This is a genomic window from Pseudoxanthomonas sp. (assembly GCF_002863005.1).
GTDB lineage: Bacteria > Pseudomonadota > Gammaproteobacteria > Xanthomonadales > Xanthomonadaceae > Pseudoxanthomonas_A.
In genome coordinates, this window is the sequence record NZ_PKDG01000008.1 from 111,970 (window position 1) to 226,391 (window position 114,422).

Sequence of the window (114,422 nt, forward strand, 5' to 3'; positions counted from 1 at the left end):
CTACCCGTGGCTGCACCGCATCCTGGTGGTCGACACCCCCGCCGCCGTGCAAAAGGTGCGCCTGATGCAGCGCGATGGCATCGATGCCGCCCTGGCCGACAGGATGATGGCGGCCCAGGCCACCCGCGCCGACCGCCTGGCCCTCGCCGACGACATCGTCGTCAACGATGGCGACCTGCACCACCTGCAACATGCCGCCGACGCCCTGCATCGGCGCTACCTCGCCCTGGCCAACGCCACCCCGTAGTCTCCCGCCGCACAGCTTTGTAGGAGCGGGCCATGCCCGCGATGCGCTATGTCATGGGCCACAGTCCGCGGATGGCCGCGATGCCTTGTGCGCCATGCCGCCGGGCTTCGGTGATGTCGGCGGTTCCCATGCCGCCGATGGCGTAGATCGGCAACGACACGCCTTCGCGCCGGTGGACGAACCCCTGCCACCCGATCGCCTGGCCGCCGGGATGGCTGGGAGTCGGATGCACGCTGCCCACGACGGCGAAATCGCACCCCAGCGCCTGCGCCTTCTGCAGTTCGTCCGGCGTGTGGCACGACGACGCCACTGGCAGACCGTCCGGCAAGGGCCGCGCCGCGAGGGCGTCGAGTTGCGAGGCACGCAGGTGCACGCCGGCCTGCAGTTCCTGCGCCAGCTCGATGTCGCCATTGAGCAGCACCGCTGCTCCGGCATCACGGCAACGCGCGACAGCATCTCGCGCCAGCGTCTTCCACGCCTCGCCCGACAGGCTGCGCGCGCGCACCTGCACGCGACGGATACCGTTCGACAGGGCTTGCTCCAGCGCGGCCAGCCAGCGTGACGGATCGGCGGGTTCCGGCGTCACGAGGTAACGGTCGGGCTGCAGCAGGGCCGCGACCACCGGGCGGTCGGCGGGCGGCATGTCGTAGCGCGCCAGCTTGTCGGGCGCGACCCATGCCAGGGCCTGCCCCTCGTGCCCGCGCGGGGTGCCGGTCCAGCCGGTCAGGTGCCGCACGTCCAGGCACAGGCGCTTGTCGGGGTACTGCTGCGGCACACTGATGATGGGCTCGCCCACGCGTGCCTCGATGCCGAGTTCCTCGCGCAATTCGCGCACCAGCGCCTCCTCCGGGCTCTCGCCGGGCTCCTGCTTGCCGCCGGGGAATTCCCAGCGTCCCGCCAGGTCGCGCCCCTCGGTCCGGCGGGCGAGCAGGATGCGGCCGCGCGCGTCGGTGATGACGGCGGCCATGACATGGATGGAACGCAACGGGGTGGGCATGGAGGAAGCTTGCCGGGAACCGGCAGGTAGACGCAAATAGGCGCGCCGATGCCCGGACCCGCAAAAAGAAAAGCCGCGCAGTGCGCGGCTTTTCCGCCAGGCGAAAGGCGATGCCTCAGTCCAGTTGGCCGTGGCAGTGCTTGTACTTCTTGCCGCTGCCGCAGGGGCACGGGTCGTTGCGGCCCACCTTGGGGGTGTCGCGCTGCGCCGGCATCGGGCCCGACTGCATGTAACCGCCCTGCTCCGCCTGGCGCTGTGCTTGCGCGGCTTCCTCGCCGGCGCTGTACCCGCCCGCATCCTGGTGCTGGAACTGCATCTGCCGGGCCTGCGCTTCGGCCATCGCGCGTTCCTGCGCTTCCAGCGCCGCGACCTCTTCCTCGCTGCGGATGCGCACGCGCGACAGCAGGGTGACGACTTCGCTCTTCACCCGCTCCAGCATGCTGGAGAACAGTTCGAAGGCTTCCTTCTTGTATTCCTGCTTCGGCTGCTTCTGCGCGTAGCCGCGCAGGTGGATGCCCTGGCGCAGGTAATCCATCCGCGCGAGGTGTTCCTTCCAGTTCTTGTCGAGCACGGTCAGCATGATGTGCTTCTCCAGCGCACGCATGGTCTCGTCGCCGATCGCCGCTTCCTTGTCGGCGAAATGCTGGTCCATGGCGTCCTGCACGCGGCGCTCGATCATCTCCGCATCGAGTTCCTCGGCCTCTTCGCGCCAGCGGGACACGGGCAGGTCGATGCCCATTTCCTCGCCGAGCTCGCGTTCCAGGCCCTGCAGGTCCCACTGCTCGTCCACCGAGTTCTGCGGCACGAAGCGCCCCACCGTCTCGGCGACCACGTCGCCGCGGATGCCGTCGATGTTGTCCTTCACCGACTCCGCATCGAGCAGTTCGTCGCGCTGGGCGTAGATCACCTTGCGCTGGTCGTTGTTGACGTCGTCGAAGTCGAGCAGGTTCTTGCGGATGTCGAAGTTGTGCGCTTCCACCTTGCGCTGCGCCTTCTCGATCTGCCGGCTGACCAGCTTGTCCTCGATGACGTCGTCTTCCTTCATGCCGATCAGCTTCATCGCCTTCTGGACCCAGTCCGAGGCGAAGATGCGCATCAGGTTGTCTTCCAGCGACAGGTAGAAGCGGGACGAACCCGGATCGCCCTGGCGGCCCGAACGGCCGCGCAGCTGGTTGTCGATGCGGCGCGATTCGTGGCGTTCGGTGCCGACGATGTGCAGGCCGCCCGCCGCCTTCACCGCGTCGTGGCGCTTCTGCCACTCGGCCTTCACCGCCGCGCGGGCGGCTTCATCGGCGTCTTCGCCGAGTGCGTCGTATTCGGCTTCCAGCGAACCACCCAGCACGATGTCGGTACCGCGGCCGGCCATGTTGGTGGCGATGGTGATCGCGCCCGGACGACCCGCCTGCGCGACGATGTGCGCTTCGCGTTCGTGCTGCTTGGCGTTGAGCACTTCGTGCGGCACGCCGGCCTTGTTGAGGAAGTCGGACAGCATTTCCGACGTCTCGATCGACGTCGTGCCGACGAGCACCGGCTGACCGCGCTGGTAGCAGTCCTGGATGTCGGCCAGCACCGCCTTGAACTTGCCCTGGCGGTTGAGGAAGACCTGGTCGGGCGAATCCTTGCGCACGGTCGGGCGGTTGGTCGGGATGACGATGACTTCCAGCCCGTAGATGCTCTGGAACTCGAAGGCTTCCGTATCCGCCGTACCGGTCATGCCGGACAGCTTGTTGTACATGCGGAACAGGTTCTGGAACGTCACGCTGGCCAGCGTCTGGTTCTCGCGCTGCACCGGCACGCCTTCCTTCGCCTCGACCGCCTGGTGCAGGCCATCGGACCAGCGGCGACCCGCCAGCGTGCGGCCGGTGAACTCGTCGACGATGACCACTTCGCCATCGCGCACGATGTAGTCCACATCGCGCTGGTAGATGGCATGCGCGCGCAGGGCGGCATTGAGGTGGTGCACGACTGACAGGTTGTTGGCGCCGTACAGCGGCTCTTCCTCGCTGATGATGCCGGCCTGCAGCAGCAGTTCCTCAGCATGCTCCATGCCCGCTTCGGACAGGTGCACCTGCTTGCCCTTCTCGTCGACCCAGTAGTCGCCTTCGGCTTCCTCGTTCTCCTGCTTGATCAGCTGGGGCACGATGCGGTTGACGCGGATGTACAGCTCCGGCGATTCGTCGGCCGGGCCGGAGATGATCAGCGGGGTGCGGGCCTCGTCGATCAGGATGGAGTCGACTTCGTCGACGATGGCGTAGTGCAGGCCGCGCTGGAAGCGGTCGGCGCGCGACATCGCCATGTTGTCGCGCAGGTAGTCGAAGCCGAACTCGTTGTTGGTGCCGTAGGTGATGTCCGCGGCGTAGGCGCCCTGCTTGTCGCCGTGCGGCATGCCCGGGTAGACGACGCCCACACTCAGGCCCAGCCAGTTGTACAGGCGTCCCATCCATGCGGAGTCGCGGCGGGCCAGGTAGTCGTTCACGGTGACGACGTGCACGCCCTTGCCTTCCAGCGCATTGAGGTAGGTGGGCAGCGTGGCGACCAGCGTCTTGCCTTCACCCGTGCGCATTTCCGCGATCTTGCCCAGGTGCAGCACCATGCCACCGATCAGCTGCACGTCGTAGTGGCGCATGCCCAGGACGCGGCGGCTGGCCTCGCGGCAGACGGCGAAGGCTTCCGGCAGGATCTTGTCGAGCGATTCCCCGCCCGCGATGCGCTGCTGGAACTCCGGGGTCTTCGCCTTCAGCTGCTCGTCGGTGAGCTTCTGCAGCTCTGCTTCCAGCGCGTTGATCTTGTCGACGGTGCGGTGCAGCTGCTTGAGCAGGCGCTCGTTGCGGCTGCCGAAGACACGGGTGAGCAGGTTGTTGATCATGTAGGGAACCGGAAAGGAAAAGGACGCCGGGGCGGCGCAGCGTGTGCGGCCCCAAAACGAAACAGGGCGCAAGGCGCCCTGTCTGGCAACACCGTATTGTAGCTTGGGGCGCCGCCCGGGGAATCAAGGCGGGCCGTCAGACCGCCCCGCCCCCGATTGGTTCCGCGCGGATCAGCCGCGCTTGACCTGCCCGACCGGCGTCGGGCCTTCGCCCAGGAACTTGCGCGGATTGACCACGCGCCCGTTCTCCCACACCTCGAAATGCACGTGCGCGCCGGTGGAGCGGCCCGTCGAGCCGGCCTTGGCCACTTCCTGGCCCACGCGCACCAGGTCGCCCGCACGCACGCTGAGGCGCGAGTTGTGCGCATAGCGGGTCACGTAGCCATTGCCATGGTCCACGTCGATCACGTTACCGTAGCCACCCTTCACGCCCGCGAAGCTGACCACGCCATCGGCCACCGACAGCACCGGATCGCCCACACGCGCTTTGAAGTCGATGCCCTTGTGGTTCTGGCCGCCGCCGCCGAACGGATCGGCGCGACCGCCGAAACCGGAGGTGATGTAGCTGTTGGCGATCGGCATGCGGCCCGGAGTCGCATTCTTGTCGAGCTCCCGGTTGAACAGCAGCGCTTCCAGCACAGACAACTGGCGACCGGAGGCGGCGAACTGCTGCTCTAGCTTGTCCACGCCGTCCTTCAGGTCGGCAGGCTTCATGTCGAACGACACGTCGTTGCCGCCGACGCCGACCGGCTCGTTGAAGTCGAACTCGCCGTCCTGCAGCTGGCCCACGCGGGTGAGCCGCTCGCCCAGCGCGTTGAGCCGATTGGCCTGCGCCTGCAGTTCGCCCAGGCGCGCGGCCATGGCGTTGATTTCCTGCTGCGCGCCGCGACGGACCTGGTCCAGTTCGGTATCGCGCTGCTCGGCCTTGGCCTGCAGCAGCGACACCTGGGCCATGCCGGCAGCGCTGCGTCCGGCGGCGCCGACCAGCAGGCCGGCGGCGACCAGCACCGCGGCACTGGCCAGCGGACGTGCGTGGAACGCGAGGCGGATGCGATAGGCGCCATGGGCGGACGCATGGGCCCACCAGGTACGCGAATTGTTTACGATGGTCTTAAAGCTCATAGATACCGATGTCTGATTCGAAGTCCAAGCCGCGCCGCGCCGGCATCGCGCAACCTGCCCTGCAGGCTGCCCTGACGGATGCCGCCACCGACCCGGTGCGTCGTGCCATGTGGCTCGACGCCTTGGAACAGCAGCTTCGCCCCTGCCTTCCGCCTGCCCTCGCGCCGCATTGCCGGTTGGCGAACGTGGCGGGCAAGCGGCTCGTTTTTATCGTCGACTCCCCCGTGTGGAACGCCCGGCTTCGCCTGGCGGCACCCGAATTGATCAACGTGGCCCAATCCATCGGACTGGCGGTCACCGAAGTCACCGCCAAGACAAGCCCCGCGTCGGTCATCAAGCCTGCGCAGAACCCGGTCGTACCCGTATCGGAGGCGTCCCGCAAAGGGCTGCAAGCGGCCCTCGACCTCCTGTCCGAACCGGACTCCGCCGGTACGCCTGCCGATCGCGGCAGTCATCGTGGTCGGCGGAAAAATTGACTCGGCCATCACGAGGGACGGGGCATGGTACCGGCCACCGCTGGTCGGAGCGTTAGCCAGAAGTTAAGGTTGCGTTATTTCCGGGCCCATTTCCTGATCGAGGTCACAGTTTCGCGAAGGCGTAACGAATCGCGCGCGCACGCGTGACGGGGGTGGGAAACCGGGCGACAACGGATTCACCGTCCCGACGGGACGGAGGTCTCAGACGGCCAGGGCGGGGGCCGCGTACGTGACCGGCGACGGCGCGGTACGGTCTTCGAACGTCACTTCTTCCCACGCCGAGGTCTGGGCAAGCAGGGCGCGGACCAGCTTGTTGTTGAGTGCATGGCCCGACTTGAAGCCCTCGTAGGCGCCCAGGATGGGGCGGCCGGCGAGGTAGAGGTCGCCGATGGCGTCCAGGATCTTGTGGCGGACGAATTCGTCCGTGTAGCGCAGGCCATCTTCGTTCAGCACGCGGAACTCGTCGAGCACGATGGCGTTGTCCATCGAACCGCCGAGGCCGAGGTTGCGCTCACGCATGTATTCCAGGTCGCGCATGAACCCGAACGTGCGTGCACGTGCGACTTCCTTGACATACGCGCCGGTGGAGAAGTCCACCTCTGCGCGCGATTGCGACGCCGGGATCATCGGGTGGTCGAACTTGACCGTGAAGCCCAGCTTGAAGCCGTCGTAAGGCTCGAAGCGCGCCACCTTGTCGCCGTCGGTGACCTCCACCGTATGCAGGATGCGGATGAAGCGCTTCGGCGCGTCCTGCTCGGCGATGCCGGCGGACTGGATCAGGAACACGAACGGACCCGCCGAGCCGTCCATGATCGGCAACTCGGCCGAGGACAGTTCAACGTATGCGTTGTCGACGCCGAGGCCGGCCATCGCCGACATCAGGTGTTCGACGGTCTGCACCTTCGCACCTTCGCAGGTGAGGCCCGTGCACAGCGTGGTCTCGGTGACCAGATCGGCGCTCGCGGGAATCTCCACCACCGGCGACAGGTCGACGCGCCGGAACACGATGCCGGTATCCGCCGGGGCCGGGCGCAGGGTCATGTAGACCTTTTCGCCACTGTGCAGCCCCACGCCCGTCGCGCGGATCACGTTCTTGAGGGTGCGTTGCTGGGCCATCGGAGGGGATCGCAGGTGGGGGGAACCTGAGGGGGCAGCGAGAATATCACGTAGGCCACTGAATCTTAACGGAAGAACCGGTCTGTCCCACGCCTGCAACAACGGCCTGGTAGCGCCGTCGGGAAAGGGCTGCCGGACCGGTGAAGGTCCGGCAGCAAAAGGACAGGGCGATGCTGCGATACGGCCCCTCCCCTTGCGGGGAGGGTGTTGCGTGATCAGTCCGCCTGGCGGCGCAGGAACGCCGGGATGTCCAGGTAGTCGGACGGCAGCTCCGCTGCGACGGGTGCCGACGCGGGGGCCGACGGCGCGGGCGAGGCCGAACCACGGCGCAGGCCCAGGCCGCTGGTGGCGGCGCTGATCGGATCCATCGAGAAGCCGTCGTCGATCGGCATGCCGGTTGTGGCGTCGCGGACCAGCTTGATCGGCGCGCGCATCGGCTCGCGCAGGTCGCCGCCACGGCCGACCGGCTGGCGGGCGGCGTTGCGGTTCAAGCCCGTGGCGACCACGGTCACGCGCACTTCGTCCTGCATGTCCGGATCGAGCACGGTGCCGACCACGACCGTCGCGTCTTCCGAAGCGAAGCCCTCGATGGTGCGGCCGACTTCGTCGAACTCGGCCATCGTGAAGTCCGGGCCGGCGGTGATGTTGACCAGGATGCCATTGGCACCGTTGAGGTTGACGTCGTCCAGCAGCGGGTTCTGGATCGCGGCCTCGGCGGCGGCCTGCGCGCGGTCGTCGCCGCGGGCGCTGCCGGTGCCCATCATGGCCAGGCCCATCTCGCTCATCACGGTGCGCACGTCGGCGAAGTCGACGTTGATCAGGCCCGGGCGGACGATCAGGTCGGCGATGCCCTGCACCGCACCGAGCAGCACGTCATTGGCGGCGCGGAAGGCCTGGATCATCGTCGCGTTGCGGCCCAGCACGGTGATCAGCTTTTCGTTCGGGATGGTGATCAGCGAATCGCAGTGGTGGCTCAGTTCCTCGATGCCCTTCAGCGCGACCTGCATGCGGCGGCGGCCTTCGAACGGGAACGGCTTGGTGACCACGGCGACGGTCAGGATGCCCATCTCCTTGGCCAGCTGTGCCACGACCGGCGCGGCGCCGGTACCGGTGCCGCCGCCCATGCCGGCGGTGATGAACACCATGTCGGCGCCGTCCAGCGCGTCGATGATGCGCTCGCGGTCTTCCAGTGCGGCCTGGCGGCCGACTTCCGGATTCGCACCCGCACCCAGGCCCTTGGTGACGTTGCTGCCGAGTTGCAGCTGCAGCTTGGCGCCGCAGTTCTTGATCGCCTGCGAATCGGTGTTGGCGGTGATGAACTCAACGCCGTCCACGCTGCCGTTGACCATGTGCGCCACGGCGTTGCCGCCGCCGCCGCCCACGCCCACGACCTTGATCACCGCATTCGGGGCCATCTTTTCAACCAGTTCGAAATGTGCCATGTCCTTGTCCTCGTTTATTTAGTTATGTGGTGCTGGGTGGAACGAACGTCGTGACGCCTTCAACTTCGCGGAGGATGTCGCCTCACTCAGAACTCGCCGCGATACCAGTTCTGCAGTTTCTTGAACCAGCTGCCCGCCTTGCCCGTGGGCAACGACGGACGCCGGGGATGTTCGATCTGGCTGCCCATCAGCAGCAGGCCCACGCCGGTGGCATGCACCGGGTTGCCGACCACTTCGCCCAGCCCGGTGACGTGCTGCGGGATGCCGACGCGCACGGGCATCTGCAGCATTTCTTCCGCCAGCTCGACGACGCCTTCCATCTTCGCGGCGCCACCTGTCAGCACCATGCCGGCGCGCACGCGCTCTTCGAAACCGGAGCGGCGCAGTTCGGCCTGCACCATCTCGAAGATCTCCTCGTAGCGCTGCTGCACGGCCTGCGCCAGCGCGTGGCGCGGCAGGCGGCGCGGCGGGCGGTCGCCCACGCTCGGCACCTGGATGCTTTCTTCGGCCGTGGCGAGCTGGGCCAGCGCGCAGGCGTAGCGCACCTTGATCTGTTCGGCTTCCGGCGTCGGCGTGCGCAGCATGTGCGCGATGTCGTTGGTGACCTGGTCGCCGGCGATAGGCAGCGAGGCCGTGTGGCAGATCGCACCCTGCACGAACACCGCCAGGTCGGTGGTGCCCGCCCCCATGTCGACCAGCACCACGCCAAGTTCGCGCTCGTCGCTGGTCAGCACGGCGACGCTGGAGGCCAGCGAGGAGAAGATCAGGTCATCGATCTGCAGGCCGCAGCGCTGCACGCACTTGCTGATGTTGGCGGCCGCCGACTGCGCGCAGAACACCAGATGCGCGTCCACCTCCAAGCGCACGCCCGTCATGCCGACCGGATTGCGGATGCCTTCCTGCGAGTTGTCCAGCTTGTACTCGCGCGGAATGGCGTGCAGGATCTTCTGGTCGGCCGGGATCGCGACCGCCTTGGCCGCCTCCAGCACGCGGTCCAGGTCGCCCCAGGTCACTTCGCCGTCGCGGATCGGCACGATGCCGGGCGAGTTCCGGCACTGCACGTGGTTGCCGGAGATCGACGCGTAGACCGAGCGGATCTCGCAGCCGGCCATCAGCTCGGCTTCCTCGATCGCGCGCTGGATCGACTGCACCGTGGATTCGATGTCCACGACGACGCCGCGCTTCAGGCCGCGCGATTCGTGCGAGCCGATGCCGATCACCTCGATCGGATTGCCCGGCGCGTACTCGCCGACCAGCGCCGTCACCTTGGAGGTGCCGATGTCCAGCCCGACGATCAGCGATTTGTCACCCTTGCGATTCATGTAATGCCCTGCGGAAGACGACCCGCGACCGCGATCGGCGCAGGCAATGGAGTCGGTGTCGCGGCCGGTGGCGGCGCCTTCGGCGCCTCGCCCCAGCTGAGCGCGAACCCGTTGGTGTAGCGGAGGTCGGCGCGCACCAGCGGCTGCGCCTGGGTGGCGAGCAGCTGCGGCAGCATCCGTGCGAAACGGCCCAGGCGCGGACGCGCGTCGGCGCGGCCGACCACCACCTGCGTGCCGTTGCCCAGCAGCAGCGACCAGCTGCCGCGCGCATCCATCACCAGCGTGGTGACGTCCAGGCCCATCGGCGCGAACAGCTGGCGCGATTCGTTGTACAGCGCGGTCACTTCCTGCACCTGCGACTCGGGGCCGCCGAGCTGCGGCAGGTCCAGGCCGGTAAGCTCCTTCGGCATCGGGAAGAGGCGGCCGTGTTCGGACAGCAGCTTGTCGTCGCCCCAGCGCGCGAACGGCTTGTGTTCGGTGATGCGCACTTCCAGTACGTCGGGCCAGCGCTTGCGGACATCCGCGCGTTCGACCCACGGCAACTGTTCGACAGCGCGCTTGGCGTCTTCCAGCCGCACGGCGAAGAAGCCGCGCCGCGCGTGCGGCAACACCGCAGCCTGCAGCTGCGCCGCATCGACGCGCGCCAGTTCGCCCTGCACGCGCAGCTTGCTCAGCGGCCACCGGTCGGCGCCGATCCAGCCGTTGACGACGGCGACGACCGGCAGCGCGACCAGCGCCAGCGCGAGCAGCCACGTCAGGATGCGCAGGGCGGCGTTCATCGGCCCGCCACCTCCGGCACCGTCTGCTCGAGGATGCGCCAGCACAGCTCTTCGAAACCGATGCCGACCTGCGCGGCTTCCTTCGGTACCAGCGAATGACTGGTCATGCCGGGCGCGGTGTTCACTTCCATCAGCAGGAAGCGGCCGTCGGCGTGGCGCATGACGTCGACGCGGCCCCAGCCGGTGCAACCCGCGGCGCGGAAGCCGTCCAGCGCCAGCGCACGGATGCGCGCTTCGTCGCCGGCGTCGTCCAGGCCCGGGCACAGGTACTGCGTGTCCTCTGCGATGTACTTGGCGTGGTAGTCGTACCAGCCCTTCGCCGGCACGATGCGCACCGACGGCAGTGCCAGATCACCGAGGATGGCGACGGTGAATTCGCCACCGGTCAGCATCTGCTCGGCCAGCAGTTCGCCAGGATACGAAGAGGCGAAGGCCACGGCGGGCGCCAGGTCGTCTTCGCCCGTGATCTGGAACACGCCGACACTCGACCCCTCGGCCGACGGCTTCACGAACACCGGGAAGCCCAGCGTGCGCACTGCGGCGACCAGATCGCCACCGGCCGGAATACGCACGAACGTCGCAGTGGGCAGACCCGCGGCCTGCCACACCTGCTTGGTGCGGATCTTGTCCATCGTCAGCGCCGAACCCAGCACGCCGGGGCCGGTGTACGGCACGCCGAGCGATTGCAGCAGGCCCTGCAGCACGCCGTTCTCTCCATCGCCGCCGTGCATGATGTTGAAGACGCGGTCCACCTTGCCTGCGCGGATCGCTTCGATCAGCGCCGGCACGCCGTCGACGGCGAATGCCTGCACGCTGCGCGCGAGCAGCGCGTCGAGCACGTTCCGCCCGGAGTTGAGCGACACCTCGCGCTCGCTGGACGCGCCGCCCAGCAGCACGGCTACACGGCCGAAGCGCGAAGCATCGGTGATGCGCAGCGGCGGAACGGTCAGGTCGTTCATGCGGTGTCCTTGCCGGTGAATCCGTGCGCGGCGATGTGCTGCGACATGTGGCCGATGTCGCCGGCACCCATCAGCAGCAGCAGATCACCGTCCTGCAGGACGTCGGGCAGCACGTCGACCAGGTCGCTGACCTGGCTGACCACCACCGGCTCGTTGCGGCCGCGGGCACGGATCGCACGCGCCAGCGACTTCGAATCGGCGCCGGCGATTGGCTGTTCGCCGGCCGGATAGACCTCGCTCAGCACCAGGGCGTCGGCTTCCGACAGCACGGCCGCGAACGCATCGAACTGGTCGCGCGTGCGGCTGTAACGGTGCGGCTGGAACGCGACGACCAGGCGCTTGTGCGGCCAGCCACCACGCGCGGCGGCGAATACGGCGGCGAGTTCCTTCGGGTGATGGCCGTAGTCGTCGACCAGTTGCACGCGCGCGCCCTGCGACGTGGTGATTTCGCCGAGGTCGTTGAAGCGGCGGCCGATGCCGGCGAACTTCTCCAGCGCGGCCGCGATGTTCTCCGGCGAAACGCCCAGCTGCCAGCCGATCGCGGCGGCCGCCAGCGCGTTCTGCACGTTGTGGCGGCCGGGCAGCGCCAGGCTGACGCGGATGCTGGCGTCCTCCGGCAGGCGCAGGGTGAAGTGCATGCGACCGCCTTCCTGCTCGACGTCCTCGGCGCGCACGTCGGCGTTCTCGGCGAAGCCATAGCTCATCACGTGGCGCGGCGTGTCCGCCGCGATGGCGGCCACTTCCGGATCGTCGATGCACAGCACGGCCAGGCCATAGAACGGCAGGCGCTGCAGGAACTCGGCGAACGCCGCCTTCACGCGCTCGAAGTCGTTGCCGTAGTTCTCCAGGTGATCGGCGTCGATGTTGGTGACGACGGAGATCAGCGGATTCAGGCGCAGGAAGCTGCCGTCGCTTTCGTCGGCCTCGGCCACCAGCCACTGGCCGTCGCCGAGCTTGGCGTTGGCGCCGGCGGCGAGCAGCTGGCCACCGATGACGAACGTCGGGTCCAGGCCGCCTTCGCTCAGCACGGCCGCGGCGAGGCTGGTGGTGGTGGTCTTGCCGTGCGTGCCCGCGACGGCGATGCCGCGGCGGAAGCGCATCAGTTCCGCGAGCATGGCGGCACGCGGCACGATCGGGATACGCTGGCTGCGCGCCTCCATCAGCTCCGGGTTGTCGTGCTTGATGGCGCTGGACACCACCACGCAGTCGGTGCCCAGCACGTTGGACGCGTTGTGGCCGCGCATGACGCGCGCGCCCAGCGACGCCAGCCGACGGGTCGCGGCGTTGTCGGCGTTGTCCGAACCCGAGACTTCGTAGCCCAGCGTGCACAGCACTTCGGCGATGCCGCTCATGCCGGAGCCGCCGATGCCGACGAAGTGCACCCGGCGGAACTCCTTGGCCAGGTTGCCGGTGTGTTGCAGGCGGCGCTCGCGTGCAGCAGCCATCATCATGCCTGCGTCCTCATTTCAATGGCTTCCTCGAGAATGATGTCGGCGATGCGGTCGGCCGCATCGGTCCTGGCCAGTGCGCGCGCGGCTTGCGCCATCGCCATGCGCTTGCCGGGCTCGGCGATGAGCGGGCGCAGCGCCGCCGTCAGGGTTTCGGCCAAGGTGTCGTCCTGCTTCAGCAGCACGGCCGCACCACGCTCGACCAGGTATTCGGCATTGCGGGTCTGGTGGTCGTCGACAGCCTGCGCGAACGGAACCAGCACGCTGCCCACGCCGACCGCGCACAGCTCGGCGAGCGTGGAAGCGCCGGAGCGGCAGACCACCAGATCGGCCCACGCATACGCCGCCGCCATGTCGGTGATGAAGGCTTCGACGCTGGCCGCCACGCTTGCATCCGCATAGGCCTTTGCAGCTTCATCGCGCAGCTTTTCGCCGCACTGGTGGCGCACTTCGAGGCTGCCCGGCGGCAACGCCGCGATCGCCTTCGGTACCGCCAGGTTCAAGGCACGCGCGCCCTGGCTTCCACCCAGCACCAGCACGCGCAGCGGACCGCCGCGGCCGGCCAGGCGTTCGGATGGCGTGGGCAATGCCGCGATTTCGTCGCGCACTGGATTGCCGACGACTTCCTCGCGCGCCGGGAAGGCGCCGGGAAAGCCCGTCATCACGCGGCGAGCGACCTTCACCAGCATGCGGTTGGTGAATCCGGCCGCGCGGTTCTGTTCGTGCACCATCAGGGGCACGCCCATCAGGCGCGCGGCGACGCCCCCGGGACCTGCCGCGAAGCCGCCGAAACTCACCACGGCGCGCGGCACCCGGCGACGCAATACGAAACCGGCGGCGCGGATCGCGCGCAGGATGCGGACCGGCGCGCCGAGCAGCGCGAGCTTGCCCTTGCCCCGCAACCCGCTGATGGCCAGCGTATCCAGCGGAATATCGTGCTGCGGCACCAGGCGCGTTTCCATCGCGCCATCGGCGCCCAGCCAGACCACCGGCACGCCGCGCGCGCGCAGCACCTTCGCCACGGCCAGCGCGGGGAAGATGTGGCCGCCGGTTCCGCCGGCCATGATCATCACGGGGGCATGCATCGGCGCGTTCATGCCAGCCTCTCGAACGTCGGCTCGACGCGCGCGTGCAGGCGGCTGGTGCCGCGCAGGGTCTGCGACAGCGAGACGCCGGCAGCGGTCGCCAGTGCGGGGCTGGCGGGACGCGGCTCGGCCGGCGCCCGCGGCGCCTCGCCGGCGCCCTGCGCGGCCTCGCCACGCAAGGCGACCTGGCGCTGCGTGCGTTCCAGTTCGTACGACACGCGCAGCAGCAGGCCCATCGCCACGCAGGTCATCAGGATGCTGGACCCGCCCGACGAGATCAGCGGCAGGGTCAGGCCCTTGGTCGGCAACAGGCCCAGGTTCACGCCCATCGAGACGAAGCTCTGCATGCCGATCCACAGCGCCACGCCGAAGGCGACGTACCCGGCGAAGTGGCGACGCATTTCGACGCAGCGCAGGCCGATCACGAAGGCGCGGCCGACCAGCAGCGCATAGAGCGCGATCACCAGGCACACGCCGACGAAGCCGAGCTCCTCGCCGATCACCGAGAAGATGAAGTCTGTATGCACTTCCGGCAGGTAGTTGAGCTTCAGCACCGAACCGCCCAGGCCGATGCCGCTCCATTCGCCGCGCCCGATCGCCATCAGGGCATTGGTCAGCTGGTACCCGCTGCCGAACGGATCGTCCCAGGGATTGGTGAACGAGGTGATGCGGCGCAGGCGGTACGGCGCCGCCACCGCCAGCATCGCCAGCATCATGACCAGGCCGATGCCGGGCAGCACGATGCGAAGGATGTTCACGCCGCCGAGCACCAGCATGCCGGCGGTGATCGCCAGCAGCAGCGTGGATGAGCCGAAGTCGGGCTGCAGCAGCAACAGGGCGACCAGGGTCAGCGCCACGCCGAACGGCTTGAGCATGGCTTTCCAGGTCGCGCTGACGTCGTCGCGGAAACGTACCAGGTAGCTGGCCAGCCAGACGATGAAGAACACCTTCACCACCTCGACCACCTGGAAGTTCGACACCCCCAGGTTGATCCAGCGGTGCGCGCCCTTCACGCTCACGCCCAGGCCCGGCACGAACACCAGCAGCAACAGCACCACGCAGCCCAGCAGCAACACCTGGTTGCGCGCCTCGATGCTTTTCAGTTCGGTGCGCGTCACCCACCACGCCAGGCCCGCGCCCGCCACCAGGAACATGCCGTGGCGGATCAGGTAGTAGAACGGATTGCCGTGCTGGTAGATCGACGCGGACGCGACCATCACCACGCCCAGCGACGCCAGCGCCAGCATGGCGCCGAGCAGCCAGGGGTCGAAACGGCCCCCGATGGCTTCCAGTCGCGTGGCCTGGCGCGGCGCGTCGTTCATCAGCGCACCTTCAACGTGGCCAGGCCGACGAGAACCAGCACGACGGAGATGATCCAGAAGCGCACGATCACGCGCGGCTCCGGCCAGCCTTTCAGTTCGAAATGGTGGTGGATCGGCGCCATGCGGAACACGCGCTTGCCGGTCAGCTTGAACGACGCCACCTGGATCATCACCGACAGCGTCTCGATGACGAAGATGCCACCCATGATCACCAGCACCAGCTCCTGCCGCACGATCACCGCGATGGTGCCCAGCACGGCCCCCAGCGCCAGCGCGCCGATGTCGCCCATGAAGACCATGGCGGGATAGGTGTTGAACCACAGGAAGCCGAGCCCGGCCCCGGCGATGGCGGCGCAGATGATGGTCAGCTCGCCCGCCCCCGGCACCGGCGGAATCTGCAGGTAACTGGAGAACACCGCATTGCCGGACGCATAGGCGAACACGCCCAGCGCGCACGCCACCAGCACCGTCGGCATGATCGCCAGGCCATCGAGGCCGTCGGTCAGGTTGACCGCATTGGAGAAACCGACGATCCAGAAATAGGCGATGGCCACGAAGCCGATGCCCGCCAGCGGCAGCGCGATCGACTTGAAGAACGGCACGTAGAAGGTCGTCGCCGCCGGCACGTCGGCGTACAGGTACAGGTACAGGCCCGCGGCCAGGCCGAAGATCGACTGCAGCAGGTACTTCCAGCGCGACTTCAGGCCGTTGGGGTCGCGCTTGACGATCTTGATCCAGTCGTCGTACCAGCCGATGGCGCCGAAGGTCAGCATCACCAGCAGTACCACCCACACGTACTTGTTGCGCAGGTCGCCCCACAGCAGCACCGACAGCAGCACGGTCATCAGGATCAGCGCACCGCCCATCGTCGGCGTGCCGGCCTTGGAGAAGTGCGACTGCGGACCGTCCGTGCGGATCGGCTGCCCGCCCTTCAGCTGGCCCAGCTTGCGGATCACCGCCGGGCCCAGCCACAGTGACAGCGCCAACGACGTCAGTGCAGCCAGGATGCCGCGGAACGTCAGGTAGCCGAACAGGCCGAAAAAGTTTTCCAGGCTCTGCAGCCAGCGAGCCAGTTCAAGCAGCATGCGGTGTGTCCTCCCCGGTGGACAACAAGGCGGCGACGATCCGGTCCATCGCGCTGCCGCGCGACCCTTTCACCAGGCAGCGCACGCCCGTTCGCAGATCGGCGCGCAAGGCGGCCGCGAGCGAGGCGTGGTCCTGGAAGGCCTGCGCGCCCTCGCCGAATGCGGCGGCCGCGGCCGCGCTGAGGGGTCCCAGCGCATAGAGACGACGGAGGCCGGCAGCCTTGGCACGACGACCGGCGTCGGCGTGCAGCGCTTCGGCGTCGTCGCCCAGTTCGCGCATGTCGCCCAGCACCAGCCAGCCCTCACCGCCGGCCTGCGCGCTCGCCGCCGCCAGGGTGTCGATGGCGGCCACCAGCGAACCGGGATTGGCGTTGTAGCTGTCGTCGATCACCACTGCGCCGTTCGGCAAGGTGCGCGCGACCTGCCGGCCCGCCACGGGCTGCGCAGCGGACAGGCCCTCGGCGATGATCGCCAGCGATACGCCGCAGGCCATCGCGATGCCGGCGGCGGCCAGTGCGTTGAGCACATTGTGGCGACCGGGCAGGTGCAGTTGCACCGCGACGTCGCCGTGCGGCGCCACCAGCACGAAGTCGGAACCATCATCGGTCGCGCGGATGTCGCGCGCGGTCAGGTCGGCGGTCGCTTCCAGGCCGAAGCGCAGGATGCGGCGGTCCGGCACCCGGCTGGCGAAGTACTCGGCGAACGCATCGTCGGCATTGATCACTGCCGTGCCGTCGGCCGGCAGCGCCTCGTAGATGGCGCCCTTGGTCTCGGCCACGCCCATCAGCGAGCCGAGCCGTTCCAGGTGTGCGGCGGCGATGTTGTTCACCAGCGCCACTTCGGGCGTGACGATGTCGGTCAGATAGGCGATGTCGCCCGGCTTGCCCGCGCCCATCTCGTACACCGAGAAGTCGGCATCGTCCGGCGCGTCGATCACGGCCATCGGCAGGCCGATCTCGTTGTTGCGGTTGCCCGGATTGAAGTAGGTGACGCCGGCGCGCTGCAGGATCGACACCACCAGCGTCTTCACCGACGTCTTGCCGTTGCTGCCGGTGATCGCCACCGTCTTCTCCACGCGGTCGCGCTGCAGGCCGGCCGCGATCCGCGCCAGCGCCAGCAACGTATCCGGCACGACCACCTGCGGCACCTCGACCTTCACTTCATGGTCCACGAGTACCGCGGCGGCGCCCCGCATGGCCGCGTCGTAGGCGAAATCGTGGCCGTCGAAGCGCTCACCGCGCAGCGCCACATACAGGCTGCCCGGCACCAGCGTGCGGGTATCGTGGGTCAGCGAACCGATCACCAGATCGTCGCCCAGCAATTCGCCGCCCGCCCAGTGCGCCAGCAGGGACAAGGGAAGCCGCTTCATCGACGGTCCTCCAGCGCCTGGCGCGCCACGGCGGTGTCGTCGAACGGATGCTTCACGCCATGGATTTCCTGGTAGGGCTCGTGGCCCTTTCCGGCCACCAGCACGATGTCGTCGGGTCCGGCCAGCGCGACCGCGCGTGCGATCGCCTGCGCGCGGTCGCGCTGCACGAGCACCGCGCCCGGGGTCGCGAAGCCGGCCATGATGTCGGCGACGATGCGGTCGCCGTCTTCGGTACGCGGGTTGTCGTCGGTGACCAGCACCACGTCGGCCAGGCGCTCGGCGATGGCGGCCATCTGCGGGCGCTTGCCGGTGTCGCGGTCGCCCCCGCAGCCGAACACGCAGAACAACCTCCCCTGCACGTGGTCGCGCAGGCTGGCCAGCGCCTGTTCCAGCGCGTCGGGCGTGTGCGCGTAGTCGATGACGACCAGCGGGCGACGCTGGCCTGCCGCGTCGCTGTCGCCGCCGAGCCGGTTCATGCGACCGTGGATCGGCGCCAGCCGCGACAGCGTGCGTGCGATGTCGGCGGGGGTATCGCCCAGTGCGTGCAGCGCGCCGACCACGGCCAGCAGGTTGTCCACGTTGAAGCGCCCCAGCAGCCGCGACTGCACCGCCTGCACGTCGTCGCCGACCATCAGGTCGAATGCGATGCCGTTGCCATCCAGCCGCAGCGCGTCTGCCCGCACGCTCGCGTCCGCCTGGCCGCGCGAGCTGACGCCGATGCGCTGCACGCCATGCGGCAGGCGCGCGAACAGGTCGCGGCCGTAGGCGTCGTCGAGGTTGATGACGCCGGCTTTCAGGCCTTCGCGCGAGAACAGCCGTGCCTTGGCCGCCCCGTAGCGCTCCATGTCGCCGTGGTAGTCCAAGTGGTCGCGCGTCAGGTTGGTGAATACGCCGACATCGAAATGCACCGCGTCCACGCGCCCCTGGTCGAGCGCGTGCGAGCTGACCTCCATCGCCACCGCCTTCGCGCCGGCATCGCGGAACTGCGCGAGCAGCGCATGCATCTGCAACACCAGCGGCGTGGTGAAACCGGTGGGCACCACTTCGCCGTACATGCCGGCGCCGAGGGTGCCGACGGTCGCGCAACGCACGCCCCGCAGGTGCCAGGCCTGCGCCAGCAGCTGTACGGTAGACGTCTTTCCGTTGGTGCCGGTGACGCCGACCATCTTCATGTCGTGCGACGGCGCGGCGTGGAAACGGTCGGCCATGGTGCCCATGCGCATGCGCAACCCGGGAACGGCGATCGCGTCGCGCGGCGCTTCCAGGCCATCGGGTACGGGCGGTTCGAACAGGATCGCGCTCGCGCCGTTGTCCTGCGCCTGCGCGGCGAAGTTCAGGCCATGCGCGCCGAAGCCGGCAATGGCGACGAACGCGTCGCCGGGCTGCACGCTGCGGCTGTCCAGGGTCAGGCCACGCACCACGATGTCGCGCGGCACATCCACGTCGGGCAGCAGTTCGGCGAGCGCCATCATCCGCCTCATCGCGTGGCCCCCGTGGCCGGCGCCGCTGCATGCGGGGTATCGAAAGCGGAGGGATCCATCGTGTCGACGGCATCGTCGGGGACCGGCGCCGGTGCCGGTGCGGGCACGCCGCCGTCCTGCTTGCCCGCGTTCTTCGCCTGCGCGGCGAGCCACGCCTCGATGTCGTCCGGCGGCACGTCCATCAGGCGCAGCGTCCCGTCCATCACGTCATGGAAGACCGGCGCGGCCACCAGGCCACCGTAGTAGCCGCCTTCCTGGGAGTCGTTGATCACCACGACGGCGGCGAAGCGCGGATTGCTGGCCGGCACCAGACCGGCGAAGAACGACGCGTAGCGCCCCTTCGCGTACCCGCCACCGGACGCGATGCGCGCGGTGCCGGTCTTTCCGGCCACGCGATAACCGAGCACGCCCGCGCGCTTGGCGCCGCCCTGCGTCACCACGGTTTCCATCATGCCGACGACCTCGTGCGCGATCGCCGGGTCCAGCACCTGCGGCGCCTCGCTGCGCTGGCCCTTCACGAACGTAGGCGTCACCAGCCTGCCGCCGTTGCCCAATGCCGAGTAGGCACGCGCGATCTGCAGGGGCGTCACCGCCAGGCCATAGCCGTAGGACATGGTCGCCTTCTGCAAGCCATTCCAGCGGTCCGGCGGCGCCAGCATGCCGGCGGACTCGCCCGGGAAACCGCTGCCCGGCTTCTGGCCATAGCCGAAGCTGTGGATGCTCTCGTAGAAGTAGGCGTTGGGCAGCTTCTCCGCGATCTTGATCGAGCCGATGTTCGAGCTCTTGGTGATCACGCCGGTGACGGTCAGCACACCGTTGTTCCGCGGCACGTCGCGGATGGTGTACCGGCTGTTCAACGCCATGTAACCGGGGTTGGTGTTGACGAGCGTCGACGGCGTGACCACCCCGGCCTTCAGCGCGGTCGATACGGTCAGCGGCTTCATCGTCGAGCCGGGCTCGATCATGTCCGTCAGCGCGCGGTTACGGCGCGCATCCGGCTTCACCCGCTCGATCGCGTTCGGGTTGTAGGTCGGCAGGTTGACCATCGCGAGCACTTCGCCGGTGGCGACGTCCATGATCACGATCGAGCCGCTGCTGGCCTGGTGCTCGAGCAGCGCATTGCGCAGTTCGCGGTGGGCCAGGTACTGGATGCGGCGGTCGATGCTGAGCGTCAGGTCCTTGCCCGGCTGCGCGGAGCGGATCAGGTCCACGTTCTCGACGATGCGGCCGCGGTTGTCGCGGATCACCTTCTGCGCACCCGGCGTACCGCTGAGCCACTCGTCGAAGGCCAGCTCCAGGCCTTCCTGCCCGCGGTCGTCGATGTTGGTGAAGCCCAGCACGTGGGCCATCGCCGGACCCTGCGGATAGAAACGGCGGAACTCGCGCTGCGAGAACACGCCGGGAATCTTGTGCGCCAGGATCTTCTGCGCCTCGTCCGGATTGATCCGGCGCTTGAGGTACAGGAACTCCTTGTCGGCCTTCTGCGACAGGCGGTTGGTCAGGTGGTCGAGCGGCACGCCCAGCGCCTGCGCGAGTTCCGGCAGGCGGTCGGGCGCCTTCAGCAGTTCCTGCGGGTTGCCCCATACCGATTCCACCGGCGAGGACACCGCCACCGGCTCGCCGTTGCGGTCGGTGATCATGCCGCGCGAGGTCGGGATCGGAATCTCGCGCAGGAAACGCGCATCGCCCTGGCGCTGGTAGAAATCGTGGTTGATCAGCTGCACGTACGCCGCGCGCCCGACCAGGCTGATCGAACACAGGCCCATGGCGCCGAGCACCAGTGCCAGGCGGCCGCGCAGGTTGAAGCGCGCGCGGTTGCGGTTCTTGGCCGGCGCGGCGTTCATGGACGCACCACCACGATATCCGCCGCTTCCGGCGACTTCATGCCCAGGCGCACGCGGGCGATCTGGTCGATCCGGGTCGCTTCGGCGACCGTGGCCTGCTCAAGCTGCAGGCGACCGAATTCGACGTTCAGTTCGTCGCGTGCGCGCTCCAGCCGCGTCACTTCATCGAACAGCACGCGGTGGCGATGGCGTGCATACACCACGCCGATCGCCGAGGCGATATTCGCCAGCACCAGCACGGCGATCAGGAAGCGGCTCATGCGGCCACCTCCAGCTTCTCGGCCACGCGCAGCACGGCGCTGCGGGCACGCGGGTTCGAGGACACTTCGTCGGGCTCGCCCTTCTGCCCGCCGCCGATGGCGCGCAGGGTCGGCGTGAAGTCCAGCGCCACCGGCAGGCGGCGGTTGGCCGGCGGCGCCTTGGCGTGCCGGTTTATGAACTGCTTGACGATGCGGTCTTCCAGCGAATGGAAGCTGATGACAGCCAGCCGGCCGCCGACTTTCAGGCGCATGAGGGCCGCATCGAGACCCGCTTCCAAATCCGCCAGCTCGCGGTTGATGTGGATGCGGATCGCCTGGAAGCTGCGGGTGGCGGGATGGATCTTCTCCCCGCGCGGCATCACGGAGGCGATGACGCCTGCCAGGTCGGCGGTGCGCATGAAGGGCTGCGTGGCGCGACGGGCGACGATGGCGCGCGCGATGCGGCGACTCTGCTTCTCTTCGCCGTAGGTCCACAGCACGTCGGCGATGTCGCGCTCGTCGGCGCGCGCGATCCACTCGGCCGCGCTTTCGCCCGATTCGGGATCCATGCGCATGTCGAGCGGACCGTCCTTGCCGAAGCTGAAGCCGCGCTCGGCCACGTCGAGTTGCGGCGAGGACACGCCCAGGTCCAGCAGCACGCCGGCCAGGCCGGCCGCGGTTTCATTCCATGCTGCCAGGGACGCGAAGCTGCCGCGGAAGATCGACACGCGCGCATCGCCCGCGAACATCCGTTCGGCATGGGCGATCGCTTCGGGATCCTTGTCCATCACCAGCAGCCGGCCTCCCGGGCCGAGGTGTTGCAGCACGCCGCGCGCGTGGCCTCCACGCCCGAAGGTGCCGTCCAGATATGTTCCGTCCTCCTTCACCTGCAGCCCTTCCATGACCTGCGTGTACAACACCGGCAAGTGCAGCGCGGGGAGGTGATCGGCCGGCGCGGACTGCCGCTTGCCGTCACCCTTGCTCACAAGCGCAGCTCGAGCATGTGTGCGCTCAGATCGTCGTCGGTGAGGGACTGACGGATCTGCGCGTGGTGCGCCTGTTCGCTCCAGAGTTCGAACTTCTCGCCCATGCCGAGCAGCACGGCCTTTTTCTCGATTCCCACCGCGCTGCGATGGCTGGCCGGGATGCTGATGCGGCCGTTGCCGTCCAGCTCGACCGGCGACGCGGCGCCGATCAGCTTCAACTGCAGGCTGCGGTGCGCCTTCTGGGTGCTGGGCAGCTTGCTGACCTCATCACGGACGCGCTGCCATACCTTCTCGGGGTACAGGTAGAGGCTGCCGCCCTCGAAGGGGTTGTAGGTGATCACCAGACGATTGCCGCACTCGCGCGCGACGAGGTCACGGTACGCGGTGGGCACCGCGAGCCGTCCCTTGTCGTCCACTGTGATGGCGGTCTCACCCTGAAACACTGCCCCTGCCTTCCCGACACGCGAATGAGCGATCAATTGAACCACGAAAAACCACTGAAAACCCGGTTTTCCCTCTGTTGCCCACCTTAGCAGCGCACACAGGGTTGTCAACAGGAAACGACCGCCTAAATCACTTGGCGGATCAATGGCTTGCAGCAAACTTCAGAGACTTGTTCAAGCCTTATCCACAAGTTGCTGTTTCGTCTCAAATTTTGAGATTGAGGGACGATTCAGTGAGGTGACCGTCGTTTCACATCCCGTCTCGTCCGCGCCGGCGCTCCCGGGTGGAACTGCGCAAACCGGAGGCCCAGAATCGGCCCATGTGCCTCGTCGCCCTCGCCTGGAAGGTCCACCCGCGCTGGCGGCTGCTGCTGGCAGGCAACCGCGACGAGTTCCACGCCCGACCCACGGCCGCGCTGGCGCACTGGGAGGCATCGCCCCACGTGATGGCAGGCCGGGACCTGCAGTCGGGCGGCACCTGGGCCGGGGCGGACGCCGGCGGGCGGGTGGCGGTGGTCACCAACGTGCGCGATCCGGCCATCCGGATTCCGGGGGCTCCGTCTAGGGGTCAGCTGGCGGCCGGTTTCCTGCAGTCGCCCGACGGTGCGACGCACCGCGCCACCGGCGTGCTGGTGGCCGCCGAAGCCTTTGCCCCGTTCAACCTGCTGCTCGCGGACGCCGCCGATTGCGACTACGTGAGCAACTACCCCACGCCGCGCCGGATCACGCTCGCACCGGGTCTGCACGGCTTGTCCAATGGCGACCTCGACGAGGCTTGGCCAAAGACGATGGCGCTCAAGGAGCGACTCGCCGCATGGGTGTCGGCGGAGAGGGATGAAGTCGATACGCTTTGGAGCGCGCTGGCGGACGAAACCCCCGCGCCCGACGACCGCCTTCCCGAGACCGGCGTAGGCATCGACGTCGAACGCAGGCTGTCGCCGGCCTTCATCCGTGGCGAACGCTATGGCACCCGCGCCAGTACCCTGATCGCCATCGATCATGCGGGGCATGGGTGGATCAGCGAGCGGAGGTTCGGGCCGGAGGGGGTATTCGAGGGGGAGACGACGTTGCGGATCGGGGCCGACGCCTAACCCGGCACCGTCGCAGATGACGGTTTGCGGTCGCGACTCACGTCGCTCCTACAGAGCGCCACCGGAGCTTCGCTTCACCAGCCCCCTGAGTCAGGGGGCGATCCGCACCGCAGGTGCGGATGGGGGTATGGCAGCAAGGCTCGGGGCCCAACGTTTGCGAACGCAAACTTTGGGGGCTTTCCTGCGCTTGCGCAGGAAAACCAGCGGCGGAGCCGGCCGATAAGCCGGGTTCTGTCGTGGACAGTCATTCCTCTAGGCGCAACGTCACCGTTACGCTCAAGCAACCTACCCGGAGACACTGCGGGCCGCAGCATAGCCTCCCTATTTGGTCTTGCTCCCGGTGGGGTTTGCCGTGCCGGTCCGTTGCCGGACTCGCGGTGCGCTCTTACCGCACCATTTCACCCTTGCCTGATCTCCGAAGAGCCATCGGCGGTATCTTTCTGTTGCACTTTCCGTCGGCTCGCGCCGCCCAGGCGTTACCTGGCACCGTGCCCTGTGGAGCCCGGACTTTCCTCGGCATTGTTTCCAATGACGCGACTGTCTGGCCGACTCCGCCGCGCGTATTGTCGCACAACGGCCATGTCGCTAACCCGACAGCCAGGCGGATGCGGCACCGCCGAGACCCAGCAACAGCACCATCAACCATGGCGGCAACTTCGCCCACATCAGCATCACCACGCCCACGGCAATCCACGCCACGTCGCGCCAGTCACGCACGGCCGTGGTCCATAGCGGGTCATAGAGTGCTGCCAGCAACAGTCCCAGCACCACCGCATTGACTCCGGCCACCGCGGCCTGCACGCCTCGCTGACGGCGTACGCGCGACCAGAAGGGCAACACACCCACGATCAGCAGGAAGGAAGGCAGGAAAATCGCAAGCAGGCACACCATCGCGCCCAGCCAGCCACCCGGCCCGGCGGACATGGCAGTCCCCAGGAAAGCGGAGAACGCGAACAAAGGCCCAGGCAGCGCCTGGGCGAAGCCGTAACCGGCAAGGAATTCATCCGTGCCGATCCAGCCAGGCGCCACTACTTCCGCCTGCAGCAAGGGCAGCACCACGTGGCCGCCACCGAAAACCAGCGCACCCGTGCGGTAGAACGGATCGAATACCTGCACGGCTGGCGCCATGGAATACCGCGCCACCCACGGCAGCAGCAACAGCAGGATCAAGAAGGCCACCAGCATCGCCACGCCGGTACGCGCGGACAGCAGCACCGTCATGCCACCGGCTTCGGCCGCATCGGGCGCACGTCGCAACACCAGACCCGTCATGGCACCCGCCGCGATCAACAGCCACTGCACCCATGCGTGTGGCCAACACACCACGACCAGCGTCGTTGCCACCGCCATCAGCACGCGCGGTGCATCGATGCAGAACAAACGCCCCATCGCCCATACGGCCTGCGCCACCACGGCAACCGCGACCCACTTCAAACCGTGCAGCGATTCGGCGGGCAAGGCGCTGCCCCAATGCACGAGTCCAAGCGCGAACAGCACCATCAACACCGCGGACGGCAAGGTGAACCCGCACCACGCCGCGACGGCGCCGCGGATGCCTGCCTGCGACAAGCCAATGGCCATGCCCACCTGGCTGCTGGCCGGACCGGGCAGGAACTGGCAGAGCGCGACCAGCTCCGCGTACGCACTGTCCGTCAGCCACTGGCGTCGCGCTACGAACTCATCGCGAAAATAGCCGAGATGGGCGATGGGGCCGCCGAATGAAACCAGCCCAAGCCGAAGGAATACGCGGAATACCCGCCAGGCCCTGGCGTGCTGTCGCGGCTCCCCCGCAGTCATCCCTCGCATGAGCATCATCCCTCACCCATTTCCCGCGCCTTCCTCGACACCGGCATGATTCACGCGAGCGCCGCTGCCCCATCGAGGACATCCATGGGAAGCGGCCCGGACGCCAGGATGAAGTCGTTGTAGGCGCGCGTGTCGAACCGCGTGCCCAGGCGCTGCCGGGCCTTCTCGCGCGTCGCCAGAATCTGCTGCTTGCCGACCATGAAGCTGCAGGCCTGCCCCGGGTAGACGCAATAGCGGTCGATCTCGCGCTCGGCGGCATCGCGATGTTCGCCGGCGTTGGCCACCATCCAGTCGATGGCCTGCTGGCGGGTCCAGCGCGCGTGGTGGATGCCGGTGTCGACGACGACACGGCAGGCACGGAACAACTGGCCCTGCAGGTAGCCGATTCGCCCGAACGGATCGCCTTCGAATGCACCGATCTCATCCGCCAGTTGTTCGGCATACAGGGCCCAGCCCTCGGTCCACGCCGAAAAGCGCACCGTGCGCCGGAACAGCGACAGTCCACCCGCCTCGCGCAGCACACTGTCCTGGAAATGGTGACCGGGTATGCCTTCGTGATGCAGCAGCGTCGGGATGCGCCACAGCGCGTTCTCCGCGACCGAGCGCAGGTTGAGGAAGATGGTCGAGGGCTGGGCGGGATCGCTGCTGGCGCTGTAGAACGCGCCTGGCGCGCCGTCCTGGATCGCGGGCGAGATGCGCTGCACTTCGACCGGTCGATCCGGAATCACGCGGAACCCCCGTGGCAGCAGGCCCCTGATCCGATCCAGGTGTGCGCTGGCGTAGTCGATGATCGCCCGGCGTCCCGCGTCCGTGTCCGGCTTGAGGAAGCGCGCATCGCGATCGAGGGCGGCCATGCGCTCACCCACCGATCCACCGGTCAGACCCTCGGCGCGCAGCAGCTGATCGATCTCGGCCGACAGTTCCTCCACCCACGTCAGGCCGAGTCGATGCAGCTCGCCTGGCGCGTAGCGGGCGGTGGTGTTGGAACGCAGCGCCGAGGCGTAGTAAGCCTCGCCGTCCGGCTTGGCCCACACGCCTGCACGATCATCGGCGCGGGGCATCAAGGCTGCGAGCGCCTCGCTCTGGCGTTGCAGGGCAGGCACGATACGCCCGACCAGGATCGCCGAGGCGCGACGGTCCAGATCGGCGATCCCGGCGTCGCGCGCACGCGCGAGTGCCGACGTCGTCAATGGATTGCCGCTGGGCGCGGCATCGCGCAAGGTCGCGAGCTGCTTCAGGGTCTTGGCCAGAATGAAATGCGGGGGGATGACACCCAGGCCCGCGTCGTGGCGGATCTGTTCGGTTTCCTGGTCCAGGGCCACGGCGAACTGGCCCAGCCTGTCCAGATAGCGGTCGGCATCCGCCGCGTCCTTCATGGGCGAGCGTCCACCGATGCCGTCCGGCAGCCAGAAGTAGGCACCGTTCATCTGGCTGACGACATAAGGGCTGGGCCGCAGGTTGATGTCGGAAAAACCGTAGCGCCCGTACTGGTCCGCCATGGCCTCGTAGACGAAGCGGGCCGTGTCGTAGTCCAGCGCGGCGGCGGCCGAAAGTGCGGCACGGTCGATCCTGCCCAGTTCGTCCAGGCGCCGCGCCGTCGCCTGCCGATGACGCGCGCGAGCGGCCAGCGAATAGTCGGCCAGGCGGTCCGGTCCACCCTCCTCTGCCTTGAGGGCCTGGGCATGGCGTTGCAGCAGGTCCGCCAGGCGGACGTCCTCGGTGGGCGCATTCCCCGTTGTGTCGACGACAGGCTTCGAACCGGCCATGCGCGCGGCCAGGGGCCACGTCAGGCCGAGCGCCACGGCGCCGACCAGCAATTCACGACGACGCATCAGGTGCACCTCCAAAGCAAGGCGTCCCGAGCCTCGAGTGCCGGGAGGCCGGAACGCAGAACGAGACCATGCAATCTCTCCGAACAGGACGCATACCCACGGCCTACCGCGTGGCCCCGCTCGACATCAGCCAGCGGTCGATCTTGGCTTCCAGCACGTCCAGCGGCAGGGCACCGGTGTCCAGCACCTGGTCGTGGAAACGCCGGATGTCGAAATCCGCACCCAGGCGTTCGGTCGCACGCCGCCGGAGTTCCTGCAACTTCAGTTCACCCACCTTGTAGGCGCAGGCCTGGCCCGGATTGGTGATGTAGCGATCGATCTCCACCGCCACGTCGCGCGGGGCCATGGAGGTGTTGGCCAGCATGTAGTCGATCGCGCGTTGACGGTCCCAGTGCATGGCATGGAGACCGGTGTCGACCACCAGGCGCACGGCGCGCAGCATTTCCATGTCCAGATGGCCGAACCATTGGTAGGGGTCGGTGAACATGCCCAGTTCCTGCCCCAGGGATTCGGCATACAGGCCCCAGCCCTCGGTGTAGGCGGTGGCGGGCACCTGCCCGAAACGCAGCAGGTCCGGCAGGCTCTCGTCCTCTTGGACCAGCGAGATCTGGTAGTGGTGGCCGGGCACGCCCTCGTGTAGTTCCAGCGTCTCCAGAGTCGGGATGGGACGCGTGTTCAACATGGCCATGTTGAAGAACAGGACGCCGGGCTCCGACGCGTCCGGCGGACCGGCGCGGTAGTAGCCCGTGCCCCGCTGGTCGCCCAGCGCCGGCAGCGGACGCAGCTCGAATGCGGCACGCGGACGACGCGAGAACAGGTCTGGCATCCGCTCCCAGACCTTTGTTTCGATGCGCTCGAAGTGGTCGATGAGGTCCTTCGGCTCCGAATAGTAGAACTGCGGCCCGGTGCGGACGTGTTCGAAGAAGGCCGGGAGGTCGCCGTCGAAGCCGGTCGCCTGGCGCGCCTGTTCCATGGCGGTGCGGATCCTGGCCACTTCCGCCACACCCAACTGGTGGATCTGCTGCGCGCTCATCTTCGTGGTGGTGTGCTGGACCAGCAGGGACGCATAGACCCGCTCGCCGTCCTTCATCGCCCACAGGCCGACGCCCTCGGTGGCGCCCGGCAGATAGCGTTCGCGCAGGAACGTGCGCCAGCGCGCGTAGGCCGGTGCGGCGCGACCTTCGATGGCCTGGCGATACGCGGCCTCCAGGCGGGTGCGGTCCGCGGTCCCGATGGCGTCAGGGAACCGCGTCACCGGGGAGTAGAAGGGATTCTCCTCGACCGGCAGCTTCAGGAAGGCTTCGACCTGCGCCAGGATGTTGTTCACCACCACCTTGGGCTGGTGGTAGCCCCGGGCCATTCCCTGCTCCAGGCGATCGACCGTGCTGTCCATGTACCCGACGAAGCCTTCCAGCTGGGCCAGCCCCCGTTCGTAGTCTTCGACCGTCTTGAAGCGGACGCCCGACAGATAGTCGGGGAACTCGACGTGCAGGCCGAAGGAGGCGTTCAGCGGCACCAGGTTGCGGATCGCATGGATGCCGCTGTCGATGTCGCCGAGCGCCTGCTCGGCCTGGTAGCGGAACGCGTCGTAGGCGATCTGGTCCTTCTCGGCCAGTGAGGCGCGGTCTATGCCGGCCAGGACCGACAGTTCGGCACGCTTGTTCGTCGCCAGCCGCAGGGCGAAGGCCTCGCTCTGGGGGTCGACGAAAACGGCCCCGGTCGGGGGCAGGCCGCGCTCGGCGAGACGCAGGGGATGCAGCGCGTCATCGGCCTTCTGGCTCTCCGCCACCAGCTGGCGGAACCGCTCACGGGCGTCCGGCGGGGTCGACGCGATCGCCGCGGGCGATGCCGCCACCATGACCAGCGTCGCGACGGCGGCCTTGAGCCGTTCACGCATTCTCATCTTCATTCCTTTTTCTTCGAGACCAGGCCGCCATACAACTCCTTCCTCGGCGCGCCGGTGATCTCGGCAGCGAGCTTGGCGGCTGCCGACGGCGGCAGGTGGGCGTTGAGCAGCGCGTAGACGCGACGACCCTCTGCGAGTTGCGCCGTCTCGTCGTCCGGCGCGCCCTGCACCATGACGACAAACTCGCCCTTGCGCTGGTTGTCGTCGGCGTCGACGCGTGCCTGCAGCTCGGCCAGGGTGCCGTCGAGGACGGTTTCGAACAGCTTGGTCAGTTCGCGCGCCAGTACCGCGGGACGGTAGTCGCCGAACGCGGCGCGCATGTCTGCCAGCGACTCCGCGATGCGGTGCGAGGACTCGTAGAACACCAGCGTGCGGGCTTCCCCTGCCAGGCGCTGCAGCTGCTCGCGTCGCGCGGACGCCTTGGCCGGCAGGAAGCCTTCGAACGTGAAGCGGTCGCTCGGCAATCCGGCCACGCTCAAGGCGGCGATGGCCGCGCAGGCGCCCGGCAGCGGACTGACCTTGATGCCGGCCGCGCGCGCGGCGCGCACCAGACGGAACCCGGGGTCGCTGACCAGCGGCGTGCCGGCGTCGCTCACCAGCGCGAGGGAGTCGCCGGCCAGCAGGCGTTCGACCACGCGCAGGGCCAGTGCGTCCTCATTGTGTTCATGCAGGGCCACCAGCGGCGTGGACACGCCGAAGTGCGACATCAGCTGGCCGCTGCGGCGTGTGTCCTCGGCGCAGATCGCCGCCACGTTTCGCAGCGTCTCCAGTGCCCGGGGCGTCAGGTCGCCGAGGTTGCCGATCGGGGTGGCGACGATGAACAGGGTTCCGGCAGGCATTCCAGTGGGGCTCGGTGGCTGGGGGTAGAATCGTAGCCCGGTTCCCCTGCCTGAACATCGACGATGCCCTTGGACCTGCCTGTCGCACGCACGCTTTCCGCACGCCTCCGTCCCGCCCGGGCCCTGGCGGCATTGCTGCTGGTCGCCCTGCTCGCCAGTTGCGCGACCACGCCGGGCACGAGCCCCGTCACATCGTCCGCACGCTTCGCCCCCGCGTTCGCCAATGCCGCCACGCTGGCCCGCCAGGACAGTGCCCTCACCGGTCAGGCGCGCAGCGACAACGCACGCGAAATCGACCGCCTGCTCGCCACGCTCGACGACGCCACCCTCACCCGCGACGCCGCGGCCCTGCCGGTGGGCGACCCGCTGTACAACTTCGCCGGCCGCGCGCTGCAGCGCCGCGGACTGCCGCTGCCGCGCCCGTTCGATCGTGGCGCCCAGTGGCGCTTCGACGCCGGCAACCGTCCGCCCGCCGAGGCGGACGGATACCGCCCGCCGGTGAAGCTGGCCGTGCTGTTGCCGCTGTCCGGCAACCTCGCCACGGCTGCTGCGCCCGTCCGCGATGGCCTGCTGGCCGGCTATTACGGTGAGCGTCGCCGTCGCCCCGACATCCAGTTCTACGACACCACCGGCACCGCCGCGGGCGCGACCGCGGCGTATGCGCGCGCGACCGCCGAGGGCGCTGACTTCGTGGTCGGCCCGCTGGGTCGGGACGAAGTAAGCGCGCTGTTCCAGCAGCCCCAGCTCGCCACCCCGCTGCTGGTGCTCAACCGCGGCACCGTGAGCGTGCCGGACGGCAATGCCGGCTTCTCGCTGGCGCCCGAAGACGACGGGATCGCGGCCGCCGAATACCTGTTCGCACGCGAGCGCCGCGCGGCGCTGGTCATCGAGGGCAGCGACGACAATGGCCGTCGCGCATCGCAGGCCTTCGCCACGCGCTTCGCCGAGCGCGGCGGCAAGGTCACCCGCGTGGTGCGCGTGCAGGACGTACCGGGCGATCTGTCGGCCGCGCTGGCCACCGCGTCGCAGGAAGGCGCCGATGCCGTGTTCCTGGCCGTGCGCGGCAGCACGGCCCGCGCGCTGACGCCGCAACTGGCCCTGGCCGGCCTGGGCGGCAAGACGCGCGTGGGGACGTCGCAGCTCACCTCGGGGACGGGCAAGCCGGAAGAAGACATGGCGCTCGATGGCATCGCCTTCCCGACCGAAGCCTGGACCTCGCGCGGCGTGCCGGCCCTGCCTGCCGCCAGCGTCACCGGAGAGCGCGTCCCGACCGCACGCGGTCCTGCCGCGCGCCTGTTCGCGTTCGGCTACGACGCCTGGCTGCTGACGGCCTACCTGGAAAAGCTGGCGACCGGCGCGAATGCCGAGATCCGCGGCGCCACCGGACGCCTGCAACTGGACGGGTTCGGCAACGTGGTGCGTACGCCGTCATGGTCGACCTTCACCGGCGGACGCGCCGCACCGATCGCGGATGGCGGTTGATCGCCGCGCGCGCGGGCAGGCCGTCGAGGCCGCGGCCCGCGCGCTGCTGCGGCGTGCCGGCCTGACCGATATTGCCGCCAATGCGGCGTACCGCGGCGGCGAACTGGACCTGGTGATGCACGACGCCACCCGACCGGGCATGCCGTCGGTGGTGTTCGTGGAAGTGCGCTATCGCCAATCGCAGGCGTTTGGTGGCGGCAGCGCCTCGGTCGATATCGGCAAGCGCCGCCGCCTGGTGCACGCCGCGCACCGCTTCCTGCAGGACCACCCCGCGCTCGCCGACGCACCCTGCCGCTTCGACGTGATCGATGCGCAGGGCGATCCGGCGTCACCGCACCTCGAATGGATCCGCGATGCGTTCCGCGCGGACGAGATCTGACCGCCCGGCACCATGGACCCTCGCCTCCCTCCCGCAGTGCACGATGCTCTTGCCGCCCGGCTTGGCGATGGCTGGTTGACCGGCGAGGCCTGTCGCCCCTTCGGCGGCGATGACTCGCGACGTTGGGCCATGCCGGCGGCCGTGGCGTTGCCGCGTACGCAGGAAGATGTCGTCGCGATCGTGCGCGCCTGCCGCGAACATCGCGTGCCGATCGTCGCGCGCGGCGCGGGCACGGGCACGACTGGCGCAGCCGTACCGACACAAGGTGGCGTGGTGGTGTCGTTCGCACGCATGAACCGCGTGGTCGAAGTGCGCGCAGCCGACCGTTGCGTGGTGGTGCAGCCGGGCGTCCTCAACGGCGACCTTCAGCACGCGCTCGCGCCGCACGGCCTGTTCTGGCCGCCGGACCCCTCCAGTGCCGAGACCTGCAGCGTCGGCGGCAACCTCGCCACGAATGCCGGCGGACCGCGCGCAGTGAAGTACGGCACTGCGCGCGACAACGTGCTGGGGCTGGTCGCGGTCACTGGCACGGGCGAACTGATCCGCTGCGGCGGCGCTTACACCAAGGACGCCACCGGCTACGACCTGACCCACCTGATCGTCGGCAGCGAAGGCACGCTCGCGCTGATCGTCGAAGCGACGCTCAAGCTCGCGCCGCGACCGCACGCGCAAGCCGGCCTGCGCGTGCTCTATCGCGACGCGGCCACAGCCGCTGCTGCCGTGTCCCGCATCATGGCGCGGCCGACGACGCCCACGATGCTGGAGTTCATGGATGGCAGCGCCATCGCATTGATCCGCCGCAACGGCAGCGATGTACCGGAAGCCGGCGCCATGTTGCTGGTCGAAGCCGACGGCGACGACGACACGCTGCCCTATGCGCTGCAGGCACTGGCTGACGCGGCGGAGGGCGACGGCATGATCGCGCTGGACGTGGCACAGGACGGTACTGCACGCGACCGGCTGTGGGCCGCACGCCGTGCGCTTTCGCCGGCACTGCGCACGATCAAGCCCGGCAAGATCAACGAAGACGTGGTGGTACCGGTATCGCGCATCCCCGATCTGGTGGCCGCCATGGAGACGCTGGCGTCGGACGTGGACCTGCCCATCGTCGTGTTCGGCCATGCCGGCAACGGCAACCTGCACGTCAACATCATGTACGACGACGGCGATGCCGCCGAGACGGCGCGTGCGCACGCCGCATTGCCGAAGGTCTTCGCTCAGGTGCTGGCGCTGGGCGGCACGCTGTCGGGCGAACACGGCATCGGCCTGAGCAAGCGCGATTTCATGGCGGAGGCGTTCAACGCGGCGACGCTCAATGCGATGCGGGCGATCAAGCTCGCGCTGGATACCGACGGGATCCTCAATCCGGGCAAGGTGCTGCCGCCACCCTCATCCCTTTGTAGGAGCGACGTAAGTCGCGACCGCACGTCGTCAGCGTTCGTCGACCATCAAGGAACGGGCAACGGATAGCCAGCGTGCTGCCGGCGGTTTGCGGGGCACGCAGGGGTCGCGGTCGCGACTTACGTCGCTCCTACAAGGGCATCAGGACTCGGAAAAGTGATCGTAGCCGCGACGCGGCGGCGTCCATGGCTCGCCATCGGCGCGCACGGGATGCACGCCCTCGCCCGCCCCCATGCGGCCGATCCGGGTGATCCGCAGATCGAGCCGGGATGCCAGCGCCGCGATGCCGGCACGCGCGTCGGCAGGCGCCGTGAAACAGAGTTCGTAGTCGTCGCCACCACTCGCCTGCATCGGCAAGCGCGTGACCGCGTCGAACGTCGCGCACAAGGCATCGGACGCCGGCAGCGCATCGATCTCGACCCGCGCGCCCAGTCCGCTACGCACAGCGACATGACCGAGATCGGCCAGCAATCCGTCAGAAACATCCACGCATGCGCTTGCAAGTCCGACGAGCGCGCGACCTGCTTCCATGCGCGGCGTTGGCCGGTCCAGGCGCACCCGCAGTGCATCGACAGGCGTGCGTTCCAGCAGCGCCAGCGCGCCGGCCGCATCGCCCAGCGTGCCGGTCACCCAGATGTCGTCGCCGACACGTGCGCCATCTCGCCGCAGCGCGCGTCCGGGTTCGACGAACCCCATCGCGGTGACCGACACCGACAGCGGACCGCGCGTCGTATCGCCGCCCACCAGCACGATGCCGTGGTGGGCCGCCAGCGCGGCGAAGCCATCGAGGAAGCCGTCGATCCACGCCGGGTCGGACTGCGGCAACGACAGCGACAGCGTGCACCACGCGGGGTCGGCACCCATCGAAGCGAGATCGGAGAGGTTCACCGCCAGCGCCTTCCAGCCGATATCGGCCGCCCGCGTGCCACGGGGAAAATGGATGCCGTCGTTCAACGTGTCGGCGGTGACCACCAGTTGTCGGCCGGGTGGCGGCGCGAGCAGGGCCGCGTCGTCACCGATGCCCAGCACGACATCGGCGCGCGTGCCTGCGCGGGCACGGATGCGGGCGATCAGATCGAATTCGCCGGCGCCCATGACGGCGTCAGTCGCGCGACCGCGCGAAATCGACCGCGGACTGGATGGCCGCGCGCGCCTGCGGGCTGTTCTTCCAGCAGGTGGATCCCGTCAGGCCTGCGGCACTGACGACGATCTCCGAGGGTTCGGTGGCGGCCAGTTGCCGCAGCGAAGCGATTCCCATCTGCTCGAGCCGTTGCACCACGGTGGGCCCGACGCCCTTCAGCGCGAGCAAAGCGTCACGTTCTTCTGCAGGGAACCGGGCGTTGCCGCCGTGCACGTCAGCGGCGCGCCTGCGCCTCGGCGGACCGCCATTCGATGGCGGCGTGGTCGAGGACGCCGTTGATGTAGGTGTGCCCGTGCTCGGAACCGAAGCGCTTGGCGGTTTCGATGGCTTCGTTCAGTACCACGCGATACGGCACGTCGAGGCGGTGGATCAGTTCGTAGGCAGCGATGCGCAGTACGGCGCGCTCGATGGGGTCCACTTCTTCGACGGCACGATCGAGGAAGGGCAGCAGCGCTTCGTCCAGCGACGCACGGTGCCGCACGACGCCGCGCACCAGGTCCTCGAAGTACTCGAGGTCGGCGATCTCGTGCGCCTGCTCGTGCGCGAACTGCGCGATGACCTGGCCGACTTCGCCGCCCGACATCTGCCATGCGTAGACGGCCTGCAGGGCGCGGCGGCGTGCGCGTGCGCGCGTGACCGGATCGACGCCGTCCTTGCGCTGGGGATGATGTTGTCGGCTCACGTGGGCTCCTGCGATGTCCTGGGTTACGGCAACTGTTCCAGCAACTGCGCCATCTCGATGGCGGCCAGTGCGGCTTCTTCGCCCTTGTTGCCATGGCTGCCACCGGCACGCGCTTCGGCATCCTCGATGCGCTCGACCGCCAGCACGCCGTTGAGCACCGGCACGCCGGTGTCCAGCTGTACGCGCATCAGGCCTTCGGCACAACGATCGGCGACGTGTTCGTAGTGGCGCGTGTCGCCACGGATCACGCAGCCCAGCGCAATGAGGGCGGCATGGTCGCCCGAGGCGGCCAGCCGCGCGGCGGCAAGCGGGATCTCCCACGCACCGGGCACCCGTACCACGTCGATCATGTCCTCGCCCACGCCGTTGCCGGCCAGGCTCTGGCGCGCGCCGGCCACCAGCACATCGGTGATGCGCGGGTTCCAGCGGCTGGCGATGATCGCGAAGCGGGCGCCGTCGGGCGCGCGCAGATCGCCTTCGTAATGGGACATGGCGGGTTCCTTGGGGGTGGGGAAGTCTACCAGCCGGGGCGGGCGGCCGGTCTGCCGAGGCCGGTCAGGGCTGGACGTACTCGACCACGTCGAGCCCGAACCCGGCCAGGCCGACCTGGCGGCGCGGGGTGCCCAGCACGCGCAGCCGGCCCAGGCCGAGGTCGGCCAGGATCTGCGCACCGGCGCCGTTGCGACGCCACTGCCCCACATCCTTGGCGTTTGCACGCACCTCGGGTTGTTTGCGCAGGCGGGCCAGCAGCGCCTCGGCGTTGCGGGGCTCGGAGAGCACCACCATCACGCCCTGCCCTTCCGCCGCGATCGCGCGCAGCGCATCGGTCGCGTGCACGCCGAAATCGTCGCGGCGCCAGTGCAGCAGATCGCTCAACGGGTTCTCCACCTGCACGCGTACCAGCGTGGGCGAGTCCTTGCTTGGCGTACCACGGACCAGGGCGAAATGCAGGTCATGGGCGATGCGGTCGCGATAGGTCACCAGCCGGAACGGACCGAACTCGGTCTCGATGTCGCGCGCGTCGATGCGCTCCACGGTGTGCTCGGTGGCCAGGCGATAGGCGATCAGGTCGGCGATCGATCCCATCTTCAGGCCGTGCTCGCGCGCGAACACTTCCAACTGCGGACGTCGCGCCATGGTGCCGTCCGGGTTCAGCACTTCGACCAGCACACCGGCCGGCTCCAGGCCCGCGAGCAGCGGCAGGTCGCTGGCGGCTTCGGTATGGCCGGCGCGGGTGAGCACACCGCCGGGCTGGGCGATCAGCGGGAAGATGTGGCCGGGTTGGCTGAGGTCGGTGGGTTTCGCATCGGGACGCACCGCGGTACGCACCGTGTGTGCGCGGTCGTAGGCGGAGATGCCGGTGGTGACGCCCTCGGCGGCCTCGATGCTGACGGTGAAGTTGGTATGGAACTGCGCCGTGTTCGTCTGCACCATCGGCGCCAGGCCCAGTTGCGTGCAGCGTTCGCGGGTCAGCGACAGGCAGACCAGGCCGCGCGCGTGGGTGACCATGAAGTTGATGTCGGACGGCTTGACCAGCTCGGCCGCCATGATCAGGTCGCCTTCGTTCTCGCGGTCCTCGTCGTCGACGATGACGACCATGCGGCCGTTGCGGATTTCTTCCAGCAATTCGGGAATCGGGGCGAAGTTCATGCGCCGCTCCTCTCGCCCAGCAGGCGCTCGACGTAGCGCGCGACCAGGTCGATTTCCAGGTTCATCGCATCGCCGACGGCGGCCTGCGAGAACGCGGTGTGCGCCACCGTGTGCGGGATCAGCGCGACCTCGAATCCTTCGCCGTCCACTTCGTTGACCGTCAGGCTCACGCCATCGACGCAGATCGAGCCCTTCTTCGCGATGTACTTCAACAGCGGCGCCGGGGCGGCGAATCGCCAGCGCTGCGCGCGCGCATCCTCGTGCACGGACAGCACGCGGCCGACGCCGTCGACATGGCCGCTGACCAGGTGGCCGCCGAGGCGGTCGGTGGGGCGCATCGCCCGCTCCAGGTTCACCAGCGCGCCTGCGGCCAGGCCGCCGAGCGTCGTCAGCGAGAGGGTTTCGGTGGAGGCGTCGGCCTGGAAGCTGGCGGCGTCGAACGCGATCACGGTCAGGCATACACCGTTGACCGCGATGCTCTCGCCCGGCCGCACCGCGTCGAACGGCAGCGTCCCCACGGCCACGGTCAGTCGGACGTCGCCGCCCACGGGTTCAAGCGCTGCGATGCGGCCGACGCCTTCGATGATGCCGGTGAACATCAGCAGGCCTCCTGCAGGAGGACGGGGAAAGCGGTGGGAAGCGTGGAAGGCATGCAACGTCTCTCGCGAAAGCAAAGCGGAGACGCCTCCGGGCGCGAAGGCAGGCGCACGACGCCGCGCTTCCGCGCGGTTCGGCGATGCCGTCTTCTTTCATCCGGACTATGACCGTCGGCTCCGGCATCTGACCGGATCTGCTGACCCTTCGGCGGCTTTGGCGAGTCCGCACGGGAACGTGCGGACTCTTGCGGGGTAATCGCATGCCGCCCAAGGCGCTCGCGGGCTCGTCGCTGGGCGACCTACCGCCGGTGGGGAATCGCACCCCGCCCTGAAGACGTCGTTGGTGGTATGCCGGCGGACCGGCCCGCGCATTCTACACGCCGCACCCGGCACCCGCCGGCGAACGGAGTGTTCCGCGGGATGTCAGGCCGGCTTGCGGCGCAGGTGCAGGATCAGCGGCCAGCGCATGGTGCGCACCCGCTGCGGATCGCCCCAGACCTCGGCCAGGGCGGGCGTGTGCGCGTAGACCGGATCCTCGCCCGTGGCCGCGCGATAACTGCCGGTGGCGGACAGGCTGCCGAAATACCCCAGCAGCGTGGGCAGGTTCCATTCCGCGGTCAGCCACAGGCGGGGCGTCGGGACGAACTCGAACGGCCACACGTAGTCGCCGTAGCCCAGGTCCACGTCGGCGCGTTCCGGCGGCCAGTACGGGTCGATGTCGTCGCGGACCTTCTCGGCGACCTCGGCCAGGTCGTCTTCGAAAATGATGTCCTGGTAGGTCCAGGCCGCCAGCACGCCGCCGGGACGCAGCACGCGCTCGCAGGCGGCGAAGAAGCGGTAGCGGTCGAACCAGTGCAGCGCCTGCGCCACGGCGACCAGGTCCACGCTGGCGTCCGGCAACGCGGTCGTCTCCGCCGGTTCGACGGCGAGGCTGACGTTGCCGCCCGCCTGCCCGTGCGCCCAATGGCGCTCGATCTGTGCCGCGCTGGGGTCGGTGGCGTGCACGTGGGCGAAACGCGCGGCGAGCCCGCGCGTGGCCTGTCCACTGCCGGCCCCGGGCTCCCACACACGGGCGCTGGCGGGCACGGCGTCGGCGATCACGTCGTACAACGCATCGGGATACGTGGGGCGGGAAGCGACGTAAACGTCGGCGACCCCGGAAAAATGGTCCTTGAAGGCCACCATGGCGAGCGTCAGCGGGCAGGTTGCAGCAGGAGGCGGTGATCTTCGCCAATCATGCGGCTGTCCACAATCTCCAGCGTCAACCGCTCCGCCATCGCCTGGATGCCCAGGCCGCCGAACAGCGGCCGTGCCTGGTCGCCGAGCAGCATCGGTGCCACATACAACAGGACCTCGTCGGCCAGCCCCGCCGCCACGAACGCGCCTGCCAGCGTGGCCCCCGCTTCGGCATGCACTTCGTTGATGCCCCGGCCAGCCAGCAGTTCCAGCACGGCCTTCAGATCGAAATTGCTGCCGGTGGCCGGGGCGACCACGCGCTGGACATCGACATCGCGCGGCGGCTTGGCCTCGGCCGTGTGGACATAGAGCGTCGGTGCCTCGCCCTGGCGCACGTTGCCGCGCGCGACGGTGGCCAGGCCAGGGTCGAGCACCACCCGCAGCGGCGGCTCGAAGGCCGTGTCGTCACCGAAGCGCACGGTGAGCGACGGGTCGTCGGCCAGCACCGTGCCTGCCCCGGTGAGGATGGCGCCGGCGCGCGCCCGCCAGCGCATCACGTCGCGCCGCGATGCCTCGCCACTGATCCATTTGGAATCGCCGTTCGCCATCGCGGTACGACCGTCCAGGCTGGTAGCCAGCTTCACCCGCATCCACGGCCGGCCGCGCTCCACGCGCGACAGGAAGCCACGGTTCAGGCGTCGCGCCTGCGCTTCCATCAATCCGGCCTGCACCTCGATGCCCGCCGCGCGCAGGCGATCGAAACCCGCGCCATCCACCTGGGGAAACGGATCGCGCATCGCCGCGACCACGCGCGTCACCCCGGCGGCGACCAGCGCCTCCGCACATGGCCCGGTGCGGCCGGTATGCGCGCAGGGCTCCAGCGTGACGTACGCCGTCGCCCCCTTCGCCTGCTCTCCTGCCGCCTGCAGCGCGCACACCTCCGCATGCGGACCGCCGGCCTTCTGGTGCCAGCCTTCTCCGACGACCTGTGCACCCTGCGCGATCACGCAGCCCACCATCGGGTTCGGCCGCGTGGTGTAGGCACCGCGCTCGGCCAACCGCAGCGCCCGCGCCATGCACTGGTGGTCGAACGCGGAAAAGGCGGTATCGGTCATGCGTCGTCACGCTGCATCGGAAGGGGCGACAGTATGCGCCACGCGCTCGGCCGGCCGGATCGACATCACGACGACCGGGGTGCCGTGCAGCGACGTGCGCTCTTCCACTTGCCACCCGAGCGAGGCATAGAAGCTCTCGTGCCACAGGGTGAACAGGCGAAGCAACGCCACACCCTCACGCGCGGCATGCGCGACCGCTGCCTCGACCAGCACGCGTCCGCCGCCGCGGCCCCGCGCTTCGGGCGATACGAACAGGCTGCCCAACCACGGACTGCCACGATCCTGCAGCGCAGGCGCGTCCTCGACCAGCAGGCTGACCGACCCCAGCAGCTCCTTTCCGTCCATCAGCAGCAGCGTGGTCGGTACCGACGCGCGCGTCGCATGATCCGCCAACTCAGCCGTGGCGGCATCCAGCGTCCAGTCGTCGTATAGCCCGCCCCATTCCTGATGGTGCCAGCGCGCGAGCGTTTCGATGCACGCGGTGTGCCGCCCGATCGCCTCGATGCGCACGCTCAGCGCTTCTTGTTCTTGTCCGCGTGCTTGTCGAACGGCACCACGTCGCCGCTCAACAGGGACAGTTGGCCGGCGGCGGGAAGATCGCGTTCCAGCTTCTCGATCTCGTCGCGGAAATCGGCCACATCCTCGAAGCTGCGGTACACCGAGGCGAAGCGCACATACCCGACATGGTCGAGCTTGCGCAGCTCGCCCATGACGAACTCGCCGATCTTGCGCGAGGCGATTTCGCGCTCACCGCTCATGCGGATGGCATGGATCACCGCCCGCACGGCGGCCTCGATCTGTTCTTCGGATACCGGCCGCTTCTGCAGCGCACGGTCGAAACCGGCGCGCAGCTTGCGCGCATCGAAGGTGTCGCGACGGCCATCGCCCTTGATGACCGCCGGCAGCTTGATCTCGATGTTCTCCAGCGTCGAGAACCGCTCCCCGCACGCCTCGCACTCCCGACGACGACGGATCGTCGCGCCGTCTTCGGAAACGCGCGAATCGATCACTCGAGTATCGGTGTGCTGGCAGAAGGGGCAGTGCATCTTCGTCGGTCAGCCGTAGACCGGGTACTTCCGGCACTGCGCGGTGACGTTGTCACGCACCTTGGCAAGCACCGCTTCGTCGCTCGGCGCGTCGAGCACGTCGCAGATCCAGTTGGCCAGATCGATGCAGTCCTGTTCGCCATAGCCACGCGTGGTCACGGCCGGGGTGCCGATGCGCAGGCCCGAGGTCACGAAGGGCTTGCGCGGATCGTTCGGCACGGAGTTCTTGTTGACCGTGATGTGCGCCTTGCCCAGGGCTTCTTCCGCGTCCTTGCCGCTGACGTCCTTGCCGATCATGTCGACCAGCATCAGGTGGTTCTCGGTGCCGCCGGAGACGATCTTGTAGCCGCGCGCGATGATCGTCTTCGCCATCGCCTGGGCGTTCTTCACGACCTGCGCCTGGTAGCTCTTGAACTCCGGCTCCAGCGCCTCCTTGAAGGCCACGGCCTTGGCCGCGATGACGTGCATCAGCGGACCACCCTGGATGCCCGGGAAGACGATGCTCTGCAGCTTCTTCTCGATCTCCTCGCCCGCCGGCCCCAAACCAGCACGACTGGCCACGATGATGCCGCCGCGCGGGCCGCGCAGCGTCTTGTGGGTGGTCGAGGTCACCACGTGCGCATGCGGCAGCGGATTCGGATAGACGCCGGCGGCGACCAGGCCCGCCACGTGCGCCATGTCGACGAAGAGGTAGGCGCCGACCTTGTCGGCGATGGCGCGGAAACGTGCCCAGTCCACCACCTGCGAATAGGCGGAGAAGCCGGCCACGACCATCTTCGGCTTGTGCTCCAGCGCCAGCTTCTCGACTTCGTCGTAGTCGATCAGGCCTTGGTCGTTCACGCCGTACTGGACGGCGTTGAAGATCTTGCCCGAGGCGTTGACCTTGGCGCCGTGGGTCAGGTGGCCGCCGTGGGCCAGGCTCATGCCCAGGATGGTGTCGCCCGGCTGCAGCAGGGCGAAGTACACGGCCTGGTTGGCCTGCGAGCCGGAATGCGGCTGCACGTTGGCGTAGTCGGCGCCGAACAGCTGCTTCACGCGGTCGATCGCCAGTTGCTCGGCGATGTCGACGTACTCGCAGCCGCCGTAGTAGCGCTTGTGCGGGTAACCCTCGGCGTACTTGTTGGTCAGCACGCTGCCCTGGGCCTCTAACACGCGGGGGCTGGCGTAGTTCTCGCTGGCGATCAGCTCGACGTGATCCTCCTGCCGGCGCGCCTCATGGGCGATGGCCTGGGCCAGTTCGGGATCGTAGGTTTCGATGCGGGCGTCGCGCGGGAACATCGGGTCTCCGGGGCAGGTCGGGCGGGAGGACCGATTGTAGCCCGCCCCGCCCCTGGCCACCCTGCCCCGGAAAAGGAAAAGCGCGCCGGAGCGCGCTTTTCGGGGCATCGTGCCCGCTGGCTCAGTGGTGCAGCAGCAGGTCGGCGATGATGCCGGTGGCGATGGCGACCATCAGCAGGTTGCCGCGGTCGTCGCGCACCCAGTGGTAACCGCGGGGAGGATGGCGCACGTGGTAGCGGTTGTAGTCGTTCACCACGTAGACCGGGCCGCGGTAGTAGTCCCGGTAACGCTGGCCCTTGGCCCAGCGGTGGTAGCTGGGCGGTGCCGGGCGATAGACGACGCGAGGCGGCGCGTAATAGCGCCGGTCGTCGTAGCGACGGCCATCGTGGTAGCCGTGACGGTAGGCCTGGCGCTGGTCGCGGTAGTCGCGGCGGTCGTCCCGGCGATCCTCACGCCAGTCGCGGCGATCGTCCCGACGGTCGTCGCGGCGATCATGGTGGCTGGAGCGGTCCCGGTCGCGACCGCGATCGTGGTCGCGTGCAAGCACGGGGGCGGTGACGGCGAAGGCGAGGATGGCGCAGGCCATGCTCTGGAAAAGACGCTTGGTATTCATGGAAAGCCCTCTGTGTGGCACGTGGCTCCCATCATGCGGATCACATCTGAACCGATTCCCGCTGGAAAACGGTTACGGCCACGTCAACGCCATGTTGGCGAAACGTATTCAGCCAGCGGTCGGGCGGGCCGGAGCGGCTATAATCGCCGCCTTCCCCTTTGCCTCCCCGCCCGCCGTCGCCCGGCCGGGCGCCGGGGCCTGCGTACCGGAGCCAGCATGTCCTCGCAATACATCTACACCATGAACCGGGTCAGCAAGGTGGTCCCGCCGAAGCGGCAGATCATCAAGGACATCTCGCTGTCGTTCTATCCGGGCGCGAAGATCGGTCTGCTGGGTCTCAACGGCGCGGGCAAGTCCACGGTGCTGAAGATCATGGCCGGCGTGGACAAGGATTTCGAAGGCGAAGCCCGCCCGCAGCCGGGTATCAAGGTCGGCTACCTGGCGCAGGAGCCGGAGCTGAACCCCGAACACACCGTCCGCCAGGCCGTCGAGGAAGGCGTGGGCGACGTGCTGCAGGCCCAGGCGGCGCTGGAAGCGGTCTACGCCGCGTATGCCGAGGAAGGTGCAGACTTCGACGCCCTCGCCAAGGAGCAGGAGCGCCTGGAAGCCATCCTCGCCGCCGGTGACGCCCACACGCTGGAGAACCAGCTGGACGTAGCCGCCGACGCGCTGCGCCTGCCGCCGTGGGATGCGATCGTCGGCAAGCTGTCCGGCGGTGAGAAGCGTCGCGTCGCCCTTTGCCGCCTGCTGCTGCAGAAGCCGGACATGCTGCTGCTCGACGAACCGACCAACCATCTGGACGCCGAGTCCGTCGAATGGCTGGAACAGTTCCTCGCCCGCTACACCGGCACCGTGGTGGCGGTCACCCACGACCGCTATTTCCTCGACAACGCCGCCGAGTGGATCCTCGAACTGGACCGCGGCCGCGGCATTCCGTGGAAGGGCAACTACACCGACTGGCTGGTCCAGAAGGACGAGCGCCTGAAGCAGGAAGACAACCAGGAAAAGGCCCGTCAGAAGGCCATCCAGAAGGAACTGGAGTGGTCGCGCCAGAACGCCAAGGGCGGCCGTTCCAAGGGCAAGGCCCGTCTGGCCCGCCTGGAAGAGCTGCAGTCGGTCGACTACCAGCGCCGCAACGAGACCAACGAGATCTTCATCCCGCCGGGCGAGCGCCTGGGCAACTCGGTGATCGAGTTCAAGAACGTGTCCAAGAAGTTCGGCGACCGCCTGCTGATCGACAACCTGAGCTTCCTGGTGCCCGGCGGCGCGATCGTCGGCATCATCGGCCCGAACGGCGCCGGCAAGTCGACACTGTTCAAGATGATCACCGGGCAGGAGAAGCCGGATTCCGGCGAGATCATCAAGGGCCCGACCGTGCAGCTGGCCTACGTTGACCAGAGCCGCGACAAGCTGGAAGGCAACCACAATGTCTTCCAGGAAATCTCGGGCGGCCTGGACATCCTCAACATCAACGGCGTGGAGATCCAGTCGCGCGCGTACATCGGCCGCTTCAACTTCAAGGGCCAGGACCAGCAGAAGATGGTGGGCTCGCTGTCCGGCGGTGAACGCGGCCGCCTGCACATGGCCAAGACGCTGCTGCAGGGCGGCAACGTGCTGCTGCTCGACGAACCCTCCAACGACCTGGACATCGAAACCCTGCGTGCGCTGGAAGACGCGCTGCTGGAATTCCCCGGCAATACCTTCGTCATTTCGCACGACCGCTGGTTCCTGGACCGCATCGCCACGCACATCCTCGCCTTCGAAGGCGATTCGCACGTGGAGTTCTTTCAGGGCAATTACCGCGAGTACGAGGAAGACAAGAAGCGTCGCCTGGGCGAGGAAGGCGCGCGTCCGCACCGCCTGCGGTTCAAGGCGCTGAAGTAAGGCGTCGCGTCCGAGACGTAAAAAAGCCCGCCGATCGGCGGGCTTTTTTACTCCTAGCATGCAACAAAGGTCGACCACATCCCCGTCGCAATGTTCGCCGCAACCTACGCCAATTCAAAGCGTAGACATCTTCTCGGCAGTCTTGCCTGTCGGCAACACACGCGCGAAATCCTTTCAACCCAACCATCGTAAGTAACAGGAGGACAAGAAATACCACCCAGTCTACAACCGCGCCCAGAGACCCAGAATTGTCATCACTCAGCAAGAATGCCCGCCAGTTGGCGGGCATTCTTGCTCTTCTATGTCTTGCGGAGTCAGGCGCCTCAACAACACAACAAAGATCTACTCTTCCACAGCAACTCTTAAAGGTACGGGGTTAACTTCGTTGCCAACTTGAGTGTCAATTCGATAGTAGGAGTAGCACAAATAGGCGTGCTCGCCTGCATAGGAACATCACCCAGAACAACTGCCTGCTTTGTAATCTCCGTGAGAGCAACACTCAGTGATTCGGGTGCTACGCGCGTCGCCTCTAGAAACATTTTCTCCAGCATGACCACCGCTCCTTGTCCAGTTGAATAGTAACAAACACACAGACATCAACCCGTCTGCCAATCCACACTAGCAAGACAAGCACCACAAAGCAAAGTAAATGCAGATACCCCAACCAGGAAAAGGCGGCAAAAATGTTGCACGCACTACAAATGATGGACTCGAAGTGCAAAATGAGCCTAGCTACAGTAACGGCAAACCACGCGCTAAACGAGACCTAATAGCCCTCTCAGCGTAGCGATAGAGCATCATTTCATTCTCGCGGGCATAGCTAGGAAAAAGCCTGTTGCAATCCATATGTATGAGGCTTGCAACAATGCCGGGAATTTTCTTGGAATCACTCTTCCGCTGCAACAGCTCGAATCTCTTGGCGCAATCATCAATTACGTCTTTATCAATAATGCTGACCATGTCGATGCTTCCAGCGCTCTCAATGAAATTCTCCTGCTTGCGGTAGCCTGCGCTTACGGCGCTCTTCGATTTGACTTCAACTTGAAGGCTGCTCAGCAGAGCATCGCCTTGCGCCCTGCAGAACGATATCGCGTCCTCTAGACGACCAAAGCACAATTTCAGCCTTAAGAAAAGAAGTCTCAACGCGAAAATCCAACGCTCATCCTCTTGCCCATCTGCAAGCGAACCAGATTGCAAGAACAGCATGGATAGCATGCTGCTCTCGTGAAATATTGCGTGACAAGCCTCCATTCCCTGCAAGCCACCGTATCTCTCGTACTCAGGGACATAGCATGTGACGCGCGCATCATCAATAACGCCCCGACGCACCCACAAGTTAACTAACGCTATCAACCATCCCGAGAACGCGTCCTTCACTCGGAGTCGCAAGTGACTTCTTCCCTCACGAGAATAGCGGACGAAGAACCATGTAGCACTACCGTGATCCTTGAACCGCGCCTTGACAGCCGGCATCCACTCCTCGACTAAGAAACCATCAATCTCACTAATCCCGATATCTAGCTCCATAGAAATCCAGTCGCCCAACAGCTCGGCAGTCGAGCATCCGTCCGCCGACACGGTCGCCCCCTCGATAGGCGAGCCCCCAGCAATCCATTCCCTTCCAGGATGCCGAATAGAAACCGGAATAACAACCTCATTTGCGTAATGCCGGTCACGCCCACCTTCGGAGGGAAGCCAGAGCGATTCTGTGACACGATCAGCTTTCGATTGCCACACGTAAATCCCGAATGCGAGAGCAGAGGCGCTATCGTCCAGATCGAAGTCCAGGACATTGTCCGCTTCGGCTACAGAAACGAGCCTAGGAAAGCCTCGCCTCTCCCTTAGTTCGAGAACTGCCGCATGGAGCTGACAGAAGGCCTTGTCTCCGTTAAGCATATCTCGCTCCCAAGACTCAATCCGCCAAGACCTCAGGCCAAGTATCAAAGATCCAAATCTTATTCTTGGAATGTAGCTAAGAGAATTGGCTACGGGATTACCGAAGAACTTCAGACTAAACTCACCCGCCTGACTCGATATGAGGTGAAGCATTCTATAGATTGGCGAACTGTACCCGCCGGAGTAGTGGGCAGTTGACAGCCTCGGCAAGATCGCAGCTTCCAACTTTTTGCTGAATAGCGATATTCTTCCAAATTCGCTTGATACGAGGAGATCGTCAAGCTCGAGGTGCCCTTCCGCTCTTCCGCTCGGCAGGTAGGAACCACAAACTATTTCGTGCAACCGGATAGATTCTCTCGAAGCAATGTTCAAAAGTATGGGGTCGCTACCAAACATTACTTCGGCTGTAAGCTGGCCTGCGAGCTCAGCCTCGCGGCGATCCATTGATTCACAAACCGTCTTTATGGAAACAGACCCCTCCGTGAATCGTCCAAGGATTCGCGCCGAGGAAGGACCGAACAATCCAGCGAAATGGCACCTAACATCGGGCCCGGAATCGAGTACATTGAGTATCAATGAATAGGTATCTCCGATGGCGAGCTCTGGAGTTCTCGCATTACGTCCGATGCTATGAACATCCGCTTCCGTCAGCTCAACCTCCTCGTTACCAGGAGTAGAAGAAGAGATTATTCTGAGCAACATTTCGTCGAGACTTGTCCATGTAACCTTCTCTGACTGCTCCGCCTTTACCACACCAAGCCCCTCGATGAGTGGACTCTTACGATTACGCTTGGGACCGACCTGCACGCCTGCATCCGGATCACATACTCTCAAGATCGGAACCCAACGCCCAGCACCGAACTTCTCCTCAATGGCCAACGCAAGAGATTTTGCTTCAAGATTCTCATGCCACATTAGAGGGAGCAGCTTGCGTAGATCTTGGGTCACTTCTGCTGCCACACTTCGGCCGACCTGGAGCCCTGAACTGGCGCGAAGGAGCTCCACATACAGAAGATTTTTTTCTTTCTGAGCAAGTCCTGCATCAGAAGCCCTCTCATGAGCTACCTCATACACCCGCTCATACAGAGAACGAAAGTTAGCTATCGAGGTTGTTCTTCTTGTGATCGACTCCAACTCCCCAACACAAGATCGCACCTCCCTTAACGAAGGAAAACGCTCGATACAACTCAAAAGACTTCTCAGCGCACCACCTGAAATGGACGGTCGAAGCTCTGTTGTTAAAATTTGATCGCGTATACAGCCTCTTGCAAACTCGTAAGCGGCATCGGATGTGAACTCACCAGACGCCAGAAGGCTCGATACCAACTCCGAAACTGGGACGAAGTGGACCGAGATATTTGAACTCTGCAAGAGCCTCGTTGCACTTTTCGTCAAACTCCGTGTCGACAGCGCAAAGTTTTCAGTGCTTCGATCTACATACGTGTAACGGTAGACTCCTCTCAGAAGGACGATAGTTGGATTCAACCTAACGAGGGTCATACCCAACTCGCTATCACTTGCTGCGAGAATCGTCGTCTCGCAGAACCCCGATATTTTCTCCAGCACGCGACCATCGATTCTTGTGTAGACCGAATCATCTATTAGCGGATGCAGGTTACTGCACTCTCCGGCAACTGACGCAGTTGCTATTCCAGCCATTAGGCCGAATGGAGTAGATCGCCTAACTGCACGCGCGAGATACTTGTATACCGAGAAAGCTAGACTGACGCGCTCCGCCAGAACGGTTGAAGGGTCTCGCAGTCTGCCCAATCGACTATTCAACCCCTCGGCAGCGTGAAGCATCGCTAGACTTATTCGCGGATCATCGAGAGCTGCTAGCGCTTTATCTATGAGCGCTGTCGCGGGGCATAATTCCTGAAGTTCCAGTCCCGCATGTTCAGTCGGACTTAGATCGTAAGCGAACGCCAGGGGCGTTCGCACAACTGCAGTTTTAAAATACTCAATATCCCACGACCCGAGAGCAGCTTTACCATTGACTCTTGTCCATTCGTCCATGCGCTCTTCTTCACCATGCTCGCTTTGTGAAATTTAGGGTTTCATCGAAACTGCTATTACAGATTACATTCTCCGCCTTCGGAAAATTACACTTCAATAGCGTACTGCGTATAGCCCGACGTGATCTCCATGACGCAGGCGGCAAGAATTTCAAGTAACAGGTATCGCTCCCGGCGGCTCCGATGGCAGTTTTTCGCGGAGCAGAGATTGCTGCGGCCGTAAGCTCCCCCGTCAAGCAGGCATTTCAAAAGTAGAACTTTCGGCGTGTCGGATGCGGTGCTCGGCGGGCGTCAGCCCACCAAGTGAGTCGTGGGGTCTTTCTTCGTTGTAGTCGATCATCCACCATTGCGCCGCCTCGCGGACGTCGTCCAGGCGGGCGAACAGGTGTCGGTCAAGCACCTCTTCCCGGAACGTGCGATTGAAGCGCTCGATGTACGCGTTCTGGTTCGGCTTGCCGGGCTGGATGTACTGGATGGCCACGCCGCAGCCCTTGGTCCAAGCGGTGAATGCCTCGCCCAGAAACTCCGGGCCGTTGTCCGTGCGAACGACCTGCGGCAAGCCGTGGTCGCGCTTGAGCTGTTCGAACACGCGCACCAGACGATCGGAATTGATCGAGGTGTCGATCTCGATGTGCAGGACCTCCCGGTTGAAGTCGTCGACCACGTTGAAGGTCCGGAACCGCCGCCCGCAGGCCAGCGCGTCGCTCATGAAGTCGACCGACCAGACGCTATCGGGCAACCGGGGCACGTAAAGCGGTACCCGTTCACGCTTGGGCAGGCGCCGCTTGGCGGCCCGTCGCAGGTTGAGCTTCATCGCCTTGTATACCCGATAGATCCGCTTGGGGTTCCAGTCCGGCCGCGCCTTGCGCAGCTGGTCGCAGTACTTCCAGAAGCCGCGGCTGGGATGTTCCTCAACCCGCCCGACCAACGCCGCGATCAGCTCTGCATCACGCACCGTCCAGTCCAGCGGCGGCGTATACCAGGCCGCCCGCGACAGCCCCACGCAATGACAGGACCGGCTCAGTGGCCGCGCATGCACTTCGGTCAGGAATCGCACCACCTCGCGCTTCTGCGCCGGTCCTACAGTTTTTTGCGATCAGGTCCTTCATGGCCGCGTTGTCCAAGGCCAACTCGGCATACATCCGCTTGAGCTTGGCGTTCTCCGCCTCCAAGTCCTTCACCCGGCGCAGCTCGGAGGCTTCCAGACCCCCGTACTTGCTCTTCCACTGGTAGTACGTGGCCACGCTGATGCCGGCCTGGCGACACAGATCCTTCACCGGAAGCCCGGCGTCGGCCTGCTTGAGGATCGAAACGATCTGTGTCTCGGTGAAACGGGACTTCTTCATGGAACCTCCTGGCGGGAAAACCTTGCCAGAAAGTTCTACTTAGCGGGTGTCTGTCAGATGGGGAAGATTACGCTTCCAGCGGCAGGCACAACAGGGCAGAAGCTGCGAGCTGGGCGTTGAGCCAATTCTTTACTGCGAAAGAGCGCTCATCACTGCCCTGGAGCGACGCCGCCACCTTCTCTTGCCACTACTCCCCCCCGCGAGTATCCAGCCTCCATGGCCGACTCAACGAGATCGCCGTCTAGTAACACTTGCCTACTTAGCAGAAGCACCGCAACAGTTGAGACCATTTGCAACAATCACGGCTTCATCTGCTTCGCACGCCGCCCTTCGAGATAGGCTCGCATCAGGTGCCCGGGCCTGAGCATCAGCTCCTTGAGCGAATACAGCATGCCGCGATCCATGTGGAGCACGCTGTGCTCCAGCTCATGGCCGAGGAAATGCCAGTCGATGCGATGCACGGGCGTGGGTTGGCCGCAGGCGGGACAGAACTTCTGCTGGGGATCGGCGACGGCTCGGCCGCAGTTGATGCAGATGCTCGCGTCGCCCATGCCGCTCCCCTCCCCGTGGTCGGCGGATTCTAGGGAAGCGAGGTGCGAACGTCCAACGCGCGTGCGCAGCGCGCCCCACCGAGGGGAAAACCTGCACCGCGAAGGTGCCTGCTAAAGCGGCTGCGAGACGCGCCGATAGCGCCTCAATGACGGCCATGCGCGAACGCACGGCCACCCCGCCACGCAAGGAAACCCATGAACGCACGCGCCGCCGACCCCACCGACGACGCCGGCATCGACGACCACATCCAGTCCGTATCGGGACTGTCGGACTCGCTGCTCAAGCAACTGCGGCAATCGCTGCAGAAGATCGACGAGATCAACCGCATCACCCGCATCATCTCGATGAACGCCCGCATCGAAGCCGTGCGCATCGGCACGGCAGGCCGCAGCTTCGGCGTGATCGCCGAAGAAATGGATACCCTCGCGCGCCGGGTCAGCGACACCGCGCAGGACATCGACCGCATGGCCGTCCGCACCAGCCATGACCTGCGGGAGCGGCTGGACCGGCTGCAGACCGACGTGCGCCGCACGCGCCTGACCGACCTCGCCCTGGCCAACATCGACCTGATCGACCGCAACCTCTACGAACGCAGCTGCGACGTGCGCTGGTGGGCCACCGACGCGGCCGTGGTCGCGGCGGCGCAGGATCCGCAACCGGCCGCGCTCGCCCATGCCAGCCAGCGGCTGGGGCAGATCCTGGACTCGTACACGGTCTACTTCGACCTGGTGCTCGCCGACCTGCAGGGCAACATCATCGCCAACGGACGGCCGCGCCAGTACCGCTCGACAGGCCAGTCGGCCGCACAGCAGGCATGGTTCCAGTCCGCCATGGCCACGCACAGCGGAGAGCAATTCGGCTTCCAGTCCATGCATGCCAGCCCCCTGGCCGGCGGAGAGCGCGTTCTGGTGTACGCCTGCACCGTGCGCGAAGGCGGCCGCGTGGCGGGAAGACCGCTGGGCGTGCTGGGCATCGTGTTCCGCTGGGATGCGCTGGCGCAGACTATCGGGGAACGCACCCCGTTGTCGGACGCCGAATGGCGCCGCAGTCGCGTCTGCATCGTCGACGGACAAGGCCATGTGCTGGCCGACTCCGCGCGCGGAGATGCCGCGTCGCCGCGGCTGGACTTCCCGGGGCGGGCGACCCTGTTCGCACAGGCCCGGGCTGCGACCGATCTGGTCATCGAGGGGCGCGCCTGCTGTCTGGCGCAGGCGGCCTCCCCCGGGTACGAAACCTACCGCACGGGGTGGCACTGCGTGATCCAGCAGGGCGTCGCTTGAAGACCCGCGCTCTCAGGCGAGCCATACCTCGCCATCGCGCACCTGCACCGCGACGGCGTGCAGCGTGTCGCCCCGGCATGGCCCTGCGACACAGGCACCGGCCACGAGCTCGAACGACGCACCGTGGGCCGCACAGACCAGATGACCTTCCTTGCTCTTGAGGAACTGCCCGGGCGCCCAATCGAGGCGCCTGCCCGCGTGGGGACAGACATTCAGCCAGGCGCGCACCTCTCCGCCCGACCGATAGAGGATCAACGACTCGGCATCGTCGCCGATCGTGGCCTCAACCTCGGCGAAAGCCCCGTCGGCGATGTCATTCAGTGCACTCAGTCGCATGGCGCTTAACGAAGTCCTCACACGGTCATCTAACCGTCATCCGATACTGCGTGCACCGGCTCCTGCCGCATTCTGTCACGACGCACCGCCATGTACGCACGCCATTTCCAGTTCAATTCCTTCCGCCACATCTTCGCGCCGCGCAAGCCGCGCCATCCGCTGCTGCGGGTGGGACTGGGCCTGGTGGGCGTGGCGCTGCTGGGCGTGCTGGTGTTCTTCAGCGTGTTCGTCGGGGCGGCCATGATCGCGGCCGGCCTGGTCTACAAGCTGGTTCGCCAGCGCGGCAAGCCGCAGGCCCGCGATGCGCGCGTGGTGGACGCGGAATACCACGTGGTGCGCAAGCCGGTGCTTCCGCTGTCGCGTTGATCGCACCGCGGGAACCCGGTTCCCGCCTACACTTTGCGGCCGTTCCACCTGCTGCCCGGCCGCCATGACCGACCTCGTTCCCGCTCCGCCCGTGCCACGCGTTCCCGTACGCGGCGGCGGCACGTTCCCTGTCCGGCGCATCTTCTGCGTCGGCCGCAACTTCGCCGACCATGCGCGCGAGATGGGCGCGGCCGCGCCCGCCTCGAAGGCCGAGCGCGGCACGCCGGTGTTCTTCCACAAGCCAGCGGATGCCATCGTCACCGGCAACGCGGACGTACCCTACCCGCCGGGCACGAACGACCTGCACCATGAGGTCGAACTGGTCGCCGCGCTGGGCGCCGACGCACCCGCGGGCACGCTGTCGCGCGAAACGGCGCAGGACCTGGTCATCGCCTACGGCGTCGGCCTGGACCTGACCCGTCGCGACCTGCAGGGCGCCGCCAAGGCCAAAGGCCTGCCGTGGGATACGGGCAAGGGCTTCGATCATTCGGCCCCCATCAGCGAACTGGTCGCCGCCGCGGATGTCGGCGCGCTCGATGCCCGTACCCTGACCCTTAGCGTGAACGGTGCGGCGCGACAGCACGGCGCACTGCAAGACCTGATCTGGGACGTGCCCGACATCCTGCACGAGCTGTCGAAGCTCTATGCGCTGAAGGCCGGCGACCTGGTCTTCATGGGCACGCCGGCAGGCGTGGCCGCACTGGTGCCCGGCGACACCTTCGTGGCCTCGCTCGATGGCGTGGTGGAATTGCGCGGGCGCATCGCCGGCTGATCCTGCCTTGCACAGTCGACGCCCGGGGTTATAGTCCATCGCAGTGGCGTGTCGGCGCCGTTCCAGGAGATGACGCAATGGGCATGATCAGCGAGTTCAAGGAATTCATCGCGCGCGGCAACGTGGTCGACCTGGCCGTCGGCGTGGTGATCGGCGCGGCCTTCGGCAAGATCGTCACCACCCTGGTCGACAAGATCATCATGCCGCCCATCGGCTACCTGATCGGTGGCGTCGACTTCTCGAAGTGGGCGTGGACGCTGAAGGAAGCCACCGTCGACGCCGCGGGCAAGGAAGTGCCCGCGATCGTGGTCGGCATCGGCGAGTTCCTGAACACGGTCATCCAGTTCGTCATCGTCGCGTTCGCGATCTTCCTGCTGGTCAAGGCGGTCAACCGCCTGCACCGCAAGCCCGAGGCCGCGCCCGCAGCGCCGCCCGAGGACGTGCTGCTGCTGCGCGAGATCCGCGACGCGCTGAAGAAATAACGAACGCGGCGTTCCGGATCGGCAACGCCGTCGACGGAAACACGGGGCCACGGGCTGCTAAGCTCGTGGCCTTCGTTTTTCCGGGACTTTCCATGCGCCTTGCTCCGCTGCTGCTCGCCCTGGCCGTCACCGCTCCCGCTTTCGCCGCGTCGCGCGAAACCCGCATCCCCGACGCCGCCCTCGCCACCGCGGCGCAGCTGCGCGAACAGGCGCTCGCCGACCGCACCGGTTGGAACGTCGTCGAATCGCTGACGACGGAGGTGGGCCCGCGCCTGGCCGGCAGCGAGGCCGATGCGAAAGCCGTGGCGTGGGCACAGGCGAAGTTCAAGACGCTCGGCTTCGACAAGGTGTGGATCGAACCGGTGACGTTTCCGAAGTGGGTGCGTCGCAGCGAGCGGGCCGCCGTACTCGGTGGACACGCGCAACCGCTGACGGTCACCGCACTCGGTGGCAGCCCGAAGGGCACGGTGGAGGCGGAGATCGTCCGCTTCACCGACCTGGCTGCGCTGGAAGCGGCGCCCGCGGGATCCCTGGCCGGGAAGATCGCGTTCGTCGATTACCAGATGACCGCCGCGCGCGATGGCAGCGACTACCGCAACGGCGGCGCGATCCGCTCGAAGGGCCCGTCGGCCGCGATCCGCAAGGGCGCGATCGCGTTCCTGATGCGCTCGGCCGGCACGGATAACCATCGCGTCGCGCATACCGGCATCACCCGGTTCGACGAAGGCCTGACGCCGGTGCCGTCGGCATCGCTGACCATCCCGGATGCCGACCAGTTGGCGCGCCTGCTGCAACGCGGTCCGGTGCGCGTGTCGCTCGCGCTGGATTGCGGCTGGGACGGTGAGTACACCTCGCACAACGTGATCGGCGAGATCACCGGGCGCAGCCTGCCGAAGGAGGTCGTGGTGATTGGCGGCCACCTGGACTCGTGGGACCTCGGCACCGGCGCGATCGACGATGGCGCCGGCATCGCCATCACGATGGCCGCCGGCCACCTGATCGGCCAGCTGAAGCAGGCGCCGAAGCGCACGATCCGCGTGATCGCCTTCGCCAACGAGGAGCAGGGCCTGTACGGCGGCAAGGCGTATGCGGAGAAGCATCTGGGCGACATCACGCGCCACCAGATCGGTGCGGAGAGCGATTTCGGCGCCGGTCGCATCTATGCGTTCAACACCGGCGCGCCGGACCACGCGCGCAAGGCCACCGAGCAGATCGCGCAGGCGCTGGCGCCGCTGGGCATCGAGTACGCGCCCGGCAAGGGCAGCGCGGGCCCGGACATCAGCCCGTTCGCGGCAAAGGGCATGGCGTGGGCGTGGCTGGCGCAGGACGGCAGCGACTATTTCGATCTGCACCACAACGCAGACGACACGCTCGACAAGATCGACCCGGCCGCGCTGGCGCAGAACGTGGCGGCTTACACGGTGTTCGCCTACCTGGCGGCGGACGCCGAGGGCGACTTCGGCAGCCAGCTCAAAGAGTGAAAACCGGTGTGGGAGCGACGTAAGTCGCGATAGGCAACAGATCGACAGCGATCTTCCCGTCGCGACTTACGTCGCTCCCACATCCATCTCGCCTTGTATGGCCAAGCTTAACGCTGACGCTGCTTCCACTGCGCCAGGAACACCGTCGTCGCCGCGGCGACATTGAGGCTTTCGACCGCGCCGCTGCCGGGAATCGACAGTCGCATGTCGCAGGCGTCGGCCAAGCGTGCATCCATGCCCTCACCCTCCGCTCCCATCACGTAGACGAGGCGCTGCGGCAGCTTGGTGGCGAACAGGTCGTCGCCACCGCGCACGACGGTGGCGGCCAGCGAGAAACCTGCATTGCGCAGCTGGGCGGCGGCGTTGTCCGCCTGTCCCATGCGCACCAGAGGCACCTGCTCGGCGCCGCCCTCGGCCACGCGTGCGGCCGCGCCGGAGATCGCCAGCGTCGAATCACGCGGCAGCAGGATGCCGGCCACGCCGAAGTGCGCGGCCGAGCGCAGGATCGCGCCGAAGTTGTGCGGGTTGCCCACGCCATCGAGCCACAACGCGGCGACGGGCTTGCCTTCGGGCAATGCGCGAAGCCAGTCGGACATCGGCAGCGGCTCGACCTTGCGCACGTCGGCCACGATGCCTTCGTGGTGCGTACTGGCCGCGAGCCGGTCGAGATCGCCTTCTTCCACCACGCGGTAGCCGACCCGCTGCTTCACGCACCACGCCAGCAACGGCTTCAGGGCCTGGATGCGCGACTCGGTCAGGTAGACCTTGCGGATCGCGTCCGCGCGCCGCGCGAAGACCGCCTGCACCGCATTGAGGCCGTACAGGCGGAGTTCGTCGCGCGCGCTGCCCGCGGGGCGCTCTTCGCGCGGCGAGGGCGCTTGCGGCGGCCGCGGCGCCGCATCGCGCGGCGGCCGCCGCCGATCGGGCGGATTGCCCGGTGGCCGTGGCGGCCGGCTGTTCCAGGGATTACTCACGTCAGGCCTTCGTCTTCCAGAAGTCGGCGTTGCGGATGCCCAGCGCATCCGGATCGAACGTCGGGTCAACGCCCAGCTTCTTCTGCCGCTCGTAGTCGCGCAGCGCGATCAGCGCCGGCTTCTGCAGGATCAGGATCGCGATGACGTTCAACCACGCCATCAGGCCGACGCCGATGTCGCCCAGCGTCCAGGCCATCGCGGCGTTGTGGTACGCACCGAAGATCACCATGCCCACGATGCCCACGCGCAGCAGCAAGGTTGCCAGCGGATGGGTCTTCTTGGTGCCGGCCAGGTAGGTCAGGTTGGTTTCGGCCATGTAGTAATAGGCCATGATCGTGGTGAAGGCGAAGAAGAACAGCGCCAGCGCCACGAACCCCGCACCCCAGCCCGGCAGCACCGATTCCACCGCGGCCTGGGTGAACTGCGCACCTTCCGAGGGTTGCAGGCCCGGAACGCCGGAGAAGATCTCGACCAGCGTGTCCTTGCCGTTCTCGGTGACGGTCTTGAACGTGTTGTACATGCCCGTCGACAGCAGCAGGAACGCCGTCGAGGTGCACACCAGCATGGTGTCGAAGTAGATCGCGAAGGCCTGCACGTAGCCCTGCTTGGCCGGGTGCGAGACCTCGGCGGCCGCGGCGGCGTGCGGGCCGGTGCCCTGGCCGGCTTCGTTGGCGTAGATGCCGCGCTTCACGCCCCAGGCGATCGCCTGGCCGATGATCGCGCCGAACGCCGCATGCGCGCCGAACGCGCTGGAGAAGATGTCGGCGAACATCGCCGGCACCTTGCCGGCGTTGGCGATCATCACGATGACCGCCATCAGGATGAACGCCAGCGCCATGAACGGCACGACGACTTCGGCGAACGTGGCGATGCGCTTGATGCCGCCGAAGATGATAAGCGCCAGCACCGCCGCCACGCCCACGCCCAGCCACAGCTTCAGCGCACCCGCACCACCGACGGCGTCGCAGCCACCGGCGCTGCACAGCACGTTGGTGGCACTGTCGGCGATGGCATTGGCCTGCACGCCCGGCAGCAGGAAGCCGGTGGCGATGACGGTCGCCACGGCGAAGGCGACGGCGTACCACTTCAGGCCCATCGCCTTCTCGATGTAGTAGGCCGGACCGCCGCGATAGCGTCCCTCGCCATCCTTTTCCTTGTAGATCTGCGCCAGCGTGCATTCGATGTACGACGTGGACGCGCCCAGGAAGCCCATCACCCACATCCAGAACACCGCACCGGGGCCGCCGTAGGCGATCGCGGTGGCGACGCCGGCGATGTTGCCGATTCCCATGCGGCCGGCCATCGAAATCGCCAGGGCCTGGAACGAAGACACGCCCGCATCGGATTTCTGCCCGGTGACGGTCAGGCGGCACATCTCGGCGAAACCGCGGACCTGCATCACGCGGGTGCGTAGGGTGAACCACAGGCCGGCACCCAGGCACAGCGCGATCAGCGCGTTGCTCCAGATGATGCCGTTCAACCAGTTGAAAAAGGCTTCCACGGGGATGCGTCTCCGTCGTTCGTGCGTGCGCTGGGATTCGGGAAGGCGGCGCAGGGCGCCGCCGGGTCCCTGCAAGATAACCGCAACACGTGCCGCTGCGCAGTCCCCGCCGGCGCTTCAGCCCGGCCAGACCCGCCCGAACAGCCTCAGGTCGTGCAGTCCGTCCGCCTTCTGGATCGCGGCCCGCCGACAGCCTTCTTCGGCGAAGCCGTTCTTTTCCAGCACCCGCGCGGAGCCCGGGTTGGTATCCAGCACGTTGGCCTCGATGCGGCGCAGCGACAGCGCAGGCACCACCCAGCCCAGATAGGCCGACACCACGCGCGTCATGTGGCCCTGGCCCCAGTGCGCGCGTCCGAGCCAGTAGCCCAGTTCCGCGGCATGACCGCGCTCGCCCGCGTGCGGGCGCACACCGATACCGCCGCGGGCTTCGCCATCGATCTCGATCGCGAACACCGGATGCCGGAAGTCCACCACATGGCCGGCCAGGAAGGCCTCGCCATCGGCCCGCGTGTACGGATGGGGGAAACGCTCGCTCAGGCCACGCGGTACCTGCGGATCGTCGGCGTGGCGCAGCAGGGCATCGAGATCGTCCGGCCGCCATGCACGCAGCAGGAAGCCGTCGCCCGCGATGTGCACGTCCGCATGCGGGCGCGCGCCGGTGTCAGCCATGGCCGCCGACGGAGGGTGTCTCGGCTTCCAGTTTGCTCAGCTCGTGCGCCACCGCTTCGGGCGAACGCGTGAACGGCGCCAGCAGCGCGTAGAACGCCGGCACCACGTACAGCGAGAGCAGCGTCGAGAACGTCACGCCGAAGATCACCACCACACCGATGGTGGCGCGGCTGGCCGAGCCCGGCCCGCCTGCCAGTACCAGCGGCACCGCGCCCATGACGGTGGCGACGGACGTCATGAGGATCGGACGCAGGCGCACGCGTGCGGATTCGGCGATGGCCTGCGCCACGCTGGCGCCGTCGTCGCGCAGCTGGTTGGCGAATTCCACGATCAGGATGCCGTTCTTCGCCGCCAGGCCGATCAGCATGACGATGCCGATCTGGCTGAAGAGGTTCAGCGTGCCGCCGGTGACCCACAGGCCGATCAGCGCGCCCAGCACCGCCAGCGGCACGGTCAGCATGATGATCAGCGGGTGGATGAAGCTCTCGAACTGCGCCGCCAGCACCAGGTAGACGATCAGCAGCGCCAGCGTGAACGTCAGCAGGATGGCGCCGCCGGCTTCCTGGTACTCGCGCGATTCACCCTTCCAGTCGATCTGTGCGTAGTCCGGCAGCTCCTCCGCCACCGCCTGCCGTGTCCACTCCAGCGCTTCTCCCATCGTGTAGCCCGGCGCGAGGCCGGCGCTGATTGTGATCGCGCGCAGGCGGTTGAAGCGGTTGAACGTGCCCGGCTCGGCGATCTCGCTGAGCGTCACCAGGTTCGACAGAGGAACCAGTGCGCCATCGGTGCCGCGCACGTAGGTATTGGCCAGATCCTCGGTATTGGCGCGGTTCTCCCGACCGGCCTGCAGCATGACGTCGTATTCCTCGCCGTTGTCCACGTACGTGGTCACCTGGCGCGAACCCATCATCGTTTCCAGCGTGCGGCCGATCTCCTGCACCGGCACGCCCAGATCGGCGGCGCGGTCGCGGTCGATGTTCACGCGCATCTGCGGGCGCGTTTCCTTGTAATCAGAATCCGGATCCTGGATGCCCGGGTTGGATTCCATCCGCTGCAGGATGCGGTCGCGCCACTGCGCCAGTTCGGCGTAGTCAGGGCCGCCCAGCACCAGCTGGTAGCGCTGGCCGCGACTGCCGACCAAGCCACCGGCGACGTTCGCGCGCGCCTGCACGCCCGGCAGCTTCGAAAGTTCCGCGCGCAGGCCGTTGACGACATCGTCCGTCGTCGCCTCGCGCTCGTGCCAGTCCTGCAGGAAGACGATGACCTGGCCGGTATGCATGTCCTCGCTGCCGCCGAATCCGCGCGGCACGCGCGAGTTGGCCCGCTCGATCGGCTTGTCGCCGCCGACCTGCCCCATCACGATGCGTTCGACCTGCTGCATCTGGTTGACCATGTAGTCGAAGCCGGCGCCTTCCGGCCCATCCACCATCACGAAGAAGCGGCCGCGGTCTTCTGCCGGCGCGAGCTCGCTGGGCACGCGCAGGCCCAGCACCACCACCGCCACGCCGCACAGCGCCATCGCCAGCAGCACCAGGCCGAGGATACGCTTGCCTCTCATCGCGACAAGCCGCTCCACGTGGCGACCGTAGCCATTGCTGACGCGGGTGAGCGTGCGGTTGGTCCACGCATTCAGGCCGCGCGGCTCGGTGTGGGGCCGAACCAGCTTGGACGACATCATCGGCGTGAGCGTCAGCGCGACGAAAGCGGAAATCGCCACCGCCGCCGCCAGCGCCACCGACAGCTCGCGGAACAGGCGGCCGGTGTTCCCCTCCATGAAGCCCACCGGCAGGAACACGGCCACCAGCACCGCGGTGGTCGCGATGACCGCGAACGCAACCTGCGCCGTGCCGCGTCGTGCGGCGACCAGCGCAGGCTCGCCCAGGTCGGCGCGCCGCTGCACGTTCTCCAGCACCACGATGGCGTCGTCCACCACCAGGCCGATGCAGAGCACCAGCGCGAGCAGGGTCAGCAGATTGATCGAGAAACCGAACGCATACAGCGCGATGAAGGCGGACACCAGGCAGACCGGCACCGTCACCGCCGGAATCAACGCCGCGCGCAGGCTGCCGAGGAACAGCCAGATGACCAGGAACACCAGCACCATGGCTTCGCCCAGCGTCCAGTACACGCGCTCGATGGACGCTTCGATGAAGGTGGTGCTGTCGAAGGCGATGAAGATTTCCGTGCCTTCCGGCAGCGTCTGCTGGATCACCTCGGCTTCGGCACGGGCCGCGCGGGCCACGTCCAGCGCGTTGGCGGTGGACGTGCGCACGATGCCCAGGCCGACGTTCGGCACCGCATTGCTGCGCAGGTAGGATCGGCGCTCCTCCGCACCCAGCTCGACCTTCGCCACATCACCGAGCCGGACGACATAACCGTCCGCGCCCTTGCGCAGGGGCAGCTGCGCAAACTGTTCGGGGCGCTGGTAGCCGCGCTCGACGCGCAGGGTGAAGTCGCGCGTCTGCGATTCGATGCGGCCGGCCGGCAGTTCGACGTTCTGCGCACGCAGCGCGGTTTCCACGTCACCGGTGGTGACGCCACGCGCGGCCATCGCTTCGCGATCGAGCCAGATGCGCATCGCATAGCGCTGGCCGCCGCCCAGTTGCACGCGGGCCACGCCATCGAGCGCGGACAGGCGGTCCAGCACGTAGCGGTCGGCGTAGTCGGTCAGCTCCATCGTGTCCATCACGGTGGAACGCATGTTCAACCAGATGATGACGTCGGCGTCGGCTTCCACCTTGGAGATCTGCGGCGGATCGGCCTCCTCCGGCAGGCGGTTCATCACCCGGCTGACGCGGTCTCGCACGTCGTTGGCGGCGGCTTCGATGTCGCGGCTGAGGTTGAACTCGATGGTGACGTCGGCACGGCCGTTGCGGCTGCTCGACTGGATGGTCTTGATGCCCTCGATGCCGGACAGGCCGTCCTCGAGGATCTGGGTGATGCGCGTCTCGACCACCGCGGCCGACGCACCCGGGTAGTTCACTTCCACCGACACGATCGGCGGATCGATGTTGGGCAGTTCGCGCAGGGTCAGGCGCAGGAACGACATCACGCCCAGCACGACCAGCAGCAGGCTGACCACCACTGCGAAGACGGGGCGCTTGATCGACAGATCGGAGAGCTTCATGGCGCTCAGCCCTTGCCGTCGGCGGCGGGCGCGTCCTGCTTCGGCGGCGCGGCCGGCGTGGCATCGGCCACCTTCACGCCGGGGCGCAGCTTGCCGGTGCCGTCGATGACGATGCGGTCACCCGCGGCGACGCCTTTCAGGATCTCGACGCGACCGTCGCGGCGCACGCCAGCGGTGATCGGTGCCTGTTCGACGCTGCCATCCGCCTTGACGCGGTAGACGAACGAGTCGCGTCCCACCTGCACCACCGCGATCTCGGGAATCACCAGCGCCTGCCGCTCGGGACGGAACAGGCGCACGTCGAGCAGCATGCCGGGACGCAGCCTGCGGTCCTCATTGGCGAAGACCGCGCGAACGGTGACGGCGCGGGTGGCCGGATCGATGCGCGCGTCGACGGTTTCGACCTGGCCCTCGAACGACACGCCGGGGTACGCCGTGGCCGTCGCCGTCACTGCATTGCCCGGTTCGACCGAGGCCAGCGCGGCTTCCGGCAACTGGAAGTCGACGTACATGCGCGAGAGGTCGTCGAGCGTGGCGATGGTGCTATTGGCCGTGATCAGCGAACCGGGGCTGACCTGGCGGATACCGAGGACGCCGGCAAACGGTGCGCGCACGCTGCGGTCGCTGATGTCGGCACGCGCCTGGCGCACGCGGGCGGCGGCGGCATCGCGCAGGGCCAGCTGGGTATCGAGTTGCGAGCGCGCGATCAGTTGCTGGTCGGCCAGCTCCTTCTGCCGGCGATACAGGCGGTCCGCTTCGGCGAAGGTCGCCTCGGACTGCACCAGCGCGGCCTGTGCCGCGTCGCCCTTCAGCGTGACCAGCGTCTGCCCGGCCTTGACCTGCTGGCCGCTCTCGAAATGCACGTCCTGCACGATCTCGCTGACCTTCGCGGTCAGGGTGACGGATTCGCGCGCTTTCGCCGTGCCGAGTGCCTGCAGGGTGTCGCTCCAGGCGCCCGATTGCACGACCTGGGTGGTGACCGGGATCGGACGCTCGCCCGCATTGCCCTTGGCCTTCGCCTGTCCGTCCTCGCCACCACCGCACGCGGCAAGCAGCAGCAGGGGCAGCGCGACCAGCAGGGCGCGGGGAGCGGATCGGTTGAGCATGGAACTTCCCGTAATCATCGTTATCTACGCAAGTCTACCGGCCCTACGTGACGCGAGGCGCGACAGATGCGGTAGTCGGTGCGGGAAACGCGCCGAAGGGCGGGCGGTGCACACACCCGACCATGACCAATGACCCTTGCCGGCCACGGAGGGCCGACGGCCGGGCTACTCCAGACCCAGCGTCGCCAGCACCTGCAACGCGAGCGCCTCGGGGTCGTGCTCGCCTGCATGCAGATGTATGTCGGGGCGTTCGGGCGCTTCGTACGGGGAATCGATGCCGGTGAAGTTGGGAATCAGGCCGGCACGCGCCTTCCTGTACAGACCCTTCACATCGCGCGCTTCCGCCAGCGCCAGCGGCACATCGACGAACACCTCGACGAACTCCCCCTCGTCGAACCGCTCGCGCGCCATGCGCCGTTCCGCGCGGAACGGCGAAATGAAGCTGACCAGCACGATCAGCCCGGCGTCGGTCATCAGCTTCGCCACCTCCGACACGCGACGGATGTTCTCCACGCGGTCCTCGTCGGTGAAGCCGAGGTCGCGGTTCAGGCCGTGGCGCACGTTGTCGCCGTCGAGCAGGAAGCTGTGGTAACCCAGCGCATGCAGGCGCTTGTCCACCAGGTTGGCGATGGTCGACTTGCCCGCGCCGGACAGGCCGGTGAACCAGAGCACCTTCGGCACCTGGCCTTTCTGGCGCGCACGCGCGGCCTTGTCCACGTCGACGTGCTGCCAGTGCACGTTGCCGGCGCGGCGCAGGGCGAAGTCCAGCGTGCCGGCACCGGCCGTCGCATTGTCGTAGCGGTCGATCAGGATGAAGCCGCCGAGTGCGCGGTTGCGCGCGTAGGCCTCGAAGGCGATCGGTTCGTCGAGGCTGAGATTGCAGTAGCCCACCTCGTTGAGCTCCAGCCGTTTCGCGGCCAGGTGCTCCTGGGTGTTCACGTCGATGCGGTGCTTGATCTCAGTGACCGTGGCCGACACGGTGCGCGCACCGATCTTCAGCAGGTAGGGCCGGCCCGGCAGCAGCGGCGCATCCGACATCCACAGCAGGTGGGCGGCGAACTGGTCCGCCACTTCGGGCGGGTCGCCGGCGGCGGCGATCACGTCGCCGCGGCTGATGTCGATCTCGTCGGCCAGGGTCAGCGTGACGGCCTGCCCGGCCGATGCCGACGCGACCTCGCCGTTGGCATCCAGCACCTGGGCAACGCGCGTACGGCGCGACGATGGCAGCACGACCACCTCGTCGCCGGGCTTCACCTGCCCTGCGGCGATCGTGCCGGCATAGCCGCGGAAGTTCTGGTGCGGGCGATTGACCCACTGCACCGGCAGGCGCAGGCCGTCGCCGCTTTCCTGTGCCTCCACCTGCACCTGCTCCAGGTGCTCCAGCAGTGCGGGACCGGCGTACCAGGGCGTGCGCGCCGAACGCGACGACAGGTTGTCGCCTTCCAGCGCCGACAGCGGGATGCAGGTGACCTCCGTGATGCCCAGGCGCTGCGCCAGCGCGCGGTAGTCGGCGGCGATGCGCGCGAACACCGCTTCGTCGAAGCCCACCAGGTCCATCTTGTTCACCGCCAGCACCACGTGGCGGATGCCGAGCAGCGAGACGATGTAGCTGTGCCGATGGGTCTGGGTCAGCAGGCCCTTGCGCGCATCCACCAGCACCACGGCCAGGTCCGCGGTGGACGCGCCGGTGGCCATGTTGCGGGTGTACTGCTCGTGGCCCGGGCAGTCGGCGACGATGAACTTGCGCTGGTCGGTGTCGAAGTAGCGGTAGGCCACGTCGATGGTGATGCCCTGCTCGCGCTCGGCGGCCAGGCCGTCCAGCAGCAGCGCGTAGTCGATGCGCTCGCCCTGGGTGCCGTGCTTGCGGCTGTCCTTCTCCAGTGCGGCCAATTGGTCGTCGAACAGCCGCTTGCTGTCGTACAGCAGGCGGCCGATCAAGGTGCTCTTGCCGTCGTCCACGCTGCCGCAGGTGATGAAGCGGAGCAGCGGCTTGGACTCGTGCTGCTTGAGGTAGCCGGCAATGTCGGTAGGGGCATTCATCAGAAATAGCCCTCCAGCTTCTTCTTCTCCATCGACGCGCCCGGATCGTGGTCGATCACCCGGCCCTGGCGCTCGGAGCTGGTGGTGACGAGCATCTCGGCGATGATCTTCTCCAGCGAGTCGGCCTCGGACTCGATCGCGCCGGTCAGCGGATAGCAGCCCAGCGTGCGGAAGCGCACCCGCCGCTGCTGCGGCACTTCGCCCTCGTGCAGCGGCAGGCGGTCGTCGTCGACCATCAGCAGCGCGCCGTCGCGTTCGACGACCGATCGCTCGGCTGCGAAGTACAGCGGCACGACCGGGATGTTCTCGCGATAAATGTAGAGCCAGATGTCCAGCTCGGTCCAGTTCGACAGCGGGAACACGCGCACGCTCTCGCCGGTGTTGATGCGGGCGTTGTAGAGGTTCCACAGCTCCGGTCGCTGGTTCTTCGGGTCCCAGCGGTGCTTGTCGTTGCGGAACGAGAACACGCGTTCCTTGGCGCGCGACTTCTCCTCGTCGCGGCGCGCACCGCCGATGGCCGCGTCGAAGCGGTAGTGGTCCAGCGCCTGTTTCAGGCCCTGGGTCTTCATCACGTCGGTGTGGACGGTGGCGCCGTGGGTGATCGGGCCGATGTCGCGGGCGATGCCATCCGGATTGATGTGCACGCGCAGGTCCACGCCGGTCTCGGCGGCGCGCAGGTCGCGGAAGGCGATCATCTCGCGGAACTTCCAGCGCGTGTCCACGTGCAGCAGCGGGATCGGCGGCCGGGCCGGGGCGAACGCCTTCAGCAGCAGGTGCAGCAGCACCGAGCTGTCCTTGCCCACCGAATACAGCAGCACCGGATTGCGGAACTCGGCGGCGACCTCCCTGAGGATGTGGATGCTTTCCGCTTCCAGGCGGTCGAGGTGGGACAGGTGGTGTACGGCGGTCATCGAGGGGTGCGGCAGGGCTGGAATCCGGACGCGCTAGCCTAGCAGGGCTTCGCGTGATCGCCGGGAGGGCCGCCAGTATTCGGCCGCGGGCTCATGCCGGCGAAATAAGCGGGGGACATAAGCCCATAACCAGGCGTCCTTTCTGCCCGGGGGAACGGGTTCCTAACATCGACCGTCCCAGTCGCGCCCGTGGGCCACGCCGATGTCCGCCACCCAGCCAGTCCTCGCCCCCATCCCCCTCGCGGAGGAGCGGCGGGCGCTGCTGGCCCAGGCGGTAGCCGGCCTGGATGGCGCGAGCCTGTGGTGGATCTCCGGCTACACCGCTGGATTGGCGCAGGCCCAACTGGCGCCGCAGGCCTCGCCGACCACGTTGCCGAAAGCGATCGCCCCGGCCACCGGTGCGCAGGCCGCGCAGCGCCTGACCATCGTCTATGGCAGTCAGACCGGCAACGCCCGCCGTGCCGCCGAGGCGTTGTCCCAACAGGCCGAAGCCGCCGGACTGTCGGTCCGCCTGCTGCGCGCCGACGCTTACCCGCAGCGCGAACTGGCCAGCGAGCGCCTTCTCTATGTCGTCATCAGCACGCAGGGCGAAGGCGACCCGCCGGACGACAGCATCGGCCTGGTCGAATTCCTGCGCGGCAAGCGTGCGCCCAAGCTGCCGGAACTGAAGTACGCCGTGCTCGGCCTGGGCGATTCCAGCTATGCCGACTTCTGCGGCATCGCGTCGCGGCTGGATGCGCGCCTGGCCGAACTCGGCGGCAGCCGGCTGTTCGCCGCGGGCCTGGCCGACCTCGACATCGACACCGTCGCCACGCCGTGGCGCGAGCAGGCCCTGGCCCACGCCCGCGACCTGCTGAAGGCACCGGCGACGGCCACCACCCCGTTGGCGACCGTCACCCCGCTGCGCCCGGGTCACGCCGCCGCGTGGTCGCACGAGCACCCGTTCCCGGCCGAGCTGCTGCTCAACCAGCGCATCAGCGGCCGTGATTTCAAGGGACCGCGCTTCGGCCAGCACGGCGCTGCCCACAAGGACGTGCGCCATATCGAACTGTCGCTGGACGGCAGCGGTCTGCAGTATGAGCCCGGCGATGCGCTGGGCATTCGCCATCGCAATCCTTCCGCACTCGTCGATGCGGTGCTCGATGCGCTGCACCTGGATGGCAGCGCCGCTGTCAGCGAAGGCAGCGACACACTGCCGCTGCGTGAGTGGCTGGCCGCGCGCCGCGAACTGACCCGGCTGTCGCGCCCGTTCCTGGCCACGCATGCGGCGCATGCCCAGGCGGACGAGCTCAACGCGCTGCTCGCACCCGCACAGAACGCCGCGCTGGCGCAGCTGTCCAACACGCACCAGCTGATCGACGTGCTGCGTCGCTGGCCCGCCGACTGGAGCGCGCAGGAGCTGGTCGCTGCGCTGCGCCCGCTCGCGCCGCGCCTGTACTCGATCGCCTCCAGCCGCAAGCGCGTCGGCGAGGAAGCGCACTTGACCGTCGACGTGCTGGGCTACGAAGCCTTCGGCCACGCGCATGGTGGCGCGGCCAGCGGTTTCCTGGCGGCGCTGGACGAAGGCGACCAGGTACCGGTGTACATCGAGGGCAACGAGCGCTTCCGCGTGCCGGCCGACGGCAGCCGCGACATCCTGATGATCGGTCCGGGCACCGGCGTGGCGCCGTTCCGTGGCTTCGTGCAGGAGCGTGCGGAGACCGGTGCGCGCGGCCGCAACTGGCTGTTCTTCGGCGCCCCGCACTTCAACCACGGCTTCTTCTACCAGAGCGAGTGGCAGGACGCGCTGCGCAGCGGCGAACTGCACCGCCTGGACCTGGCGTTCTCGCGCGACCAGGCGCGCAAGATCTATGTGCAGGACCGCCTGCGCGAGCGCGGCCGCGAGGTCTACGACTGGCTGCAGAACGGCGCGCACCTGTACGTCTGCGGCGCCATAGGCATGGGCAAGGACGTGCATGCCGCGCTGCAGGCCATCGTGGCCGAGCACGGCGGGCTGGATGAGGATTCGGCGCGCGAGTACCTGGTGAACCTGCAGACGGAGGGGCGCTACGGGCGCGACGTGTACTGACGACCCCGCCCTTGTAGGAGCGACGTGAGTCGCGACCTGCAACCTTCCGGTCGCGACTCACGTCGCTCCTACAGTGAAACCGCCCATGAGCAACCATTCCGTCGAAGACATCAAATCCGAGAGCCACCGCCTCCGCGGCAGCCTGCTCGACAGCCTGGCCGACCCGGTCACAGGCGCGCTGCGCGAATCGGACCAGACCCTGATCAAGTACCACGGCAGCTACCAGCAGGACGACCGCGACCTGCGCGACGAGCGGCGCCGGCAGAAGCTGGAGCCGGCCTACCAGTTCATGATCCGCACGCGCACGCCCGGCGGCGTGGTCACGCCGGAGCAGTGGCTGAAGCTGGACGCGATCGCCACGCAGTACGCCAACCACTCGCTGCGCATCACCACGCGGCAGGCGTTCCAGTACCACGGCGTCATCAAGCGCGAACTGAAAGCCACGATGCAGGCCATCAACGCCGCGTTGATCGACACGCTGGCCGCCTGCGGCGACGTCAACCGCAACGTGCTGGTCGCGGCCAATCCGCTGGAATCGCGCGCGCATGCCGAGGTGCAGGCCTGGGCGACGAAGCTGTCCGAGCACCTGCTGCCGAATACCCGCGCCTATTACGAGATCTGGCTGGACGAGGAACGCGTGGCCGGCAGCGGCGAGGAAGAGGAGCCCATCTACGGCGCCACCTACCTGCCGCGCAAGTTCAAGATCGGCTTCGCGGTGCCGCCCGTCAACGACGTGGACGTGTTCGCCAACGACCTCGGCTTCGTCGCCATCCTCGAGGACGGCGTGCTGGCCGGTTTCAACCTGGTGATCGGCGGCGGCATGGGTGCGACCCATGGCGATGCGGAGACCTATCCGCGCGTCGGCAACGTGGTCGGCTTCATCACGCCCGACCAGTTGCTCGATGTCGCCACGGCCGTCGTCACCACCCAGCGCGACCTCGGCAACCGCGAGCTGCGCAAGCGCGCGCGCTTCAAGTACACCATCGACGACCATGGTCTGGACAAGGTAGTCGGCGAGATCGAACGCCGCAGTGGCGTGGCCCTGCAGCCCGTGCGCGCCTTCCGCTTCGACCACAACGGCGACCGCTACGGCTGGGTGGAAGGCGAGGACGGGCGCTGGCACCTGACGCTGCACCTGTTCGCCGGCCGCATCGCCGACACCGCGCATGCGACCCACCTGACCGGCCTGCGCGAGATCGCCAACGTGCATCGGGGCGAGTTCCGGATGACGCCGAACCAGAACCTGGTCATCGCCGGCGTCCCCGCGGGCGAGCGCGAACGCATCGACGCACTGGCCAGGACGCACGGACTCGACGCCGGCCAGCGCCTGGGCACGGCCCTGCAGCGCGCGGCCGTGGCCTGCGTGTCGCTTCCCACGTGCGGCCTGGCGATGGCCGAAGCCGAACGCTACCTGCCCGGCTTCACCGACCGCCTGCAGCCGCTGCTGGAAAAGCACGGCCTGCGCGATGCGCCGATCCTGCTGCGCATCTCCGGGTGCCCGAACGGCTGCTCGCGTCCCTATCTCGCCGAGATCGCCCTCGTCGGCAAGGCGCCGGGCCGCTACAACCTGATGCTCGGCGGCGACGCGCGCGGCCAGCGCCTCAACACGCTGTACCGCGAGAACATCGACGAAGCCGCGATCCTCGACACCCTCGACGGCCTGTTCGCGCGCTACGCCGGCGAACGCGCCGACGGCGAAGGCTTCGGCGACTTCCTCCACCGCAGCGGCGTGGTCGCCCTGCCGTCGTACCCCACCCACCGACAGATCGCACTGGAACTGCACGCATGAGCGCCCCCGCCCTTTCCCTGGACACCGACCAGATCGCCGAGCACAACGCATGGCTGGAAACGCAGACGGCCGAACAGCGCGTCGCCTGGGCACTCAAGCACGGCCCGGCGGAAGCGGCGATGTCCTCGAGCTTCGGTGCGCAGGCCGCGGTGCTGCTGCACATGGTGTCGCAGCAGAAGCCGGACGTGCCGGTGATCCTGATCGACACCGGCTACCTGTTCCCGGAGACCTACCGCTTCGCCGACGAACTGGTCGAGCGCCTGAAACTCAACCTGCAGGTCTTCCGTCCGCTGGTCAGCCGCGCCTGGATGGAAGCCCGCCATGGCCGCCTGTGGGAACAGGGCCTGGTCGGCATCGAGCAGTACAACAGCCTGCGCAAGGTGGAACCGATGAAGCGCGCGCTGAAGGACCTGGGCGTGGGCACCTGGTTCACCGGCCTGCGCCGCACGCAGTCGACCAGCCGTGCGAACGCGCCGGCGCTGCAACAGCGCGAGGCCCGCTGGAAGATCAACCCCATCGTCGACTGGACCGACCGCGATGTCTGGCAGTACATGAAGCAGCACGACCTGCCCTACCACCCGCTGTGGGAACAGGGCTACGTCTCGATCGGCGACTTCCACACCACGCGCCGCTGGGAACCCGGCATGCGCGAGGAAGACACCCGCTTCAACGGCCTGAAGCGCGAGTGCGGCATCCACGTCGAGGTCTGATGGCGACGCCGATGGCCTGACGCTTTCGCGCCGGGCCAGCCCGGTTTCATCGCCGGATCGCCGGGTCCGTCGCGGCCCCCCTTCCCTCTGCGGATGACCCCGTTATCCTCCACGGCACTCCCAACGCCGTGGTGTCCGACGTGTTCTCCAGCCTGCTCCTGATCGTCCGCATCCTCATCGCCTGGTTCGGCGCCGTGCTCATGGCGGGCTTCATCTGGAACGGCATCTTCGAGCGGACGGTGTTGTCGGGAGCGGCGGAGTGGCTCTTCAATCTCGCCTCGACGCTGGTGATGCTGTCGGTGCTGATCGGCCTGATCAGCCACTTGCGCCGCATCTGGCTGATCACCGGGCGACTGGACAGCACCACCCTGGCGAGCCGACAGCGTCGACAGATCGAAGTGCCGCTGGACACCGCCGCCACCTTCGCCCTGATCGAAGGCGCACTGCGCGAACTGCCCCGCGCCGAAGACGCCGAAAGCGCGCCCGACAGCCTGCAGGTGCGGGTCAAGGTGCGCCGCGCGGACAGTTTCGACGGCCCGAGCCAGCCATCGCGCTTCAACATCATGGCGCGCTTCGCGGTGAAGCGCGACCTGGTGCAGGCCACGGTCACGCCCGGCAACGGCACCAGCAGCATCACCCTGATGGTGGGTCCGGATGCGAGCGCATGGCTCGACCTGTTCGTGCTCGACGACGGCGTCAACGTAGAGAACGTCGAGGCCGTCACGCGCGCCATCACCCGCCGCGTCGCCGACCAGCGCCGGCAGGAGCAGGCCGATGTCGTGAAGACCGTCAGCGAGAAGGAACTGACCGTGGCGCGCCTGAACCTGCTCAATGCGCAGGTCGAACCGCACTTCCTCTACAACACGCTGGCCAGCGCGCAGGTGCTGACCCGCACCGACCCGCCACGCGCCGACATCATGCTCGGCCACCTGATCCAGTACCTGCGCAGCTCGCTGCCGCGCACCGACGATGCGCTGTCGACGCTGGGCGAGGAACTGGAGCGGACGCTGGCCTACCTCGAGATCCTGAAGATCCGCATGGGCAGCCGCCTGTCGATGCAGGTCGAGGTACCCGACGCACTGAAGTCCGTGCCCATGCCATCGATGATGCTGCAGACGCTGGTCGAGAACGCCATCAAGCATGGCCTGGAGCCCAAGACCGGCGGCGGCACCATCTGGATCCTCGCGCGCCGGCATGACGACCACGCCACGCTCACCGTCGCCGACGATGGCCAGGGCTTCGGCGGCCAGAGCGCCGGCACCGGCATCGGCCTGAAGAACCTGCGCGAACGCCTGCGCCTGACCTTCGGCAACGATGCCTCGTTCGCCATCGTGTCCAACTTCCCCAGTGGCGTCGCCGCCACGCTGACGCTGCCGCTGGACGGCAAGGCAGGTGCCGCATGAATTTCCGGGGCGTGATCGCCGAAGACGAGGAGCTGCTGCGCACCGCGCTGTCCTCGCTGTTGAAGGAGGCCTGGCCGCAGCTGGAGATCGTGGCCGAATGCGAAGACGGCGCCAGCGCGCTGGAATCGATCGCCGAGCTGCAGCCGGACGTGGCCTTCCTCGATATCCGCATGCCCGGTCTGACCGGCATCGAAGTCGCACGCGGTCTGGCCGATGCGAGCCCGCGCACGCAGGTCGTGTTCGTCACGGCGTACGATCAGTACGCGATCGACGCGTTCGAACAGGGCGCCATCGACTACCTGCTGAAGCCGATCACGCGCGAGCGCTTGCTGGCCACCGTGCAGCGCATCCAGGCGCGTGCAGCGGCGGGGCATCCGGATGGCGCCACGCTGGACGCGCTTCTGCGCCACCTGTCGGCACGCCAAGTCGTTTCGTCCAAGCCGCCGCTGGTGTGGATCACCGCCAGCGCAGGCAAGGACACCAGGCTGATCATGGTCGACGACGTGGCCTACTTCCAGGCAGACAACAAATACACCACGGTGATGACGGCCGACGGCGAATCGCTGCTGCGCACGCCGCTGCGCGAACTGCTCGATTCGCTGGATACCACCACGTTCAAGCAGATCCACCGCTCCACCATCGTCAACATGAAGGCGGTCGCGTCGGTCAGCCGCGACGAAACCGGTCGCGGCCGATTGAAACTGAAGACGCGTCCGGAAGTGCTGACGGTCAGCCAGCCCTTCATGACCCTGTTCCGCAACATGTAGCACCGCTCTAAACCCGCCCGCCCTCCGCGGCATCCAACGTGGCAACGCCGGCACGACGCAGCATGCGTCGTGGAGGGCATGCCTTTGCCCATCGAAACATCCGAGGAAACGCCATGCGCATCATCACGTCCCTGGTGTCCTGCCTGCTGGCTTTGGCAGGATGCGATGAAAAGCCCAGCGTCACCACCATCCACCACAGCAGCGCGAACGGTGTCGATACGCTTTTCAGCAAGACCACGCTGAAGGAAGGCGTGGCGACGTTCGAATGCTTCGCCAGCGAAAGCGGCCAGTGCCACTACCTCGTCTACACGGAGACGTGCCCGACGCCCGCGCCGGGCGAGGACCCCGGGGCCTGCGACCGCAGCACGCTGGAGGACTTCGCGCTGGCGCCCGGCAAGGCGCATGAGATCCGCGGCCTGCCCCAGGATTTCAGGCAATGCGTCTCGAAGAACGCCGATGCCGATCCGGCGTGCGGAGGCTGACGCCGCTCAGCGTACGGGGTTGACCATGGAACGACGTTCCAACACGCAGGCAAGCCCGAAGCCGATGACGTAGGCGACCACGTCCAGCCAGTCCGGCGTGCTGCCGAGCACGATGCGCAGCACTGGCGACGTCACCTGCCAGCCCGCTTGCTGGCTGACGTACTGCCCCGCTTCGACGGCCAGCCCGACGGAGAGCGCAATCAACGGACGCACCGGTGGACGCAGCCACACGACGCAGGCGAGCACGCAATGCACCCAGACGACGGCAAGCACGTCGCCAGCGAAGCTGCGCACCCATCCCAGTCCCGCGCCGGCGGTCGCCAGCAACACGAGCAGCACGAACAGGCCCACCGCCCACGATGCCGCCGTGCGGTCGAACCGCCACCTCATGCGCTGCCGCAATGCGCACCCTCGAGGCTCTTGCTGCCGCAGGCCAGGCATTTGCGGTACTTCTGCCGATGCCGGTTGTAGCGCACCCGCGACATCATGCCGCCGCACGCGCAGCGCAGCTCATGGCCCAGCGTCCACCGGTAAAGGCGCCAGCTGGAGTGGAGCGCCCAGGCCGTCCCCAGCAGGATCGCCAGCAGGAACGAAAGCGAGGCCAGCCTCTGCGGCGTGATGTCGCCGAGTGCGCGCCCGCTGCGCGTCACCACTTCGGCCGTGGCGAAGCCGCCCACCGCCAGCACCACGGCGGGGGCGTACATGCGGGCAACCATCCGGGAAATTCGGTTCATCGGACGCAGGAGAGGGGCGACGACGCGCAGCCTCGCCCGCGCCGGCATGCCGCGTCAATCACGCGGCCTGGACCGGCCTCAGCTGGTGATCGTCTGCGTCAGCGACTGCCAGGTCGGCGGTTCCGGCCAGTCCGGATCCTGGTTGCCGTCGATCACCCGGCGCAGGTCGCGGCGATCGATCTGCGGCGCCAGCGCCCGCACCAGGTCCAGCGCGTAATCGCGCAGCACGCGCTCGCGCGGCAGCACGGCCCACGCGATGCACTCCTTCACTTCCACCGGTGCGGGCCAGGCGCGCAGGTCGGTGTCGGCCGCGTTCACCGCCATCTCCGCCAGCAGGCCGACGCCGAGCCCGGCCCGCACGTAGGTCTTGATGAGGTCGGCGTCCAGCGCGGTCAGGGCGATGTCGGGTTCCAGTCCCACCTTGGCGAATGCGCGCTGCAACGACGATCCGGGCCGCGTCGACGACTCGTAGCTGATCAGCGGCTGGTCGGCCAGGTCGGCCATGCCGGGCACGCGACCGAGTTGCTCCAGCGCATGCCCGCGCGGCACCAGCACCAGGCGACGCCAGCGGTAAAGCGGCACGGCGATGCCCGCCTGCGGCGCGTCGCCCGCCGTACTGACCACGGCCATGTCGGCGTCGCCCTGCGTCAGCAGGTCCAGCGCCTGGCTTTCCGGCGCCTGCTGCAGGTGCACGCTGACCTGCGGGAAATCCCGCTTGATCTGCGCGATGGCCGGCGGCAACACGAAACGCGCCTGTGTATGCGTGGTCACCAGCACCAGCTGCCCCTGGCTTTCACGGCGCTGGTTGGCGGCGTAGGTACGGATGTTGTTGGCCTCGGCCAGCACCAGGCGCGCGCGGTCGATCACTTCCTGGCCGGCCGGGGTCACGCTTTCCAGGCTGCGCCCCTTGCGGACGAACAGCAGGAAGCCCAGCTCGTCCTCCAGTTGCTTCAACTGCTTGGACAGGCCCGGCTGGGTGGCATGCACGCGCGCCGCCGCCAGCGTGATGTTGAGGTCGGCATCGGCGATCGCCACCAGGTAGCGGAGTTGGGTCAGCGTCATCGGCGTGGGGCGTGGGGCGTGGGGCCCACCGGAAGGGCCTTGGACTGTAGAGGATTTGCCGGGACCGTAGCCGCCACTGCTTATAACTGCAAGGCATATGGTGTTGGTGGGATGTCATTTCCGACCGCCATGAGCGGGCAGTACGTTCAGCAGCCCAGCCGACTTCCGCCAACGCCCGTGAGCGCTCCACTGTTTCCGCTGTTTGCCGACCTGCAGGGCCGCCATGTGCTGGTCGTGGGGGGCGGTGCGGTGGCGGAGCGGAAGACCGAGGCCCTGCTGCACGCTGGTGCCCGTCCCCGCGTCGGTGCGCCCGACCTGACCCCGCGCCTGCACGCTTGGCACGAGGCAGGCCGTATCGAATGGGTGGAAGGCCGTTTCGACGCGCAGTGGCTGGCGAGCGCCTGGCTGGTGGTCGCCGCCACCGACGACGGTACGGTCAACCGTACGGTCGCCACCGCCGCCGAAGCCCGCCACGTATTCGCCAATGTCGTGGACGACGGCGAACTGTCCACGTTCCACGTGCCCGCCATCGTTGAACGCGGTCCCTTGCAGATTGCGATTTCCAGTGGCGGTGGCGCACCGATGCTGGCACGGCACCTGCGCCGCCAGCTGGAAACACTGCTCGACGATTCGTGGGCGTCATTGGCCGAGCTGTTCACGCGCCAGCGCCAGCGCATCCGCCAGCGTTTCCCGCAGCCGGCCGAACGGCGCCGCTTCTTCGAAAGACTGCTGGCGGGGCCGTTGCCGCGCCTGTTCCGCCAACACCTGCACGCGCAGGCCGAACACCATTTCCAGGCGATGCTCGACGAGCATGCTCCGTCCACGCCTGGCGGCTCGGTCGCCGTGGTGGGTGCCGGCCCCGGCGATGCAGGCCTGCTGACGCTCAATGCGCTGCGCGCGATGAACGAAGCGGACGTGATCCTGCACGACCGCCTGGTCAGCGAAGACGTGCTGCGCCTCGGCCGCCGCGACGCCACCTACATCGAAGTCGGCAAGTCGGCCACCGGCCACAGCACGCGGCAGGACGATATCCACGCCCTGATGCTGGAGCACGCGCGGGCAGGAAGGCGCGTCGTGCGGCTGAAGGGCGGCGACCCGTTCGTCTTCGGCCGCGGCGGCGAAGAGCTGGAATACCTGCGCGCGCACGGCATTCCCTACGAAGTGGTGCCCGGCATCACCGCCGCGGTGGCGTGCGCGGCCTACGCCGGCATTCCGTTGACCCATCGGGACCATGCGCAGTCGGTCAAGCTGGTGACGGCGCACTGCAAGGCATCGTTCGACACGCTCGACTGGCCGGCGCTCGCGCTGGAGCGGCAGACGCTGGCCGTCTACATGGGCGTGGCCGGGCTGGAAGGACTGCGCGACCGGCTCGTCGCCCACGGGCGTGCGGCTTCCACACCGTTCGTCCTGGTCGAGAACGGCTCCCGCCGCGACCAGCGCGTGGTGGCCGGCACACTGGCCGATCTGCCCGAGATCGCGCGTTCCCACCACGTACGGTCACCCGCCCTGCTGATTTTGGGCGAAGTCGCGGCGCTCGCCGGCACCCTGCACTGGTTCGGCGCGCCGCCCTTGGGCGCCCCGGACTCCACACATTCCCGCAACCTTCCGGCGCCCACACTGCAGGCCGCCTGAGCCCCCTTCGGAGACCCCATGGCCGTTTACGACAGCATCCTGGACACCATCGGCCGCACCCCGGTCGTCAGACTTCACCGCATCGCGCCGGAGCACGTCACCCTCTACGCGAAAGTGGAGTCGTTCAACCCCGGCGGTTCGGTGAAGGACCGGCTGGCGCTGGCGATCATCCTCGACGCCGAAGCCAAGGGCCTGCTGAAGCCGGGCGACACCATCGTCGAAGCGACGTCGGGCAACACCGGCGTCGCGCTGGCGATGGTGGCCGCCGCGCGCGGGTACAAGTTCGTCGCGGTCATGGTGGAAACCTTCTCGATCGAACGCCGCAAGCTGATGCGTGCCTACGGCGCGAAGGTGATCCTGACACCGGCCGCGGAGCGCGGCAGCGGCATGGTGCGGCGCGCCGAGGAACTGGCGAAGCAGCATGGCTGGTTCCTCGCCCGCCAGTTCGCCAATCCCGCCAATCCCGCGTACCACCGGCAGACGACGGCGGCCGAGATCCTGCGCGACTTCGCCGGCCAGCGGCTGGATCATTTCGTCACCGGCTGGGGCACGGGCGGCACGCTGACCGGTGTGGGCGAAGTGCTGAAGGTCGCGCGCCCTGACGTGCGCATCACCGCATCGGAACCCGCGGGCGCGTCGCTGCTCCAGGGCAAGGAGTGGCAGCCGCACAAGATCCAGGGCTGGACGCCGGACTTCGTGCCGGACGTCCTGAACCGTGAGGTCGCCGACGAGATCCTGCCGGTCACGGACGTGGAGTCCATCGCCACCGCGCGCCGCCTGGCGGCGGAGGAAGGCATCTTCGTAGGCATTTCCGGCGGCGCCACCGTTGCGGCCGCGCTCCAGGTCGCGCAGAAGGCCAAGCCCGGCGACGTGCTGCTGGCGATGCTGCCTGATACCGGCGAGCGCTACTTCTCCACGCCGCTGTTCGAAGGTGTCAACGAAGGATCCGACGACGACTGGCTGGCCTCGCTGGGCGACGCCGCCCTGCCGTAACCGACGTCAGGACGACGGCGGCGCAACGCAATCGCGCCGCCACGTCCATTCCATCGCCTTGCCGTCGTCGCGCCCATCGTCGACACGCGCGTGCAGCGTGTCGGCATCCGGGCGCGAGTAGATCACGCGCTTCGGGAAGTCATGCGCGCGGTTGGCGAACACCACGCGGTCCCGCGCCACATGGTCGGCGGGAAAGGCCGTGACCGCACCGCCGCCGGGCTGCGCGAGGAACACCCAGCGCCCCTCCTGTTGCGCGATGCGCATGAACTCGAAGCCGATCGCCTTGCCCTCGCGCGTGTCGCGATGCATGCCGACCATCAGCCCGCCGCGCGGCGCCATCCAGGTTTCTTCGCTGAAGGTCTTGCCGCGCTGGCCGCACCAGTGGCCGGCGAGCCAATCGAGTTCCTGCGCACCGGCTCGCATTGACGTCCCGGCTAGCAACACCGCCATCAGTATTGGTGCAGACCGCATGGCGTCCTCCACTGAGTGAACGGGCCACACGTTAACAGCACTCGTTGGCGCTGACGAGCTCCTGCCTTCTGTAGGAGCGACGTCAGTCGCGACCGTAGATCTCGCGCGTCCTGGGCCTCACATCAAGCCTGCCCTCTGTCCGTGCCAGAGATGGACCATCGCTGCCGATGGCGCGCGGTCGCGACTCACGTCGCTCCTACAGAGAAGCGGAGGCCACTAGCCTTCGTAGAGTTCCAACGGCAGGTCATCCGGATCCGCGAAAAAGGTGAAGCGGCGGTCGGTGTATTCGTCCACACGCACCGGTTCACTGGCCACGCCGTGCGCGTGCAGGTGGGCGATGGCGGCATCCAGGTCGGCGACGCGCAAGGCGAGATGGCGCAACCCGCAGGCTTCCGGGCGCGAGACGCGCGGCGGCGGCGACGGGAACGAGAACAGTTCGACCTGCGTGCCATCGGGCAGGGCAAGGTCGAGCTTCCAGGAATCGCGTTCCGCCCGGTAGTGCTCGGCGACGACGCGCAGACCGAGCACCTCGACATAGAAGCGTTTCGACCGCGCGTAATCCGACGCGATGATCGCCACGTGGTGCAGGCCGTCGATGCGCATGTCAGTGCGCTGCCGCGGCATCAGCGCCGGCATTGCCGCCCGACCGCGCCTTGCCGCCCCGCATCAGCAGCACCAGCGGCATCGAGACCAGCGTCAGCAGCATCATCAGCTTGAAGTCGTTGAGGTAGCCGATGGCCGCGGCCTGGCGGTTGACCTCGGCGTTGAGCAAGGCCAGGCCCGTGGCCGTGGACGGATTCATCGCCGCCGGCAGCAGCGTGGTCTCCGCACCGAACGCCGGGATGCGCGCACCGATCTCGGCATGGTTCACCTGCATGGCGCGCGACAGCATCGTCATCACGACCGAGATTCCCACCGACGAGCCGATGTTGCGCATCAGGCTGAAAAGGCCAGCGGCCTCGGTGCGCTGGTGCGGTTCCAGCGTGGCGTAGGCGACGGTGGAGATGGGCACGAACACCAGGCCCAGGCCCATGCCCTGGATGACACCGAGCCAGACGATGGAATGCATCGACGCATTCGGCCCGAACTGGGTCATGCCGTGCAGCGAGAACACCATCAACCCCATGCCGACCAGGATCGGCCAGCGCGCGTCGATGCGGCCCAAAAGGCGTCCGACGACCATCATGCTGAACATCGTGCCGACGCCACGCGGCGCCAGCACCAGGCCGATCGTCAGCACCGGATAGTTCATCAGCGTGCTGAGGTACGGCGGCAGCAGCGCCAGCGTGGCGAACAGCACGATGCCCACGACGAAGATCAGCGCGCAGCCGACGGCGAAGTTGGCGTTCTTCAACAGGCCCAGGTCGAGCAATGCATGGTCGCGCTTGCGCCACCACCACAGGCCGTACATGTAAAGCGCGAGGAAGGCGAGCGCGGCCTCGATCTGGATCTCGACGCTGCCGAACCAGTCTTCGCTCTGCCCACGGTCAAGGAACAGCTGCAGCGCGCCGATGCCGAGCGCCAGCAGGGCGAGGCCGACGCCATCGAGCTTGCGTTCCTGCACCGCGTCCTTCTTCACGCTGGCCATGATGCCGACCAGCGCGAGGATGCCGATCGGCAGGTTGATCAGGAACACCCAGTGCCAGCTGTAGTTCTGGGTCAGGAAGCCGCCCAGCGGCGGCCCGAGGATGGGACCGACCATGATGCCCATGCCCCACATCGCCATCGCGGCGCCGTGCTTCTCCTTGGGGAAGGCATCGAGCAGCAGCGACTGCGAGATCGGCACCAGCGACGCGCCGAACACGCCCTGCAGGATGCGGAACAGGACCATTTCGCCGATGCCGGTGGCGATGCCGCACAACAGGGAGGCGACGGTGAAACCGCTGACGGCGATGATCAGCAGGCGACGGCGGCCGAGCCGGCCGGCGAGCCAGCCGGTGACCGGCGTCAGGATCGCGGCGGCGACTATGTAGCTGGTCAGCACCCACGACACCTGGTCCTGGGTGGCCGACAGCGAGCCCTGCATGTCCGGCAGCGCGACGTTGGCGATGGTGGTGTCCAGCGCCTGCATCAGCGTGGCCAGCATCACCGAACCGACCAGCAGCGTGCGCTTGCCGGTGTCGTCCTGCGTGGGGGCGGCGGTAGCGGTTGAAGTGCTCATGGGAAATTCCGGAGGGGATCGACGCATCCGCGACGCGACGATCCAGAGGTCACCCGGGGCGCGGCGTCAGCGGGGCCGGGCCCCACCACAGTGCCCTCGCCCGCATCCGCGCACGCCCGGGATGACATGGAAATCGAACCTCAGCGCGCGGCAGTGGCGCGGCTGGAGGCGGTACCGCCGTCGCGCAGCTCGACATGCACGTCGGCACTCATGCCGGCGCGCAGCTGCGGCGCATCGGCGGCCGCGCCATCGATCTCGAGGCGCACGGGAATGCGCTGCACGATCTTCACCCAGTTGCCGGTGGCGTTCTGCGGCGGCAGCACGCTGAACTCGGCGCCCGATGCCGGCGCGATGGACGCCACGTGCGCCTTCCACGTCACGCCCGGATAGCTGTCCACTTCGATCGTCGCGTGCTGGCCGACCTTCATCTTCTCCAGCTCGGTTTCCTTGAAGTTGGCCTCCACCCAGATCGGCGAGGTGGCCACCAGTGGCATCGCCGTCTGGCCGACGTTGATGTACTCGCCCACCTGCAGGTCGTGCAGGCCGACGATGCCATCGACCGGTGCGCGCACTTCGGCGTGGTCCAGGTCAAGTCGGGCCTTGGCCAGCATCGCGGCGGCGGCACGGTACTCGGGCAGGTCCTGCGTGGGCGTGCCCGGACTGCCGCTCAGCGACGCGGTCGCTTCGGACTGGCTGGCAATGGCGTCTGCCAGATCGGTGCGCGCTTCGGCGACCGCGTGGCGCGCGTCGTCCAGCATCTTGCGCGAGACCAGCTGCTGGCTGGCGAGCTGCTGCATGCGCTGCAGGTCGCGCTGCGCCCAGGTCAACGTTTCGCGCGCGGCCTGGATCGACGTACCGGTGCCGACCACCTTGGCGCGGCTCGCGCTGGCGGAGTTCGCCATGCGCGCGACCAGCGCTTCGTTCTGCGCGACCGCGATCGTCAGCGGGTCGGCATCGATGCGGAACAGCAGGTCGCCCTTCCTGACCGGCTGGTTCTGCTGCACGGCCACTTCGACCACGCGGCCGCCGACCTGCGGCGCGATCAGGATGCGTTCGGCCTTGATGTAGGCGTTGTCCGTGCTGACTTCGCGCTGCGAGGCGACGTATTCCCAGCCGAAGAAGCCGGCGACGGCGAGCGGGCCGGCGATCCACAGCCATACGGGCACGCGGCGGCGCTTGGGAGCGGGAGCTTTGGCCGCGTTCTCGGCGGCCTCGTTGATCTTGCTGGTCATGGTGGGGGTCAGCTCTTGCGGAGGGAGGACTCTGCGCGACTGGCGCGATCGAGCAGGGAGAGGTTTTCGCGGACCTGGCCGAGCACCTTCATCGCCGTCGCCAGTTCATCCGGGTCGATGCCCGCCAGGCAGTCCTCGCGGACGGAGGTGGCGACGGCCTCGATGTCGTGCATCACCGCATCGGACTGCGGTAGCAGGTGCAGGCGCCATACCCGTCGGTCATCCGGATCGCTGCGGCGCTCGACGAAGCCGGCCTTCTGCAGGCGGTCGATGACGCGGCCGACGGCGATGGGCTCCATGTCGAGCAGGTCCGCGAGTTCGGACTGGGTGATGCCTTCGCTCTGGTGGATGCGCTTGAGCGCGCGCCATTGCACGCGGGTGAGGCCGAGATGCGCCGCCCGGCGGTCGAAGACCCGGCCGAACAACCGGCTCAGGTCCGCAATGAGGTAACCGATGGTGCTCTGGCCGGCGGGTGTCTTCATGGGTGCCTATGATATAGATGCTTAGGCAATTATATTCAAGGCGAAGAATTTTTGTTCAGGCCCGCTTCCGTTACGGGCAGACGGCCACCTCGGCTGGATCGAGGCGGTGCCGGGTCCCGCACGGCAGGCCGGGATTCCGACGCCGGAAACGACGACGCCGGCACAAGGCCGGCGTCGGGATCACTTCAGCGGGCGGAGGCGATCAGCCTTCCCACTTGCCCAGTGCGGCGAGGCCGTTTTCCTTCGCACGCTCGTACACCACGGCCTGGGCCTTGGCGAAATTGCCCACCAGGTCCTGCGACCACAGCTTCAGCGCAGCCTGCTGCATGGCGCGGCCATACGAGAAGCTCAGCGGCCACGGCAGGCTGCCCAGCTGGTTCATGGCATTCAGGTGCGCGGTGGACTGCTCGTCGGTCTGGCCGCCGGACAGGAACACCACGCCCGGCAGGATCGCCGGCACCGTGCTCTTCAGGCACATGACGGTGGACTCGGCCACTTCGTCGACATCGGCCTGCTCTTCGCAGTCCTTGCCGGCGATGACCATCGAGGCCTTGAGGATGGTGCCTTCCAGCAGCACGTTCTGCTCGTACAGCGCGCCGAACAGCGAACGCAGCACGGCTTCGGTCACCTCGTAGCAGACCTCGATGTTGTGGTCGCCGTCCATCAGCACTTCCGGCTCCACCATCGGGACCAGGCCGCATTCCTGGCACAGCGCGGCATACCGGGCCAGCGCGTGGGCGTTGGCTTCGATGCAGGTGCCGGACGGGATGTCCTCCCCGATGGTGATCACCGCGCGCCACTTGGCGAAGCGGGCGCCGAGCTTGTAGTACTCCTTAAGGCGGTCGCGCAGGCCGTCCAGGCCTTCGGTGACCACTTCACCCGGGCAGCCGGCCAGCGCATGCGTGCCCTTGTCGACCTTGATACCGGGGATGATGCCGTGGTCGCTCATGTACTTGGCGAACGGCACGCCGTCCTTGGTGGACTGGCGCAGGGTCTCGTCGAACAGGATCGCGCCGGAAATGTAGTCCGACAGCTTCGGCGTGGTGAGCAGCAGCTCGCGGTAGGCGCGACGGTTCTCTTCCGTGTTCTCGATGCCCACGCCCTGGAACCGCTTGGCGATGGTGGTGGTGGACTCGTCGATCGCGATGATGCCCTTGCCTGCGGCCACCATGGCCTGGGCGGTTTCGGCAAGCTGTTCGATGCTCATGGGGTTCCTGGGGAAGCGGCGGGAAAGATACCAATTGTAGCCCGCACCGCGCCGGCAGCGGGCGACATCGGGCCATCGGCGCGCCAAGGCACGCATCCGGGGACGATCGCGAGGCACGAGGCCCCGGGCGAAACCGGTTACAGCTCGCCCACGCCCTCGGCCTTGCCGCGCTCGCCCATCTGCAGCAGGCGCAGCGTATTGGTGGCGCCGTGCTTCTCCATGTGGTCGCCGCTGGTGAAGATGACGCGATCACCCTCTGCCAGCAGTTCACGGTCGTGAAGCACGCGCATCGCATCGCGCGCGGCCTCGCGCGGCGCCAGGCCGCGGCTGTCGAAGGCGATCGGGAACACGTCGCGGATCATCGCCATCTTGCGACGGGCGCCGTCGTGGCGCGAGAACGCGTAGATCGGCGCATTGGAACGGAAGCGCGACAGGAAGCGCGCGGTGCCGCCGGATTCGGTCATCGCCACGATCGCGCGCACGCCGATGTGCTCGGACAGGAACATGGTCGCCATGGCGATCGCCTGGTCGGCGCGCTCGAGGTTGCGCGGCGCCTTCTCGAAATCGGTGTCCATCTCGAACTGTTTCTCGGCGCCGAGGCAGATGCGCGCCATCGCTTCCACCGCACGGACCGGATAGCTGCCGGCCGCGGTCTCGGCAGACAGCATCACGGCGTCGGTACCGTCGATGACGGCATTCGCCACGTCAAGCACTTCGGCGCGCGTGGGAATCGGACTGTCGACCATCGACTGCAGCATCTGGGTGGCGGTGATCACCACCTTGTTGCGTGCCAGCGACTCCCTGATGATCTTCTTCTGCAGTCCGGGCAGCTCGGCATCGCCGATCTCCACGCCCAGGTCGCCGCGCGCCACCATCACCACGTCGCTGGCATCGACGATCTCGGCCAGGTTCTCGATGGCTTCGGTACGCTCGATCTTCGACACCAGCGCGGCATCGCAACCGTGCTCGCGCGCGATGCGCCGCGCTTCGTTCATGTCGTCGGCATTGCGGCAGAACGACACGGCAATGAAGTCCACGCCGATGTTTTCCGCCACGTAGGCGATCAGTTCGCGGTCGCGCTCGGTCAGCGCGCCCAGCGACAGGCCGCCGCCCTGCTTGTTCAGTCCCTTGCGGTCGGACAGCACTCCGTCGTTGAGCACGGTGCAGACGATGCGCTCGCCTTCGACCGACACCACCTTCAGCTGCATCAGGCCGTCGTCGAGCAGCAGCACGTCGCCCGCTTCCACATCGCCCGGCAGGCCCAGGTAGCTGACGCCCACCTGCGAGGTATCGCCGGGAGGCGCGCTGACGCTGGCCACCAGGTCGAAGCGGTCGCCGGTCTTCAGCACCACCTTGCCTTCGGCGAAGCGCTCGACGCGGATCTTCGGTCCCGGCAGGTCGGCCAGGATGCCGACTTCCGCACCGACACGCTGCGCGGCCAGACGCACCGCCGCCGCGCGCTTGGCCTGTCCGGACGGATCGCCGTGCGAGAAGTTCAGTCGCACCACGTTGACGCCGGCGCGGAACAGGTCCTCCAGCACGCCGGGCGGGTCGGTCGCCGGTCCGAGGGTGGCGAGGATCTTGGTGCGGCGCTGGCGTTCGGTCATGGTGCGGATTCCCTGTGATCGCGCAAACGCTACCACAGCCAAACGGCACCGTAGCGGCCGCTGTGCGTGGACGCGCCATGCTGTCCCGGGACAGGTTGCAGCACATGCGTCGCGAAGCCGGAAACGCGCTGTTTTCAAGCGGTTTCGCGTAGGCGGCCGACATCGCACGACTGGTATTTTTTTGGTCTCTGCACGTGCACCGGATGCTGCGCACGCACACCCGAGTGCGCAAAAAGAGCGAAGATGAAACGCGCGTTTGATCGCATGCGTTTCCGCTCAGGCGAGCACTGCCCGCAATTGTCCGGGCGTCGCGGCAAGACGCGTCGCGCCTGCCCCGCACAACTCCTCTTCGCCACCGAATCCCCACAGCACGCCGACGTTGCGCATCCGGTGGTGGTTCGCGCCGTCGATGTCCATGTGGCGGTCACCGATCATCCAGCATGCATCGGGCGCCACGGCGAGCCGCCGCAGGGCTTCGCCGATCAGATCCTTCTTGTGGCTGAGTCGCCCGTCCGCGGTCGCGCCGATGATGTCCTCGAAACGATGACCGAACGGAAGATGCGCCAGGATCTTGCGCGCGTGCGGCTCGTTCTTCGCCGTGACCACGGCGAGACGGTGACCGTCCGCATCCAGCGCCTCGATCGTCTCGCCGATGCCGGGGTACACCTGGTGCTCCCGCCAGCCGTGGGACTCGAAGCGCTCCCGGTAGTGGTCGACGGCGGCCTCCACCTTCGCCGGATCGCCCAGCAGCGGCAGGAAGCTCGTGCGCAACGAGGGCCCGATCCACTGGCGCAGCTCGGCGTCCGAAGGGATCGGGTGATCGAGCTGCGTCAGCGCATGCGCGATGCAGCGGGTGATGCCGACGGCGGAGTCGATCAGCGTGCCGTCGAGATCGAAGAACAGGGTGGCGCGGCTCACTGGCCGCGCGCCTCCAGGGCCGCGACGGCCGGCAGGGTCTTGCCTTCCAGGAATTCCAGAAACGCGCCGCCTCCGGTGGAAATGTAGCTGACGTCATCGGCGATGCCGTACTTGTCCACCGCCGCAAGCGTATCCCCGCCGCCGGCGATCGAGAACGCCTTCGACTGCGCGATCGCGCGCGCCAGCGTTTCGGTGCCCTTGCCGAACGCGTCGAACTCGAACACGCCCACCGGGCCGTTCCACACCACCGTCCCGGCCGACGCGATCAGCTCGGCGTAGCGACGCGCGGTCTGCGGGCCGATGTCGAGGATCAGTTCGTCTTCCGCCACGGCATCGACGGCCTTCACCGTCGCCGGCGCATCAGCCGCGAACGCCGTGGCGACCACCACGTCGGTCGGCAGCGGGATCTCGGCACCGCGCGCCTTCGCGTCGGCATCGATCTTCTTCGCGGTATCGATCAGGTCCGCTTCGTACAGCGACTTGCCGACGGCATGGCCTTCCGCCGCGATGAACGTGTTGGCGATGCCGCCGCCGACGATCAGCTGGTCGACCTTGCCGACCAGGCTGGTGAGCAGCTCCAGCTTGGTGGACACCTTGCTGCCGGCCACGATGGCCAGCAGCGGGCGCGCCGGCTTCGCCAGCGCCTTGTCCAGGGCATCCAGTTCCGCCATCAGCAGCGGACCGCCGGCGGCGACCGGCGCGAAGCGGATCACGCCATGCGTCGACGCCTGCGCGCGGTGAGCGGTACCGAACGCGTCCATCACGAAGACGTCGCAGAGCGCGGCGTACTTCTTCGAGAGCGCTTCGTCGTCCTTGCCCTCACCGACATTCATGCGGCAGTTCTCGAGCAGGACGATCCGGCCGGGCGATACGTCCACGCCATCCACCCAGTCCTTCACCAGCGGCACGTCGATGCCCAGCAGTTCGGACAGGCGCGCGGCGACGGGCGCCAGCGAATCGGCCTCGCTCCAGACGCCTTCCTTCGGTCGGCCCAGGTGCGAGGTGACCATGACCGCCGCGCCCTTCTGCAGCGCCAGCTTCAACGTAGGCAGCGACGCGGTGATGCGCTGCTCGGACGTGATGCGTCCACCGTCGATGGGCACGTTCAGATCCTGGCGGATCAACACGCGCTTGCCGGCGAGGTCGAGGTCGGTCATGCGGACGATGGGCATGGGAAGTCCTGGCAACGGGAGAGACACGTATTGTCCGGCCTGCCCTTTCCTGCCGCAAACCCGCGCGACTCAGGCCGGGGGACGCGCGCGCAGCAAGCTGAAGGCAAAGGCGGCGACCAATGCGGCGCCGAGCACCAGCAGGCCCCACAGCAGCCAGGTCTTCCAGTCGCGCGGCGTCGGCGGCGGCACCAGGGCGGCGTCGCCTGCGAGCGCCGATGACGGCGACAGATAGGCGGGTGCGGGCTGCCAATCCTCGCCACGGTCACGGCGCAGCGCGTCCACCAGTTCCGGCATCGGCACGGTCGCGCGGCGGGCGCTCGCGCTGCCCGCCACCAGGGAGTAAGGCGGCGTCCCCTGCGCCAGGAAGACCACCACCTCCGGCCGATAGCCCAGCCGCAACGTCGGCGCCTGGTCCGGCAATGCGCCCCGGTTGCGCAGTCGCCAATAGCGGTCGCGCGCCGGACCGCTGGACAACGGCTGCGGCGGTGACGCGCTGGGTCGATCGCCCGCCACGCGGTAGGCCACCCAGGGACCCGCGCGCAGGCGCCACGGCGCATCCAGCGCATCCCGGCTTTCCAGCGTCCACTCCCCGACCGCGTAGTCGTCCATCGCCAGATCGGCCAACGCGACGGGATAGCGACCGTCGGTTTCGTAAGTGAACGCGTCGACGCCCTGTTCCGACACACGACGCCCGGTCCGTTCCGACCATTCCACGACCTGCCGCTGGTGGGCAGCGTCCAGTCGCACGCGCACTTCCCGGATCGGCAACGCCGGCGAGGCATCGAGCGGCACGAAACGGACATAGCGCAGTCCGCTGCGGATCGGCGCCTCGTCGCGCAGCAGGCGCTGCGGGCCGCGCTGCAGTTCCACCAGCGTCACCCGGTCCTGCACCACGTCCCAGGCCTGCAGGTCCTGGCTGCCTTCCACGCGATAGCGGGACTCGCGCGGCGTACCGGCGTCCCAACTGAATTCCAGCGCTTCGGAGTTGTCGCGGATGCCGCTGAGGTCGACCAGGAAGGCGCGCGCCGTTCGGCTGGTGCCGGGGCTGCCACTCTCGGCCTCGATGCGGACGATGCGACCGTTCTCGCCGAACTGCGCCGAAACGCGCGACGACGCCTCCGTCCCCTGTTCCGTTTCGGGCAGCGGGAACCACGGCACCACGATGCGTCGCGCAGGCAACGCCGTCGGTTGCTCCGGCCCGAACAGGGCCGCTGCCACTGGCTTGCCGCGCGCATCCAGTACGTCGATGTCGCGCAGGTCGGGCCATGCCGTGGTGGCATAGACCTCGCGATCCAGCACCACCCGATACGCGCCGGCCTGCTCGGCCGACAGCACCAGCGGCCATCGCTTCGCATACGGCGCAGGCGCTTGCGCAGCGGCGATCGCCGGCAGCAGGCAGAGCGCGAGCAGGAACTTCTTCATGCGGAGGCTTCCTCGTTGTCGATGCGGCGCGGCGGGGCCGGCGCCAGATATCCCACGACCGTGCACAGCAAGCCATAGCCGATGAAGGATCCGATGCCGAGCAGGTTGCCCAGGTGCTGCCGGTCGATCGTCATCAGTTTGACCAGCACCACGCCCATCAGCACGGCACCGCCCAGCCACAGCATGCGCTGGCCGCGCCGCGAGCCGATCACCCAGCCCAGCACGCCCAGCACGCTCCACGTGATGGTCAGGCTGGTCTGCGCCAGGCTCCCGGACACCAGGCCCTCGCTCCAGGGCACGCCGCCCCAGTGGTGCACGGCATGCAGCACGACGGACGTGATCCAGACAAAGGCCAGCGACGACAGCAGCACGATGCGTGACGGGGGCAGGACGCGCGTGGCCGGCATCCACCAGCGCAACAGCAGGACCAGCGCGGCGAGCTGCGCCAGTTCCATAGGATTCAGCACCGGCATCCACGGCAGCGGACGCGCGCCACCCGGCAGGAACAGCGACACCAGCCACCACAGGCCCAGCGCGGCAAACAGCACTCCCAAAAGCGGCGTGCGCCAGCCATCGAAGCGCTCGCCCAGCGGCGCCGCCAGCCAGCCCCAGCGGAACAACGCCAGCGCCACGACGACCAGCCACGGCAGCGCCACGAGGCCGGCCTGCCAGCCGCCGCCCATGCCCTGCAGATGTCCCGGCAACCATGCCAGCAGCAGGCTGCCTACCAGCGGCCACACCAGCCACCACACGAACTGCGCTGCACCGGCCAACCGGTGCGCGCTGTCGCGCAGGCACATCAGGCTGCGAACACCCATCACCGCATACGCCAGCCAGGCCCACACGCCGTATCCGGCGAACGGCTGCTGGTGCACGTCGGACTGCCACAGCGCGAACAGGCCGGCCGACGCCAATCCGGCCAGGGTGGTCCACGCCAGCGCAGCAGCAGGACGCCGGCGATGCACTTCGGCCGCCAGCCAACCGGTCAACGCGATGAAGGCCAGCATGGCATCCGGCTCGCTGCGCGCGTCGATGTGGGCATCGATCTCCGTCATGCCATTGCCCAGCCACCAGGCAAGTGCCCATACGTAATAGACCACGCCCACCGCGGCGCTACGTCCGCGATACGCCCATGCACTGGCGAATCCGCCGACGGCGATCAACAGCGCGCTCATGAACGCGGCATTGGCGAACATCGGTGCCGTCGCGTGCGGATCGCGCCACGCGGTCACGTCGGACTGCGCGATCAGGAACGCCACCGCCGCCGCCATCTGCAGCCCGGCGCCAGTCAGCTGCGGCAGCAGCCGCGACTGACGGAGGCCCAGCCACGCCAACGCCGCACCCTCCAGTGCGAACACGCACGCCGTCGCCTCTGCCGACAACGCCAGCGGCACGGCCAACGTGGCGAAGCCGACCGCAAGCAGCGCGTAAGACTGCGCCAGCACGTCGTAACCGTCGCGATGCCGCAGCCGCCACGACAGCCCGGCGTACAGCACGCCCAGCCCCAGCGCGCAGAACGCCAGCGGCAGGCGGCTGTCGTCGAACGTGCCGCCCTGCATCAGGCCGGCCTGCAGCGAGAAAGCCACCAGCGGCATGCCGAACACCAGGCAGCCATCGATGAAGTCCCGACGGCCGGCCGGCTGGCGGCGCGCGAACAACAGCGGGATGAGCAGGTAGAACACGAAGAACAGCGCCAGGAACGGTTGCGTGGTGCCGTATTTCTCCGGCGCGTAATCGAACACGCCCCAGGCCGTCCCGATACCGAAGGTGAAGACGAATCCCAGCAGGTTGAGCAGCCGCCAGGACTTGTACCAGGCGATGCCGACGATGGCCGCGTTGAGCACGGCGTAGTACGAGAACAGGGCGACATGGTTGCCGCTGCCGGTGGACAACCAGATCGGCGCGAGGAAGCCGGCCAGCAGCGCGAACACGGCCAACGATCTGGCATCCTGCAGCACCGCCAGCATGCCGGCGCCGGCCACCAGCACGATGCTGAGCGCGAAGGCGGCACCCGCCGGCATCACGCCGAAGATCTTGAACGCAGCGAACACCACCAGCAGCAGCACGCCGATGGCGCCGCCTTGCAGGCTCAGCGCGAACGTGCGGTTGCTTTCGCGCTTGCGCCAGGCGAACACGAGCGCCCCCATTGCCGCAGCGGCAATGCCGGCGAGGCGCAATTCGGGCGGCAGCGAGAACCAACCCTGGTCGGCACCGTATTTCAACAACGCGGCCACGCCGGCGAACAGCACCAGCACACCGATCTTCACCGGCACGTTGCCCACCGTGAACCAGCGTTGCACCGCGCGCAGCGCCACGCTGACCACGTCCGGGGTGGCCGGTCGCGAGGGCGCGTCGGCACGCGGCGGGCGCGGCGGCATCGGCGATGCAGCGGACGGGGATGCCGGCGCGGTGGCCGGGGGGATCGGTGGCGGTCCGGCCGGGCGGCTCGGGGGGGGTGAAGCGGGTTCAGGCGCCGGCCGCGGCGGCGCGACCGGCGCGGCGTCGCGCATCAGGTCCGACAGGGTGGGACCGTCATCTACGGGAGTTGCCGCAGGCGCGGCGACCGTGCCCGCAGGCGCAGGCGAGGCATCGGCAGCGCGTGCGGCACGCAGCTGCGTGACCTGTGCCTCCAGCGTCGCGACGCGGCGCTTCAGGCCTCCGACCGACACCAGCGCGACGATGAGCAGGACCGGCATGGCCAACACGGCCAGCCCCGCCAGGACCAACAACCCGACCACGTCATCCATTCCCCGACCTCGCCTGTGCGTGTTTCCGGTGCAAGGACGCGGAATGCCCCGTCCTCCGGCCGTCCGTGCAGCCGCGTCCGCAGCCTCGGGCATGGCCCCGGGATTTGCAAGATTCCGATCCGCCGGTGGCCGCGGACGGCGCACCCGGTATCGCTTGACGATACCCGGAAACGACACGGGCGCCCCGAGGCGCCCGTGCTTCAAATCCCGGTGACGGGGCTTACTTGCCGGCGACCACGCGGACCATTTCCAGGCACTTGTTGGAGTAGCCCCACTCGTTGTCGTACCAGCTGACGATCTTGACGAAGGTCGGGTCCAGCGCAATGCCGGCCTCGGCGTCGAAGATCGAGGTGCGGGTGTCGCCGCGGAAATCGGTGGCGACCACCTTGTCCTCGGTGTAGCCCAGGATGCCCTTCAGCGCTCCCTGGCTCTGCGCCTTCATCTCGGCCTTGATCTCTTCGTACGTGGCCGGGTTCTCGAGTTCGGCGGTCAGGTCGACCACCGACACGTCGCTGGTCGGCACGCGGAACGACATGCCGGTGAGCTTCTTGTTGAGCGACGGGATCACCACGCCGACGGCCTTCGCCGCGCCGGTGCTGGACGGAATGATGTTCTCGAGGATGCCGCGGCCACCGCGCCAGTCCTTGTTGCTCGGGCCGTCGACGGTCTTCTGCGTCGCGGTCGCCGCGTGCACGGTGGTCATCAGGCCGCGCTTGATGCCCCACTTGTCGTGCAGCACCTTGGCGATCGGCGCCAGGCAGTTGGTCGTGCACGACGCGTTGGAGATGATCGCTTCGCCGTTGTAGGTCTTGTCGTTGACGCCATAGACGAACATCGGCGTGTCGTCCTTCGACGGGGCCGACAGGATGACCTTCTTCGCGCCGGCATCGAGGTGCTTCTGCGCGGTGGCCTTGTCGAGGAACAGGCCGGTGGACTCGATGACGACCTCTGCACCGACGTCGTCCCACTTCAGGTTGGCCGGATCGCGCTCCTGGGTCAGGCGGATCTTCTTGCCGTTGACGAACAGCGCGCCGTCCTCGACCTTCACGTCGCCGTCGAAACGACCGTGCACGGAGTCGTACTGCAGCATGTACGCCAGGTAGTCCGGCTCCAGCAGATCGTTGATGGCGACGATCTCGATGTCGTTGCCGAAGTTCTGCACGGCGGAACGCAGCACGTTGCGCCCGATGCGGCCGAAGCCGTTGATACCCACCTTGATCGACATTGCTCAGGACTCCTGCGGCCACGCGCGCGGCGCGGCGGGGTTGACGGGGGCCGTCATTCTAACAGGCCGCCCTCTCGGCACGTCCGTACGGGTATTGATCAGGATCAAGGCGGCAGGGAAACGGCGGGCAGAGACTGGCGCCACATTCCAACGAGCGTCTCCCTCATGAAAAAGACCCTGATCCCGATTGCCATCGCCCTCGCCTTCGGCGCCGCCGTGCCCGCCTTCGCCCAGTCCAAGGGCGACTGGACCTTGGGCGTCGGCGCACACCAGGTGAACCCGAAGTCCGACAACGGCACCCTGGCCGGCGGGACGCTGCCGCTCGACATCGACAGCGACGTCAAGCCGACCATCACCTTCGAGTACTTCCTGCGCGACAACCTGGGCCTGGAAGTGCTGGCCGCGCTGCCGTTCAAGCACGACATCGCCATCGACGGCGTCGGAACCGTGGGCAGCACCAAGCACCTGCCGCCGACGTTCTCGCTGCAGTACCACTTCAACAGCAAGGGCAAGGTCTCGCCCTTCCTCGGCGCCGGCCTGAACTACACCACGTTCTTCAGCGAAGACACCCAGGGCGCGCTGGAAGGCACCGATCTGAAGCTGGACGACTCCTGGGGCCTGGCCGCGCATGCGGGCATCGACATCAAGGTCAGTGAGCGCGGCGCCGTGCGCGTGGATGCGCGCTGGATCGACATCGACACCGAGGTCAAGGTGGATGGCGCCAAGCTCGGTACCGCGAACATCGACCCGCTGGTGTACGGCGTGGCTTATGTCCTGACGTTCTGAGCACTGCATAAAGTCGCCAACGCGCAATGGGGACGGCCCGTGTCGGTTAAAGTACCGGCATGGTCCGTCCCTTCCTCTTCATGCTAGCCCTCGCCAGTTCCTGTGCACTTGCGCTGCTGCCGGTCCCCGCGCAGGCATGGGGCCTGCTGGGGCATCGCCTGGTCGCATTGCTCGCCTGGGACGACCTGACCCCCACGACACGCCTGCAGATCGACACCCTGCTGACGGGCGAAGCCGATCCCACACTGGCCGGTATCGCCGGCTGGGCAGACGACCTGCGCAAGAACGATCCCGTGCTCGGCCGCCAGACCGCGAACTGGCACTTCGTCAACATCGGCGAACACGACTGCGTCTATCTGCAGCGACGTGATTGTCCGGATGGCAACTGCGTGATCGAAGCGATCCGCAAACAGACCGCGATCCTGGCCGATACGCGGCGGACGCGCGCCGAACGATTGCAGGCGTTGAAGTTCGTCGTGCATTTCGTCGGCGACGCCCACCAGCCCCTGCATGCCGGATATGCGCGCGACAAGGGTGGCAACGACGCGCAGATCAACTGGAACGGGCGGGGCACGAACATGCACACGCTGTGGGACAGCCGCATGCTGGTATCCACCGGGCGCAGCGAGCAGGCCTATCTGCAGCACCTGCGTACCCTGCCGCGCCCCGCGCTCGCCGCCATGACCCTGCCCCCGCCTGCCGCCACTTGGGCAGAGCAGTCATGCCGGGTGGTCACCCAGCCGGGCTTCTATCCGCGTCGCGCGAAGCTGGAACAGGCGTATGTCGATACGCATCTGCCGATCGCCGAACGCCAGTTGCGCGCTGGCGGCGTGGCGCTGGCGGCGGTGCTGAACAAGGCGCTGGGTGGCCGCTGACGCCGGCAGCCCCCTCCCCGCCCTCGATACGCTCGTGGCATCCCCCAGAGGAGTCGTCCGCATGAAGCTTCCTTCGTTGCTCCGCCCCTTCTCCGCCCTCTTGCTGATCGTCGCTTCACTGGCGCCGCCGGTCGCGTGCGCGCAGGACGACGCAGGCCTCACTGTCTTCGCCGCGGCCAGTCTGAAGGAGTCGCTGGATGCGGCCGCGTCGGCCTACCAGAAGCAGGCCGGCGTTCCAGTGCGCGTGTCGTATGCCGCGAGCTCGGCGCTGGCGCGCCAGATCGAACAGGGTGCGCCGGCGGACGTGTTCTTCTCCGCGGATCTGGAGTGGATGGACTATCTGCAACAGCGCGGCAAGCTCGACGCGACCACGCGGCGCAATCTGCTGGGCAACCAGTTGGTGCTGGTCGCACCGAAGGCGAGCAAGGTGCGCGTCGAGTTGAAGCGGCCCGCGACCTTTCTCGCCGCGCTCGGCGATGGTCGTCTTGCGGTAGGCCAGACCCAGACCGTGCCCGCGGGCAAGTACGCCAAGGCCTCGCTGGAATCGCTGTCGCTGTGGAACGGTATCAAGGCACGGCTCGCCGAATCCGAGAGCGTGCGCGCGGCGCTGATGCTGGTGGCGCGCGGCGAAGCACCGTTGGGTATCGTGTACGCCTCCGATGCGAAAGCGGAACCGGCCGTGCGCGTGGTGGCGACGTTCCCCGAAGAAAGCCATCCGCCGATCATCTATCCGGTCGCCGCCCTGCGAGGCCCGCGATCGGCGCAGGCGACGCAGTTCGTGCAATGGCTGGCCTCCCCGGCCGCCGATGCGATCTTCACGCGGCGCGGATTCGCGGTGAAGGACTGACGCCTTCATGCTCGATGCGTTCACCGCGGAAGAACTCACCGCGATCCGGCTCAGCCTGAAGGTGGCGCTGGTGGCCGCGATCGCCAGCCTGCCGTTCGGCGTGCTGGTCGGCTGGGTGCTGGCGCGCACGCGCTTCCCTGGCAAGGCGCTGCTGGATGCCGTGGTACACCTGCCGCTGGTGTTGCCACCGGTAGTAATGGGTTACGGATTGCTGGTGACGCTGGGCACGCAGGGCGCCATCGGCGCTTTCCTGAGGGAGCACCTGGGCCTCGTGTTCGCGTTCCGCTGGACCGGCGCGGCGCTGGCGTGTGCGGTGATGGGCTTCCCGCTGATGGTGCGCGCGATTCGCTTGTCGCTCGAAGCCACCGACCGTCGTCTGGAACAGGCCGCGTCCACCCTGGGCGCCGGCCCGTGGCGCGTCTTCTTCACCGTTACCTTGCCGCTGGCCTGGCCCGGCCTGGTGGCTGGCAGCGTGCTGGCCTTCGCGAAAGCGCTTGGCGAATTCGGCGCCACCATCACCTTCGTCTCCAACATCCCCGGCGAGACGCAGACGCTGTCCTCCGCGATCTATGGCCTGATGCAGGTGCCCGGTGGCGAAGCCGGCATCTGGCGCCTCGCCGCGGTCGCCGTGGCGATCTCGCTGGCCGCGCTGCTGTTCTCCGAGTGGCTGGTGCGCCGGCACCACACGCGCCAGGGCGAGGACAGCTGATGCTGCACCTGGACATCGAGCTGCGGCGCGGACACTTCCATCGCCACGTGCGCATCCAGGACGACGCGCGCGTGATTGCCCTGGTGGGGCCCTCCGGCGCGGGCAAGACCTCGGTCCTCAATGCCATCGCCGGACTGGTGACGCCCGTGGCCGGGCGCATCGACGTGGACGGCCACTGCCTGTTCGACAGTTCGCAGCGCATCGACGTGCCGGTGCACCAACGCCGCATCGGTTATGTCTTCCAGGATGCGCGGTTGTTTCCGCACCTGGACGTGCGCCGCAACCTGCTCTATGGGCGCCACGGCGGGCGTGGCGCCCCCCGCTTCGGATTCGATGCCGTCGTGGACCTGCTTGGCATCGCACCGCTGCTCGGTCGCCGCACGCGCAACCTGTCCGGTGGCGAGGCGCAGCGCGTCGCGATCGGTCGCGCGCTGCTGTCGCAACCCTCGCTGCTGCTGTTCGACGAGCCGCTGTCGTCGCTTGACCAGGCCCGGCGCGAGGAACTCATCCCCTACCTGCAGCGTGTGCGCGACGAGATCCGCCTGCCCATCGTCTACGTCAGCCATCATCCGGACGAAGTGCGCCGCGTGGCCGACTCCACACACGTTCTCGACTGACGTCGTCGTAGGATGCGGCGACGCCCCAGGAGCGCCCCGCATGACACACCCCAAGCGCTGGAAGTCCCTGCCCGTTGACCGGACCCGTCACTACCTGGAGCCGGGGCCCGTCGTGCTGGTGAGCACCGCGCACAACGGCGAACGCGCGATCATGACGCTGGGCTGGCACATGATGCTGGGTTACGACCTGGTCGGCACCTATATCTGGGACGCGAATCGCAGCCACGCGCTGGCGCGCGCGAGCCGCGCCTGCGTGATCAACTTGCCGACCGAGGGCCTGCTGGACACCGTCGTACGCATCGGCAACTGCAGCAGCACCGAGCAGGACAAGTTCGAGCGCTTCGGCCTCACCGCGCTGCGCTCGCGCGAGGTGGACGCGCCGCGGATCGCCGAATGCCACGCACAGTTCGAGTGTCGCTTGCACGAAACCCGCATCACCGCCGACTACCCGCTATTCGTATGGCGCGTGGTGGCAGCACACGTCGCGCCCTCGCCGCGCGTGCCCCGCACGGTGCATTACCGAGGCGAAGGCCGCTTCATGGTCGCCGGCCACGAGGTTTCCCGACGCCGCCTGTTCCGACCGGACATGCTGGCGCAGTGAGCGTCAGCGTTTTCGCGCTGCCACGCGCTGCCTGCCTTCGCGGATTTCGAAGGTGAAGGCATAGGCCAGCGTGACCGGCACGACACGCGCCTGCACGCGTTCGCCGGCGCAGCCGTATCCGTTCCAGTCCCGATCACGACTCGTGGCGTTCGGATAGTCGCAGAACATCGCGGGCTCGAAGGTCCATCCCGCCACCGCGGAGAGCGCCGCATCGCGCAACAGTGGATGCGCATCACCATCCACGCAGCCTGCCTGACGCAGCGGCAAGACTTGCGTCGCCTTGCCCTTGTCATCTACCACGAACGCCACGCACAAGGTGAGCGCCGGCAGTTCGCGCGGCATGACCGCCGACGGGAACGCGGGGCCGGCCGTATCGATGGGTACCGGGTAGACGAAGGCCTGGTGTGCCGCCATTTCGTAACGCCCGGCCGCTTCAGGCAGCAACAGGCGCTGCCCGATGCTGTCGATACGGTGCGCGCAGCCGCTGACCAGCCACACTGCGATGGCACATGCGAAGAAACGCATTAGGGCTTGTTGGCAACGCGCTGCCCGCAGGACACCTTGCGACCGTCTTCGCCATCGAACTTCATCTCATCGCATTCCAACGTCCTGAGGGATGTCGACTGCGACATGTCGAGCGTACTCCACGCCGTGGGCGGATCAGTCTCCGACCATCCTTCGCGTCCGTCCGGATCGCCGTCGACGTCGTAGCGAATCGGCACGCGTACCCAGCCTTCGCCGCGCATGCCATTCTCCACGGGCGGCTCGAACGTCCACTGCCGGGCGGCGGCGAGCGACGCTTCATCGAACAGTCCGGCGGGCTCGGAGGATTCCACGATCGCCTCGCGAACGCGGCCGTCCGGTCCCACGCGCAGTTTCAGCACCACCAGCCCGCTCTGGCCGCGCGCCTTCGCGTCTTCCGGGTAGGCGGGCGCGGGCTGTTTCGGCACGCTGGCCTCGTCCGGCCCGGGCGCGCCGTCGTGCCGGCTGACGATCATCGACAGCGCGAACGTCGAGCTGCCATCCGGCGGGGTAACCTCGATACGCATCGCCTTGTCGAGCAGACCCATCAGTACCGGTTTGGACACAGGCTTGCCGTCCACGCTGATGTCCCCGGCGAGCCTCACCTGGCCTTCTGCCGCAGGATCGACGACCAGCTCGATGCGCCACGCGCGGCCGGCTTTCGTCGTCGATGCGAAACCCACCTTCTGGCCCGGCCAGTCGCGCAGGACAACGTCCTGGCGCTCGCCATCGACCTCCAGCGTCGCACCAATCCGGTAGTGGAAGTCGTGTGCGTCCTGCGCCTGTGCAGCGGGCTGCGCGGCCCACGCGGCGATGCCGGTGCCAGCGACCAGCAGCATGACCAGGGCGGCGGCGGCGAACCGGCGGGTGCGGCTGCGCAAAGGGTGCTTCAGCATGGCGATCCTCTCCTTGAGGGGGTGGTGGTGCGTCCAATGGCAGCCCACGGGCAGCGGGATGCCAGCCAGATGCGCCTTCAGCATCGCTTCGCCGTAGGTACGGCGCTCGCCGGGATGGCGTGCGACCACGGCCGCGTCGCAGGCGAACTCCTGGTCCAGGCGGTGCAGGCGCGACGCGAGGTGCATCAGCGGGTTGAACCAGAACACGCTGCGCAGCAGCGCGGCGAGCAGGTTGCCGAACAAGTCGCCGCGGCGGATGTGCAGGCGCTCGTGGCACAGCACCAGCGCGCGCTCAGCGTCCGTGTAGCGTTTGTCGAAGTCCGCCGGCAGCAGGATCTTGGGCCGCAGCACGCCGTAAGCCGCCGGAAGGCCCGCGCTGTCGGTCGCTCGCAGCACGCCCGGCGCAACTTCCGTCATCGGCCCCACGGCACGGATGAAGCGCCGCTGTTGCGCGGCCAATCGCGCAACCATGATGAAGGCGCCGGCGCCCCAGAACGCAAGCAGCAACGCCGGCAGCGCGGGCCATGACGCGTTTGCTTCGACGGCCGCCACCGATGCAGGCTGCAGTACGACAGCCTGCGGCAGCACCCACTGCGTCTCGGCGTGACGGGCCGGCACCAGGACCGCCACGCAGGCCAGTGGTACGCAGATCCACAGCGCGTGCGCAGTCGCGGCGCCGAGATGACGACGCAGCGGGACACGGAGGATCATCACCAGCAGGATGGCCAGCGTGCTGGCGATGGTCGCTTCGAGCAGGGCCATCATCGCGTCATTCGCCATCGTCGAGCTCCGCGATCAGGCGTTTCAGTTCGGCGATATCGGCCGAGGAGAGTTTGCGCTGCTCGCTGAAGTGCGCGACCAGCGGCGCCACACGCCCCCCGAACAGGCGGTCCACAAGCCCCGCGCTCTGCTCCGCCAGCCAGGCATCGCGGCTGAGCACCGGCGAATACAGATAGCGACGCCCCTCCTTCTCGGCCTTGATCGCGCCCTTGTTGAGCAGGCGGTTGAGCAGGGTCTTCACCGTCGGCTCCGCCCATTCCGCGCGGCCGGCCAAGGCAGCGACCACGTCTTCCGCACTGGCGGGATGGCGCCGCCACAACACGTCCATCACCACCGCTTCCGCATCGCTGATCGACATACGTTTACACCTGTAATTTTTATTGATTACGCCCGTAAACGAACCCCGTGTCAAGGCCTCCCGCGCCCCCATTCGTCGGCGGATCACCCGGCTTCGCCTAAGCTGCACACATGACCCCACGCCACCTGACCGATCTCGACGAAGCCGTCGACCTGATCCTGGCCCACACCTACGGGCCGCTGCGCATGGGCGCGCCGCTCGGCATCGGCAAGCCGCACCGCCTGCTCAATGCGCTTTACCGGCGCGGCGTAGCGGACCCATCGCGCCCGTGGTCGCTCTACACCGCGCTGTCGCTCGATCCGCCTGCGGGTGGCAAGGGACTGGAGGGACGATTCGTGAAGCCGTTCGCCACGCGCCATTTCGGCGACGACTTCCCGCGGCTGGACTACGTGCAGGCGATGAAGCGCGACGCGCTGCCCGCGCACATGGAGGTGGAGGAGTTCTACATGCAGGGCGGCGCGCTGCTGCGCTCCACCACCGCGCAACGCCTGTACGCCAGCCTCAACTACACGCACGTTGCCCGGGCACTCGCCGACCGCGCGCTCAACGTGATCGTGCAGAAGGTCGCGCGCGAACCGGGCGGCACGCGGCTGTCGTTCTCGTGCAACAACGACCTGACCCAGGATGCCGTCGATGCCATCGTGGCGCGCGGCCTGCCGCGCCCCTTGCTGGTGGCGGAAGTCGATCCGCAGTTGCCCTGGATCGGCGGCACCGCGGCGGTGGACGAGGCCTACTTCGACATCGTCATCACCCCACCTGGCCCTTATCCGTCCCTGTTCGGGTTGCCGCGCCAGCCGGTATCCGACGTCGATTACGCCATCGGCCTGTATGCCAGTGCGCTGGTCCGCGATGGCGGCACACTGCAGATCGGCATCGGTGCGCTCGCCGATGCGCTGTGCCACGCACTGGTGCTGCGCCACACCGACAACGCCACCTACCGGCGTATCCTGGCCGCCCTCGATCCCGCGCTGGAGCAACATCCCGCCGTGCTCGCCAGCGGTGGCCTCGACCCGTTCGCCATCGGCCTGTACGGCTGCAGCGAGATGGTCAACGAGGGCTTCAAGCGATTGGTCGAGACCGGCGTGATCCGGCGCAAGGTGGTGGATGACGAAGCACTGATGCGGCGCGTCGCCGACGGCACGGCCAATCTCGGCGACCTGGCGCGTCTGGAGCGCGACGGCGAGTACCTGCATGGCGCGTTCTATCTCGGATCGCCCGCATTCTACCAATGGTTGCGCGACCTGCCGGACGACCAGCGCCGTGCCATCGGCATGCGCCGCATCAGCCTGATCAACGAGCTGCAGCGCGACCATGAGCCACTCGCCCGTCTGCAGCGCCACGACGCCCGCTTCTTCAACTCCTGCATGATGGTCACCGCGCTCGGTGCCGCCGTCTCGGACGGACTGGAAGACGGTCGGGTGGTTTCGGGCGTGGGCGGACAGTACAACTTCGTCGACATGTCCAACACCCTGGATAACGCACGCAGCGCGTTGATGTTCCGCGCCGTGCGAGACGATGCCGGCGCGCCCGCCTCCAACGTCCGCTGGAATTACGGCCACACCACCATTCCCCGCCACCTGCGCGACCTCTACGTCAACGAATACGGTATCGCGGACCTACGCGGCAAGAACGACGAGGATTGCGTGATCGCGATGGGCGGCATCACCGATGCGCGCTTCCAGCCGGCACTTGTCGAGCGCGCGAAGCACGAAGGCAAGCTGCGCAGCGGCTTCCATGCGCCCGGCCACTGGATCGACAACACGCCGGTGCACCTGTCCGCGCGCCTGCACGCCTTCCGTCACGACGGCACGCTGCCGGACTATCCGCTCGGCAGCGACTTCACCGAGGTCGAACAGCGCATCGTCAAAGCCCTGGGTTGGCTGAAGGCCAACACGGCGACGCCCTGGAAGAAGATCGGCACGGTCATGCGTGCGCTAAGTGCCACGTCAAACGATGCCGAGGCGATGGCGCGCATGGCGCTGGCGACGCCCGGGACGTTGGGCGAACGCCTGGAAGCGAAGCTGCTGGCACTCGGCTTGCGGGAAACGCGGCCGTCTTCATGACCACGCCAAGCAATCCGTAACGACGTCATTCCGGCAGAAGCCGGGACGACGGGCTGGGTCAAGACAGGGGCTTGCACGGCGACATGGCAAGGCGGAGCTGCCACTCCTTGCCGCTTCTGCTACTTGCCTGACCTGCCGTCCACCAGAATGTATTCCCTGCCGCGACTCTTCCATGTTGCCGACTCCGGATCGATGGCGATGCACGGACGACCTCCGCAGGAGGTGATTTCGACATGCTGGGAGGCGTGCCGGACTTCAGCCGACACCTCGGCCGCATCTGCGCGCAGTTGGGCATCCTTCAGCCGTTGGTACTCGTGACGGAGCAGCAGAAGCAGGCCGGCGTACAACAACGCGAAGCCCGCGGCGACGGCGATCAGGCCCCGCCAAGCTTTGCCGGTCACCGGCCGCAGCGCTATTTCGGTCTTCTGCTGCTGCTCCTGGAACAGACAAACCATCGCATATTTCAGCTTGGCCTCCTCGGCCTCGCGCGTGGCCGCCAGTTCGGCACTGACTACATGCGCCTTCTGCAGGCTCTCGGCCACCTGTCGCGCCTGCTTGTCGGCGGCGTCCTCGAGCCGCCCTACCGCCAACATCAAACGGCGGATGGCATCCGTGTCGTTCATTGCGTTCCCCTCGGCTACCTTGCCATTCCCTGCTGCTGTTCCTGCACTTGCCGTTGCTGCGCGTCAATGATGGTCTGCTGTTCCTGCCGCTGCGTTTCCTCGTTGAACGCCTGCATGCTCTGCCGCAGCGGTTGCTCAGACGCCTGCGCTGGGTTGATCGTATCCGTCCGCCGATCCAGGATCGGATTGTGTGGGTGGTTCCACACAGCCATCAGGCCACCGTCGCGGGTCTGGACGAGAGCGCTGATTTCCGGCAGGTGATCGCGCCGCGCCTCCAGTGCGATCGTGCCGGCGAGTTGTTCGCGCTGTCGCTGCGTCCAGTGGGCATCCATCTGCGGCTCCAACCGTTCCAGGTGATCCATCGCCTGATTGAACAGCGGAGTATCCCGGGCTTGCGCTAGCCATGGCTTCTGCCGGGCCTCCCAGGCCTGAGCATCGGCCAGTGACTCGACCCACAAACGTCGACCATCAGGCGATTCGGTGAACTCCTTCTGCAGGACTTTGGCAGCGGCCTGGTCACCCACCTGCAGCGCATCGATCCAGCGATCGACCACCGGGTCGCCACTGGCGCGGATCCGCCCTGCAGCCACGATCGGCACGTGCTGATGGTCGTGCCCCATGCTGGCATCCTGGGTGTGGTGGAAATGGCCGGGCTTCGCCGGGATCTGGCTCGTGTCCAGATAAGGGCGCGGCGCTTTGTTAGCGCCAAGGTCCAGCCCTTCCATTTCGATCAGATTTTCCTTCAAGCCGAGGACCGCCATGTCGATGGCGATCTGCGGGCGCGCCCCTTTGTATGACACATTGGCCCGGTCTTCTGCGGCGACGATCTGCTCAAGCGCCCAGGTACCGTAGTAGTTGGGATAGTCGGCGGTGGGGTTGGGTTTGTGTTCGCCGATGCCCACGGGGCGTTGGCCGGGCTGCGCATGCACATGGGATGGGCGATCGAAGTAGTGCTGGCCCATCGCCGCGATGTTGGCGGGGTTCTGCGACAGGCTGCCGTCTTGGTTGAAGGTGAGGCCCTGGTTGATACTGAGCGCCTTGGTAACAGGGTCGCGCTGGACAAAGTCCAACGTCCTGTCATTACCTGCGTCTGCCATCATGTCCAAGCCTGGCATGGAAGGATTAAGCTGTCGCTCGCGACTCAACAGCGCGTTCCAGCCTGCGATCTCTGCTTTCGCCTCATCCTCTCGCCCTGCTTGGATGTAAGCCCGCAACTCGTCCGTATAGTCGTGTATGTGCCCTTGCGCCTTAGCTTGGACGGTTATGCTCCGGACGAATATCCCAGTCGCATTATCCTTAGCGGCATTGTTAAAGCCATGCCGGATCTCGTGACCTAATACGAAAGTCATATCTCGAACATCGTATCTGCCAAGGGGATTTGCGGGTGTATTGGTTTGCAAACCCGACGGAGACAGATTGATGCCTTTCGGCGTGCCGTCCTGTCGCACCGTATTTCCGTCATAAGTGGCTCCTGCCGCCATTCCGTTGCCCAACAGACTGAAATGCTGCACGTGCCCCTGTCTTATCGCGTCTTTCATCTGATCCGCCAGCACGGGCGATCCGTTAAGTGCAGACTGCAGGTTGGTCACCATGTCCTGATCAACGGCGTGGATCTTCCCGGCATGGTCCTGCCAAGTCTTGTAGGCGAAATCGACGGTGATCGCCTGTAGCCCGATCACTGCCTTCAAGTCATCGCTTGCCGTCGTGCCGACGGGCCGAAAGCTAGTCGCCGGCAACGTGATCACACCGGCCTGCTTGTCGTACGTGCCGATCAAACTGGGTGATGTACTCGACATCTCCAAGGCAAAGCCCTGAAGCTGACGGGTGACGGCCTGCTGGTTGAGCACGTTTAGCCGGTTGGGATCGGCGAGGACCGCTGCCCGCAATTGGGCCTCCAGGACCGGCGTGGCACCGGGCTGAGCGGCAAACCGCGCAAGTGCGGCCTCAAGTTGCGGATTTGGCTTGACCATCCTCTTGCTCCTGCGTCAGTTCAATGTACTGATGGACTTGACGCACAGTCTGCCCGGCGTTCCTGCTACCACGTTTTGCGGAATGATCGAAAGCGTGATATCGCCCTTGTAATAGCGCCAGCTCCGCAACTCACCAATCTCTCCGTAGATCGGAGCATCACGAAAACCCACCGCTAGCAACGCATTGTGGTAATCCTCGAAATCCAAGTTGCACGCGAAAGCAGGGAACTCGGGAAAACGCTCACCTGGCTTCCCGAACGCCAAGCTCACTCCACGGAGCAAGGAAGGCGAACCGGCGATGTAGTCGAGGCTGAAGTACCACCCTTCACCTAATGGCTGGCTATACCCGTACAGGTATTCTGGCGTGCCATCAAAGCGCTTCAGCGGAACGCCCAACACTCTCTGGACGCGCTCAAGATTCAGATCTTCCCGTGACTCTAAGCCCTCGATCAGCTTCAGGAACCGCCTGCCGATTTCTTCGGCAGAAAGTGCTGAACTCTCAGTCGCAGGGCTGGTGTCTGACGCGGCCATGGCAGCGATCTCCTTGGCAGGTACGGATGTCTCGGATGAGGTGCCGCAACCGGCAGAAATCACGGTAGCGATCGCAAGAAGCAGTGATGCGACACGGCGGAAATGTGCACTTCGCAGAGGTGGTGTCACCATCATGGCGTTCCATCGCATGGGCTTCCCGCCAAACCTATCACCGCGCATCAGGAATTGGAAATTCGGCTTGCCGCTTGCGATGAAGTCACACTGGGCAGCGGCCCAGCTTGTGACACGACGCAATCTGTCCGCGAAGTCATTCCGATGCGGTGGCAACAGGAGTGGGGCCCTTCAGTCCAGCAGCCAGCACAGGCCCAAAGAAACGAAGCGACGACGGCTTTTAATGGATATACGGGTAGCAACACCGGCATCGGAAAGCGACGTTGAAGCAATATCGTCTTGCCTGAACTTTTCATTGGGTCCAAAAGAAAAGCCGGGCAATGCCCGGCTTTTCTCGGTCTTGCGGTACGTCCCGCTCAGAGCGACTTCGCCGCCTCGACCACTGCGTCCGCGGTGATGCCGAAGTGCTTGTACAGCGCGTCGGCCGGCGCGGAGGCGCCGAACGTGGTCATGCCGATGACCGCACCATCCAGACCCACGTACTTGCCCCAGAAATCGCTGATCGCGGCTTCGACGGCGACGCGCTTGCGCACGGCCTTGGGCAGCACGGCCTCGCGGTAAGCCGCGTCTTGGCGATCGAACACATCGGTCGACGGCATCGACACCACGCGCGTCTTGATGCCCTGCGCGTCCAGCGTGGCCTTCGCCTGCGTGGCCAGGCCGACTTCAGAACCGGTGGCGATCAGGATGACGTCCGGCGTGCCCTCGGCATCGGCCAGCACGTAGCCGCCGCGCGCGATATCGCCCACCTGCGCCTCGGTGCGCGGCTGGTGCGGCAGGTTCTGGCGCGAGAACACCAGGCAGCTCGGGCCGTCCTGACGGACAATGGCCTGCTTCCACGCCACCGCCGATTCCACCGCGTCACACGGACGCCACACGTCGTTGTTCGGGATGTAGCGCAGCGAGGCCAGGTGTTCGACCGGCTGGTGGGTGGGACCGTCTTCGCCCAGGCCGATGGAGTCGTGCGTGTACACGTGGATGGCGTGCGCCGGGATCAGCGCGCTCATGCGCACGCCGTTGCGCGCGTAGTCGCTGAACACCAGGAAGGTGGCGTCGAACGGCACGAAGCCGCCGTGCAGCGCCAGGCCGTTCGCGATCGCGGTCATGCCGAACTCGCGCACGCCGTAGTACACGTAGTTGGCGTTCGGATCGGTGGTGGAGACCGACTTGCTGGCCTTCCACAGCGTGAGGTTGGAGTGCGCCAGATCGGCCGAGCCGCCGACCAGTTCCGGCAGCAGCGGCGCGAACGCTTCGATGGCGTTCTGCGAAGCCTTGCGCGAGGCGATCACCGGGCCTTCGGCCTGCACCTTGGCGATGTAGGCATCGGCCTGGGCGACGAAGTCGGCGGGCAGCTCGCCCGAGGCACGGCGCTTGAGTTCGGCGGCCTGCTCCGGGTACTGCGCGGCGTACGCGTCGAGCAGGGCGTTCCAGTCGGCTTCCAGCGCCCTGCCGGCCTCGACCTTGTTCCAGCCTGCGTAAATATCTGCCGGAACTTCGAACGGACCGTACGGCCATTCCAGCGCGACGCGCGTGGCCTCCAGTTCGTCCTTGCCCAGCGGTGCGCCGTGGCTGGATTCCTTGCCGGCCTTGTTCGGCGAACCGAAACCGATCGTGGTGCGGCAGCAGATCAGCGTGGGCTTGTCGATGGCCTTCAGCGCGGTATCGATCGCGGTCTTGATCTCGACCGGGTCATGGCCGTTGACGTTGCGCACGACCTGCCAGCCATAGGCCTCGAAGCGGGCCGGCGTGTCGTCGGTGAACCAGCCATCGGTGTTGCCGTCGATGGAAATCTTGTTGTCGTCCCAGAAACAGACCAGCTTGCCCAGGCCCCAGGTGCCGGCGAGCGAAGCGGCTTCATGCGACACGCCCTCCATCAGGCAGCCGTCGCCCATGAAAACGAAGGTGCGGTGATCGATGAGATCGTGGCCTTCGCGGTTGAAGCGCTGCGCCAGCAGCTTCTCGGCCAGCGCGAAACCGACCGCGTTGGCGAAGCCCTGGCCGAGCGGACCGGTGGTGGTTTCCACGCCCGGGGTCTCGTGGCGCTCCGGGTGGCCGGCGGTCTTGCTGTGCAGCTGGCGGAAGTTCTTCAGTTCCTGCAGCGGCAGGTCGTAACCGGCCAGGTGCAGCAGCGCGTAGTGCAGCATCGAGCCGTGGCCGTTGGACAGCACGAAACGGTCGCGGTTGAACCAGTGCGGGTTCGACGGGCTGTGGCGGTAGTAGTCGTTCCACAGCACTTCGGCGATGTCGGCCATGCCCATGGGCATGCCGGGGTGACCGGAGTTGGCGGCCTGCACCGCGTCGGCGGCGAGGAAACGGATGGCGTTGGCGAGCTGGCGGCGGGTGGGCGTCGTCATGGGGAGTCGGAACAGGGGGCGGCGCCCGGCGGGCTGCGGGCCGCCCATTGTCCCACCCCCTGCCCGCCCTGTCGCGGTTGCAGCGTGCTTTCCGGGGTGTTAGCCCGGCTGCCCCGGCAGTTTCACGTCGGCGCGCTCGCCCTTGGCCACCAGCGAGGCCAGGGTCAGGTCGCCGGTGACGTTCAGCGTGGTGCGGCACATGTCGAGGAAGTGGTTCACGCCCAGGATCAAGCCGATGCCGATGGGATTGACGCCCACCATGGCGCAGATCAGCGCCACCACCGGCAGCGAACCGGAGGGCACGCCGGCCGTGCCGATGCCGCCCAGGATGCACACCAGCATCACCATGAACTGCTGGCCCAGCGACAGGTCCACGCCGAAGAACTGGGCCAGGAAGATCACCGTCACGCCCTCGAACAGCGCGGTGCCGTTCTGGTTGGCGGTGGCACCCACGGTCAGCACGAAGCGCGACACCGTGCGCGGCAGGCCCAGCTTCTCGTCGGCCACGCGCAGTGCGGTGGGCAGGGTGGCGTTGCTCGACGCGGTGGAGAACGCCATCACCATCGCTTCCTGCGCGCCACGGAAGAACTTCAGCGGCGAATAGCCGGCGAGCTTCAATGCGACGGAGTAGCTGACCAGCAGATGCAGTGCCAGCGCGAGCACGACCACGAACACATACTGCCCCAACCTCAGCAGCAGGTCGAAGCCGAAGATCGCGGCCAGGTTGAACATGAAGCAGGCCACCGCGTACGGGGCGAGGCGGATCACCAGACCGATCAGCGTCATCGAGATCTCGAACACACCCTCGATGCCGCGCTTCAGGATGCCGGTGTTCTCCGACGGGGTCAGCACCAGGCCAATGCCGAACATCACCGCGAAGAACATCAACGACAGGATCGCCGCGTTGCTCGACGCCGCACCGATCACGTTGTCGGGCACGATCGACAGCAGCATGTCCATGCCGGTCGGCTGACTGCCGACGCTGGCGACGATTTCCTTGGTGCGCTCGGCGTTCTCGGCGATCAGCTGCTGCGCCAGCGCAGGATCGACGCCGACACCGGGCTTGAACACGTTGACCAGCAGCAGGCCCAGCAGCACGGCGACCGCCGACAGCAAGATGGTGTAGGCGAGCGTCTTCCAGCCGATCCGGCCCAGCGCGCGGATATCGCCCATCTCCGCGATACCGCAGACCAGCGCAGAGAAAAGCAAGGGCACGATCAGCATGAAGATCAGGTTGAGGAAGATCTTGCTGAAAGGCGTGGTGACGTACTTTGTCACGTCCTGCACCCAGCCGGCATCGCCCTGGCCGGTGGCATGCACGATGAGTCCGACGATCAGGCCGACGCCGAAGCCGATGGCCATCTTCCAGTGCAGAGGGAGTCTGGCGCGCTTGGCGGGCGTAGCGTCGGTCATCGGCAGTTCCTGCAGGGGCAAAGGCGGGAGCTTAGCAAACCCGGTGCAAGGCCCCGGCGCGCCTCGTGTGCAACGTCGGGCGTGGCGGCGTGAGTCGTCTCCCTTCTCCTGACGATGACGAACATGGGCACGATGTCCCCTATCTTGGATACAGGGGCGGCAACGGCTCTTCCTCCGCGCGCATGAGCGGCGCAGACCACTGCGGACCTCCGCGGAACGCTTCGCGCAATGCGGCACGCGCCTGCGCGGCATCGCCCCCCGCCCAGCGGGCACGCCGCAGCAGATCCACCGCGTTCCGCTGCGCCGGTGCGACGAGGCGACGCTGCAGCTCGTCGAGGTCGCCCGCGACGGGATGCGCCATGCCACAGAGCACGTGTTCGATGTCGTCCAGATCGCCGGCGTCGAGCACGCGCTTCAAGTCGGCGGCGGTGTGGGTGGCGCGCGAAGCCGCTGCGTGGGGCAGGTCCAGTGGCGCGGGGGGGAACTCGCGCACGACGCGCGTACCCGGCTGGCGACGCGACAGTGCCCATACCAGCGTCGCGAGCCACAGCAGCGCGAAGCCGGCAGCCAGCCATGGCCACAGATGCGGGGGCATGCGCCGTTCACCACCGGTGGCGACCAGTTCCCCTTCTTCCCCACCCTGCGAGGCCAGAGCAGGGTTGCCTGCTGCGGCCGGCGCGATTCCCGCGGCAACCGGCAGGGTCAGGTTGGGAAGCGTCGCGCGCTTCGCCGTTCCCGCGCGCACGTCCCACCACGCCATCGCCATTCCCGGCACGGCGAGCGCACCGGGCCGGGCCGGGACGAGGGAGTAGCGCCGCGTCAGCTTCACCTGCGGCGTTCCACCGACGAAGGTCTCGTCGTACTGCGGCGGCTCGGCAAGGACCTGTGCGCCCGGCACCGCCGGTGCGGGGAATTCCGGCAGCTGCGCCTGCGTGGCGCCGATGACCGTGGCTTCGATCGCCAGCGTCGCGGCCTCGCCGGCGCGCAGCTGCTCGGGCACCGCGGTATAGCGCAGGCGCACGTCGCGCACGGGCAGCCAGGGTTGCGGCGCGGTGGCAGGTTGCGGCCGTACCTGCAGCGTGCGCGGCGATCCTGTGATGTTGACGTCGCGGCCGCTGCCGCCGAACAGATCGTCCATCCAGCCACCCGCCGTCCTTCCGCGAAAGCGCGCGCCAGGGAGGGTCAGAGGGCCGCTGCGCTCGGGCACGAGCAGGTACCTGCGCTCGGCCGTGCTGTAGCGCCGCCCATCGATCTCGCGGCTGGATTGCACGATCTCGCCCACGCGTTGCAGCAGGGCGCCGTCGGGAGGATCGAGATCCAGCTCGCCGGACAGCGGCGTGGCGTAGAACAGTCGCACCGTGATGCCGACCGACTGCTGCACGTAGGGATCCGCGTCGTCGATCTCGGTTTCGACGAACACCAGCCCGTTGGCGGCGGCACTCGCGGTCGGCGTGGCCGTCACCTCCAGCACCAGCGGTGCGGTACGGTAGTTGCCCACCTGAAGGGCGGGGATCGCGAGCGAGCCCGCGCGGCGCGGTCGCAGGGTGAGCGCGAAGGTGGTGCTGCTGCCCATGCGTCCGTTCACCCAGCGCACGCTGCGACTGTCCGACTGGCCTTCCACGTCGAAGTCGCGCATCAGTGGCGTCAGGTCCGGCGTGGCGGACACCGCATCGGTCTCCACGTTCAAGGTCACCGCTTGCCCCAACGCCACCTGCGACTGTTCCAGCCACGCGCGCGTGGCCGCCAGCGAGGACAGCGGCCACGCCACCAACAGGCACATCCAAAACCACGCCCGGTATCTCATCGTCCTTCTCTCTGGCGGCGTTCCTGTTCGAGCCGGAACTTGGCCTTCAGCAGCGAGCCGGGTTCGTCCGGCACGCGTTTCAACCATGCGTCGACCGCCTGCCGGCGTTCGCGCGCTTCCGCGGATTCGAGCTGCGCGGCGGGCGTGTCCCCACCGGGCGGTCCGGCGCGCTGTGCCGCCGCTTGCGACATCGCCTGGCGCATGCGCTCGCGTTGTGCCGCATCAGCGGCGGACTGCGTGGCGGCATCGGGAGGCGATGCGGGAGGTGCGCCGGAAGAGGGGCGTCCAGCCGGTGGCGCCTTTGCTTGCTGCGTCGACGGCGCCCCCGAAGAGGACGAGCGCGAGGGCTTGTCGGGCATATCCGCACCGGGGTTGTCCGGGCCTTGCGATCCTTGGGAGCCCTGCTGGCCCGCACCCTGCTGTCCAGACTTCCCGTCGTTGTCTCGAGGGGACGGCGGGCGCTTGCGGGCCGCATCGACCGCGGCCCGGTTCGCCACCGCATCGGGCATGCCCGGCCTCGCGCGCAGCGCACGATCGTAGGCGGCGATGGCATCGTCGTACCGTTGCTGCTTCGCCAACGCATTGCCGAGGTTGTACCAACCCTCCGCCGAGGAGATGCCGCTGAACGCCTTTTCAGCGGCGACGTAATCGCCTTTCCGATAGGCATCGGCGCCGTGCACCAGGCGCGCGTGTTCGATCTGGTCGCTGCGCTGCCACCAGTCCAGGCCGGCGGCCGATGCGGGTTGCGCCATCGGCAGCCACAACGCACCCAACAAGACAAGGGGCGCGCCGCGGCGGAACCCCAGCAACGCGAGCGCCATCAGCGGAACCAGCAACCAGTAGCCTTCGTCACGCCAAGCCTTGCCGACGCCGGACGACGCGCCGCCTTGCTCCGCCATGCGCGGGGACCGCAGCGCCAGCGCGGCGATGTCGGCCTCGTCGGTGGTGAGCGTCGCGTAACGACCGCCGCCATCGCGGGCAAGGCGACGCAGCGATGTCGCATCCAGCGCCGCGCGCCCGATCACACCGTCGCCGCCGCGGTAGGCGGCGCCGGACGCCGTGCCCAGTCCCAGTACGGAGACGGTGTAGCCCTGCGCGTGCGCAGCGGCGGCGGCGGCCGTCGCTTCTGCGTCCGCGCGATCGGTAAGCACCAGGATGTCGCCGCCCCGGACATCCGCCTGCGTCATCAAGCGGGCGGCCCACGCGATGCCACGGTCGGTGCGCTGCCCATCCACCGGCATGATGTCCGGCGACAGGTCGTCGAGGAACAGGCCGATGTTGGCCACGTCGTCGGTCAGCGGCGCTACGGTGAACGCGTCGTCGGCATAGGCGACCAGCGCGACGGGGCTTCCCGCGCGCGCAGCCAGGATCTGTCCGAGCTTTGCCCGCGCCTGCAACACTCGCGATGGCGGCAGATCGCTCGCGGTGGTACGGCTGGAAAGATCGAGCACGACCACCAGAGGCCGCTGCACCTGCCAGAGGGGTTGGTCGACCTGGCGCCAACTCGGGCCCGCCAGCGCCAGTACCGCCAGTACGTAGGCGATGCTTGCCACCGCCAGGCCAGCGCGTACCCGCACGCCGCGCTGCACCAGCAGGTGCGGCAGGAGGTGCGCATCGACATGCCCCCGCCATGCACTGCGGCGCTGTCGCTGCACGCGCCAGGCCCACATCAACACGGGCAACGCCGTCAGTGCCCACAACCAGTGGGGACGGAGGAAGTGCAACGCCGTCCAGTCCATGCTCATGCATGCCTCCGCGGCAGCACGAACGCGAGCAGCGACACCAGCAACGCCGCGGCGAGCGGCCACGCGTAGCGCTCGATGCGGGGGCGCACCGCCCTGCCCGGCTGCTCCACCGGCTCCAGCCGGTCCAGTTCGGCGTAGATGCCTGCCAGCTCGCGCGTATCGCGCGCGCGGAAGAAGCGCCCGCCGGTCTGCGAGGCGACATCGCGCAGGGTGGCTTCATCGATGGCCTCGGCCGAACTCGCCGGCATCGGCAAGGGGATGCCGAACACGCTGATGCCGCCATCGCCCCCGAAGGCGATGGTATGGATGCGCACGCGCTCTTCCTTTGCCAGTTCCGCGGCTTTGGCGGGCGTCAGCACGCCGGCGGAGTTGACGCCGTCGGTGAGCAGGATCAGCACGCGCTGGCCATCCTGCTGCGTGCGCAGGCGGCGCACGGCGAGTGCGATGGCATCGCCGATGGCGGTTTCGCGACCGGCGAGGCCCGCGACGGCATCGCGCAATTGGTCGCGCACCGTCTGCAGGTCGCGCGTCAGCGGCGTCATGGCATACGCCCGCTGGCCGAAGACCAGCAGGCCGACGCGATCGCCGTCGCGTCGATCAAGGAAATCCGCAAGCACGGCCTTGGCAGCCGTCAGGCGATCGACGACGGCGCCGCCCAGCTCCATGTCCGGCTCGGTCATGCTGCCGGACAAATCGACCGCGAGCATCAGGTCGCGTCCACTCACCGGGGGCGTCACGGCGTCGCCGAACTGCTGGGGTCGTGCAGCGGCGGCGCACAGCAGGAACCACGCCAGCCACGCCAGCGCAGCCGCGCGCTTTGGCAGACCGCGCCCTCCCTGCCGGGCGATCGCCTGCACCGCGGGCCCGTACGGCACCTTCAGCCCGTCGGTCTGGGTCTGCCGCGCCGGCAGCAGCCAGCGCACCAGCCACGGCAACGGAAACGCCAGCCACAGCCACGGCCACGCGAAGCCCGCGTATCCATCCTGCAGCCACTGCAGCACCGGCAGGGACGCGCTCATCGCCGGCCCGCCATCAGGTCGAGGAATCGCTTGCGCGCCACGTCCGTGGCGGCCGACAGTTCCGCAGGCGCCACCTCGCGACGGAAGCCTCCCTCGAGCAGCAGGCGACCCGGCCCCTGCGAAAACGCACGGCCCTGCGTACCGTCAAGGAACGCCAGCCACGCATCACCCTGCAGGCGATCGGCAGACGGATCACACTGTCGTGCGGCGCGGCGCAGCCGTTCGGACATGGCGGCGACCTGCTCTGCGGGCGAGCCGCCTGCGATCGCGGCGTCGAACCAGCGCAGCCACGCCTGCCGCGTGCGACGTCGATGCCAACGCCATGCAACAACGCCCGCCACCAGCAAGGCGACGACGCCCGCGACCAGCCACCATCCCGGCGCCAGCGGCCACCACGGCGGCGAAGCCGGTACATGGACATCGCGCAGCACCAGCGTTGCCAATCCCATGGTCATGCCACCTGCGGCTGGGCGCGGCCCAGCGCCGCCAGCCAGGCGTCGCTGGGCGCATCGGTCGACAGCGTGCGCACCTGGACGCCACGTGCAGGCAGGCGATCCAGCGCGCGCTCCAGAGGCTGCTGGAACTCCATGCGCCAGGCCTCACGCTGCGACGGGCTGGCCAGGTCGAGCTCCACGCGCTGGTGGCCCACGACGAACGGCAGGCGCCGGGAAGGCGGCGCCGTTTCGAGCGGATCGGTCAGCAAAAGGACGACGACATCGTGGTGAGCGGCCAGCGCAGGCCAGCGCGATTCCGGAATGGACGCCAGGCTGTGCGGATCGGCCAGCACCAGTAGCCGTGAGCCGGGCCGCAGCAGCCGTGCGGCGTGGTCCAGCGCGAAGGCGAGCCCGAGATCATCGGGCGGCGGCGCGGCATACCAGCGCACCAACGCATCGAGCACGCGCAGCGCACCGCGGGTGCCGGACGCCGGCGGAACGGGTGCTTCCGCCAGGCTGCCGCGGAGGATGGCGAGGCGATCCCCGTCGCGCGCAGCCTGCCACGCCGCGACTGCGCCAGCGCGCGCCGCCTGCACGGACTTGAAGCGTGTTCGCGTACCGAAATAGAGCAGCGGCGAGGTATCGGCCACGATCAGCGTCAGCCGTTCGCGTTCGGCCTGGAACAGCTTGGTGTGGGTACGGCCGCTGCGCGCGGTCAAGCGCCAGTCGATGTGGCGCACGTCGTCGCCCGCGACATACTCGCGCGACTCCGCATACTCCATGCCACGACCCCGCATCGGCGAGGCGGACGGGCCACTCACCGAATGCCGGCCCCGCCGGGCGGGCGGGCGACGCTGCGCGCTCGCACGCAGCGCGATCAACTCGGCCAGGGTGGGCTGGATGCCTTCGTTCATCGGCAGGACACGCGCGAGTGCAATCCCGGATTCAGGGCAACGGAACCGCGTCGAGCAACGCCTTCACCAGGCGATCGCCGTCCCAGCCCTCCGCGGTCGCCTCGTAACTCGGCAGCACGCGATGACGCAGCACGTCCGGTGCGATCGCACGGATGTCGTCGGGCGTGACGTAGTCGCGGCCCGACAACCACGCGCGCGCGCGCGCGCACCGTTCGAGCGCGATGGAACCGCGGGGACTCGCGCCCCAGGCGATGCGCCGCGCCAGCGCAGCGTCGTAGCGGGAGGCGTCGCGCGAGGCGAGCACCAGTTCGATCAGATAGCGCTCGAGCGCCGGCGCCAGATGCAGGTCGAGTACCTGCGCGCGCGCCTGGAAGACATCATCCAGCGGCATGCGCTCGACCGCCGCGTGCACCGACTGCATCTGCTCACGCGCCCGGTCACGCGCCAAGCGCAGGATTTCCGCTTCGGCCGCGGCCTCGGGATATCCGATCTTCACGTGCATCAGGAACCGGTCAAGCTGCGCCTCCGGCAACGGGAAGGTGCCCTCCTGCTCGATCGGGTTCTGGGTCGCCATCACCAGGAACAGGGCCGGCAGCGGGTACGTGTGCCGACCCACGGTCACCTGGCGCTCGCCCATCGCCTCCAGCAGCGCGGACTGCACCTTCGCGGGCGCGCGGTTGATCTCATCGGCCAGCAGGAGGGGATGGAAGATCGGCCCGGCCTGGAATTCGAAGCGCGCCTCCTGC

Annotated in this window: 99 protein-coding genes, 1 other RNA gene, 2 pseudogenes and 1 riboswitch (2 of these 103 only partly in view); of the genes and pseudogenes, 27 read left to right on the top strand and 75 right to left on the bottom strand. The window is 67.5% G+C overall.

Features of this window, described 5'->3' with window-relative positions; translation table 11 throughout:
* Positions 1–247, top strand: partial view of a dephospho-CoA kinase gene (gene coaE, locus CYU89_RS01640; RefSeq protein WP_296278468.1) — the final stretch only. Its footprint begins 371 nt before the window's first position; only the last 247 of its 618 coding nucleotides appear in the window; its start codon lies beyond the left edge, outside the window; it ends in the stop codon at positions 245–247.
* Positions 248–293: 46 nt separating this feature from the next.
* Here coaE and CYU89_RS01645 read toward each other — a convergent pair whose 3' ends face one another.
* The 3 genes from CYU89_RS01645 to CYU89_RS01655 all read right to left on the bottom strand — a co-directional run bounded on the left by CYU89_RS01645 (position 294) and on the right by CYU89_RS01655 (position 5,232).
* Complete coding sequence (locus CYU89_RS01645; protein ID WP_296278469.1) at positions 294–1,244, bottom strand: Nudix family hydrolase; 951 nt, start codon at positions 1,242–1,244, stop codon at positions 294–296.
* Between the two features lie 115 nt (positions 1,245–1,359).
* A complete protein-coding gene (secA, locus tag CYU89_RS01650) occupies positions 1,360–4,110 on the bottom strand; it encodes a preprotein translocase subunit SecA (RefSeq protein WP_296278470.1) in 2,751 nt (916 codons plus the stop codon).
* Between the two features lie 171 nt (positions 4,111–4,281).
* Positions 4,282–5,232 (bottom strand): M23 family metallopeptidase, encoded by a 951-nt coding sequence (locus tag CYU89_RS01655; protein ID WP_296278471.1) that lies wholly within the window; start codon positions 5,230–5,232, stop codon positions 4,282–4,284.
* 8 nt (positions 5,233–5,240) lie between these two features.
* On the opposite strand from CYU89_RS01655, the gene CYU89_RS01660 reads away from it, so the two are divergent.
* Positions 5,241–5,708, top strand: a complete 468-nt coding sequence (locus tag CYU89_RS01660) for a DUF721 domain-containing protein (RefSeq protein WP_296278472.1) — start codon at positions 5,241–5,243, stop codon at positions 5,706–5,708.
* A gap of 201 nt (positions 5,709–5,909) precedes the next feature.
* On the opposite strand, the gene lpxC is transcribed toward CYU89_RS01660, so the two are convergent.
* The 15 genes from lpxC to mraZ all read right to left on the bottom strand — a co-directional run bounded on the left by lpxC (position 5,910) and on the right by mraZ (position 22,628).
* Positions 5,910–6,824, bottom strand: a complete 915-nt coding sequence (lpxC, locus tag CYU89_RS01665) for a UDP-3-O-acyl-N-acetylglucosamine deacetylase (RefSeq protein WP_296278473.1) — start codon at positions 6,822–6,824, stop codon at positions 5,910–5,912.
* A gap of 215 nt (positions 6,825–7,039) precedes the next feature.
* The gene (gene ftsZ, locus CYU89_RS01670) at positions 7,040–8,266 is read right to left on the bottom strand and encodes a cell division protein FtsZ (protein WP_296278474.1); all 1,227 of its coding nucleotides are present in this window, start codon (positions 8,264–8,266) and stop codon (positions 7,040–7,042) included.
* Positions 8,267–8,352: 86 nt separating this feature from the next.
* Positions 8,353–9,588 carry a cell division protein FtsA gene (gene ftsA / locus CYU89_RS01675; protein WP_055940270.1) on the bottom strand — a complete coding sequence of 412 codons (1,236 nt, stop codon included), beginning with the start codon at positions 9,586–9,588 and terminating at the stop codon, positions 8,353–8,355.
* On the bottom strand, positions 9,585–10,367 hold the full coding sequence (locus CYU89_RS01680; RefSeq protein ID WP_296278475.1) for a cell division protein FtsQ/DivIB: 783 nt from the start codon (positions 10,365–10,367) through the stop codon (positions 9,585–9,587). Before CYU89_RS01680 ends, ftsA begins: the two co-directional genes overlap by 4 nt.
* Positions 10,364–11,326: a D-alanine--D-alanine ligase gene (locus CYU89_RS01685; RefSeq protein ID WP_296278476.1), complete on the bottom strand. Its 963-nt coding sequence runs from the start codon at positions 11,324–11,326 to the stop codon at positions 10,364–10,366. The genes CYU89_RS01680 and CYU89_RS01685 overlap by 4 nt, the downstream gene beginning before the upstream one ends.
* Positions 11,323–12,774, bottom strand: coding sequence for a UDP-N-acetylmuramate--L-alanine ligase (gene murC, locus CYU89_RS01690; protein ID WP_296278571.1), 1,452 nt, complete (start codon positions 12,772–12,774; stop codon positions 11,323–11,325). The genes CYU89_RS01685 and murC overlap by 4 nt, the downstream gene beginning before the upstream one ends.
* Entirely contained in the window at positions 12,774–13,844 is a 1,071-nt protein-coding gene (gene murG / locus CYU89_RS01695; protein WP_296278572.1) for an undecaprenyldiphospho-muramoylpentapeptide beta-N-acetylglucosaminyltransferase, read from the bottom strand. The genes murC and murG overlap by 1 nt, the downstream gene beginning before the upstream one ends.
* Before the next feature lie 23 nt (positions 13,845–13,867).
* The gene (ftsW, locus tag CYU89_RS01700; protein WP_296278477.1) at positions 13,868–15,181 is read right to left on the bottom strand and encodes a putative lipid II flippase FtsW; all 1,314 of its coding nucleotides are present in this window, start codon (positions 15,179–15,181) and stop codon (positions 13,868–13,870) included.
* Positions 15,181–16,266: a phospho-N-acetylmuramoyl-pentapeptide-transferase gene (mraY, locus tag CYU89_RS01705; protein ID WP_296278478.1), complete on the bottom strand. Its 1,086-nt coding sequence runs from the start codon at positions 16,264–16,266 to the stop codon at positions 15,181–15,183. The genes ftsW and mraY overlap by 1 nt, the downstream gene beginning before the upstream one ends.
* Positions 16,256–17,635, bottom strand: a complete 1,380-nt coding sequence (murF, locus tag CYU89_RS01710; RefSeq protein WP_296278479.1) for a UDP-N-acetylmuramoyl-tripeptide--D-alanyl-D-alanine ligase — start codon at positions 17,633–17,635, stop codon at positions 16,256–16,258. The genes mraY and murF overlap by 11 nt, the downstream gene beginning before the upstream one ends.
* A complete protein-coding gene (locus tag CYU89_RS01715; RefSeq protein WP_296278480.1) occupies positions 17,632–19,116 on the bottom strand; it encodes a UDP-N-acetylmuramoyl-L-alanyl-D-glutamate--2,6-diaminopimelate ligase in 1,485 nt (494 codons plus the stop codon). The genes murF and CYU89_RS01715 overlap by 4 nt, the downstream gene beginning before the upstream one ends.
* Entirely contained in the window at positions 19,113–20,960 is a 1,848-nt protein-coding gene (locus tag CYU89_RS01720; RefSeq protein WP_296278481.1) for a penicillin-binding transpeptidase domain-containing protein, read from the bottom strand. The genes CYU89_RS01715 and CYU89_RS01720 overlap by 4 nt, the downstream gene beginning before the upstream one ends.
* Positions 20,957–21,220 carry a cell division protein FtsL gene (gene ftsL / locus CYU89_RS01725; RefSeq protein ID WP_296278482.1) on the bottom strand — a complete coding sequence of 88 codons (264 nt, stop codon included), beginning with the start codon at positions 21,218–21,220 and terminating at the stop codon, positions 20,957–20,959. Before ftsL ends, CYU89_RS01720 begins: the two co-directional genes overlap by 4 nt.
* Positions 21,217–22,185: a 16S rRNA (cytosine(1402)-N(4))-methyltransferase RsmH gene (gene rsmH / locus CYU89_RS01730; RefSeq protein WP_296278483.1), complete on the bottom strand. Its 969-nt coding sequence runs from the start codon at positions 22,183–22,185 to the stop codon at positions 21,217–21,219. The genes ftsL and rsmH overlap by 4 nt, the downstream gene beginning before the upstream one ends.
* A complete protein-coding gene (gene mraZ, locus CYU89_RS01735; protein WP_296278484.1) occupies positions 22,182–22,628 on the bottom strand; it encodes a division/cell wall cluster transcriptional repressor MraZ in 447 nt (148 codons plus the stop codon). Before mraZ ends, rsmH begins: the two co-directional genes overlap by 4 nt.
* A 320-nt stretch (positions 22,629–22,948) precedes the next feature.
* On the opposite strand from mraZ, the gene CYU89_RS01740 reads away from it, so the two are divergent.
* Positions 22,949–23,719 (top strand): NRDE family protein, encoded by a 771-nt coding sequence (locus CYU89_RS01740; protein ID WP_296278485.1) that lies wholly within the window; start codon positions 22,949–22,951, stop codon positions 23,717–23,719.
* A gap of 204 nt (positions 23,720–23,923) precedes the next feature.
* Here the strand turns inward: CYU89_RS01740 and rnpB are convergent.
* The 5 genes from rnpB to rsmI all read right to left on the bottom strand — a co-directional run bounded on the left by rnpB (position 23,924) and on the right by rsmI (position 30,102).
* Positions 23,924–24,272, bottom strand: an RNA gene (gene rnpB / locus CYU89_RS01745) — RNase P RNA component class A.
* Positions 24,273–24,304: 32 nt separating this feature from the next.
* Complete coding sequence (gene chrA, locus CYU89_RS01750) at positions 24,305–25,525, bottom strand: chromate efflux transporter (RefSeq protein WP_296278486.1); 1,221 nt, start codon at positions 25,523–25,525, stop codon at positions 24,305–24,307.
* 50 nt (positions 25,526–25,575) lie between these two features.
* Complete coding sequence (locus CYU89_RS01755) at positions 25,576–27,357, bottom strand: DUF885 domain-containing protein (RefSeq protein ID WP_296278487.1); 1,782 nt, start codon at positions 27,355–27,357, stop codon at positions 25,576–25,578.
* 103 nt (positions 27,358–27,460) lie between these two features.
* On the bottom strand, positions 27,461–29,260 hold the full coding sequence (locus CYU89_RS01760; RefSeq protein ID WP_296278488.1) for a DUF885 domain-containing protein: 1,800 nt from the start codon (positions 29,258–29,260) through the stop codon (positions 27,461–27,463).
* 2 nt (positions 29,261–29,262) lie between these two features.
* Complete coding sequence (gene rsmI / locus CYU89_RS01765) at positions 29,263–30,102, bottom strand: 16S rRNA (cytidine(1402)-2'-O)-methyltransferase (RefSeq protein WP_296278489.1); 840 nt, start codon at positions 30,100–30,102, stop codon at positions 29,263–29,265.
* A gap of 225 nt (positions 30,103–30,327) precedes the next feature.
* Here rsmI and CYU89_RS01770 point away from each other — a divergent pair.
* The 3 genes and pseudogenes from CYU89_RS01770 to CYU89_RS01780 all read left to right on the top strand — a co-directional run.
* Positions 30,328–31,584, top strand: a pseudogene (locus CYU89_RS01770) (penicillin-binding protein activator); the annotation flags it as partial.
* Positions 31,574–31,963, top strand: a complete 390-nt coding sequence (locus tag CYU89_RS01775; RefSeq protein WP_296278490.1) for a YraN family protein — start codon at positions 31,574–31,576, stop codon at positions 31,961–31,963. The pseudogene CYU89_RS01770 and the gene CYU89_RS01775, both read left to right, overlap by 11 nt.
* A gap of 12 nt (positions 31,964–31,975) precedes the next feature.
* Positions 31,976–33,346 (top strand): annotated as a pseudogene (locus CYU89_RS01780) (FAD-linked oxidase C-terminal domain-containing protein); the annotation flags it as partial.
* A gap of 159 nt (positions 33,347–33,505) precedes the next feature.
* Here the strand turns inward: CYU89_RS01780 and thiL are convergent.
* The 12 genes from thiL to CYU89_RS01840 form a co-directional block, all read right to left on the bottom strand.
* Positions 33,506–34,459 (bottom strand): thiamine-phosphate kinase, encoded by a 954-nt coding sequence (gene thiL / locus CYU89_RS01785; protein WP_296278491.1) that lies wholly within the window; start codon positions 34,457–34,459, stop codon positions 33,506–33,508.
* 7 nt (positions 34,460–34,466) lie between these two features.
* Positions 34,467–34,673: a helix-hairpin-helix domain-containing protein gene (locus CYU89_RS01790; protein ID WP_296278492.1), complete on the bottom strand. Its 207-nt coding sequence runs from the start codon at positions 34,671–34,673 to the stop codon at positions 34,467–34,469.
* 46 nt (positions 34,674–34,719) lie between these two features.
* Positions 34,720–35,187, bottom strand: coding sequence for a transcription antitermination factor NusB (gene nusB, locus CYU89_RS01795; RefSeq protein ID WP_296278493.1), 468 nt, complete (start codon positions 35,185–35,187; stop codon positions 34,720–34,722).
* A gap of 23 nt (positions 35,188–35,210) precedes the next feature.
* Positions 35,211–35,678, bottom strand: coding sequence for a 6,7-dimethyl-8-ribityllumazine synthase (gene ribH, locus CYU89_RS01800; RefSeq protein ID WP_296278494.1), 468 nt, complete (start codon positions 35,676–35,678; stop codon positions 35,211–35,213).
* Positions 35,679–35,742: 64 nt separating this feature from the next.
* Positions 35,743–36,837, bottom strand: a complete 1,095-nt coding sequence (gene ribB, locus CYU89_RS01805) for a 3,4-dihydroxy-2-butanone-4-phosphate synthase (protein ID WP_296278495.1) — start codon at positions 36,835–36,837, stop codon at positions 35,743–35,745.
* Entirely contained in the window at positions 36,834–37,436 is a 603-nt protein-coding gene (locus CYU89_RS01810; RefSeq protein WP_296278496.1) for a riboflavin synthase, read from the bottom strand. The genes ribB and CYU89_RS01810 overlap by 4 nt, the downstream gene beginning before the upstream one ends.
* 138 nt (positions 37,437–37,574) lie before the next feature.
* A riboswitch (FMN riboswitch) is annotated at positions 37,575–37,773 on the bottom strand.
* A gap of 83 nt (positions 37,774–37,856) precedes the next feature.
* Complete coding sequence (locus CYU89_RS01815; protein ID WP_296278497.1) at positions 37,857–38,618, bottom strand: class I SAM-dependent methyltransferase; 762 nt, start codon at positions 38,616–38,618, stop codon at positions 37,857–37,859.
* 8 nt (positions 38,619–38,626) lie between these two features.
* On the bottom strand, positions 38,627–39,724 hold the full coding sequence (gene ribD, locus CYU89_RS01820) for a bifunctional diaminohydroxyphosphoribosylaminopyrimidine deaminase/5-amino-6-(5-phosphoribosylamino)uracil reductase RibD (protein ID WP_296278498.1): 1,098 nt from the start codon (positions 39,722–39,724) through the stop codon (positions 38,627–38,629).
* Positions 39,725–39,730: 6 nt separating this feature from the next.
* Positions 39,731–40,234 carry a GNAT family N-acetyltransferase gene (locus CYU89_RS01825; RefSeq protein ID WP_296278499.1) on the bottom strand — a complete coding sequence of 168 codons (504 nt, stop codon included), beginning with the start codon at positions 40,232–40,234 and terminating at the stop codon, positions 39,731–39,733.
* 2 nt (positions 40,235–40,236) lie between these two features.
* The gene (gene nrdR / locus CYU89_RS01830) at positions 40,237–40,770 is read right to left on the bottom strand and encodes a transcriptional regulator NrdR (RefSeq protein ID WP_296278500.1); all 534 of its coding nucleotides are present in this window, start codon (positions 40,768–40,770) and stop codon (positions 40,237–40,239) included.
* 9 nt (positions 40,771–40,779) lie between these two features.
* Entirely contained in the window at positions 40,780–42,048 is a 1,269-nt protein-coding gene (gene glyA / locus CYU89_RS01835; RefSeq protein WP_296278501.1) for a serine hydroxymethyltransferase, read from the bottom strand.
* 121 nt (positions 42,049–42,169) lie between these two features.
* Positions 42,170–42,661: an RcnB family protein gene (locus CYU89_RS01840; RefSeq protein WP_296278502.1), complete on the bottom strand. Its 492-nt coding sequence runs from the start codon at positions 42,659–42,661 to the stop codon at positions 42,170–42,172.
* Between the two features lie 216 nt (positions 42,662–42,877).
* Between CYU89_RS01840 and ettA the strand changes: the two genes are divergently transcribed.
* Positions 42,878–44,545: an energy-dependent translational throttle protein EttA gene (gene ettA, locus CYU89_RS01845; protein WP_296278503.1), complete on the top strand. Its 1,668-nt coding sequence runs from the start codon at positions 42,878–42,880 to the stop codon at positions 44,543–44,545.
* 732 nt (positions 44,546–45,277) lie between these two features.
* Here ettA and CYU89_RS01850 read toward each other — a convergent pair.
* The 3 genes from CYU89_RS01850 to CYU89_RS01860 all read right to left on the bottom strand — a co-directional run bounded on the left by CYU89_RS01850 (position 45,278) and on the right by CYU89_RS01860 (position 50,353).
* Entirely contained in the window at positions 45,278–48,457 is a 3,180-nt protein-coding gene (locus tag CYU89_RS01850) for a thiopeptide-type bacteriocin biosynthesis protein (protein ID WP_296278504.1), read from the bottom strand.
* 231 nt (positions 48,458–48,688) lie between these two features.
* Positions 48,689–49,802 (bottom strand): IS3 family transposase gene (locus CYU89_RS01855; protein WP_296278505.1). Its coding sequence is split into 2 segments (ribosomal slippage): positions 48,689–49,550 and positions 49,549–49,802, totalling 1,116 coding nucleotides; the frame shifts between segments, so codons are not numbered across the junction.
* A 299-nt stretch (positions 49,803–50,101) separates the two neighbouring features.
* Positions 50,102–50,353: a DUF3667 domain-containing protein gene (locus CYU89_RS01860; RefSeq protein WP_296278506.1), complete on the bottom strand. Its 252-nt coding sequence runs from the start codon at positions 50,351–50,353 to the stop codon at positions 50,102–50,104.
* A 195-nt stretch (positions 50,354–50,548) separates the two neighbouring features.
* Between CYU89_RS01860 and CYU89_RS01865 the strand changes: the two genes are divergently transcribed.
* The gene (locus tag CYU89_RS01865) at positions 50,549–51,634 is read left to right on the top strand and encodes a methyl-accepting chemotaxis protein (RefSeq protein WP_296278507.1); all 1,086 of its coding nucleotides are present in this window, start codon (positions 50,549–50,551) and stop codon (positions 51,632–51,634) included.
* 12 nt (positions 51,635–51,646) lie between these two features.
* Here CYU89_RS01865 and CYU89_RS01870 read toward each other — a convergent pair whose 3' ends face one another.
* Entirely contained in the window at positions 51,647–51,970 is a 324-nt protein-coding gene (locus CYU89_RS01870; RefSeq protein WP_296278508.1) for a Rieske 2Fe-2S domain-containing protein, read from the bottom strand.
* Positions 51,971–52,060: 90 nt separating this feature from the next.
* Between CYU89_RS01870 and CYU89_RS01875 the strand changes: the two genes are divergently transcribed.
* From CYU89_RS01875 to CYU89_RS01890, 4 genes are all read left to right on the top strand, one after another.
* Complete coding sequence (locus tag CYU89_RS01875) at positions 52,061–52,336, top strand: hypothetical protein (protein ID WP_296278509.1); 276 nt, start codon at positions 52,061–52,063, stop codon at positions 52,334–52,336.
* A 64-nt stretch (positions 52,337–52,400) separates the two neighbouring features.
* Positions 52,401–53,108, top strand: coding sequence for a fumarylacetoacetate hydrolase family protein (locus CYU89_RS01880; protein ID WP_296278510.1), 708 nt, complete (start codon positions 52,401–52,403; stop codon positions 53,106–53,108).
* A 77-nt stretch (positions 53,109–53,185) separates the two neighbouring features.
* On the top strand, positions 53,186–53,590 hold the full coding sequence (mscL, locus tag CYU89_RS01885; protein ID WP_296278511.1) for a large-conductance mechanosensitive channel protein MscL: 405 nt from the start codon (positions 53,186–53,188) through the stop codon (positions 53,588–53,590).
* A 92-nt stretch (positions 53,591–53,682) separates the two neighbouring features.
* Positions 53,683–55,071, top strand: a complete 1,389-nt coding sequence (locus CYU89_RS01890; protein ID WP_296278512.1) for a M28 family peptidase — start codon at positions 53,683–53,685, stop codon at positions 55,069–55,071.
* 107 nt (positions 55,072–55,178) lie between these two features.
* Here the strand turns inward: CYU89_RS01890 and CYU89_RS01895 are convergent, their stop codons facing one another.
* The 7 genes from CYU89_RS01895 to cysD all read right to left on the bottom strand — a co-directional run bounded on the left by CYU89_RS01895 (position 55,179) and on the right by cysD (position 65,399).
* A complete protein-coding gene (locus tag CYU89_RS01895; protein ID WP_343125235.1) occupies positions 55,179–56,045 on the bottom strand; it encodes an RNA methyltransferase in 867 nt (288 codons plus the stop codon).
* A gap of 1 nt (position 56,046) precedes the next feature.
* Positions 56,047–57,546 (bottom strand): alanine/glycine:cation symporter family protein, encoded by a 1,500-nt coding sequence (locus CYU89_RS01900; protein ID WP_296278513.1) that lies wholly within the window; start codon positions 57,544–57,546, stop codon positions 56,047–56,049.
* Positions 57,547–57,663: 117 nt separating this feature from the next.
* Positions 57,664–58,215: a GNAT family N-acetyltransferase gene (locus CYU89_RS01905; protein ID WP_296278514.1), complete on the bottom strand. Its 552-nt coding sequence runs from the start codon at positions 58,213–58,215 to the stop codon at positions 57,664–57,666.
* Positions 58,208–61,342 carry an efflux RND transporter permease subunit gene (locus CYU89_RS01910; RefSeq protein ID WP_296278515.1) on the bottom strand — a complete coding sequence of 1,045 codons (3,135 nt, stop codon included), beginning with the start codon at positions 61,340–61,342 and terminating at the stop codon, positions 58,208–58,210. Before CYU89_RS01910 ends, CYU89_RS01905 begins: the two co-directional genes overlap by 8 nt.
* Positions 61,343–61,347: 5 nt before the next feature.
* Positions 61,348–62,448 (bottom strand): efflux RND transporter periplasmic adaptor subunit, encoded by a 1,101-nt coding sequence (locus CYU89_RS01915; RefSeq protein WP_296278516.1) that lies wholly within the window; start codon positions 62,446–62,448, stop codon positions 61,348–61,350.
* Positions 62,449–62,613: 165 nt separating this feature from the next.
* Entirely contained in the window at positions 62,614–64,488 is a 1,875-nt protein-coding gene (gene cysN, locus CYU89_RS01920; protein ID WP_296278517.1) for a sulfate adenylyltransferase subunit CysN, read from the bottom strand.
* Positions 64,488–65,399: a sulfate adenylyltransferase subunit CysD gene (gene cysD, locus CYU89_RS01925; RefSeq protein ID WP_296278518.1), complete on the bottom strand. Its 912-nt coding sequence runs from the start codon at positions 65,397–65,399 to the stop codon at positions 64,488–64,490. Before cysD ends, cysN begins: the two co-directional genes overlap by 1 nt.
* A gap of 202 nt (positions 65,400–65,601) precedes the next feature.
* On the opposite strand from cysD, the gene CYU89_RS01930 reads away from it, so the two are divergent.
* The 6 genes from CYU89_RS01930 (at position 65,602) to CYU89_RS01955 (ending at position 72,618) form a co-directional block, all read left to right on the top strand.
* The gene (locus CYU89_RS01930) at positions 65,602–67,467 is read left to right on the top strand and encodes an assimilatory sulfite reductase (NADPH) flavoprotein subunit (RefSeq protein ID WP_296278519.1); all 1,866 of its coding nucleotides are present in this window, start codon (positions 65,602–65,604) and stop codon (positions 67,465–67,467) included.
* A gap of 85 nt (positions 67,468–67,552) precedes the next feature.
* Positions 67,553–69,256, top strand: coding sequence for an assimilatory sulfite reductase (NADPH) hemoprotein subunit (gene cysI / locus CYU89_RS01935; protein ID WP_296278520.1), 1,704 nt, complete (start codon positions 67,553–67,555; stop codon positions 69,254–69,256).
* A complete protein-coding gene (locus tag CYU89_RS01940; protein ID WP_296278521.1) occupies positions 69,253–69,966 on the top strand; it encodes a phosphoadenylyl-sulfate reductase in 714 nt (237 codons plus the stop codon). Before cysI ends, CYU89_RS01940 begins: the two co-directional genes overlap by 4 nt.
* A gap of 140 nt (positions 69,967–70,106) precedes the next feature.
* The gene (locus tag CYU89_RS01945; RefSeq protein ID WP_296278573.1) at positions 70,107–71,369 is read left to right on the top strand and encodes a histidine kinase; all 1,263 of its coding nucleotides are present in this window, start codon (positions 70,107–70,109) and stop codon (positions 71,367–71,369) included.
* Positions 71,366–72,136 (top strand): LytTR family DNA-binding domain-containing protein, encoded by a 771-nt coding sequence (locus tag CYU89_RS01950; protein ID WP_296278522.1) that lies wholly within the window; start codon positions 71,366–71,368, stop codon positions 72,134–72,136. Before CYU89_RS01945 ends, CYU89_RS01950 begins: the two co-directional genes overlap by 4 nt.
* A gap of 113 nt (positions 72,137–72,249) precedes the next feature.
* On the top strand, positions 72,250–72,618 hold the full coding sequence (locus CYU89_RS01955) for a hypothetical protein (RefSeq protein ID WP_296278523.1): 369 nt from the start codon (positions 72,250–72,252) through the stop codon (positions 72,616–72,618).
* A 6-nt stretch (positions 72,619–72,624) separates the two neighbouring features.
* On the opposite strand, the gene CYU89_RS01960 is transcribed toward CYU89_RS01955, so the two are convergent.
* The 3 genes from CYU89_RS01960 to CYU89_RS01970 all read right to left on the bottom strand — a co-directional run bounded on the left by CYU89_RS01960 (position 72,625) and on the right by CYU89_RS01970 (position 74,414).
* Positions 72,625–73,008, bottom strand: coding sequence for a DUF2809 domain-containing protein (locus tag CYU89_RS01960; protein ID WP_296278524.1), 384 nt, complete (start codon positions 73,006–73,008; stop codon positions 72,625–72,627).
* On the bottom strand, positions 73,005–73,322 hold the full coding sequence (locus tag CYU89_RS01965; protein ID WP_296278525.1) for a hypothetical protein: 318 nt from the start codon (positions 73,320–73,322) through the stop codon (positions 73,005–73,007). Before CYU89_RS01965 ends, CYU89_RS01960 begins: the two co-directional genes overlap by 4 nt.
* Positions 73,323–73,430: 108 nt before the next feature.
* Complete coding sequence (locus tag CYU89_RS01970; RefSeq protein ID WP_296278526.1) at positions 73,431–74,414, bottom strand: LysR family transcriptional regulator; 984 nt, start codon at positions 74,412–74,414, stop codon at positions 73,431–73,433.
* Positions 74,415–74,591: 177 nt separating this feature from the next.
* Between CYU89_RS01970 and cysG the strand changes: the two genes are divergently transcribed.
* Both cysG and cysK read left to right on the top strand, forming a co-directional pair.
* Positions 74,592–76,046: a siroheme synthase CysG gene (gene cysG / locus CYU89_RS01975; protein ID WP_296278527.1), complete on the top strand. Its 1,455-nt coding sequence runs from the start codon at positions 74,592–74,594 to the stop codon at positions 76,044–76,046.
* 18 nt (positions 76,047–76,064) lie between these two features.
* A complete protein-coding gene (cysK, locus tag CYU89_RS01980; RefSeq protein ID WP_296278528.1) occupies positions 76,065–77,039 on the top strand; it encodes a cysteine synthase A in 975 nt (324 codons plus the stop codon).
* A gap of 6 nt (positions 77,040–77,045) precedes the next feature.
* Here the strand turns inward: cysK and CYU89_RS01985 are convergent, their stop codons facing one another.
* The 12 genes from CYU89_RS01985 to gap all read right to left on the bottom strand — a co-directional run bounded on the left by CYU89_RS01985 (position 77,046) and on the right by gap (position 91,683).
* Positions 77,046–77,462: a DUF6265 family protein gene (locus tag CYU89_RS01985; protein ID WP_296278529.1), complete on the bottom strand. Its 417-nt coding sequence runs from the start codon at positions 77,460–77,462 to the stop codon at positions 77,046–77,048.
* A gap of 264 nt (positions 77,463–77,726) precedes the next feature.
* The gene (locus CYU89_RS01990; protein WP_296278530.1) at positions 77,727–78,113 is read right to left on the bottom strand and encodes a VOC family protein; all 387 of its coding nucleotides are present in this window, start codon (positions 78,111–78,113) and stop codon (positions 77,727–77,729) included.
* 1 nt (position 78,114) lies between these two features.
* On the bottom strand, positions 78,115–79,671 hold the full coding sequence (locus CYU89_RS01995; protein WP_296278531.1) for an MDR family MFS transporter: 1,557 nt from the start codon (positions 79,669–79,671) through the stop codon (positions 78,115–78,117).
* 140 nt (positions 79,672–79,811) lie between these two features.
* Entirely contained in the window at positions 79,812–80,903 is a 1,092-nt protein-coding gene (locus tag CYU89_RS02000) for an HlyD family secretion protein (protein WP_296278532.1), read from the bottom strand.
* An 8-nt stretch (positions 80,904–80,911) separates the two neighbouring features.
* On the bottom strand, positions 80,912–81,385 hold the full coding sequence (locus CYU89_RS02005; protein WP_296278533.1) for a MarR family transcriptional regulator: 474 nt from the start codon (positions 81,383–81,385) through the stop codon (positions 80,912–80,914).
* Positions 81,386–81,587: 202 nt separating this feature from the next.
* Positions 81,588–82,592 (bottom strand): class I fructose-bisphosphate aldolase, encoded by a 1,005-nt coding sequence (locus CYU89_RS02010; protein ID WP_296278534.1) that lies wholly within the window; start codon positions 82,590–82,592, stop codon positions 81,588–81,590.
* A gap of 137 nt (positions 82,593–82,729) precedes the next feature.
* The gene (gene pyk / locus CYU89_RS02015) at positions 82,730–84,199 is read right to left on the bottom strand and encodes a pyruvate kinase (protein ID WP_296278535.1); all 1,470 of its coding nucleotides are present in this window, start codon (positions 84,197–84,199) and stop codon (positions 82,730–82,732) included.
* Positions 84,200–84,475: 276 nt separating this feature from the next.
* The gene (locus CYU89_RS02020; RefSeq protein ID WP_296278536.1) at positions 84,476–85,117 is read right to left on the bottom strand and encodes an HAD hydrolase-like protein; all 642 of its coding nucleotides are present in this window, start codon (positions 85,115–85,117) and stop codon (positions 84,476–84,478) included.
* Positions 85,114–86,289, bottom strand: a complete 1,176-nt coding sequence (locus tag CYU89_RS02025; RefSeq protein WP_296278537.1) for a phosphoglycerate kinase — start codon at positions 86,287–86,289, stop codon at positions 85,114–85,116. Before CYU89_RS02025 ends, CYU89_RS02020 begins: the two co-directional genes overlap by 4 nt.
* Positions 86,290–86,358: 69 nt before the next feature.
* Complete coding sequence (locus tag CYU89_RS02030; protein WP_296278538.1) at positions 86,359–87,711, bottom strand: DUF3999 family protein; 1,353 nt, start codon at positions 87,709–87,711, stop codon at positions 86,359–86,361.
* Positions 87,708–90,449: a DUF2339 domain-containing protein gene (locus CYU89_RS02035; protein WP_296278574.1), complete on the bottom strand. Its 2,742-nt coding sequence runs from the start codon at positions 90,447–90,449 to the stop codon at positions 87,708–87,710. The genes CYU89_RS02030 and CYU89_RS02035 overlap by 4 nt, the downstream gene beginning before the upstream one ends.
* Positions 90,450–90,678: 229 nt before the next feature.
* Positions 90,679–91,683, bottom strand: coding sequence for a type I glyceraldehyde-3-phosphate dehydrogenase (gene gap / locus CYU89_RS02040; protein WP_296278539.1), 1,005 nt, complete (start codon positions 91,681–91,683; stop codon positions 90,679–90,681).
* A gap of 165 nt (positions 91,684–91,848) precedes the next feature.
* On the opposite strand from gap, the gene CYU89_RS02045 reads away from it, so the two are divergent.
* From CYU89_RS02045 to CYU89_RS02070, 6 genes are all read left to right on the top strand, one after another.
* Positions 91,849–92,469 carry an OmpW family outer membrane protein gene (locus CYU89_RS02045; protein WP_296278540.1) on the top strand — a complete coding sequence of 207 codons (621 nt, stop codon included), beginning with the start codon at positions 91,849–91,851 and terminating at the stop codon, positions 92,467–92,469.
* A 59-nt stretch (positions 92,470–92,528) separates the two neighbouring features.
* The gene (locus CYU89_RS02050; protein WP_296278541.1) at positions 92,529–93,344 is read left to right on the top strand and encodes a S1/P1 nuclease; all 816 of its coding nucleotides are present in this window, start codon (positions 92,529–92,531) and stop codon (positions 93,342–93,344) included.
* A gap of 61 nt (positions 93,345–93,405) precedes the next feature.
* Positions 93,406–94,191: a molybdate ABC transporter substrate-binding protein gene (modA, locus tag CYU89_RS02055; RefSeq protein WP_296278542.1), complete on the top strand. Its 786-nt coding sequence runs from the start codon at positions 93,406–93,408 to the stop codon at positions 94,189–94,191.
* Between the two features lie 7 nt (positions 94,192–94,198).
* Positions 94,199–94,900, top strand: coding sequence for a molybdate ABC transporter permease subunit (gene modB, locus CYU89_RS02060; protein ID WP_296278543.1), 702 nt, complete (start codon positions 94,199–94,201; stop codon positions 94,898–94,900).
* Positions 94,900–95,517, top strand: a complete 618-nt coding sequence (gene modC / locus CYU89_RS02065) for a molybdenum ABC transporter ATP-binding protein (RefSeq protein ID WP_296278544.1) — start codon at positions 94,900–94,902, stop codon at positions 95,515–95,517. Before modB ends, modC begins: the two co-directional genes overlap by 1 nt.
* 40 nt (positions 95,518–95,557) lie before the next feature.
* A complete protein-coding gene (locus tag CYU89_RS02070) occupies positions 95,558–96,118 on the top strand; it encodes a flavin reductase family protein (RefSeq protein ID WP_296278545.1) in 561 nt (186 codons plus the stop codon).
* Between the two features lie 3 nt (positions 96,119–96,121).
* Here the strand turns inward: CYU89_RS02070 and CYU89_RS02075 are convergent, their stop codons facing one another.
* The 3 genes from CYU89_RS02075 to CYU89_RS02085 are packed head-to-tail and all read right to left on the bottom strand — an operon-like array spanning position 96,122 to position 98,674.
* Positions 96,122–96,643, bottom strand: coding sequence for a hypothetical protein (locus CYU89_RS02075; protein WP_296278546.1), 522 nt, complete (start codon positions 96,641–96,643; stop codon positions 96,122–96,124).
* Positions 96,643–98,316 carry a TonB family protein gene (locus tag CYU89_RS02080; RefSeq protein WP_296278547.1) on the bottom strand — a complete coding sequence of 558 codons (1,674 nt, stop codon included), beginning with the start codon at positions 98,314–98,316 and terminating at the stop codon, positions 96,643–96,645. The genes CYU89_RS02075 and CYU89_RS02080 overlap by 1 nt, the downstream gene beginning before the upstream one ends.
* On the bottom strand, positions 98,306–98,674 hold the full coding sequence (locus tag CYU89_RS02085; RefSeq protein WP_296278548.1) for a BlaI/MecI/CopY family transcriptional regulator: 369 nt from the start codon (positions 98,672–98,674) through the stop codon (positions 98,306–98,308). Before CYU89_RS02085 ends, CYU89_RS02080 begins: the two co-directional genes overlap by 11 nt.
* A 110-nt stretch (positions 98,675–98,784) precedes the next feature.
* Here CYU89_RS02085 and CYU89_RS02090 point away from each other — a divergent pair, with 110 nt between their 5' ends.
* Positions 98,785–100,737, top strand: a complete 1,953-nt coding sequence (locus CYU89_RS02090) for an acetyl-CoA hydrolase/transferase C-terminal domain-containing protein (protein WP_296278549.1) — start codon at positions 98,785–98,787, stop codon at positions 100,735–100,737.
* A gap of 119 nt (positions 100,738–100,856) precedes the next feature.
* Here the strand turns inward: CYU89_RS02090 and CYU89_RS02095 are convergent, their stop codons facing one another.
* The 11 genes from CYU89_RS02095 to CYU89_RS02145 all read right to left on the bottom strand — a co-directional run.
* Positions 100,857–101,360: a hypothetical protein gene (locus tag CYU89_RS02095; RefSeq protein WP_296278550.1), complete on the bottom strand. Its 504-nt coding sequence runs from the start codon at positions 101,358–101,360 to the stop codon at positions 100,857–100,859.
* Between the two features lie 14 nt (positions 101,361–101,374).
* On the bottom strand, positions 101,375–103,330 hold the full coding sequence (locus CYU89_RS02100) for an XVIPCD domain-containing protein (RefSeq protein WP_296278551.1): 1,956 nt from the start codon (positions 103,328–103,330) through the stop codon (positions 101,375–101,377).
* A 15-nt stretch (positions 103,331–103,345) separates the two neighbouring features.
* Complete coding sequence (locus CYU89_RS02105; RefSeq protein WP_296278552.1) at positions 103,346–104,011, bottom strand: hypothetical protein; 666 nt, start codon at positions 104,009–104,011, stop codon at positions 103,346–103,348.
* A 338-nt stretch (positions 104,012–104,349) separates the two neighbouring features.
* The gene (gene tkt / locus CYU89_RS02110) at positions 104,350–106,347 is read right to left on the bottom strand and encodes a transketolase (RefSeq protein WP_296278553.1); all 1,998 of its coding nucleotides are present in this window, start codon (positions 106,345–106,347) and stop codon (positions 104,350–104,352) included.
* A 99-nt stretch (positions 106,348–106,446) separates the two neighbouring features.
* A complete protein-coding gene (locus CYU89_RS02115) occupies positions 106,447–107,760 on the bottom strand; it encodes a dicarboxylate/amino acid:cation symporter (protein ID WP_296278554.1) in 1,314 nt (437 codons plus the stop codon).
* A 139-nt stretch (positions 107,761–107,899) separates the two neighbouring features.
* Positions 107,900–109,540 carry a BatD family protein gene (locus CYU89_RS02120; protein WP_296278555.1) on the bottom strand — a complete coding sequence of 547 codons (1,641 nt, stop codon included), beginning with the start codon at positions 109,538–109,540 and terminating at the stop codon, positions 107,900–107,902.
* Between the two features lie 20 nt (positions 109,541–109,560).
* Positions 109,561–111,309, bottom strand: coding sequence for a tetratricopeptide repeat protein (locus tag CYU89_RS02125; protein ID WP_296278556.1), 1,749 nt, complete (start codon positions 111,307–111,309; stop codon positions 109,561–109,563).
* Positions 111,306–112,328: a VWA domain-containing protein gene (locus CYU89_RS02130; RefSeq protein WP_296278557.1), complete on the bottom strand. Its 1,023-nt coding sequence runs from the start codon at positions 112,326–112,328 to the stop codon at positions 111,306–111,308. Before CYU89_RS02130 ends, CYU89_RS02125 begins: the two co-directional genes overlap by 4 nt.
* On the bottom strand, positions 112,325–112,777 hold the full coding sequence (locus CYU89_RS02135) for a DUF4381 domain-containing protein (protein WP_296278575.1): 453 nt from the start codon (positions 112,775–112,777) through the stop codon (positions 112,325–112,327). The genes CYU89_RS02130 and CYU89_RS02135 overlap by 4 nt, the downstream gene beginning before the upstream one ends.
* Positions 112,778–112,779: 2 nt before the next feature.
* Positions 112,780–113,676, bottom strand: a complete 897-nt coding sequence (locus CYU89_RS02140; protein ID WP_296278558.1) for a DUF58 domain-containing protein — start codon at positions 113,674–113,676, stop codon at positions 112,780–112,782.
* 31 nt (positions 113,677–113,707) lie between these two features.
* Positions 113,708–114,422, bottom strand: partial view of a MoxR family ATPase gene (locus CYU89_RS02145; RefSeq protein WP_296278559.1) — the 3' portion only. 272 nt of this gene lie beyond the right edge of the window; the window shows 715 of its 987 coding nt (coding positions 273–987); the start codon falls outside the window, past its right edge; the stop codon is at positions 113,708–113,710.

What these genes read in the sequence shown, in the direction of transcription:
- CYU89_RS01645 (WP_296278469.1), bottom strand. Translation starts at nt 1,244, where the DNA reads ATGCCCACCCCGTTGCGTTCCATCCATGTCATGGCCGCCGTCATCACC.
- secA (WP_296278470.1), bottom strand. Translation starts at nt 4,110, where the DNA reads ATGATCAACAACCTGCTCACCCGTGTCTTCGGCAGCCGCAACGAGCGC.
- CYU89_RS01655 (WP_296278471.1), bottom strand. Translation starts at nt 5,232, where the DNA reads ATGAGCTTTAAGACCATCGTAAACAATTCGCGTACCTGGTGGGCCCAT.
- CYU89_RS01660 (WP_296278472.1), top strand. Translation starts at nt 5,241, where the DNA reads ATGTCTGATTCGAAGTCCAAGCCGCGCCGCGCCGGCATCGCGCAACCT.
- lpxC (WP_296278473.1), bottom strand. Translation starts at nt 6,824, where the DNA reads ATGGCCCAGCAACGCACCCTCAAGAACGTGATCCGCGCGACGGGCGTG.
- ftsZ (WP_296278474.1), bottom strand. Translation starts at nt 8,266, where the DNA reads ATGGCACATTTCGAACTGGTTGAAAAGATGGCCCCGAATGCGGTGATC.
- ftsA (WP_055940270.1), bottom strand. Translation starts at nt 9,588, where the DNA reads ATGAATCGCAAGGGTGACAAATCGCTGATCGTCGGGCTGGACATCGGC.
- CYU89_RS01680 (WP_296278475.1), bottom strand. Translation starts at nt 10,367, where the DNA reads ATGAACGCCGCCCTGCGCATCCTGACGTGGCTGCTCGCGCTGGCGCTG.
- CYU89_RS01685 (WP_296278476.1), bottom strand. Translation starts at nt 11,326, where the DNA reads ATGAACGACCTGACCGTTCCGCCGCTGCGCATCACCGATGCTTCGCGC.
- murC (WP_296278571.1), bottom strand. Translation starts at nt 12,774, where the DNA reads ATGATGGCTGCTGCACGCGAGCGCCGCCTGCAACACACCGGCAACCTG.
- murG (WP_296278572.1), bottom strand. Translation starts at nt 13,844, where the DNA reads ATGATCATGGCCGGCGGAACCGGCGGCCACATCTTCCCCGCGCTGGCC.
- ftsW (WP_296278477.1), bottom strand. Translation starts at nt 15,181, where the DNA reads ATGAACGACGCGCCGCGCCAGGCCACGCGACTGGAAGCCATCGGGGGC.
- mraY (WP_296278478.1), bottom strand. Translation starts at nt 16,266, where the DNA reads ATGCTGCTTGAACTGGCTCGCTGGCTGCAGAGCCTGGAAAACTTTTTC.
- murF (WP_296278479.1), bottom strand. Translation starts at nt 17,635, where the DNA reads ATGAAGCGGCTTCCCTTGTCCCTGCTGGCGCACTGGGCGGGCGGCGAA.
- CYU89_RS01715 (WP_296278480.1), bottom strand. Translation starts at nt 19,116, where the DNA reads ATGAGGCGGATGATGGCGCTCGCCGAACTGCTGCCCGACGTGGATGTG.
- CYU89_RS01720 (WP_296278481.1), bottom strand. Translation starts at nt 20,960, where the DNA reads ATGAACGCCGCGCCGGCCAAGAACCGCAACCGCGCGCGCTTCAACCTG.
- ftsL (WP_296278482.1), bottom strand. Translation starts at nt 21,220, where the DNA reads ATGAGCCGCTTCCTGATCGCCGTGCTGGTGCTGGCGAATATCGCCTCG.
- CYU89_RS01740 (WP_296278485.1), top strand. Translation starts at nt 22,949, where the DNA reads ATGTGCCTCGTCGCCCTCGCCTGGAAGGTCCACCCGCGCTGGCGGCTG.
- chrA (WP_296278486.1), bottom strand. Translation starts at nt 25,525, where the DNA reads ATGCGAGGGATGACTGCGGGGGAGCCGCGACAGCACGCCAGGGCCTGG.
- CYU89_RS01755 (WP_296278487.1), bottom strand. Translation starts at nt 27,357, where the DNA reads ATGCGTCGTCGTGAATTGCTGGTCGGCGCCGTGGCGCTCGGCCTGACG.
- CYU89_RS01760 (WP_296278488.1), bottom strand. Translation starts at nt 29,260, where the DNA reads ATGAGAATGCGTGAACGGCTCAAGGCCGCCGTCGCGACGCTGGTCATG.
- rsmI (WP_296278489.1), bottom strand. Translation starts at nt 30,102, where the DNA reads ATGCCTGCCGGAACCCTGTTCATCGTCGCCACCCCGATCGGCAACCTC.
- CYU89_RS01775 (WP_296278490.1), top strand. Translation starts at nt 31,574, where the DNA reads ATGGCGGTTGATCGCCGCGCGCGCGGGCAGGCCGTCGAGGCCGCGGCC.
- thiL (WP_296278491.1), bottom strand. Translation starts at nt 34,459, where the DNA reads ATGGGCGCCGGCGAATTCGATCTGATCGCCCGCATCCGTGCCCGCGCA.
- ribH (WP_296278494.1), bottom strand. Translation starts at nt 35,678, where the DNA reads ATGTCCCATTACGAAGGCGATCTGCGCGCGCCCGACGGCGCCCGCTTC.
- ribB (WP_296278495.1), bottom strand. Translation starts at nt 36,837, where the DNA reads ATGAACTTCGCCCCGATTCCCGAATTGCTGGAAGAAATCCGCAACGGC.
- CYU89_RS01810 (WP_296278496.1), bottom strand. Translation starts at nt 37,436, where the DNA reads ATGTTCACCGGCATCATCGAAGGCGTCGGCCGCATCGCAGCGCTTGAA.
- CYU89_RS01815 (WP_296278497.1), bottom strand. Translation starts at nt 38,618, where the DNA reads ATGGTGGCCTTCAAGGACCATTTTTCCGGGGTCGCCGACGTTTACGTC.
- ribD (WP_296278498.1), bottom strand. Translation starts at nt 39,724, where the DNA reads ATGACCGATACCGCCTTTTCCGCGTTCGACCACCAGTGCATGGCGCGG.
- nrdR (WP_296278500.1), bottom strand. Translation starts at nt 40,770, where the DNA reads ATGCACTGCCCCTTCTGCCAGCACACCGATACTCGAGTGATCGATTCG.
- glyA (WP_296278501.1), bottom strand. Translation starts at nt 42,048, where the DNA reads ATGTTCCCGCGCGACGCCCGCATCGAAACCTACGATCCCGAACTGGCC.
- CYU89_RS01840 (WP_296278502.1), bottom strand. Translation starts at nt 42,661, where the DNA reads ATGAATACCAAGCGTCTTTTCCAGAGCATGGCCTGCGCCATCCTCGCC.
- ettA (WP_296278503.1), top strand. Translation starts at nt 42,878, where the DNA reads ATGTCCTCGCAATACATCTACACCATGAACCGGGTCAGCAAGGTGGTC.
- CYU89_RS01850 (WP_296278504.1), bottom strand. Translation starts at nt 48,457, where the DNA reads ATGGACGAATGGACAAGAGTCAATGGTAAAGCTGCTCTCGGGTCGTGG.
- CYU89_RS01860 (WP_296278506.1), bottom strand. Translation starts at nt 50,353, where the DNA reads ATGGGCGACGCGAGCATCTGCATCAACTGCGGCCGAGCCGTCGCCGAT.
- CYU89_RS01865 (WP_296278507.1), top strand. Translation starts at nt 50,549, where the DNA reads ATGAACGCACGCGCCGCCGACCCCACCGACGACGCCGGCATCGACGAC.
- CYU89_RS01870 (WP_296278508.1), bottom strand. Translation starts at nt 51,970, where the DNA reads ATGCGACTGAGTGCACTGAATGACATCGCCGACGGGGCTTTCGCCGAG.
- CYU89_RS01875 (WP_296278509.1), top strand. Translation starts at nt 52,061, where the DNA reads ATGTACGCACGCCATTTCCAGTTCAATTCCTTCCGCCACATCTTCGCG.
- CYU89_RS01880 (WP_296278510.1), top strand. Translation starts at nt 52,401, where the DNA reads ATGACCGACCTCGTTCCCGCTCCGCCCGTGCCACGCGTTCCCGTACGC.
- mscL (WP_296278511.1), top strand. Translation starts at nt 53,186, where the DNA reads ATGGGCATGATCAGCGAGTTCAAGGAATTCATCGCGCGCGGCAACGTG.
- CYU89_RS01890 (WP_296278512.1), top strand. Translation starts at nt 53,683, where the DNA reads ATGCGCCTTGCTCCGCTGCTGCTCGCCCTGGCCGTCACCGCTCCCGCT.
- CYU89_RS01905 (WP_296278514.1), bottom strand. Translation starts at nt 58,215, where the DNA reads ATGGCTGACACCGGCGCGCGCCCGCATGCGGACGTGCACATCGCGGGC.
- CYU89_RS01910 (WP_296278515.1), bottom strand. Translation starts at nt 61,342, where the DNA reads ATGAAGCTCTCCGATCTGTCGATCAAGCGCCCCGTCTTCGCAGTGGTG.
- CYU89_RS01915 (WP_296278516.1), bottom strand. Translation starts at nt 62,448, where the DNA reads ATGCTCAACCGATCCGCTCCCCGCGCCCTGCTGGTCGCGCTGCCCCTG.
- cysN (WP_296278517.1), bottom strand. Translation starts at nt 64,488, where the DNA reads ATGAATGCCCCTACCGACATTGCCGGCTACCTCAAGCAGCACGAGTCC.
- cysD (WP_296278518.1), bottom strand. Translation starts at nt 65,399, where the DNA reads ATGACCGCCGTACACCACCTGTCCCACCTCGACCGCCTGGAAGCGGAA.
- CYU89_RS01930 (WP_296278519.1), top strand. Translation starts at nt 65,602, where the DNA reads ATGTCCGCCACCCAGCCAGTCCTCGCCCCCATCCCCCTCGCGGAGGAG.
- cysI (WP_296278520.1), top strand. Translation starts at nt 67,553, where the DNA reads ATGAGCAACCATTCCGTCGAAGACATCAAATCCGAGAGCCACCGCCTC.
- CYU89_RS01940 (WP_296278521.1), top strand. Translation starts at nt 69,253, where the DNA reads ATGAGCGCCCCCGCCCTTTCCCTGGACACCGACCAGATCGCCGAGCAC.
- CYU89_RS01950 (WP_296278522.1), top strand. Translation starts at nt 71,366, where the DNA reads ATGAATTTCCGGGGCGTGATCGCCGAAGACGAGGAGCTGCTGCGCACC.
- CYU89_RS01955 (WP_296278523.1), top strand. Translation starts at nt 72,250, where the DNA reads ATGCGCATCATCACGTCCCTGGTGTCCTGCCTGCTGGCTTTGGCAGGA.
- CYU89_RS01960 (WP_296278524.1), bottom strand. Translation starts at nt 73,008, where the DNA reads ATGAGGTGGCGGTTCGACCGCACGGCGGCATCGTGGGCGGTGGGCCTG.
- CYU89_RS01965 (WP_296278525.1), bottom strand. Translation starts at nt 73,322, where the DNA reads ATGTACGCCCCCGCCGTGGTGCTGGCGGTGGGCGGCTTCGCCACGGCC.
- CYU89_RS01970 (WP_296278526.1), bottom strand. Translation starts at nt 74,414, where the DNA reads ATGACGCTGACCCAACTCCGCTACCTGGTGGCGATCGCCGATGCCGAC.
- cysK (WP_296278528.1), top strand. Translation starts at nt 76,065, where the DNA reads ATGGCCGTTTACGACAGCATCCTGGACACCATCGGCCGCACCCCGGTC.
- CYU89_RS01985 (WP_296278529.1), bottom strand. Translation starts at nt 77,462, where the DNA reads ATGCGAGCCGGTGCGCAGGAACTCGATTGGCTCGCCGGCCACTGGTGC.
- CYU89_RS01990 (WP_296278530.1), bottom strand. Translation starts at nt 78,113, where the DNA reads ATGCGCATCGACGGCCTGCACCACGTGGCGATCATCGCGTCGGATTAC.
- CYU89_RS01995 (WP_296278531.1), bottom strand. Translation starts at nt 79,671, where the DNA reads ATGAGCACTTCAACCGCTACCGCCGCCCCCACGCAGGACGACACCGGC.
- CYU89_RS02000 (WP_296278532.1), bottom strand. Translation starts at nt 80,903, where the DNA reads ATGACCAGCAAGATCAACGAGGCCGCCGAGAACGCGGCCAAAGCTCCC.
- CYU89_RS02005 (WP_296278533.1), bottom strand. Translation starts at nt 81,385, where the DNA reads ATGAAGACACCCGCCGGCCAGAGCACCATCGGTTACCTCATTGCGGAC.
- CYU89_RS02010 (WP_296278534.1), bottom strand. Translation starts at nt 82,592, where the DNA reads ATGAGCATCGAACAGCTTGCCGAAACCGCCCAGGCCATGGTGGCCGCA.
- pyk (WP_296278535.1), bottom strand. Translation starts at nt 84,199, where the DNA reads ATGACCGAACGCCAGCGCCGCACCAAGATCCTCGCCACCCTCGGACCG.
- CYU89_RS02025 (WP_296278537.1), bottom strand. Translation starts at nt 86,289, where the DNA reads ATGCCCATCGTCCGCATGACCGACCTCGACCTCGCCGGCAAGCGCGTG.
- CYU89_RS02030 (WP_296278538.1), bottom strand. Translation starts at nt 87,711, where the DNA reads ATGAAGAAGTTCCTGCTCGCGCTCTGCCTGCTGCCGGCGATCGCCGCT.
- gap (WP_296278539.1), bottom strand. Translation starts at nt 91,683, where the DNA reads ATGTCGATCAAGGTGGGTATCAACGGCTTCGGCCGCATCGGGCGCAAC.
- CYU89_RS02045 (WP_296278540.1), top strand. Translation starts at nt 91,849, where the DNA reads ATGAAAAAGACCCTGATCCCGATTGCCATCGCCCTCGCCTTCGGCGCC.
- CYU89_RS02050 (WP_296278541.1), top strand. Translation starts at nt 92,529, where the DNA reads ATGGTCCGTCCCTTCCTCTTCATGCTAGCCCTCGCCAGTTCCTGTGCA.
- modA (WP_296278542.1), top strand. Translation starts at nt 93,406, where the DNA reads ATGAAGCTTCCTTCGTTGCTCCGCCCCTTCTCCGCCCTCTTGCTGATC.
- modB (WP_296278543.1), top strand. Translation starts at nt 94,199, where the DNA reads ATGCTCGATGCGTTCACCGCGGAAGAACTCACCGCGATCCGGCTCAGC.
- modC (WP_296278544.1), top strand. Translation starts at nt 94,900, where the DNA reads ATGCTGCACCTGGACATCGAGCTGCGGCGCGGACACTTCCATCGCCAC.
- CYU89_RS02070 (WP_296278545.1), top strand. Translation starts at nt 95,558, where the DNA reads ATGACACACCCCAAGCGCTGGAAGTCCCTGCCCGTTGACCGGACCCGT.
- CYU89_RS02075 (WP_296278546.1), bottom strand. Translation starts at nt 96,643, where the DNA reads ATGCGTTTCTTCGCATGTGCCATCGCAGTGTGGCTGGTCAGCGGCTGC.
- CYU89_RS02080 (WP_296278547.1), bottom strand. Translation starts at nt 98,316, where the DNA reads ATGGCGAATGACGCGATGATGGCCCTGCTCGAAGCGACCATCGCCAGC.
- CYU89_RS02085 (WP_296278548.1), bottom strand. Translation starts at nt 98,674, where the DNA reads ATGTCGATCAGCGATGCGGAAGCGGTGGTGATGGACGTGTTGTGGCGG.
- CYU89_RS02090 (WP_296278549.1), top strand. Translation starts at nt 98,785, where the DNA reads ATGACCCCACGCCACCTGACCGATCTCGACGAAGCCGTCGACCTGATC.
- CYU89_RS02095 (WP_296278550.1), bottom strand. Translation starts at nt 101,360, where the DNA reads ATGAACGACACGGATGCCATCCGCCGTTTGATGTTGGCGGTAGGGCGG.
- CYU89_RS02100 (WP_296278551.1), bottom strand. Translation starts at nt 103,330, where the DNA reads ATGGTCAAGCCAAATCCGCAACTTGAGGCCGCACTTGCGCGGTTTGCC.
- CYU89_RS02105 (WP_296278552.1), bottom strand. Translation starts at nt 104,011, where the DNA reads ATGCGATGGAACGCCATGATGGTGACACCACCTCTGCGAAGTGCACAT.
- tkt (WP_296278553.1), bottom strand. Translation starts at nt 106,347, where the DNA reads ATGACGACGCCCACCCGCCGCCAGCTCGCCAACGCCATCCGTTTCCTC.
- CYU89_RS02115 (WP_296278554.1), bottom strand. Translation starts at nt 107,760, where the DNA reads ATGACCGACGCTACGCCCGCCAAGCGCGCCAGACTCCCTCTGCACTGG.
- CYU89_RS02120 (WP_296278555.1), bottom strand. Translation starts at nt 109,540, where the DNA reads ATGTGCCTGTTGGTGGCGTGGCCGCTGTCCTCGCTGGCGGCCACGCGC.
- CYU89_RS02125 (WP_296278556.1), bottom strand. Translation starts at nt 111,309, where the DNA reads ATGAGCATGGACTGGACGGCGTTGCACTTCCTCCGTCCCCACTGGTTG.
- CYU89_RS02130 (WP_296278557.1), bottom strand. Translation starts at nt 112,328, where the DNA reads ATGAGCGCGTCCCTGCCGGTGCTGCAGTGGCTGCAGGATGGATACGCG.
- CYU89_RS02135 (WP_296278575.1), bottom strand. Translation starts at nt 112,777, where the DNA reads ATGGGATTGGCAACGCTGGTGCTGCGCGATGTCCATGTACCGGCTTCG.
- CYU89_RS02140 (WP_296278558.1), bottom strand. Translation starts at nt 113,676, where the DNA reads ATGAACGAAGGCATCCAGCCCACCCTGGCCGAGTTGATCGCGCTGCGT.